101 protein-coding genes, 1 tRNA gene, 3 rRNA genes, 1 pseudogene and 1 other annotated feature (2 of these 107 cut by a window edge) are annotated in these 115,343 nt (G+C 39.3%); of the genes and pseudogenes, 83 read left to right on the plus strand and 23 right to left on the minus strand.

All coding sequences use genetic code 11. The features are described from left to right. The 3 genes from dhaK to IGL24_RS02175 form a co-directional block, all read left to right on the plus strand. Positions 1 to 698, plus strand: the 3' portion of a protein-coding gene (dhaK, locus tag IGL24_RS02165; RefSeq protein ID WP_206855756.1) for a dihydroxyacetone kinase subunit DhaK. It extends 286 nt beyond the left edge of the window; the window shows 698 of its 984 coding nt (coding positions 287-984); its start codon lies off the left edge, out of view; its stop codon occupies positions 696 to 698. Between the two features lie 13 nt (positions 699 to 711). Beyond that, positions 712 to 1,311 carry a dihydroxyacetone kinase subunit DhaL gene (gene dhaL, locus IGL24_RS02170; protein WP_206855758.1) on the plus strand — a complete coding sequence of 200 codons (600 nt, stop codon included), beginning with the start codon at positions 712 to 714 and terminating at the stop codon, positions 1,309 to 1,311. A gap of 648 nt (positions 1,312 to 1,959) precedes the next feature. After that, a complete protein-coding gene (locus IGL24_RS02175; protein ID WP_206855760.1) occupies positions 1,960 to 2,715 on the plus strand; it encodes a Fic family protein in 756 nt (251 codons plus the stop codon). A 265-nt stretch (positions 2,716 to 2,980) separates the two neighbouring features. Here IGL24_RS02175 and IGL24_RS02180 read toward each other — a convergent pair whose 3' ends face one another. Then, positions 2,981 to 4,135: a hypothetical protein gene (locus IGL24_RS02180; protein WP_242699746.1), complete on the minus strand. Its 1,155-nt coding sequence runs from the start codon at positions 4,133 to 4,135 to the stop codon at positions 2,981 to 2,983. A 293-nt stretch (positions 4,136 to 4,428) separates the two neighbouring features. After that, positions 4,429 to 4,632, plus strand: a binding site (T-box leader). A gap of 83 nt (positions 4,633 to 4,715) precedes the next feature. On the opposite strand from IGL24_RS02180, the gene tyrS reads away from it, so the two are divergent. The 3 genes from tyrS to tyrP all read left to right on the plus strand — a co-directional run bounded on the left by tyrS (position 4,716) and on the right by tyrP (position 9,801). After that, positions 4,716 to 5,972 carry a tyrosine--tRNA ligase gene (gene tyrS, locus IGL24_RS02185; protein WP_010736393.1) on the plus strand — a complete coding sequence of 419 codons (1,257 nt, stop codon included), beginning with the start codon at positions 4,716 to 4,718 and terminating at the stop codon, positions 5,970 to 5,972. Positions 5,973 to 6,263: 291 nt separating this feature from the next. Continuing rightward, positions 6,264 to 8,138: a tyrosine decarboxylase gene (gene tdc / locus IGL24_RS02190; protein ID WP_207699829.1), complete on the plus strand. Its 1,875-nt coding sequence runs from the start codon at positions 6,264 to 6,266 to the stop codon at positions 8,136 to 8,138. Between the two features lie 244 nt (positions 8,139 to 8,382). Beyond that, positions 8,383 to 9,801 (plus strand): tyrosine-tyramine antiporter, encoded by a 1,419-nt coding sequence (tyrP, locus tag IGL24_RS02195; RefSeq protein WP_207699828.1) that lies wholly within the window; start codon positions 8,383 to 8,385, stop codon positions 9,799 to 9,801. Positions 9,802 to 9,975: 174 nt separating this feature from the next. On the opposite strand, the gene IGL24_RS02200 is transcribed toward tyrP, so the two are convergent. The 4 genes from IGL24_RS02200 to IGL24_RS02215 form a co-directional block, all read right to left on the minus strand. After that, on the minus strand, positions 9,976 to 10,992 hold the full coding sequence (locus tag IGL24_RS02200) for a LacI family DNA-binding transcriptional regulator (RefSeq protein WP_207699827.1): 1,017 nt from the start codon (positions 10,990 to 10,992) through the stop codon (positions 9,976 to 9,978). Between the two features lie 74 nt (positions 10,993 to 11,066). Next, positions 11,067 to 12,077 (minus strand): aldose epimerase family protein, encoded by a 1,011-nt coding sequence (locus tag IGL24_RS02205; protein WP_207699826.1) that lies wholly within the window; start codon positions 12,075 to 12,077, stop codon positions 11,067 to 11,069. Next, complete coding sequence (pgmB, locus tag IGL24_RS02210; protein ID WP_207699825.1) at positions 12,070 to 12,735, minus strand: beta-phosphoglucomutase; 666 nt, start codon at positions 12,733 to 12,735, stop codon at positions 12,070 to 12,072. Before pgmB ends, IGL24_RS02205 begins: the two co-directional genes overlap by 8 nt. After that, entirely contained in the window at positions 12,728 to 15,022 is a 2,295-nt protein-coding gene (locus IGL24_RS02215; protein WP_207699824.1) for a glycoside hydrolase family 65 protein, read from the minus strand. The genes pgmB and IGL24_RS02215 overlap by 8 nt, the downstream gene beginning before the upstream one ends. Positions 15,023 to 15,305: 283 nt before the next feature. On the opposite strand from IGL24_RS02215, the gene IGL24_RS02220 reads away from it, so the two are divergent. The 5 genes and pseudogenes from IGL24_RS02220 to IGL24_RS02240 all read left to right on the plus strand — a co-directional run bounded on the left by IGL24_RS02220 (position 15,306) and on the right by IGL24_RS02240 (position 20,027). Beyond that, entirely contained in the window at positions 15,306 to 17,468 is a 2,163-nt protein-coding gene (locus IGL24_RS02220; protein WP_207115860.1) for a PTS transporter subunit IIBC, read from the plus strand. Positions 17,469 to 17,594: 126 nt separating this feature from the next. Beyond that, entirely contained in the window at positions 17,595 to 18,422 is an 828-nt protein-coding gene (locus IGL24_RS02225; RefSeq protein WP_207699628.1) for an endonuclease/exonuclease/phosphatase family protein, read from the plus strand. Between the two features lie 261 nt (positions 18,423 to 18,683). Continuing rightward, complete coding sequence (locus IGL24_RS02230) at positions 18,684 to 19,112, plus strand: GNAT family N-acetyltransferase (protein ID WP_207699627.1); 429 nt, start codon at positions 18,684 to 18,686, stop codon at positions 19,110 to 19,112. Positions 19,113 to 19,196: 84 nt separating this feature from the next. Continuing rightward, positions 19,197 to 19,616 (plus strand): DUF3788 family protein, encoded by a 420-nt coding sequence (locus tag IGL24_RS02235; RefSeq protein ID WP_207699626.1) that lies wholly within the window; start codon positions 19,197 to 19,199, stop codon positions 19,614 to 19,616. A gap of 161 nt (positions 19,617 to 19,777) precedes the next feature. Next, positions 19,778 to 20,027, plus strand: a pseudogene (locus IGL24_RS02240) (Txe/YoeB family addiction module toxin). 119 nt (positions 20,028 to 20,146) lie between these two features. On the opposite strand, the gene IGL24_RS02245 reads toward IGL24_RS02240, so the two are convergent. Beyond that, the gene (locus tag IGL24_RS02245) at positions 20,147 to 21,832 is read right to left on the minus strand and encodes a hypothetical protein (RefSeq protein WP_207699625.1); all 1,686 of its coding nucleotides are present in this window, start codon (positions 21,830 to 21,832) and stop codon (positions 20,147 to 20,149) included. Between the two features lie 268 nt (positions 21,833 to 22,100). Then, positions 22,101 to 22,634 (minus strand): phenolic acid decarboxylase, encoded by a 534-nt coding sequence (locus IGL24_RS02250; RefSeq protein ID WP_207699624.1) that lies wholly within the window; start codon positions 22,632 to 22,634, stop codon positions 22,101 to 22,103. Positions 22,635 to 22,737: 103 nt separating this feature from the next. Between IGL24_RS02250 and IGL24_RS02255 the strand changes: the two genes are divergently transcribed. After that, positions 22,738 to 23,289, plus strand: a complete 552-nt coding sequence (locus tag IGL24_RS02255) for a PadR family transcriptional regulator (RefSeq protein ID WP_207699623.1) — start codon at positions 22,738 to 22,740, stop codon at positions 23,287 to 23,289. Between the two features lie 141 nt (positions 23,290 to 23,430). Here IGL24_RS02255 and IGL24_RS02260 read toward each other — a convergent pair whose 3' ends face one another. Continuing rightward, positions 23,431 to 23,898 (minus strand): MerR family transcriptional regulator, encoded by a 468-nt coding sequence (locus tag IGL24_RS02260; protein WP_207699622.1) that lies wholly within the window; start codon positions 23,896 to 23,898, stop codon positions 23,431 to 23,433. A gap of 134 nt (positions 23,899 to 24,032) precedes the next feature. Between IGL24_RS02260 and IGL24_RS02265 the strand changes: the two genes are divergently transcribed. The 5 genes from IGL24_RS02265 to IGL24_RS02285 all read left to right on the plus strand — a co-directional run bounded on the left by IGL24_RS02265 (position 24,033) and on the right by IGL24_RS02285 (position 27,376). Beyond that, on the plus strand, positions 24,033 to 25,505 hold the full coding sequence (locus tag IGL24_RS02265; protein ID WP_429968380.1) for an MDR family MFS transporter: 1,473 nt from the start codon (positions 24,033 to 24,035) through the stop codon (positions 25,503 to 25,505). Next, positions 25,502 to 26,209 (plus strand): DUF4811 domain-containing protein, encoded by a 708-nt coding sequence (locus tag IGL24_RS02270; RefSeq protein ID WP_207699620.1) that lies wholly within the window; start codon positions 25,502 to 25,504, stop codon positions 26,207 to 26,209. The genes IGL24_RS02265 and IGL24_RS02270 overlap by 4 nt, the downstream gene beginning before the upstream one ends. 213 nt (positions 26,210 to 26,422) lie before the next feature. Beyond that, positions 26,423 to 26,695, plus strand: a complete 273-nt coding sequence (locus IGL24_RS02275) for an AbrB/MazE/SpoVT family DNA-binding domain-containing protein (RefSeq protein WP_207699619.1) — start codon at positions 26,423 to 26,425, stop codon at positions 26,693 to 26,695. A 95-nt stretch (positions 26,696 to 26,790) separates the two neighbouring features. Beyond that, on the plus strand, positions 26,791 to 27,021 hold the full coding sequence (gene mazE / locus IGL24_RS02280; RefSeq protein ID WP_206855804.1) for a type II toxin-antitoxin system PemI/MazE family antitoxin: 231 nt from the start codon (positions 26,791 to 26,793) through the stop codon (positions 27,019 to 27,021). Beyond that, the gene (locus IGL24_RS02285; protein WP_207699618.1) at positions 27,011 to 27,376 is read left to right on the plus strand and encodes a type II toxin-antitoxin system PemK/MazF family toxin; all 366 of its coding nucleotides are present in this window, start codon (positions 27,011 to 27,013) and stop codon (positions 27,374 to 27,376) included. Before mazE ends, IGL24_RS02285 begins: the two co-directional genes overlap by 11 nt. Positions 27,377 to 27,558: 182 nt before the next feature. Here the strand turns inward: IGL24_RS02285 and IGL24_RS02290 are convergent, their stop codons facing one another. Beyond that, a complete protein-coding gene (locus tag IGL24_RS02290) occupies positions 27,559 to 29,895 on the minus strand; it encodes an ABC transporter ATP-binding protein/permease (protein ID WP_207699617.1) in 2,337 nt (778 codons plus the stop codon). Between the two features lie 145 nt (positions 29,896 to 30,040). On the opposite strand from IGL24_RS02290, the gene IGL24_RS02295 reads away from it, so the two are divergent. From IGL24_RS02295 to IGL24_RS02350, 12 genes are all read left to right on the plus strand, one after another. After that, positions 30,041 to 30,709: a response regulator transcription factor gene (locus tag IGL24_RS02295; protein ID WP_207699616.1), complete on the plus strand. Its 669-nt coding sequence runs from the start codon at positions 30,041 to 30,043 to the stop codon at positions 30,707 to 30,709. Further along, a complete protein-coding gene (locus tag IGL24_RS02300; protein WP_207699615.1) occupies positions 30,709 to 31,773 on the plus strand; it encodes a HAMP domain-containing sensor histidine kinase in 1,065 nt (354 codons plus the stop codon). The genes IGL24_RS02295 and IGL24_RS02300 overlap by 1 nt, the downstream gene beginning before the upstream one ends. Before the next feature lie 200 nt (positions 31,774 to 31,973). Beyond that, on the plus strand, positions 31,974 to 32,291 hold the full coding sequence (locus tag IGL24_RS02305) for a hypothetical protein (protein WP_207699614.1): 318 nt from the start codon (positions 31,974 to 31,976) through the stop codon (positions 32,289 to 32,291). Between the two features lie 320 nt (positions 32,292 to 32,611). Next, positions 32,612 to 32,929 (plus strand): PadR family transcriptional regulator, encoded by a 318-nt coding sequence (locus IGL24_RS02310; protein WP_010736371.1) that lies wholly within the window; start codon positions 32,612 to 32,614, stop codon positions 32,927 to 32,929. Next, the gene (locus IGL24_RS02315; protein WP_207699613.1) at positions 32,922 to 33,536 is read left to right on the plus strand and encodes a DUF1700 domain-containing protein; all 615 of its coding nucleotides are present in this window, start codon (positions 32,922 to 32,924) and stop codon (positions 33,534 to 33,536) included. The genes IGL24_RS02310 and IGL24_RS02315 overlap by 8 nt, the downstream gene beginning before the upstream one ends. Positions 33,537 to 33,539: 3 nt before the next feature. After that, complete coding sequence (locus tag IGL24_RS02320) at positions 33,540 to 34,400, plus strand: DUF4097 family beta strand repeat-containing protein (protein WP_207699612.1); 861 nt, start codon at positions 33,540 to 33,542, stop codon at positions 34,398 to 34,400. A gap of 196 nt (positions 34,401 to 34,596) precedes the next feature. Continuing rightward, the gene (locus IGL24_RS02325; protein ID WP_207699611.1) at positions 34,597 to 35,088 is read left to right on the plus strand and encodes a DUF5348 domain-containing protein; all 492 of its coding nucleotides are present in this window, start codon (positions 34,597 to 34,599) and stop codon (positions 35,086 to 35,088) included. Between the two features lie 42 nt (positions 35,089 to 35,130). Then, the gene (locus IGL24_RS02330) at positions 35,131 to 35,994 is read left to right on the plus strand and encodes an SPFH domain-containing protein (protein WP_207699610.1); all 864 of its coding nucleotides are present in this window, start codon (positions 35,131 to 35,133) and stop codon (positions 35,992 to 35,994) included. A 214-nt stretch (positions 35,995 to 36,208) separates the two neighbouring features. Continuing rightward, positions 36,209 to 36,586 carry a YxeA family protein gene (locus tag IGL24_RS02335; protein WP_207699609.1) on the plus strand — a complete coding sequence of 126 codons (378 nt, stop codon included), beginning with the start codon at positions 36,209 to 36,211 and terminating at the stop codon, positions 36,584 to 36,586. Further along, positions 36,579 to 37,337 carry an ABC transporter ATP-binding protein gene (locus IGL24_RS02340; RefSeq protein WP_207699608.1) on the plus strand — a complete coding sequence of 253 codons (759 nt, stop codon included), beginning with the start codon at positions 36,579 to 36,581 and terminating at the stop codon, positions 37,335 to 37,337. Before IGL24_RS02335 ends, IGL24_RS02340 begins: the two co-directional genes overlap by 8 nt. 2 nt (positions 37,338 to 37,339) lie before the next feature. Then, positions 37,340 to 39,154: an FtsX-like permease family protein gene (locus IGL24_RS02345; protein WP_207699607.1), complete on the plus strand. Its 1,815-nt coding sequence runs from the start codon at positions 37,340 to 37,342 to the stop codon at positions 39,152 to 39,154. Between the two features lie 137 nt (positions 39,155 to 39,291). Then, positions 39,292 to 39,549 (plus strand): DUF2087 domain-containing protein, encoded by a 258-nt coding sequence (locus tag IGL24_RS02350; protein ID WP_207699606.1) that lies wholly within the window; start codon positions 39,292 to 39,294, stop codon positions 39,547 to 39,549. Between the two features lie 65 nt (positions 39,550 to 39,614). On the opposite strand, the gene IGL24_RS02355 is transcribed toward IGL24_RS02350, so the two are convergent. Beyond that, positions 39,615 to 40,382 (minus strand): MurR/RpiR family transcriptional regulator, encoded by a 768-nt coding sequence (locus IGL24_RS02355; RefSeq protein WP_206857737.1) that lies wholly within the window; start codon positions 40,380 to 40,382, stop codon positions 39,615 to 39,617. A 646-nt stretch (positions 40,383 to 41,028) separates the two neighbouring features. On the opposite strand from IGL24_RS02355, the gene IGL24_RS02360 reads away from it, so the two are divergent. From IGL24_RS02360 to IGL24_RS02385, 6 genes are all read left to right on the plus strand, one after another. Then, complete coding sequence (locus IGL24_RS02360; RefSeq protein ID WP_206857735.1) at positions 41,029 to 42,618, plus strand: alpha-glucoside-specific PTS transporter subunit IIBC; 1,590 nt, start codon at positions 41,029 to 41,031, stop codon at positions 42,616 to 42,618. Positions 42,619 to 42,631: 13 nt separating this feature from the next. Then, entirely contained in the window at positions 42,632 to 43,963 is a 1,332-nt protein-coding gene (locus tag IGL24_RS02365; protein ID WP_207115875.1) for a 6-phospho-alpha-glucosidase, read from the plus strand. A gap of 55 nt (positions 43,964 to 44,018) precedes the next feature. Continuing rightward, positions 44,019 to 44,294 carry a hypothetical protein gene (locus tag IGL24_RS02370; protein WP_429968381.1) on the plus strand — a complete coding sequence of 92 codons (276 nt, stop codon included), beginning with the start codon at positions 44,019 to 44,021 and terminating at the stop codon, positions 44,292 to 44,294. After that, complete coding sequence (locus tag IGL24_RS02375; RefSeq protein ID WP_347564923.1) at positions 44,243 to 45,205, plus strand: MFS transporter; 963 nt, start codon at positions 44,243 to 44,245, stop codon at positions 45,203 to 45,205. Before IGL24_RS02370 ends, IGL24_RS02375 begins: the two co-directional genes overlap by 52 nt. A 91-nt stretch (positions 45,206 to 45,296) precedes the next feature. Next, positions 45,297 to 45,572, plus strand: a complete 276-nt coding sequence (locus tag IGL24_RS02380; protein WP_206857732.1) for an AbrB/MazE/SpoVT family DNA-binding domain-containing protein — start codon at positions 45,297 to 45,299, stop codon at positions 45,570 to 45,572. Beyond that, entirely contained in the window at positions 45,566 to 45,916 is a 351-nt protein-coding gene (locus IGL24_RS02385) for a type II toxin-antitoxin system PemK/MazF family toxin (RefSeq protein WP_206857730.1), read from the plus strand. Before IGL24_RS02380 ends, IGL24_RS02385 begins: the two co-directional genes overlap by 7 nt. Positions 45,917 to 46,030: 114 nt before the next feature. Here IGL24_RS02385 and IGL24_RS02390 read toward each other — a convergent pair whose 3' ends face one another. Beyond that, positions 46,031 to 48,175 (minus strand): glucosaminidase domain-containing protein, encoded by a 2,145-nt coding sequence (locus tag IGL24_RS02390; RefSeq protein WP_207699605.1) that lies wholly within the window; start codon positions 48,173 to 48,175, stop codon positions 46,031 to 46,033. Positions 48,176 to 48,580: 405 nt separating this feature from the next. Further along, positions 48,581 to 49,609 carry a ribose utilization transcriptional repressor RbsR gene (gene rbsR, locus IGL24_RS02395; RefSeq protein ID WP_206857727.1) on the minus strand — a complete coding sequence of 343 codons (1,029 nt, stop codon included), beginning with the start codon at positions 49,607 to 49,609 and terminating at the stop codon, positions 48,581 to 48,583. A 233-nt stretch (positions 49,610 to 49,842) separates the two neighbouring features. Between rbsR and IGL24_RS02400 the strand changes: the two genes are divergently transcribed. Genes IGL24_RS02400 through IGL24_RS02410 form a run of 3 tightly spaced genes read left to right on the plus strand, consistent with a single transcriptional unit; the run spans position 49,843 to position 53,584 of the window. Next, a complete protein-coding gene (locus IGL24_RS02400; protein WP_206857725.1) occupies positions 49,843 to 50,544 on the plus strand; it encodes an ABC transporter ATP-binding protein in 702 nt (233 codons plus the stop codon). Positions 50,545 to 50,555: 11 nt separating this feature from the next. Next, positions 50,556 to 53,267, plus strand: a complete 2,712-nt coding sequence (locus IGL24_RS02405; RefSeq protein WP_207699604.1) for an ABC transporter permease — start codon at positions 50,556 to 50,558, stop codon at positions 53,265 to 53,267. A 17-nt stretch (positions 53,268 to 53,284) separates the two neighbouring features. After that, the gene (locus IGL24_RS02410; protein ID WP_206857722.1) at positions 53,285 to 53,584 is read left to right on the plus strand and encodes an antibiotic biosynthesis monooxygenase family protein; all 300 of its coding nucleotides are present in this window, start codon (positions 53,285 to 53,287) and stop codon (positions 53,582 to 53,584) included. A gap of 158 nt (positions 53,585 to 53,742) precedes the next feature. Here IGL24_RS02410 and IGL24_RS02415 read toward each other — a convergent pair whose 3' ends face one another. Next, positions 53,743 to 54,831: an AI-2E family transporter gene (locus tag IGL24_RS02415; RefSeq protein ID WP_207115877.1), complete on the minus strand. Its 1,089-nt coding sequence runs from the start codon at positions 54,829 to 54,831 to the stop codon at positions 53,743 to 53,745. A 343-nt stretch (positions 54,832 to 55,174) separates the two neighbouring features. On the opposite strand from IGL24_RS02415, the gene treC reads away from it, so the two are divergent. Next, complete coding sequence (gene treC, locus IGL24_RS02420) at positions 55,175 to 56,800, plus strand: alpha,alpha-phosphotrehalase (RefSeq protein WP_207699603.1); 1,626 nt, start codon at positions 55,175 to 55,177, stop codon at positions 56,798 to 56,800. A gap of 79 nt (positions 56,801 to 56,879) precedes the next feature. Here the strand turns inward: treC and IGL24_RS02425 are convergent, their stop codons facing one another. Next, a complete protein-coding gene (locus tag IGL24_RS02425) occupies positions 56,880 to 58,061 on the minus strand; it encodes an AI-2E family transporter (protein ID WP_207699602.1) in 1,182 nt (393 codons plus the stop codon). Positions 58,062 to 58,459: 398 nt separating this feature from the next. Between IGL24_RS02425 and IGL24_RS02430 the strand changes: the two genes are divergently transcribed. After that, complete coding sequence (locus tag IGL24_RS02430) at positions 58,460 to 60,091, plus strand: zinc ABC transporter substrate-binding protein AdcA (protein ID WP_207699601.1); 1,632 nt, start codon at positions 58,460 to 58,462, stop codon at positions 60,089 to 60,091. A gap of 104 nt (positions 60,092 to 60,195) precedes the next feature. Here IGL24_RS02430 and IGL24_RS02435 read toward each other — a convergent pair whose 3' ends face one another. From IGL24_RS02435 to IGL24_RS02445, 3 genes are all read right to left on the minus strand, one after another. Beyond that, entirely contained in the window at positions 60,196 to 60,924 is a 729-nt protein-coding gene (locus IGL24_RS02435; protein WP_207115881.1) for a LytR/AlgR family response regulator transcription factor, read from the minus strand. Positions 60,925 to 60,928: 4 nt separating this feature from the next. Next, a complete protein-coding gene (locus IGL24_RS02440; RefSeq protein WP_206857706.1) occupies positions 60,929 to 62,212 on the minus strand; it encodes a sensor histidine kinase in 1,284 nt (427 codons plus the stop codon). A 140-nt stretch (positions 62,213 to 62,352) separates the two neighbouring features. After that, positions 62,353 to 62,955, minus strand: a complete 603-nt coding sequence (locus IGL24_RS02445; protein WP_206857705.1) for an accessory gene regulator B family protein — start codon at positions 62,953 to 62,955, stop codon at positions 62,353 to 62,355. Between the two features lie 587 nt (positions 62,956 to 63,542). Here IGL24_RS02445 and IGL24_RS02450 point away from each other — a divergent pair. The 8 genes from IGL24_RS02450 to rrf all read left to right on the plus strand — a co-directional run bounded on the left by IGL24_RS02450 (position 63,543) and on the right by rrf (position 73,064). Beyond that, a complete protein-coding gene (locus tag IGL24_RS02450; RefSeq protein WP_206857701.1) occupies positions 63,543 to 63,758 on the plus strand; it encodes a hypothetical protein in 216 nt (71 codons plus the stop codon). Positions 63,759 to 64,036: 278 nt separating this feature from the next. Next, entirely contained in the window at positions 64,037 to 66,241 is a 2,205-nt protein-coding gene (locus IGL24_RS02455) for an ATP-dependent helicase (protein ID WP_207699599.1), read from the plus strand. Positions 66,242 to 66,489: 248 nt separating this feature from the next. Next, positions 66,490 to 66,897 carry a transcriptional regulator Spx gene (spx, locus tag IGL24_RS02460; protein WP_019724106.1) on the plus strand — a complete coding sequence of 136 codons (408 nt, stop codon included), beginning with the start codon at positions 66,490 to 66,492 and terminating at the stop codon, positions 66,895 to 66,897. A 17-nt stretch (positions 66,898 to 66,914) separates the two neighbouring features. After that, complete coding sequence (locus IGL24_RS02465; RefSeq protein ID WP_206857697.1) at positions 66,915 to 67,271, plus strand: ArsC/Spx/MgsR family protein; 357 nt, start codon at positions 66,915 to 66,917, stop codon at positions 67,269 to 67,271. Positions 67,272 to 68,052: 781 nt separating this feature from the next. Next, positions 68,053 to 69,612 (plus strand): 16S ribosomal RNA (locus IGL24_RS02470). A gap of 77 nt (positions 69,613 to 69,689) precedes the next feature. Then, positions 69,690 to 69,762, plus strand: a tRNA-Ala gene (locus IGL24_RS02475). A gap of 181 nt (positions 69,763 to 69,943) precedes the next feature. Beyond that, positions 69,944 to 72,858: ribosomal RNA gene (locus tag IGL24_RS02480) — 23S ribosomal RNA — on the plus strand. Between the two features lie 90 nt (positions 72,859 to 72,948). After that, a 5S ribosomal RNA gene (gene rrf, locus IGL24_RS02485) occupies positions 72,949 to 73,064 on the plus strand. The 16S, 23S and 5S rRNA genes sit together here with 1 tRNA gene alongside, the layout of an rRNA operon. A 215-nt stretch (positions 73,065 to 73,279) precedes the next feature. Here the strand turns inward: rrf and IGL24_RS02490 are convergent. From IGL24_RS02490 to IGL24_RS02505, 4 genes are all read right to left on the minus strand, one after another. Further along, the gene (locus IGL24_RS02490; protein WP_207699225.1) at positions 73,280 to 73,750 is read right to left on the minus strand and encodes a glutathione peroxidase; all 471 of its coding nucleotides are present in this window, start codon (positions 73,748 to 73,750) and stop codon (positions 73,280 to 73,282) included. A gap of 214 nt (positions 73,751 to 73,964) precedes the next feature. Then, entirely contained in the window at positions 73,965 to 74,423 is a 459-nt protein-coding gene (locus IGL24_RS02495) for an S-ribosylhomocysteine lyase (RefSeq protein WP_206856743.1), read from the minus strand. 151 nt (positions 74,424 to 74,574) lie between these two features. Beyond that, entirely contained in the window at positions 74,575 to 75,723 is a 1,149-nt protein-coding gene (locus IGL24_RS02500) for a cystathionine gamma-synthase (protein WP_207699226.1), read from the minus strand. A gap of 48 nt (positions 75,724 to 75,771) precedes the next feature. After that, positions 75,772 to 76,689 (minus strand): pyridoxal-phosphate dependent enzyme, encoded by a 918-nt coding sequence (locus IGL24_RS02505; protein WP_207699227.1) that lies wholly within the window; start codon positions 76,687 to 76,689, stop codon positions 75,772 to 75,774. A 374-nt stretch (positions 76,690 to 77,063) separates the two neighbouring features. Here IGL24_RS02505 and efp point away from each other — a divergent pair, with 374 nt between their 5' ends. Continuing rightward, positions 77,064 to 77,624, plus strand: coding sequence for an elongation factor P (gene efp / locus IGL24_RS02510; RefSeq protein WP_206856737.1), 561 nt, complete (start codon positions 77,064 to 77,066; stop codon positions 77,622 to 77,624). 61 nt (positions 77,625 to 77,685) lie between these two features. On the opposite strand, the gene IGL24_RS02515 is transcribed toward efp, so the two are convergent. Further along, entirely contained in the window at positions 77,686 to 79,182 is a 1,497-nt protein-coding gene (locus tag IGL24_RS02515; RefSeq protein ID WP_207699228.1) for a helix-turn-helix domain-containing protein, read from the minus strand. 353 nt (positions 79,183 to 79,535) lie between these two features. On the opposite strand from IGL24_RS02515, the gene IGL24_RS02520 reads away from it, so the two are divergent. The 19 genes from IGL24_RS02520 (at position 79,536) to IGL24_RS02610 (ending at position 100,775) form a co-directional block, all read left to right on the plus strand. Continuing rightward, positions 79,536 to 82,985 (plus strand): vWA domain-containing protein, encoded by a 3,450-nt coding sequence (locus IGL24_RS02520; protein WP_207699229.1) that lies wholly within the window; start codon positions 79,536 to 79,538, stop codon positions 82,983 to 82,985. Continuing rightward, on the plus strand, positions 82,978 to 83,493 hold the full coding sequence (locus IGL24_RS02525) for a pilin N-terminal domain-containing protein (RefSeq protein WP_206856729.1): 516 nt from the start codon (positions 82,978 to 82,980) through the stop codon (positions 83,491 to 83,493). The genes IGL24_RS02520 and IGL24_RS02525 overlap by 8 nt, the downstream gene beginning before the upstream one ends. Before the next feature lie 47 nt (positions 83,494 to 83,540). Beyond that, positions 83,541 to 84,332, plus strand: a complete 792-nt coding sequence (locus tag IGL24_RS02530) for a SpaA isopeptide-forming pilin-related protein (RefSeq protein WP_206856728.1) — start codon at positions 83,541 to 83,543, stop codon at positions 84,330 to 84,332. Next, entirely contained in the window at positions 84,322 to 86,187 is a 1,866-nt protein-coding gene (locus tag IGL24_RS02535; RefSeq protein WP_429968382.1) for a SpaA isopeptide-forming pilin-related protein, read from the plus strand. The genes IGL24_RS02530 and IGL24_RS02535 overlap by 11 nt, the downstream gene beginning before the upstream one ends. A 39-nt stretch (positions 86,188 to 86,226) precedes the next feature. Continuing rightward, positions 86,227 to 87,072, plus strand: coding sequence for a class C sortase (locus IGL24_RS02540; RefSeq protein ID WP_206856718.1), 846 nt, complete (start codon positions 86,227 to 86,229; stop codon positions 87,070 to 87,072). Positions 87,073 to 87,163: 91 nt separating this feature from the next. Next, the gene (gene trhA / locus IGL24_RS02545; RefSeq protein WP_206856717.1) at positions 87,164 to 87,805 is read left to right on the plus strand and encodes a PAQR family membrane homeostasis protein TrhA; all 642 of its coding nucleotides are present in this window, start codon (positions 87,164 to 87,166) and stop codon (positions 87,803 to 87,805) included. A 272-nt stretch (positions 87,806 to 88,077) separates the two neighbouring features. Then, positions 88,078 to 89,334 carry a diaminopimelate decarboxylase gene (gene lysA, locus IGL24_RS02550; RefSeq protein ID WP_207699231.1) on the plus strand — a complete coding sequence of 419 codons (1,257 nt, stop codon included), beginning with the start codon at positions 88,078 to 88,080 and terminating at the stop codon, positions 89,332 to 89,334. Further along, a complete protein-coding gene (gene dapF / locus IGL24_RS02555; protein WP_206855333.1) occupies positions 89,321 to 90,127 on the plus strand; it encodes a diaminopimelate epimerase in 807 nt (268 codons plus the stop codon). Before lysA ends, dapF begins: the two co-directional genes overlap by 14 nt. Further along, a complete protein-coding gene (dapA, locus tag IGL24_RS02560) occupies positions 90,124 to 91,005 on the plus strand; it encodes a 4-hydroxy-tetrahydrodipicolinate synthase (RefSeq protein ID WP_206855336.1) in 882 nt (293 codons plus the stop codon). The genes dapF and dapA overlap by 4 nt, the downstream gene beginning before the upstream one ends. Next, positions 91,002 to 91,721 (plus strand): 4-hydroxy-tetrahydrodipicolinate reductase, encoded by a 720-nt coding sequence (dapB, locus tag IGL24_RS02565; RefSeq protein WP_206855339.1) that lies wholly within the window; start codon positions 91,002 to 91,004, stop codon positions 91,719 to 91,721. Before dapA ends, dapB begins: the two co-directional genes overlap by 4 nt. A gap of 1 nt (position 91,722) precedes the next feature. Next, on the plus strand, positions 91,723 to 92,418 hold the full coding sequence (dapD, locus tag IGL24_RS02570) for a 2,3,4,5-tetrahydropyridine-2,6-dicarboxylate N-acetyltransferase (protein WP_206855344.1): 696 nt from the start codon (positions 91,723 to 91,725) through the stop codon (positions 92,416 to 92,418). 20 nt (positions 92,419 to 92,438) lie between these two features. Continuing rightward, a complete protein-coding gene (locus tag IGL24_RS02575; RefSeq protein WP_206855360.1) occupies positions 92,439 to 93,434 on the plus strand; it encodes an aspartate-semialdehyde dehydrogenase in 996 nt (331 codons plus the stop codon). Then, positions 93,431 to 94,780: an aspartate kinase gene (locus IGL24_RS02580; protein WP_207699232.1), complete on the plus strand. Its 1,350-nt coding sequence runs from the start codon at positions 93,431 to 93,433 to the stop codon at positions 94,778 to 94,780. The genes IGL24_RS02575 and IGL24_RS02580 overlap by 4 nt, the downstream gene beginning before the upstream one ends. Beyond that, on the plus strand, positions 94,740 to 95,834 hold the full coding sequence (locus IGL24_RS02585; protein ID WP_207699233.1) for a M20 metallopeptidase family protein: 1,095 nt from the start codon (positions 94,740 to 94,742) through the stop codon (positions 95,832 to 95,834). The genes IGL24_RS02580 and IGL24_RS02585 overlap by 41 nt, the downstream gene beginning before the upstream one ends. A gap of 35 nt (positions 95,835 to 95,869) precedes the next feature. Beyond that, a complete protein-coding gene (locus IGL24_RS02590) occupies positions 95,870 to 97,042 on the plus strand; it encodes a pyridoxal phosphate-dependent aminotransferase (RefSeq protein ID WP_207699234.1) in 1,173 nt (390 codons plus the stop codon). A 121-nt stretch (positions 97,043 to 97,163) separates the two neighbouring features. Then, the gene (locus tag IGL24_RS02595) at positions 97,164 to 98,543 is read left to right on the plus strand and encodes an FAD-dependent oxidoreductase (protein WP_206855369.1); all 1,380 of its coding nucleotides are present in this window, start codon (positions 97,164 to 97,166) and stop codon (positions 98,541 to 98,543) included. A 290-nt stretch (positions 98,544 to 98,833) separates the two neighbouring features. Further along, a complete protein-coding gene (locus tag IGL24_RS02600; RefSeq protein WP_206855371.1) occupies positions 98,834 to 99,115 on the plus strand; it encodes a hypothetical protein in 282 nt (93 codons plus the stop codon). A gap of 240 nt (positions 99,116 to 99,355) precedes the next feature. Further along, positions 99,356 to 99,625 carry a hypothetical protein gene (locus IGL24_RS02605; protein ID WP_206855373.1) on the plus strand — a complete coding sequence of 90 codons (270 nt, stop codon included), beginning with the start codon at positions 99,356 to 99,358 and terminating at the stop codon, positions 99,623 to 99,625. A gap of 322 nt (positions 99,626 to 99,947) precedes the next feature. Further along, positions 99,948 to 100,775 carry a dihydrodipicolinate synthase family protein gene (locus IGL24_RS02610; RefSeq protein WP_206855375.1) on the plus strand — a complete coding sequence of 276 codons (828 nt, stop codon included), beginning with the start codon at positions 99,948 to 99,950 and terminating at the stop codon, positions 100,773 to 100,775. Between the two features lie 89 nt (positions 100,776 to 100,864). On the opposite strand, the gene IGL24_RS02615 is transcribed toward IGL24_RS02610, so the two are convergent. Next, on the minus strand, positions 100,865 to 101,617 hold the full coding sequence (locus IGL24_RS02615; RefSeq protein ID WP_206855377.1) for a MurR/RpiR family transcriptional regulator: 753 nt from the start codon (positions 101,615 to 101,617) through the stop codon (positions 100,865 to 100,867). Between the two features lie 163 nt (positions 101,618 to 101,780). Here IGL24_RS02615 and pfkB point away from each other — a divergent pair, with 163 nt between their 5' ends. The 15 genes from pfkB to IGL24_RS02690 all read left to right on the plus strand — a co-directional run. Continuing rightward, entirely contained in the window at positions 101,781 to 102,713 is a 933-nt protein-coding gene (pfkB, locus tag IGL24_RS02620; protein WP_206855379.1) for a 1-phosphofructokinase, read from the plus strand. After that, the gene (locus IGL24_RS02625; RefSeq protein ID WP_207699235.1) at positions 102,713 to 104,098 is read left to right on the plus strand and encodes a PTS fructose transporter subunit IIC; all 1,386 of its coding nucleotides are present in this window, start codon (positions 102,713 to 102,715) and stop codon (positions 104,096 to 104,098) included. The genes pfkB and IGL24_RS02625 overlap by 1 nt, the downstream gene beginning before the upstream one ends. Positions 104,099 to 104,117: 19 nt before the next feature. After that, on the plus strand, positions 104,118 to 104,573 hold the full coding sequence (locus tag IGL24_RS02630; protein WP_206855386.1) for a fructose PTS transporter subunit IIA: 456 nt from the start codon (positions 104,118 to 104,120) through the stop codon (positions 104,571 to 104,573). Then, entirely contained in the window at positions 104,570 to 105,553 is a 984-nt protein-coding gene (gene lacD / locus IGL24_RS02635; RefSeq protein WP_206855389.1) for a tagatose-bisphosphate aldolase, read from the plus strand. Before IGL24_RS02630 ends, lacD (IGL24_RS02635) begins: the two co-directional genes overlap by 4 nt. A gap of 375 nt (positions 105,554 to 105,928) precedes the next feature. Continuing rightward, entirely contained in the window at positions 105,929 to 106,672 is a 744-nt protein-coding gene (locus IGL24_RS02640; protein WP_206855392.1) for a GntR family transcriptional regulator, read from the plus strand. Between the two features lie 3 nt (positions 106,673 to 106,675). After that, on the plus strand, positions 106,676 to 107,857 hold the full coding sequence (locus IGL24_RS02645) for an SIS domain-containing protein (RefSeq protein WP_206855395.1): 1,182 nt from the start codon (positions 106,676 to 106,678) through the stop codon (positions 107,855 to 107,857). Between the two features lie 18 nt (positions 107,858 to 107,875). Further along, entirely contained in the window at positions 107,876 to 108,856 is a 981-nt protein-coding gene (gene lacD / locus IGL24_RS02650) for a tagatose-bisphosphate aldolase (RefSeq protein WP_206855399.1), read from the plus strand. Positions 108,857 to 108,911: 55 nt separating this feature from the next. Further along, complete coding sequence (locus IGL24_RS02655; protein ID WP_206855402.1) at positions 108,912 to 109,391, plus strand: PTS system mannose/fructose/N-acetylgalactosamine-transporter subunit IIB; 480 nt, start codon at positions 108,912 to 108,914, stop codon at positions 109,389 to 109,391. A gap of 14 nt (positions 109,392 to 109,405) precedes the next feature. Continuing rightward, on the plus strand, positions 109,406 to 110,296 hold the full coding sequence (locus IGL24_RS02660; protein ID WP_207699236.1) for a PTS mannose/fructose/sorbose/N-acetylgalactosamine transporter subunit IIC: 891 nt from the start codon (positions 109,406 to 109,408) through the stop codon (positions 110,294 to 110,296). Further along, complete coding sequence (locus IGL24_RS02665) at positions 110,283 to 111,092, plus strand: PTS system mannose/fructose/sorbose family transporter subunit IID (RefSeq protein WP_206855409.1); 810 nt, start codon at positions 110,283 to 110,285, stop codon at positions 111,090 to 111,092. Before IGL24_RS02660 ends, IGL24_RS02665 begins: the two co-directional genes overlap by 14 nt. 13 nt (positions 111,093 to 111,105) lie before the next feature. Then, entirely contained in the window at positions 111,106 to 111,507 is a 402-nt protein-coding gene (locus IGL24_RS02670; RefSeq protein WP_206855412.1) for a PTS sugar transporter subunit IIA, read from the plus strand. 177 nt (positions 111,508 to 111,684) lie between these two features. Further along, positions 111,685 to 113,115, plus strand: coding sequence for a glycoside hydrolase family 1 protein (locus tag IGL24_RS02675; RefSeq protein WP_206855415.1), 1,431 nt, complete (start codon positions 111,685 to 111,687; stop codon positions 113,113 to 113,115). Between the two features lie 290 nt (positions 113,116 to 113,405). Beyond that, a complete protein-coding gene (locus IGL24_RS02680) occupies positions 113,406 to 113,690 on the plus strand; it encodes a hypothetical protein (RefSeq protein WP_206855418.1) in 285 nt (94 codons plus the stop codon). 33 nt (positions 113,691 to 113,723) lie between these two features. Next, entirely contained in the window at positions 113,724 to 114,692 is a 969-nt protein-coding gene (locus tag IGL24_RS02685) for a dimethylarginine dimethylaminohydrolase family protein (RefSeq protein ID WP_206855421.1), read from the plus strand. Positions 114,693 to 114,732: 40 nt separating this feature from the next. Then, positions 114,733 to 115,343: the 5' portion of a tyrosine-protein phosphatase gene (locus IGL24_RS02690; RefSeq protein ID WP_242543259.1), read on the plus strand. It continues 151 nt past the right edge of the window; only the first 611 of its 762 coding nucleotides appear in the window; its start codon is at positions 114,733 to 114,735; its stop codon lies beyond the right edge, outside the window.

Consider the following 115,343-nt stretch of genomic DNA (forward strand, 5'->3'; position numbering starts at 1 on the left):
AAGGCGTCTTGATGGTCGTTAAAAACTATACTGGCGATATTTTGAATTTTGATATGGCGAAAGATCTGGCAGAAATGGACGATATCGCAGTGGAACAAGTAGTTGTTGACGATGATATCGCAGTAGAAAATAGCACGTACACCGCTGGAAAACGAGGTGTAGCCGGTACGATCCTTGTGCATAAGATTCTAGGCGATGCAGCTAGAAATGGCGCTTCATTGTCTGAATTGAAAGAATTAGGCGATCAAGTCGTTGCGACAATCAAAACGATTGGCGTGGCGCTAAAAGCGGCAACAGTTCCAGAAGTTGGTAAACCTGGATTTGAATTGGCAGAAGATGAGATCGAATATGGTGTTGGGATCCATGGTGAACCAGGCTATCGTCGAGAAAAGCTGCAACCTTCAAAAGAACTAGCGAAAGAATTAGTAACGAAGATCCTAAGTGATTATACAGAAAAGCCGAAAGAAGTCGGCGTATTAGTCAATGGAATGGGCGGAACACCGTTGATGGAACAGTTTGTGTTCATCAATGATGTGTTGGGCTTATTAGAAGAAGCGGAAGTATCTGTGACTTTCAAAAAAGTCGGTGATTTGATGACTTCCTTAGATATGCAAGGATTGTCACTGACACTGATCGATTTAACGGCCACAAATTGGCAAACTGCGTTAACTAGTGATGTACAAACAATCTCTTGGTAAAGGGTGGATAAACATGAAACTGACGGTAAAAGAAATTCAAGCATGGCTTGATCGTTTTTCAGAAGAAATCAAAGAAAATAAAGCTTATTTGAGTGATTTGGACACGCCGATCGGTGATGGCGATCACGGAAATAATATGGCAAGAGGCGTAACTGCTTATGAAGAAGCTTTCCAAAAAGAGCAACCTGAAACGATCAGCGACACGTTCAAGACGTTTTCGATGACGATGATCTCAAAAGTTGGCGGTGCTTCTGGTCCGTTGTATGGAACAGCATTCATGAACTTGATGAAAGCAACAAAAGGATTAGAAAGTATCGACTCGCAAGAACAATTAGGGGAACTCATTCTTGAAGGAGCTAACGGAATCAAAACAAGAGGGAAAGCGGAGCAAGAAGATAAAACGATGTTAGATGTTTGGTTTCCTGTAGCAGAGGCACTAAAATCAGGGAATCTAACGAAAGAGATAATCGAACAAGCAAAAGCACACACCGAGGGATTGATCGCGAAAAAGGGACGTGCCTCATACTTGGGTGAACGTTCAGTCGGTCATATTGATCCGGGTGCGGCTTCTAGTGCAATCTTGTTTACTGCACTATTAGAGGTAATGGATTAACGAGATATAATTACTAGAAACAAGAGAATGGGACAGAAAACATAACACGTCTCTGTTAATAAAAATCGCCTTCAAAGCTTGAAAAATAGTTTTGAAGGTGATTTTTTTCAGTATTGTGATGATTCCTTTTCTCCTGTGGTGTCAAAGAAAGAAAGCAACATTAACGGAATCAAATACAAGTCAGTCAATAATGATTTCAGAAAATGTAACGACTGGAACAAATGGAGAACCCGAAAATCTGTGTGTCATGGTATTAGCATTTGGAAATAAATGTTTTAAAAATTAACACAATTAGGCAGAAGTCACCTATCCTCTCTAGTTGGAAGATGGATGCCGTTCGGTCTGAGGGTGATCATTGGTCACTCGAAAGCCGTCAAAATAAATGTTATAATTACAGTGATGTTGAGTATGGTGCTGCAATTCCGCTGTGAAGGTGTTTGATTTAAAGAGAGTGAGTTAGCACCACAAGCAAAACTGTAAGGCTTGAAGCCATCTGTTACGATGCACATGTAACAATGATCATGATTAGAGTAAAAAAATGACATAGGCTAAAGCGAACGTCATACTCAGGAGTAAAAGAAAATTCGCCTAAATAAAAAAATATATGCTAGTAACATGTACCTTAGAAAGAGAGTAAGAGGTGAGAAAATGACGTACAATTTTTATGATGAGTATTCTATCGCACGTAATCAATTCCATAACCAACAATTCCCTTCAGAATACTTAGATGATATTTTAGTACGACTCGCTTATCATTCAAGTGCTATTGAAGGAAACACCATATCGTTACCACAGACTGTTTCTATCATTTTGTATAATACGGTTCCAGAAAGAACTTCACTACGAGAGTTGTATGAGATTGAGAACCATAGAGGTGCTTTTGCGTTAATGCTTGAAAAAGTACAAGAAAAAGAAAAGTTATCAGTATCTTTGATCAAGGATATCCATGAACGGTTGATGGATAAACTGATTGTTGATCGTGGTCGATTCAAATCGAATGAAAATGCAATATTAGGTGCAGATTTTAACACAGCTTCACCGCAGGAAACGCCGTTGTTAATGCAACAACTTGTTGATAATCTGAATTATCGTTTAGATACTGCAACGACCGAAGGTGAACAACTTGAAGCAATTTTAGATTCTCACATCCAGTTTGAACGTATACACCCATTTAGTGATGGGAATGGTCGCGCCGGCCGATTAATCATGAATTATTCTTTACTAAAAGAGGGATTTCCGCCTTTAGTGATTCAAACGGAAGATAAGGGCCAATATTTGGAGTTATTAGCTGAACAAAACGTTAAAGGGTTAACGAAGTATGCCTTTGAACAAATGGCTAAGGAAGAAAAACGACAAGAACAATTCATTGCAAAAGAAAAAGTACAAGATCACGACTTAGAGTAATAAAATTTGAATAGGAAAGAGTGTGCTCTTTCTAAGAGGTTACTTCTGCTCCCACCGTTTATTCGGTTTTGAAGTATACGTCAAAAGTGAATTTTACTTTTGTCTCAGCTGCTCTTTTTATCTTTATGGGAGGAAAAATTCACTAGAATGTTCGATACAAAAAGATCGCCTTCAAAACTAATTTTTACGTTTTGAAGGCGATTTTTAGCAGAGACCATTTATGGATTATGTCCGATCCTCTGATTGTTAAACTAGTTGCTGATACCTAAATATTCCCAGTGCCGCCACCTATTCCTGGACGGTTGATTTCATTCACGACGGACACCGTTACCGTTTTTTCAACTCTTGGATCTTCTGTTACACCAAAAGTCACAGCGAAATTGCCGGTTTTGTTTGCTTCGATCGTGGAATGTTTCACGTAGACATTCGCTTTTTGACCAAGGATAGTAGTCGCAGTTGCGCCAGTTGCTTGGATCAACGATGAGTCATCCGTTTCACCCAACTGAACAGTAGCATCGAATGCTTGTAGGAAAAACATGGAAGGAACATAATTGTCAGAAGTGACTGTAATATTAACAGTTTTAGTAACTAATGTTGAGTCACCTTTTAGACCGAAAGTAACCGTATAATTTCCTGGTTCAAATTTGATCGTGGAATATTTGATTTCTACAGGCAAGGGATTCCCTAAAATATCAGTTGCCTTGGCGTTTGTCATGCTGATCAGGGATTGTTGGTCTAGTTGGTCGATCGAGACAGTAGCGTCAGAGGCGTAAACAAAGTAAAGATTTTCTTCCTCCTCGCCTTTATTGTCTGTCACGGTGACTTGGATCGTTTTACGGATTTTTGGTTCTTCTTTGATTCCTAAAACGATTTGATACGTACCGGGGGTATTGCTCACTACATTTGATTTCTTGATAACAACGTCTACTGGATATCCGGAAGATGTCGTTGCTTGAGCTTTTGCTGCTTGAAGAATCGACGCTTCGTCTGTGTTCTCGACAGGAACAGTTGCGTCTTCAGCAGTTAATTGATAAATACCGTAACTCGGGCAATCTTCAAGAGTGTCGCCTACTGTGACAGTGATTACTTTTTCTACTGAAGAGATGTTCGTCGTGCCGATCGTCACTCGGTAGATACCAGGACGATCTTGTACATTACTTGTTTTGATGATTGGCGTGATCTCTACGCCAATCGAATTGGTGATCCGTGCATGAGAGGCGATTAAAATCTGTTCGTTAGATGTTTCACCTACTGCTAATTCAACATTAGATGCACTGATTGCATAAGCTCCGATAAAATCTGTGTCGCTAACTGTTGGCTGCATTTGTACAGCACCGACAGGTTGAGAGACACCCAAGCAAGAGATTGCACACAAAAAAACACCAGCGGATAATGCGGTTTTCAAAACAATGGATTTCATTTTTTTACCTTCTTTCTAAAAAATAATTGTATAACAAGTACAATATAACAGCTGTTCGAGTTATCGACGAAACGATAATTATAGAATTAAAGAAAAAGTGGCACCTACAGAAAAATCGCTGCTTAGCAATGCAGACAGAAATAATGGAACATTCATCCCTGGTGCGAGGATCAAGTATTTTATCCATTCAACAAGTATGCTCATATCTCATTTTTTTTAGTTTGAAAAATCAAAAAATTTTTTGGTTGACAAAAAAAACAGTGCGTTCTAAGATAATAGGTAGATGAATAAAGAATTAGACGATGAATAAAACGAAGTAGTGATTAAAGCCAATGTTTCAGAAAACTAGTGGTTGCTGCGAACTAGTACATGCTTTAACGCGAATTACATTTTAGGAGTCTATGGCTTGATGCCACGCGACAGCGTTAAATGTTTGAGAGATATGTTTTGGAAGCAAACATATAATTTGGGTGGTACCGCGAATTTTCGTCCCTTGACTGATTAGTCAAGGGACTTTTTTTATTCAATCAAACAACGAGCAGATCTTCTGCTTTGATAAAAAATTATGGAGGGTGATTCGATGAATATTATTGATGAATTAACGTGGCGTGATGCCATTAACCAACAAACGAACGAAGAAAGACTTCGTGAACTTGTTGAAGAAAAGAGTATTTCCCTTTATTGCGGGGTTGATCCAACAGGCGATTCGATGCACATTGGTCATTTGATCCCATTTATGATGATGAAAAGATTCCAATTAGCAGGACATCATCCATATATCTTGATCGGTGGGGGAACTGGAACCATCGGTGACCCAAGTGGCCGTACGAGCGAACGTGTGTTACAAACGATGGAACAAGTACAGCATAATGTAGATGCTTTATCGAACCAAATGCGTAAATTGTTTGGGAAAGATGCAAATATCACATTCGTAAATAACTATGACTGGTTATCAAATATCTCTTTACTGGAATTTTTAAGAGACTACGGAAAAAACTTCAACATCAATACGATGTTAGCAAAAGATATCGTAGCAAGTCGTTTGGAAGTCGGTATTTCGTTCACAGAATTTACTTACCAAATCTTGCAATCGATCGACTTCTTACACTTGCACAGAACGTACGACGTGCAGTTACAGATCGGTGGAGCTGACCAATGGGGGAACATCACTGCTGGTTTAGATTTGATCCGTAAATTGGAAGGACCAGAAGCAGAAGCCTTTGGATTGACGATCCCATTGATGCTAAAAGCGGATGGCACGAAGTTTGGGAAAACTGCCGGCGGTGCGATCTGGCTAGATCCTGAAAAAACATCACCTTACGAATTCTATCAATTCTGGTTGAACCAAGATGATCGTGATGTTGTAAAATACTTGAAATTCTTCACTTTCTTATCACAAGAAGAAATCAATGAATTAGCGAAAAAAGTGGAGACAGAACCTGAGAAACGTGAGGCACAACGCCGTTTAGCCGAAGAAGTGACACGTTTTGTCCACAGCGAAGAAGATTTGCAAGAAGCGCAAAAAATCACAGCTGCATTATTCTCTGGAAATATCAAAGAACTAAACGCTTCAGAAATCGAACAAGGCTTTGGAAACATGCCGAATGTCGAGATTTCAAGTACCCCTGAAAATATCGTGGAACTGCTTGTTTCCACAAAAATCGAGCCATCAAAACGTCAAGCACGTGAAGATGTATCGAACGGAGCTATAAGTATTAACGGTGATCGCGTAACCGATTTAAATTTTGTCATTGATCCAGCTACAGAATTTGATGGTAAATTCGTAGTGATCAGAAAAGGGAAAAAACGCTACTTTTTGGCCAAAGTAGTTGATTAGAATTTAGTAATTTTTTGCCTTGTAAAAGGTCTATTCCATTACAAAATTCCAATTTTTGAAACTTATCCTAATAGTTACGCCGATTGTCGTTAATACAATCAAAAGGAGAGAATTTACATTTGTAAATTCCCTCCTTTTTTTAATTTTTATCAATTGTACCAACAATTCAAACAATTAAAAACATTAAAATGAAATGAGGAAAATAGGAAAAATGATATTTACAGAAATAAAAAACAGGTGTAACCTAAGCCTCGACAAAATTTAAATAATTATTTTTAGGAGGGTTTCTTCATGAAATCAAATGTAAATGATTTAAATTTAAATGCACTATTCATTGGAGACAAAGCAGAGAATGGCCAAATCTATAAAGCTTTGTTAAATGAATTAGTGGACGAACACTTAGGATGGCGTCAAAATTATATGCCGCAAGATATGCCAATCATTACGCCGGAAGAAAAAAGCAGTGAAAGCTTCGCTCACACGATCAACAAAACAAAAGACGTGTTAGCAGAAATCTCTACGCGGATGCGTACGCACTCTGTCCCATGGCATAATGCAGGACGTTATTGGGGACATATGAACTCTGAAACATTGATGCCATCATTATTGGCTTATAATTTTGCGATGTTATGGAACGGAAATAATGTCGCTTATGAATCTTCTCCAGCAACGAGTCAAATGGAAGAAGAAGTAGGAATGGAATTTGCTACATTGATGGGGTACAAAAATGGCTGGGGACACATCGTCGCAGATGGTTCATTAGCTAACTTGGAAGGTCTATGGTATGCACGTAACATCAAATCATTGCCACTTGCGATGAAAGAAGTGACACCTGAATTGGTTTCCGGAAAAACAGACTGGGAATTGATGAATCTTTCAACGCGTGAAATCATCGATCTATTAGACCAAGTGCCAGAAAAAATCGATGAGATCAAAGCACATTCTGCACGCAGTGGGAAACATCTGCAACAATTAGGTAAATGGTTAGTACCACAAACAAAACACTACTCTTGGTTGAAAGCAGCAGACATCATTGGTGTCGGTCTAGATCAAGTGATCCCAGTGCCTGTCGATCACAACTACCGCATGGATATCAATGAACTCGAAGCGATCATTCGTGAATTGGCTGCTGAACAAACACCAGTTTTAGGTGTCGTTGGTGTCGTTGGTTCTACCGAAGAAGGTGCAATCGATGAAATCGACAAAATCGTTGAATTACGTCGCGCACTAGAAAAAGAAGGTATTTATTTCTACCTACACGTAGATGCAGCTTACGGTGGTTACGGACGTGCGATCTTCCTTGATGAAAACAATGAATTCATTCCATTTGATCAATTGAAAGAAGTACACGCAAAACATCATGTCTTCACAGAAAATAAAGACTATCTTTTAAAAGAAGTGCATCATGCGTATCAAGCAATTGAAGAAGCAGAATCAGTAACGATTGATCCACATAAAATGGGCTATGTTCCTTACTCTGCTGGAGGAATCGTAATCAAAGACATTCGTATGCGCGATGTGATCTCTTACTTTGCAACGTATGTATTTGAAAAAGGAGCAGATATCCCAGCATTACTTGGTGCTTATATCTTAGAAGGATCAAAAGCTGGAGCAACTGCCGCAAGTGTTTGGGCAGCACATCATGTACTACCATTGAATGTGACTGGTTACGGTAAATTGATGGGGGCATCGATCGAAGGTGCACATCGTTTCTTCAATTTCTTGAATAATTTAACATTCAAAGTGGGTGATAAAGAAATTGAGGTTCATCCATTGACTTATCCAGATTTCAATATGGTCGATTATGTATTCAAAGAAAAAGGCAATGATGATCTGGTAGCAATGAATCAATTGAACCATGATGTGTATGATTATTCTTCTTATGTCAAAGGAAGCATCTATGGCAATGAATTCTTGACCTCTCATACAGACTTTGCGATTCCAGATTATGGCAATAGCCCATTACAATTTGTAAAACAATTAGGATTTACAGAAGAAGAATGGGAACGCGCTGGAAAAGTCACAGTCTTACGTGCTAGTGTCATGACGCCATATATGAATAAAGCAGAACATTTTGAAGAATATGCAGAAAAAATCAAAGCAGCGCTTCAAAGTAAACTAGAAAAAATCTATGCAGATCAGTTAGTGGCAAACGAAACAAAATAAACGTAAATCTTTGGATGAGTGAGGAGAAAGGGAATCGAACGAGCGCTCATCTCTCGTTCAAAAAGAACGAAGGATGAGTCTCCTCTCTCAACTCATTTATTTCATGCTGGAGTGCCTTTGAAGCTTGATGATCCAAGCAAAAATACTCAAAGCACAAGTTGTCCGTACGTTTGCTTTTATTTGCTATTAATGAAAAAGTTTCAAAGACACGCCTATTTAATCATTAATAAGGAGAGTGTCAAAATTGAGTAAAGCTCAAGTAAGTAAAATGGGGCTAGGAACATTCATTGGTTTGACTATGGCGCTATGTGCCACTGTTCGTAGTATCCCAACGTTGTCAGCTGTTGGTTGGACATTGATTTTTTACACTATTTTTGCCGTCTTGTTTTTTGCTGGACCTATTTCAATGATTTCTGGTGAATTATCAACGATGCTTCCACAAGAAGGAGGCCCACAACTTTGGGTCAAAACAGCACTAGGTAGTAAATGGGGATTTGTCGTTGCTTGGTTACTATGGGTGCAAATGTTCCCGGGAATGGTAATGGTCGCTTCTACCTTAGGGCCATTATTAGGAAATACATTCGGAAATGCATCTCTTGGAAACAATCACTACTTTGTTTTAGGCTGTATCTTGGTCATCTACTGGATCATCACATTGCTCAATTTGAAGTTTGACATGGCGAAAGTCGGCGGGAACATTGGTGTTTGGCTAGGGGTATATATTCCTGTTGTGATCATGTTTGTTTTGGGGATCTTAGCGTTTTTCAAAGTGGGACTTGTTTCAAATGGCTATCTAGGAGATTTCTCATGGTCAAAAGCATTGCCTGATCTACAACACAGTGACTCGTTGAAATATTTGGCAGGGATCACATTTATCTTTGTAGGGATCGAAATGAGTTCAGTGTATATGCCTCGTTTGAAAGATGCAACGAAGAACTATACTAAAGGGGTCTTCATTGCATTGATCGGACTTGTCTTATTGAATGTCATCAACGCTTTGTTTGTCGCAAATGTCGTACCAGAAGGAACGATGGAATTGGCAAATATCACACAACCAGTATTGATCTATTGTGATATTTTAGGATTGCCAACGATCATTGGTAATATCTTCAGCTTTATGGTCTTTATTGGTGTTCTTTTACAATTATCTGCTTGGGTAACTGGACCTTCGAAAACAATCATCCAAGTGGCTCGTGAAGGGTTCTTACCACCAAAATTTGGTTTCCATAAAGAAAACGAATATGGTGTTTCGAGAAATGTTGTATTGACACAATCAGTAGTTATCTCACTCTTTGCATTGCTATATGGCATAATGGATGATGTAAGTGCGGTCTTTCTTACATTAACAAATGCAACAACCGTGATTTATTGCATTGTTTATTTCTTGATTGCCGTATCATTATTAAAAATGAGAAGTAGCCATCCAGAATTGGCACGTCCTTATCGAATCGGTAAAAAAGGAAATGGCTTTGCTTGGCTTGTTAGCTGTATGTTGATGCTGGCAATCATCGCTGTTGTTGTTTCAACATTAGGAACTTCAACATTAGCGGATGCATTGCTTGTTGGGGCCATTGCGATCGTGATGTTCGTTATTCCGTTGATCATCAATCGCGTGAAGAAAGCAACCTGGTTGACTGAAGTTGAAACAGACTTAAAAGAATAACAGGAAAAACGATCTCTTAGAGAATATAAAACAACACCTATGAAGAACTTTTTTCTTCGTAGGTGTTGTTTTTCTTAAAAAATCAAGAGCAAAAAATAGAGACGTCTCAACTTTTGGCTAAGTAGACGTGTTCTAATGCTCTATTTTTGTTTGATCTTCCTAGGAATGAATGACCTATTTTTCTTTCAATGGAACAACGGTTTCTCGTTTGATCAAACGATGGGGGATCACTAAGCGTACGCCATTGCTCACTTCTTCGTGGATCAGTTCTTGTAATTTTTGCATTGCGACTCGCCCTAACTCAGAGATATCGATGTCGATACTCGTTAAATAAGGGTGCATCAAAGTAGAGAAAATCGAGTTGTTGAAGCTGATCATCGAAAGGGTTTCCGGGATGACATAGCCATACATTTGAGCGAGTTGCATCGTGCGCAGCGCGAAAATATCATCGATGACAACTAATGCTGTCGCTTCCGTATTTTTCAAAATCGAATCAAACGCCAAGTAATCTTCGGCTTGTTCCAAAGTGACACTTGGCTGGGCATTCAATCCCGCTAACATCATGGCTTTTTGATACCCGAAATAGCGTTCAAAGTATAAACTTTCGTGGGTGGTATTAGTCACGAAAAGAATGTTTTTATGACCATTATCAATCAAGAATTCAGTTGCTTGTTTCCCTAACAATTGATTGTCATTGTCAATGTAGATGATTTCGTTCTCATGGTGATACGGTTGTCCGATCAGCGTGAACGGAATCTGTTGTTCATAAAGATAATCGATGACTGGGTCTTCGCTATCCGAATAAACAAGGATAAAGCCATCGACTTGTTTTTGCAAATGCATTCGCTGAACGTTCTCTAACAAGAGGTCGAAACTTTTGGCTGTAGCGATAGCTGTTGTCACGCCGTGATGACGAGCTTCTTCGTTGATTGCTTCCATGATCTCAAGATAAAACGGGTTGCCAAGACGCTCTTTTGAATCGAGTGGTGGAAGAATGACACCTACAGCGCTTGATATACGTTTACCAAGATTTCTCGCCGTGATATTTGGCACATATCCTAGCTCATCCATGATTTTTCGTACTTTCTTTTTCGTTGTTTCAGAAATGCTTGGATGATCGTTGATCACGCGAGAAACAGTCGATGTCGCTACACCTGCTTTTTTTGCAACATCTTTCACTGTAATTGACATAAATTAAATCACCTTTCTTTTTTCATCGTTCATCGTCTTGGTTGGCTTCTTAAAATCAAATAAAGCAAAAATGGTCAAGTGAATGTACTGAATTCATAAGTTGTTTGGCTGATACGTTCTTGTCCAGGACGTAGTGTGATCGAGCCAAACGCCGGAAAGTGAACGATATCTGGTATTTCTTGTGGTTCGATGGCTAAACCAAAATTAGAGTGCATCTTTTTGCCATTGATTTGTAGCTCTTCATCGAATCCAGTTGTAGAAAATAATACCATACTTTTGTTCGTAGTTGCTATATTCATTTGGCGACCGGAAGTTTCTTCTGATAATGTTAAACTATTTTTTGTTAGTTTCGGTGAATTCAATAAAAAGACATCATCAAGCCCCGTAGGATACTTAGACAAAATTTCCGTTAAGGGATTCGATTTATGGAAATCGATGGGTAAGTCCTCTTTAGCGATTGTTTCTCCTGTAGGTAAGTTATCATGATCAAGAAGTAACAGGCTATCTAATTGGATTTGAAGTTGATGCGTATCAATATCTCGCTTTCCGTTACCTGATAGATTGAAATAGGCGTGATTTGTAGGATTACAAATCGTTTCAACGACGCTATTCGCCTTAGTGATCATCACTAATTTGTTACCCTCTAACTGATAAGTGACAGTAGCGGTGATTGGTCCTGGATAACCCGAGGAAGTGTCTTTTAAATAAAAGACGACACCAACTGCTTGAGGTGATTTGAATACTTCTACCTCCCAATATTGAAAGGACCAACCGTTTGTTCCGCCATGGATATGATGATGCCCATTATTTTTTTCTAGTTGATGCGTTTCCCATTCGCCATTTCTGATCCTACCTGCCACTGGACCAACAGTTGCACCAAAAAAACTTTGATCGGATAAAACATCTTGGAGATTGTCGTAAGAGAGTAAGACATTTTCCTTGAGACCATTCCTGTCGGGTGTGAACACTTGGTGTAAACGAGCACCATAATTGAGAAGAACGACTTCTAGCTCGTCGTTCTTCAATGTGATTTTTTTTAGGTTTGTTTGTTTGATGGGGAGAACAGAGATGCTTGGTTCAGACATCTTTACGCCAAACTTGTTGCAGATAGTCGAGTGTTAACGCAGACGTATCAGCGACGATCGGAATTTCCTCCCCAAGATCTTCCTTGCGCCCAACGCCTACAGGATAGGCACCGCTTGCGATGATTGCTTGGATGCCTGCTTTTGCATCTTCGATACCTACACACTCAGTAGCAGCTAAGCCGATTTCTTTTGCTGCTAATAAAAAGATATCAGGGGCGGGTTTGCCACTTGCTACTTTGCCAGGGTCGGCAATTGCATCAAAGTAGTCAGTCAACTGCATTTTATTCAGCAACAATGGGCCGTTTTTGCTTGCGGAAGCTAAGGCGATCTTGATGCCCGCTTCTTTTAATTCCGTTAATAAGGAAACGATACCCGGAAATACGTCTGATGGTGTGATTTCTTGGATCATTTCTAGATAGTACTCATTTTTGCGTTTAGCTAAATCAGCGAATTCTTCGTTTGAGAAATCATTTTCTTTCTTACCATAGGCAAGAAGTAACGTCAATGAATCTTCCCGGCTAACGCCTTTCAATTGTTCGTTGAAGTTGCGGTCGATTGAAACCCCGATTTCTTCACCAAGTTTTTTCCAAGCGCGATAATGGAACTCTGCTGTGTCGGTGATGACACCATCTAAATCGAATAGAACACCCTTAAACATGTGCATCTTCCTTTCTTAATGGGATCGTCAATTGATCAGTCAACGCTTGTTTTTGTCCGTAAACACTTAATTCTAGTGCTTCACCATTTAGTAATGTGAAGGTTACTTGTTCGTCAGAAACAGCAACAAAAATCAAACGACCACGATAGTTGATATGGAAAGAATAGGCGTTCCATGTGTTTGGTAAAAAAGGAGCAAAAGATAATTCGCCATGGGCAGTTTTCATTTGAGCAAAGCCTTGGACGATTGCTAACCAGCTACCTGTCATCGAAGTGATGTGCAAGCCATCTTCCGTGTCGTTATTATAGTTATCCAAATCTAAACGAGCAGTACGTTGATACATTTCAACTGCTTTTTCTTCCAAACCAAGTTCAGCAGCTAAAATCGCATGGATACTTGGGGAAAGGGAAGACTCATGGACAGTCATTGGCTCATAGAAATCAAAGTTTCGTCGTTTTTCCTCTGTTGTAAATTCTTCATTGAAGAAGTAGATGCCTTGTAAAACATCCGCTTGTTTAATAAAGCAAGAACGCAAGATTTTATCCCAAGACCATTTTTGATTCAATGGCAATTCGCTGAGCGGTAAATCCGAAACCGGCATCAAATCTTTATCTAGGAATGTATCATGTTGAACAAAAATACCTTGCTCTTCGTCAACAGGGTAGTACATATTCTCAACGATATCTGCCCATTGATCTAATTCTTCTTCAGTGATCTCGATCGTTGCTTCTTCTCTATAAGCTAAATAGTTTTCTCGTGTATAACGGAGGACCCAAGCAGCAATCGTATTCGTATACCAGTTATTATTGATGTTGTTTTCGTATTCATTTGGACCAGTCACGCCGTGGATCATATATTTGTTTTGGCGTTTTGAGTAATGGACACGATCTGCCCAGAAACGAGCGATTTCAGCCAATACTTCAAGCCCTTCTTTTTTCAGATAAGACGTGTCGCCAGTATAATTTGTATAGTTGTAAATCGCATAAGCAATTGCACCGTTCCGGTGGATTTCTTCAAAGGTGATTTCCCACTCATTGTGGCATTCGACACCAGTAAAGGTCACCATTGGATAAAGGGCACCTTTTAATCCTTGTTGTTGGGCATTATGAATAGCTTGTGGCAATTGATTATGACGGTATTTCAATAAATTTTTCGTCACTTCTGGGTCAGCTAATGCAAGATAAAGTGGCACGGCATAAGCTTCTGTATCCCAATAAGTGGCACCGCCGTATTTTTCACCAGTAAAGCCTTTTGGTCCAATATTCAAGCGCTCATCTTCACCATAATAAGTAGAGAATAATTGGAAAAGGTTGAAACGAATCCCTTGTTGCGCTTCGTCATCACCCTCAATGACTACATCCGCTAATTCCCAACGTTTTGCCCAAGCGGCAGTTTGTTCTTCTTTGGCTGCGTCGTAATGGGTAGCCAACTGTTTGAATTCTTCTAGAAGTGTTGAGGCTTGTTGTGCTTCAGGGATATCACGACTTGTCAAAATCACGACTTCTTTGTCCATGACGATCGGTTCATTTAGCGTTAGGTCAAATGAGAAGACGCCTTGTAACGCTAATGTCTTTTCTTCAAATACAGGTGTCGTTTCTTCACCGTTAATCAAATGACGCATGCCAGCAGTGACAGTGAATTGTTCAATATCAAAAGCGTTAGGAATCGTTTTGGTTGTCAAATAACCGATTGAATCTTTTGTGCTGCGGTCGATTTGATTCCAGAAATGTTCATCGTAGTTACTATCTTCATTTTGAACATTCCCATCAAGTTTAGAAACAAATTTTACATTGCCAGTGCCGGCAAGTAGTTCTACAGTTACACGGATATAAGCTACTTCGTTTTTGACGATACTCAAGAAACGCTCAAATGAGAACCGAACTTTATTCGTTGCTGTGGTGATCGTAAAATGACGAGATAAGACCCCGTTTTTCATATCTAATTCCCAATGAAAATCCTCTGGATCAAGAGAAGCTAAATCAATCAGTTGGTCGTTGATGTAAATGTCCATCGCAATAAAGTTGACAGCGTTGATCACTTTTCCGAAGTATTCAGGATAGCCGTTTTTCCACCAACCAACACGAGTTTTGTCGGGATACCAGATGCCCGCTAAATAGGTACCTTGATGATGATCGCCAGAGTACGTTTCTTCAAAATTCCCACGCATCCCCATGTAGCCGTTTCCAATACTTGTCAAGGACTCTTGCAAACGTAAATTTTCTTTATCTAATGTTGTCGTACTGATTTTCCAAGGATCGATTTGGAATAAGCGTTTGATTTGTTTCATGATTCTCCTCCTAAATATTTCATTTCTTAGGTTTATAATAAACGCAACCGGTTGCGTTAGTCAATAGCAAAGTGAGAAATCGAGAATCTTTTTGTTGAGAAATGACTAGCAAGAAAAAAATATCGTGAATATATTATTATTGATAAAGGGTATATACTATATTGTAGAGTTTTTATTTTTCAAAAGAAAAAACAAATAAAATAAAAATAAAGCATTTACAAAAAAAGAAATTACCTCTATAATACGGATTAACGAAACCGATTGCGTAAAGGAGAGATAGAAATTGAAAAAATTATTTAGTTTTGAGTTTTGGCAGAAATTTGGAAAGGCTTTAATGGTCGTTGTCGCAGTGATGCCAGCTGCTGGTTTGATGATCAGTATCGGGAAATCGATCCCATTGATCAACCCGGATATGGCAGCGCTTGTTACTACGGGTGGCGTTCTTGAAAGTATTGGTTGGGCAATTATTGGAAACTTACATTTATTATTTGCGTTAGCAATAGGTGGTAGCTGGGCGAAAGAACGTGCAGGCGGAGCATTTGCTGCCGGTATTTCATTTGTTTTGATCAATCGGATCACAGGTGCGATTTTTGGTGTGACAACAGAGATGTTAGCAAACGAAGATGCGTTCACACATACGTTATTCGGCACACGGATCATGGTCAAAGGATTCTTTACGAGTGTACTAGAAGCGCCTGCATTGAATATGGGGGTATTCGTAGGGATCATCGCCGGTTTTGTCGGTGCGATGGCGTATAACAAATACTATAACTACCGTAAATTGCCAGATGCACTTTCTTTCTTTAACGGCAAACGCTTTGTTCCTTTTGTAGTGATTCTATGGTCAACGATCGTTGCACTAATTTTGGCAGCAGTTTGGCCAGCAATCCAAGCAGGAATCAACAATTTCGGTTTATGGATCGCACAGTCACAAGATAGTGCGCCAATTTTAGCACCATTTTTATATGGAACATTGGAACGTTTATTGTTACCATTCGGGTTACACCATATGTTGACGATTCCAATCAACTATACGCAATTAGGTGGAACGTACGAGATTTTATCTGGTGCACAAGCAGGGACACAAGTATTTGGACAAGATCCATTATGGTTAGCTTGGGCAACTGACTTAGTGAACCTAAGAGGAGCAGGCGACATGTCACAATACGAATTCGTGTTGCAAAACTGGACACCAGCTCGTTTTAAAGTCGGTCAAATGATCGGTTCTTCTGGTATTTTGATGGGGATGGCACTTGCCATGTATCGCAATGTCGACCCAGATAAAAAAGCGAAATACAAATCAATGTACTTCTCAGCTGCTTTAGCTGTCTTTTTAACAGGGGTAACAGAACCACTAGAATTTATGTTTATGTTTGCGGCAGTGCCACTTTATGCCATCTATGCAGTGATCCAAGGGGCAGCTTTTGCAATGGCTGATATTTTACCATTACGTGTCCATTCATTCGGGAACATCGAATTATTGACGCGGACACCATTAGCAATCAAAGCAGGACTTGGCGGTGATTTGATCAACTTCGTCATCTGTGTCATTCTCTTTGGTGTAGTGACTTACTTCTTAGCGAATTTCTTGATCAAGAAATTCAACTTTGCAACACCAGGACGTAACGGAAACTACGACAGCGATAGCGAAGAAACAACAAATGGCACGACAGCCGGACCTGCTGATCAACAAATCATCCAAATCATCCATCTATTAGGTGGAAAAGAAAACATTAAAGACGTGGATGCTTGTATGACACGGTTACGTGTAACAGTTGCCGATCGAGGTAGAGTCGGTTCAGAAGACGCATGGAAGCGTGCAGGCGCAATGGGCTTGATCGTAAAAGACAACGGCGTCCAAGCGGTTTATGGACCAAAAGCGGATGTTTTAAAATCAGATATCGAAGATCTATTGCAATCAGGGGCAGATATCCCTGAACCACAAGTCAAAGAAGTCGTGATGGAAAAAGAAACAGCGACAGCAGCATTAGGGATCGAAAAAGAATTATACGCAGTGGCAAAAGGTGAAGTGATTGCTTTAGCAGAGGTCAATGATCCAGTCTTTTCACAAAAAATGATGGGAGATGGGTTTGCGGTCATTCCTGAAACAGATGCGATCACAGCTCCAGTAGCCGGTAAAATCGTCAGCGTATTCCCAACGAAACACGCAATCGGTATGGAAACAGCGGAAGGTGCAGAAGTACTGATCCACATGGGAATCGATACTGTCCAAATGGCAGAACCTGCATTTGAAGTTTCTGTCAAAGAAGGACAAGAAGTCACACCAGGCACCCCAATTGCACGAATGGATCTTGCCAAAGTCAAAGAACAAGGGAAAGATACAACGATCATGGTCATTTTTACTGATGATAAAGTGAAAGAAGTTGCGATCACCACTCTTGGTTCTGTTGAAATAGGTACAGAAATCGGTAAAATCAAGCTATAATAAATAAAAGAAGTATTCAGAGATTGTGACGAAAAAGCAAGACGATGGGGATTTTTTCTTCAACGATCAGCGCTGACGTAGCAGTCTCTGATTTTTATGTAAAAAGGAAAAGAGGTTCCCAAAAAAATGAAAGTAATGACGTTGAATACGCATAGTTGGTTGGAAGAAGATCCATTCACTAAACTTCAAGAACTCACTGACAAGATTGTAGCCGAGGGATATGATGTGATTGCTTTGCAAGAGGTCAATCAACTGATCAAAACGAATATTGTCAACGAACAACAGTTAGTCGATTTTTGTCCAGTAATGAATCAAACCCCGATTCACGAAGATAATTTCGCTTATTGCCTCGTCCAAAGATTAGCTGAAGCAGGAGAAGCTTATTTTTGGAGTTGGGAAATGAGTCATATCGGGTATGACAAATATGAAGAAGGAAATGCTATTTTATCAAAGACCCCTTTAGACAGTCGGGCATACCTAGTATCCGAAACAAAAGAAAAAGAAAACTACCGTACCCGCATGATCCTCGTTGCTAAGACCGTGATCGAGAATCAACCGATCGTTGTCGCAAGTTGTCACTTTTCGTGGTGGTCAGATGTAGAAACTGGCTTTGCCTACGAGTGGCAATTCTTACAGAAACAACTCTTAACGTATCAAATGCCTTGTTTGCTAATGGGTGATTTTAATAATCCGGTAGGCGAGGAAGGGTATCGCTTAGTGGCAGCTAACCAACTGAAAGTCAAAGACTCCTATCTTTTAGCAGAGCAAAAATCTGAAGAAGCCACGATCGAGAAAAAAATCGATGGGTGGGAAAACAACACAGAGGCTTTACGAATCGACTATATTTTCGTTCCAATGGATAGCAAAGTCAGTGCCTACACGCGCATCTTTGACGGCACGAACGGACCAATCGTTAGTGACCATTTTGGGGTGGCTGTGGAAATGGAACGATAAAGTGAGCGTGAAAAGGTAAAAAGGCGAATAAAAAATAAGGACACCTTCTAAAACAATCAGCTGTTTTGAAGGTGTGTTTTTTAGCGTTGCTGACTATTCTTGGTGGTCTAGAAAAACATTTGCAAACCAATTTTAGAATGGCTAGATAAAATGTGGGATAAGTAGACTTGGTTTACAGTTAGATCAAGTGGATTCGAAGGAATATTGATATAATCGAGGTAACGAAAAGGAGCAAGCTAAAATAAATAGGGGGGGGAATCCATGATCGATTATAAGACCAATGCTCGGATAAATAAAAATGGACTAGAAAATCTCTATTCTAGTGTGGGATGGACTGAATATACGAATGACTTGGAGCGGTTAGAAAAAGCAATCAATCATTCATTATCAGTGATAACTTCTTGGCATCAAGGCAAACTAGTAGGGTTGATCAGAGTTGTTGGTGATGGGCAGACAATTTTATATATTCAAGATCTCTTAGTTCATCCTGATTTTCAAAATAAAAAGATAGGCACTCAATTGATGGATAAGGTTTTACAGGAATATAAAGATGTGAGGCAGAAAATCCTGTTGACTGAAGATGCTTCAAATGTCAGGCGTTTTTATGAAAAGTTTGGCTTTGATTCTTGTGACAAAGGGAATCTAGTATCATTTTACAAAGAGTTTCAATTGATCAAGATAAGAGAATAAAAATGTTTCGATTTTTTGATAACGATTTCAAAGAGATGTTTTAAGTGCTTACCAATGGCTACAGTTATGAAGGAGGATGATGAGATGAAACGAAATGAAGCGGAAGTTTTATCAGATAAACAGAATGAACCCACAGAAGACTTGATAAAAATGTTTATCGGTAAGGATGCTTGCGAACGTTTATCTAAGATAGAAGAGATTTTAAATAATCGTTATGATTTGAAACGTGAGTTGAGATTTTGGGACAGTTGGCAATTTGGGTATTGGCATAAAAAAAAGTGGCTCTTTGATATTATTTTTAAAAAGAATGGCTTGATCGTAACCATGACAATAACTGATAAAAAAGTAAATGAAATGGAAAAGCTACAGGTCGAATTGCAACCGAAAATCCAAGAAGTCTGGAAAAAACGAAAAAAATTCGGTCCATCTAGTTGGCCATTGCTCTTTGAAGTGAAAACAGAAACTGACATCATTGATTTGATGAAGATTGTGGCGATCAGATAGCCACAAAAAAAGAAGAAATAAACGTATTTATAAGTAAGCGGCAGAGTAACCACACAGAAAATCTAAAAATATGGGGAATATATCTTACGGTGTTGCTAGAGAATGAAATTAAGGTTATTAAAAGAATCCTTTATAATTTATCAATATAAAAATTTAATCGGGTGATTAAGGCTTGGTCTGATGATGCTTGGGAGGACTATCTTTATTAGTATGAGCAAGGAAACAAAACTAATATAAAAAAATTAATAAGTTAATAAAGGATATTGACCGTTCTTCCTTTGCTAGATTAGGAAAACCTTAACCGCTAAAATATGATTTATCTGGGAAATGGTCCAGAAGAATTACAGATGGACACAGGCTAGAGTTGAGAATGAGACAATCTTTATTTATTCTGCAAAAGATCATTACTAACCAATCGATTGTCTGCAGAGAAAGTATAATTTTCCAACTTTCAAATTTTTAAAACATAAGCGGGGCCGTGGCAGTCAATCTGTCACAGCCCCGCTTATGTTTTGAGCGTTCTAAAAAAATTATAGTTTAACTGATTTTACATTTTTTTCTTTCCTAAAATTAAATTTTTGTGAAAGATAGATTCCTAAAAATGTCAGCCAGCCTGCAATAGTCATGCCAACAACGAAGTAGAAATAGATTGGAAGATCGTAATAGAGAATGATCTCGTTGATCCCATTATGCTGTTTGACGATCGGGGTGCCGATATCGGTCAATTCAAAATCTGTCAATTTCTTGCCGTTTTGCATCAAGACAGTTCGATCATATACGATAACTGGAACATGCACAGTTGGCTCACCAGTGTTTTTCCATTTGATGCTCAAGCGTCCATCCGGATGTGATTTGATAAAGGTAGTTTCGTTTTCTAAAATTTCTTCATTGTAACGATCGTATTTATTTGCTTTCGTTTGTTCATAGATCGGCAAATAATCCGGCGTCGTTTTTTGGAAAACAAACAAACTTTTGGACATATCATGACTATAGAAGGTTTTTCTCGCTTCATCAGGTGTATCGAAGAGGTACGTGTGACGACTGACAAAGGTTTCATCTTCCCATTTATCGAGGTGACGGTTTAAGTTTTGGATGGTTTGGATACTACTGAACAAAATCAGTAACGTCGCACCTACACGTAACCAAGTCTTTTTCTCCCAGCGATTGGCGACGATCGCAAAGTAAAGTAAGAAAAGCAAGGTAAATGGAACAAAGAAACGAAACGGGAACTGGATCAAGCTAATAAATGGCACTTCGTTTTCAACTAATGTATTCCAAGGAATCAAACTAGTTGAAAGTAGGAAGAACACAACGCTTGTCCGTAACAATAGTTTTGGGAACAGTTTTTCTCGTTTTCGGAACAACAAGAAAAATAAAAATCCAGCAAACAAAACGATAGGGAAAATCTTTGGATAATTCAACCAGTAACTTCCCTCAAGATTGATTGCTTTTTCTGTCATTCTTCGGTTGACGAAAGGTGGAAGAATCTCGTTACCGCTGTAAACCATCGCCATACCTACCCAAATATTTGCTGTTAGGATAAAGTAAAGCAAAATGGATTTCCCTAATTGGAGAAGCGCTTTTCCTTTGTTCGTTTGCGTAAAGAAATAATAGCCGTAAAACGGAATGTACATCAACACTAACATGACGGATGACAGTAAATGGATCTGTGTCATCAAGGCAATCGCGGCAGTCACTTTAAGTACAGGGAATTTCTTATGCACGATGAAATCAACGAGAGGGATCATACATAAAGGATAAAAAACGGTTCCCCAACTCGTAAATCCTTGATTGACAGCCCAATACTGAATCGAATAGGTCGTCATGAATAATACTGAAACCGGCACGCTCACCCAATCACGTACTTTGACGTAGCGCAACAAAGTCAACATGGACCAACCTGCGATAAGGAAGAGGATAAAATTTGATAAGATCTGATAATGATACCAACTTCTTGCAACGAGTACGATCAACCCTTGGAAGTATGAGAATAACGGACCGTAAATCGCATTGACGATCCGACCGCTTTGTTGAAAGCCATACATCGAAGGAAAGTAGTGTAAATCACCGTGGATTATTTGTTGTGCTGCATCATAGAAGCGATTATAGTGAAATGGTGCGTCGGCCCCGATAATCAATTTTTGTGATAAGATATTCGGCAATACGAAAATAATTGCGAAAATAAAAATCAAAAAATATGGTCTATATTTTTTCAACTGTTCTGCTCCTTTTCATATAATAACTAAACTTATCATAAAGGTTAATGAAAAGAGAGGCAAGGAATTAGAAAAAAACTGAAAATAATATGAAATTATTTATGTAATTCATAAAGAAATCATTGGAAAAGTATTTAACGAGATTGTTGCTGATCAATAAGCAAGTGCTAGCATAAACTTTATTTTATATCCCCAAAAAACTATGGGAAAAGTCACTGAACTTCATGACATGAAGGAGTGGCTTTGTTCCCTAAGCTAAGCAAATGGATTATTTATTGACACGATGGTAGTTTTCGTCAAAGTAACGACCTTCACGAATGTCTTTAGGCATCCCTTCATAAGGTTCTTCACTGATAACATCCTCATTATCAACACCCGCATCACCCATATAAGTAATTGTCGCAAATTCAGGAACGACTAATTTAGGATAAGTTTCATATTTTTCACGAGCAGCTTCCATTTCAGCAATATGTTCGTTTTGGAAAGTAACAGTGATCTCTGGATGTTCTTCGACCCATTTAGGGAAGAAAATCGTACCATGTAGTTTTTTCTCATTTGGCATAAAGTCTAATGCGACATCTGTACCAGTTGGTTCAGTCCAAGTGATTTTAAATACACCATCGGTTAATTTTACGATATCTGCTTCTTGGTCTTTGACCCAACGTCCTTTGACCATTCCACCGTGAATGCGATAATCAACGGTATGGTCATTTTTGGCATACCATTCATATTCCCAACCGTTATCATACGTATAGATAAAGTGAGTTCCGATAAAATCTTCTAAGTTTTTGAATTCTTTCATGTAAAACATCTCCTTTTAAATTAAAACATGTAATAATTTACATGATTTTGATTACGTGATTATGATAGAATGATTTTGAGAGAATGTCAAGGAGGGAATTTTGATGGCTAGAAAAAACACATTACGCTATATTTTATTGGGACTACTGAGCAAAAAAAATCAAACGGGGTATGAGTTGAACCAAGCATTTAAAAATGAGATCGGTGAATTTTGGCAGGCAAAACACAGTCAAATCTATCCTGAATTGGCTAAAATGGAAGAACTAGGCATCATCAAACATGAAGTAGGGATCACTGGCGTCAAACTAGAAAAGAAAATTTATCAGCTGACGGAAGAAGGGCGTATTTTGTTAAACGAATGGATCCATACATCACCCAATGAACTGCCAGTCAACCGCGATGAATTTGTCTTGAAACTTTATTTTGTGAAAGACATCAATGATCCAGCGTGGATCGACATCCTTGAACAGCAAAAGGAGCTTCATGAAGAAAAAAGACAGCATTTATTGGCTAGACAACAAGTGATTTTCCCGACAGAAAAAGAGCAGCATGAAAATTATGGCCACTACTTGATTTTGTCTCACGCAATCAATCGAGAAACCGAATATACCAACTGGTTGACACAAGTATTGGCACAGGAAACAAAAAGAAAATAAAATGATTCGTTACGATAACTAAATAAGCCGTCAAAGCCGGAAATAGTTGACTATTTCGACTTTGACGACTTTTTTAGTATCTGATCGTAATCTCTTGAAGGTATGTGCTAGTGGATTTAAAAAAGTAACACGTGCGCTTTTTTATTTTTCCAGTATTTTTTTGGCATCGATGGTTTCATCTGCTGGGATGATTTTATAAGACAATTCGTCTGTTTCTTCATCATGAATAATACATAACTGTTCCGCATCGTTGAAGTCGCCGATCAAAAGGAGTGTGTAACGTTCATCGATCAATTCGATGTCTTTGATGGATTTTGAGAAGACTTTTCGGACATGGTGCATTTTATTTAATCGTTCTTGCGCTTTTTCAGCAGCTTTGGACAATGTATAACCTTCATCTAAAAATTTCTTGATGATCTCAACTTTGACCACTGTCGGCAAGCGATATTTTCTCGAACAATTCGCGTCAGCAGTGACGGATCGGATAAAGCCTTTTTGCTCCCAATACCTCAATTGTCGTGGCGAAACTCCGACAATTTCACTTAGCTCACTGATTCCTACTAATAAATGATCATTCTCTAATAACTGTTTTAGTGAAGCCCCCACCATTCATCACACTCCTTTGTTGGTTGTTCCCTTAATTATACTTTTGTTGACTATCGTGTCAAGTAGGTTGACAAAAGTCAAAAATAGGAATAAAGTATCTTAGTGATTTCAGAAAACATTCAGAAAGAAGGAGAAACATGAGTAAGAATCAACCCGTAGATATTTACGGAAAACCATACAATCGTACACTACTAGTTGTTGTTTTATTGATTGGGACTTTTTGTACCGTCTTGAATCAAACCTTATTAACAACTGCTTTTCCAGCATTGATGAAAGCTTTTGATATTTCAGCTTCTGATGTGCAATGGTTGACTACAGGCTTTTTATTAGTGAATGGGATCATGATTCCGATCACTGCTTGGTTGATCAATAAATTTAGTTCTAGAAAATTATATCTGTCTGCGATGACGATTTTTTTGATTGGAACGATCACCTGTTTTACTGCTCCTAACTTTAGTACACTACTTATTGGACGCTTGATCCAAGCTTGTGGTGTTGGGGTATCTATGCCATTATTGCAAAATATCATGTTATCGATCTTCCCACCAGAAAAACGAGGTTCTGCTATGGGGATGTCTGGGATCGTGATTGGTTTAGCACCAGCATTAGGACCAACACTCTCTGGCTATATCATTGACAATTATCATTGGCGTGATTTGTTTGGAATGGTCATTCCAATCGTCGTTCTTGTGTTAGTGTTAGCATTCTTTTTGATGCGAAGTGTGATTCCTTTGTCAAATCCAAGTATCGATATTTTCTCTGCGATTCTTTCAACGATTGGATTTGGTAGCTTGCTTTATGGTTTCTCAAGTGTTGGGGATGCCGGTTGGGGAAGCGCGAAAGTGATTGGCTTCTTGGTCGTTGGCGTGATTTTCATCGCCGCATTTGCTTGGCGTCAACTACATTTAGAACATCCATTCTTAGAGTTACGTGTCTTCAAATCACCAACCTTTACGATTGCAGCAATCCTAGCTGGGGTAACGAATATGGCGATGGTCGGAGCTGAAATGGTCGTTCCATTATATATTCAAAACATTCGTGGAGAGTCTGCATTCCATTCTGGTTTGATGCTACTGCCAGGAGCATTGATCATGGGGGCGATGATGCCGATCACTGGTGCAATTTTTGATAAACACGGAGCAAAACGTCTTGCGATCGTTGGGATGTTCATCTTGACAGCAGCAACCGCACCTTTTGCATTTTTGACTGAAACTACACCAGTTTTATATATCGTAATTCTTTACGCAATTCGTATGTTTGGGATTTCGATGGTCATGATGCCAGTGACAACCTCAGGGATGAATGCTTTACCTAACAATCTGATCAGTCATGGTACAGCAGTCAACAATACATTCCGTCAAATCGCAAGTTCGATCGGAACCGCAATTTTGATCAGTGTGTTGACGAACGTCACGAAAGACAATCTACCAACTGATGCTGTGTTGAAAAGTACGCCTTTAGCCTACAAAGATCAAGCGATAAATGCGACTTTATCCGGATACCATGCTGCGTTCTTCGTAGCGATCATTTTCGGATTGATCGGTTTTGCGATTGCTTTCTTCTTAAAAAGAAAAGAACCAGTAGTGATGGAAGTGGGAGATAACGCATGATTATTTTCGTATTGATTGCCAGTGTCATTGCCTTTGCTTTGACGAATGTTTTTGCCAAAAAAATGTGGCAGACACTTCTTTCATTCGTCTTTGGTTTACTTTTCGTTCTCTCATTAGGACTAATCGTAGGAAATATCACCAACCATTTTGGTATGAAAGAAGTCACAGAAACTAAAACGACACCGATCGTTTCAAGTGCAGACCAATCAGAGGTCAATATGTTGCTCTACAAGTCACTTGGAGATGGAACAGAAAAAGTCTACTTGTACCGAACAGATGACAAGCAAAAAGAACCAAAGGCAACTGGAACGAAAAATGAAACAAATAAAGTCGAACAAACAGAAGGTACAGCCGAAAAAGTCAGTGAAACAACTTACTGGGTCTATAAAAATGACCAATACAAATTCTGGTTCAACTTAGCGGATAATAACCATGAATTTGAGCGTCGTGTCAATACGTTCAAAATTCCGGCTGAATGGATCGAATTAAGTACCGATCAAGCTTCTGAATTGGCAAAACGTGTCGAAGAACAAAAAAGCACGATGGAAGCCGATGCCCAAAATTTTGTCAAAGAAGGCTTGATGCAAGCTATCGCCCAAAACCCAGCGATGACTCAAGAAGAACAACAACAAGTATCAAAAGACTTAGCGACAACCTATCAAAAACAAGCATTGGCAAAATTAGTTGAAGAAGTAAAGAAGTAAATCGTTTAAAAAATGACAAGAATAGTGGATGAAGTATTCGGCAACATACTTTATCCACTATTTTTTTATGGAAGTAGGAATGGAATAAAATAGCATTTTGACGTATTTAGAGTAGAGGACAAAAAGTTCCTAAAAGAAAGGAGTCGTCGAAATACGAATAAGAAATTCTCTATAAAGGATAATTATATATATACATAACGGAGGTCGTTTATAATGGAGATGTTACCAATAAAAAAATGGGGAAACAGTAATGGACTTAGGTTACCAAAATACATCATGGAATACCTTGAAATCAATACAGAAGATAAGGTGAAAATCATACAAGAAGAGAAAAATGGAAAAAAACGTTTGATTATTGAAGCGGCTACTCCAGAAAATGAATGGACAATCGAGCAATTGTTTGCAAACTACAATGAAGAAAGGACTCATGTAGATCTTCAGAATCTGGGTGAGGCAGTAGGAAATGAAAATGGTAAGAATGACTAGATAAAGGGATATTTTATTAATTTATATAAAATAGGTACTTACGCTGTTTCACCTTGTAATTACATGGTATACTTTTTAAAAAGGAGGAATGAATGATGATTTCAACAAAAACAAGAAAACAAGGGAATTCCCTTGTGATTACGCTTCCTGCAAAGTTAGGAATAAAAGAAGGTGAAGAATTTCATATTATAAAAAAAGAAAATGGCACGGTTGCTTTAATTCCAAAAGTTGAAGATTTTTTTGAATCCGCTAAAGAAGGCGAATTTTATTTCCCAGAATTAGGGGTTGATTACACGCCACATGGAGGCGAACTAGATGAGCTATAAGCCACGCCAACGAGATATCGTTCTTCTTGACTTTGAACCGTCAAAAGGTTATGAAGTTAAGAAGAGACAACCGGCTTTAATTATGAGTAAGGATGCGTACAATTTAGCAACTAATTTAATTATAGTATGCCCAATTACTACAAGTGATAAAAATAGACCATTTCTTGTGCCTATTCAAAGCGATAAGTTCAAGCTAGATGAAGTGAAGAGAAGCAAAGTAAATACGCTTCAAGTATTCTCTCTTGACTATACCGAAAAAGCTAAAAGAAATGTTAAATACATTGATACATTAGAGGAAGAAGCTTTTTTCGATATAGCACAAAGATTTCTTAAAAATTTTTCTTTCCCTATTTAGAGATCAGGTGGTTGAGAATCAATTTATTTTAGGAAGAATCAACTTATTTCATTTGATAAGTAGATATAGGCCATTTTTAGAAACCGCAAGCTACATAGTACGAACAAACGAATAAAGCAAAAACACAGTTGGTTTTGACAAGTAATATCAAAACCAACTGTGTTTTTTTCTATTATATTTTACTATTCTGCTCTTAAAGCAATCGCTGCATCTTTCTTCGCTGCCATACGAGCTGGGATGTGCCCGCCTAACATCGTTAAGATCGTTGATACAACAATCAAAATCAAGGCGTGTACAGGATTTAGTTGAGCAACATTTTCTAAATCAGTCATGCTGTACAATAGGCTATTGATTGGGAAAGTCGCTAACCATGCGATCAGGACACCTAATAATCCAGAAGAAATCCCCAAAATACAAGTTTCAGCATCGAATACGCGAGTGATATCTTTCTTGCGTGCACCTAATGCTTTCAAGACACCGATCTCTTTTGTCCGTTCGATGACAGAAGTATAAGTGATGATACTGATCATGATCATACTTGTAACAAGTGAGATACCTGCAAATGCAATCAAGACATATGTGATAGCATCCATCAATCCACCAGTCAATTCAGTCATTGTACCAGCTAGATCGGAATAGATGATTTTATCTTCATCTGATTTTCCTTTATTGAAGTCATTTAAATAGTTTAGAATTTCTTCTTTATCGCCGAAATTATTTGGATAGATCATGATACTTGAAGGTAAGCTATCTCCACCTAAATAACTTATCAGTGTTTGTTTCGCTGATTCATCTACTTTTTCAGTCGTCAACACATTCATATCATTGTCTTTTTGTGCTTGAACGATTTCAGAATCTTTATTTTCATTGACGATTTCTGTCGTTAATTGATCGCTATAAGCAATACCAGGAGATAACAGATTCATCGTAGAAGAAGATTTGACCCGTAAAATACCAGAAATCTTAACTTCTCTAGTTGCATCTTCATACATTGCTTGATAATCCGTATTAGGAATAAAGTTTCCTGTCGGTAATTTTGTATAGTACGTATCGTTGTTCACTAATTTGAACGTTGTGCCGACGATTTTGTCAAAATCAAGTGTTTCACCGTCTTTTACGTCAAATCCTAGATTTTTCAACGCATTGATGTTTGTGTTGTTATTGCCGTCTACGATCAATACGACATCATTTGCAGAAGTCGGGTAGCTACCAGAAAGCAGTGAGTAATTAGACTCTAAGAAATTGTCTTTTTGGTCGTCTAATTGCGTTGGGAAACTAGAAACTCCTACACCAGTCATTGAAGACATCGCACTTGAGAATGACAATGATTCAGAATCAGGGTTTTGATTAGAGAAGCTGACAGGTTGTACTTCACCGTCAATATCTCTTAACAAGTTGATGCCAGTCGTGCGGGTAAAACCAATGTTATTACTTAGGTTAGGATCGATATTCGTTACATAATCAACATATTCTTGGTCGATATTGTTTGTATGTTGCGCCCGATCTTCATCGCTGACCTTGGCTGTGACAGTTTTTGTATCTGGATAATCGGCTGTATTAGAGCTCAAACCATCCGATCCAGAAGGTGGGCTAGTGGTAACTCTGGAAATCGTGATTGGAAAACGAGCCATCGTTTCTGATTGTGTTTCATCGATTTGTTTTTGGAAACCTGTAGATAAGGATAGTACAATCGCAATCCCGATAATCCCAATACTTGAAGCAAAGGAAGTCAAGAATGTCCGTCCTTTTTTCGTGCGAATATTATTGAAAGATAATTTTAGTGCGGTCCAAAAGCTCATCTTTGTCCGACGTAGATTGAATTGATCATCTTTCGGACGTTCGATATGCGGATTGGAGTCAGAGACGATTTGTCCGTCTGAGAACTCAATGATCCGATCGGCATATTCATGTGCCAATTCAGGGTTATGGGTCACCATGATCACTAGTTTTTCATTCGATAATTCTTCGATTAACTTCATGATTTGTACGCTGGTTTCGGTATCTAACGCACCGGTTGGCTCATCACACAATAGAATATCCGGATCATTTGCTAAAGCACGTGCAATTGCGACACGTTGCATTTGTCCCCCAGATAATTGATTTGGTTTTTTGTGCATATGGTCGGTCAAGCCAACGCGACGTAATGATTCCTCGGCTTTCTTACGTTTCTCATCTTTCGAAACGCCACTTAACGTCATCCCAAGCTCGACATTTTCAATGATTCCTAGATGGCCGATCAAGTTGTAGCTTTGGAATACAAAACCGATGGAATTGTTACGGTAAGCATCCCAATCGCTGTCTTTAAAATCTTTTGTGGACTTTCCGTTGATGACCATATCGCCAGAATCGTAATTATCCAAGCCGCCGATCACGTTCAGCATGGTTGTTTTACCAGAACCACTTGGGCCTAAAATGGCTACAAATTCTTTTTTTCTAAAAGCGACGGATACGCCATCTAATGCTTTTGTTGTTGTTTCACCAACTTTATAATATTTCTTTATCTCTTTTAATTGTAACATTGTCACCCTTCTTTCCGTTTGAAATATTGGTTATACTTAAAGTATAACAGAACAATGAACGTAGTATAATGAATGAATATTAACTGAATATGAACAATCAGAAAAAAAACTGAAATTTTTCAAAATAAACAAATGAGGAGAAACAATGAATCGAATATTATTAGTAGAAGATGATGAACGGTTGAAACAGCTTTATCAATCCGTTTTGGAACGAGCAGGATTTCTGATCTTTGCGGTCACGAATGGCGTAGAAGCATTGAAACAATTAGAAAGTACACAAGTGGATATGATCATTACCGACATCATGATGCCTGCAATGGATGGCTATGAATTATTAGCAACGTTACGAAACAGTCGAATAGAGACACCTGTTTTGATCATCACAGCAAAAGCAGATTTTGAAGACAAAAAGAAAGGCTTTCAATTAGGTACGGATGATTATATGACCAAACCGGTGGATGTCAATGAAATGGTGTTGCGTGTGGAAGCCTTGTTACGACGAGCGAAAATCAATCATAGTCATCAGTTGAACATCGGTCAAACTAGTTTGAACCATGAAACCTATGAAGTGATCAAGCAGGAACAAGCCATCTTGCTTCCACAAAAAGAATTTCAATTATTGTACAAATTACTTTCTTACCCGAATAAAATCTTTACCCGCCAACAGTTGATGGATGATATTTGGGGCTTGGACACAAACACGGAAGAGCGGACGATCGATGTGCATATCAAACGATTACGTACACGTTTTATTGAAAATGATGATTTTCAAATCGTGACCGTTCGTGGCTTAGGCTATAAGGCGGTGATTTGATGCGCAAAAAAATATTTTCACAATTATGGATCTATTTTGCTTGTATTGTTTTTGTTTCCATTTTAGTCACTCTGTTGTGCTTCTTAGGATTTATCTTTTTGTTGTCACACAAAACAGTTCCTGCGTCTGAGCAACAAGCGACGTGGTTTCCTTTAGTCGTTTTCGCAGGATTTAGTATGATGGTGGGCACAGGGATCTCGATTTTTGTCGGTCGGCGGATCTTACTGCCGATCAGTGACTTACGAATGAATATGAGTAAAGTAGCAACTGGCGATTTTTCGATTCGGATGGACGAACAACAAAAAGTGGAAGAAGTGCAGCAGTTATACAAAGATTTCAACGTGATGGTCCAGGAATTGAGTAGTATCGAAACATTACGAAATGACTTTGTTTCCAATGTCTCCCATGAATTTAAGACGCCCCTTGCTACGATCCAAGGGTATGTCCAATTGTTGCAAGCACCGAATATTTCAGAAGAGGAGAAGCAGGTTTTCTTGCAACGGATCATTGAAAGCATCACCCAACTTTCACAATTGACAGAAAACACCTTGAAGCTGAATAAATTAGAAAATCAACGAATCCAATTAGACAAGCGACCGTTTCGTTTAGATGAACAGATCCGTGAAGTCATTGTATTTTTACAACCCAAATGGGAGCAAGAACAACTTCAACTAGAGATCGATCTGGAAAGTGTCAGCTATGTGGGCAATGAAGAATTTTTATATCAAGTATGGTTGAATATCATGGACAATGCCATCAAGTACAATCAACCACAAGGAAAAATCACGATTCGCTTAAAACAAAGTGCAACCCAAGTGATCGTTGAAGTGACCGATTCCGGTGTGGGGATGGATCAAGAAACACAGGCAAGAGTTTTTGAGAAATTTTATCAAGGGGAATCCAGTCGCCAATTTTCTGGGAACGGGCTAGGTCTATCTTTAGTCAAAAAAATCATTGAATTGCATCATGGAAAAATCAGCTACAACAGTATTCCGAAGGTTGGCACGACCGTCATCATTCAATTAGAGAAAGAAAACATGCTACCAACTTCTCCGGTGGAATAAGAGAGGGGGAAATGAACAGCTAATGATCTATAGGGGCAATAAACCAACACAAACGAAGAAAAAAACGCCACTTCTGATTTAATCGCTCTAAGGTGTATTTTTCAAGTAATATATAGTCGGAAAAGTGTACGAAGACATATCGTACATAAGTGAGCATTCGTATATTTTTCTAATAACCGTTATTGGAGGAATGATAGGAATTGAAAAAACAAGTAGGTTTATTGCTCGGACTGTTGACGTTAAGTGTTGGACTAAGCGGAGCCAATCCCATAGTCATTGCAGATGATCATGATACTCCCGTGGCAAATTCAAGTACAGAGGATGAAAAACAAGCAGATCGTGGTATCGGTTATTATTGGAAATGCCATACATGTGGCTATCATAGTGAGTGGCATCTATTTTCTGGGACAGCTGTTTCTGCTGCCAATAAACATGCGCAGCAATACAATCATGTCACTTCTGTTTATCCGAATGAGCAAGCGATAACTTTAGAATGGAGTGGAACAAAAGATGAATGAAACGTGGTTGAGTAGAAATAAAAAAGAATTGATCCACCTCTCTCTTGCCGTTTTTCTAGGTATCACGCTAAGTTTTATCGTGTGCGCATTGCTTTAAGTTAGAGGAGATTGAAAACACACATCTAATAGGAACAAAGACCAAGAATCATTGTGGTCTTTGTTCTTTTTTTGCAAATGCAATTTTTAGGACATACGAGTTTACTTTCAAGAATGATCCAGTGATCAAGAGAACTATTCATAATTTTTTCTTGCAAACAATACTATACATGATATAATATTGGTAAATATAAAATATTGCAAACTATAAAGAAGGTGAAGTAATGCATATCCAAGTTCCAACAGTTTTACTCGATGGTACGGTTTTAGCAGCTTTGAGCAGAGAAGACATGTACGGTTACGCATTAACGAAAATAGTCCAAGAAAGTTTATCTGTGAGTGAATCAACGATGTATCCCGTTTTGCGTAGATTAAAAAAAGAAGAATACTTAGAAACATACGACGAACCATTCGAAGGTAGAAATCGCCGATATTACCGCTTAACTCCGAAAGGGCGTCAACATTTAGAAGAAATCATTGATAAATGGATCGTGTTTAGAGATTCCTTAAACCGATTACTGGAGGAGAATACGAATGAATGAATATTTAAATGATGTGTTGGATGAACTTCAAGAAATCCCTGAAGATGACCGCTTTGATATTATTCAATATTATGAAGAATACTTTTTAGATTCTGGAAAAACAGTGGAAGAAGTCATCGATGAATATGGCTCACCAAAGCAATTTGCCTTGAAGGTGAAAATCAATTATTACTCGGAACAAGACGACGATGAATCAGAATACAGCCAAAGTCCTAAACGAAAAATCCGATTGATTTGGATGATCGTTATCGGCTTATGTGCCTCTCCATTACTGGTTCCTTTGGCATTAGCTTTTATTCTAGCGATTTTTGGTATTCTGATTGGCTTGATCGGCGTGATCATTGGTATTTATGTCGTATGTATCACGATTCTAGGAGCGGGGCTATTCTCAATCATCTCAGGTGTTGCTGTCTTGCAACAGTCGATGACTAGTGGACTATTTTTTATCGGTCTAGGCTTACTTGCTACTGGAAGTGCAGTATTCTTTTCTCCATTGCTGCTAAAAGGTACTAAATGGCTATTCCAAATGATGATGAACTTTGTCAAATGGGTAGGGCGTCGTTTTATTACGAAACGTGCGATCCATACGACGAATAGTGGGGTGTAAAAAATGAAATTAAAGTATATCTTAGGCGCAGGATTAGGGCTGATGGTCGTGGGTGGCTTAATGGCAGGATTAAGTTATGCTTCTGGCGCCCAAACGAGTCTGACTTGGGAAGGTGGTCCAAGAATCATAGAAATGGCTCATGAAACAAAAGATTTCTCGTCCGATAAAATCGACAAAGCCGTTGTCCGAGCAGATCACCAAAATATCGTGATCCAACGAGGCGTAAGTTTTAGTGTCGAAACTTCTCATGATAAAACACAAAAACCCAAGATCAATGTGGAAGATGGTACATTGGAGATCTCAGCTGACGGACAAACACCGACAGCAATGCTCAGCATAACAGATACACGCTCAATCTTGAAAATCACGATACCTAGAAGTGTAACCTTAGACGAATTAGTGATTGAAGGTAGAAACAATGAATTAAGGTTAGATGAATTCAGTAGTAAGAAAATCAACTTGAACACAGCACACACTTGGACATCGATCAATGAAGTAACCGGGGAAGCTCTTACTGTAGAGAGTCAAATGGGTTCGCTCAATCTGACTGAACTGTCCATGAAACAAGTGAAACTGGAAGTAAGTGATGGCAGCATCTATTTTAATGATAATGAAGAAGCAATAAAAGGTGAAGTTACCCTCCAAAATAGTAGTATTGAGTTCTATGACAACGAAGATCAAGGTTTGTCTGTGACACTAGATGGTGATTCTTACGTTACCAAAAATTATGAACCATTATCAACGAAGACTTACAACCGAGGCAATAAAGACCTCAAAGTGACTGGTCACAATAGTCAAGTGAATTTGATGAATGATGATGAAGAGTTTCCGATGGATGATGAGGATTATGAAGTGTATGATTGATTGTTGATCTGTCAAGACTGTTTATTTCTAAATAACGAATAAATGGTTGTAGAAGAGTCCAATTCCTTATGTAATAAGGCGTTGTACTCTTTTTTATTTATTTTGCATGAAATATAATCGCCTATCATTCAATAATATAGTAGAATAAAGAAAGGGAAAGAACGTACATATACGGGGAAAATAGGGTGAATAACGAATGAAAATAGAGGACATCAAACGAGAAGAATTAAAAAGTGAATTAGGGAAACTGCATGATTTTCTGACAGAGTTGAGTGGCAAGTACTATGATATAGACAAAGAAAGAGTAACGATCCAATATCCAAACAATTCTGAAGGTCGACAATTGGAGCAAGTATATAATGAAATGTTCAAACATCTATTGAAAGTGAAAAAAGAATTAGATTATTATTCATTGCCGATCATCGATACGGGGATTTTAAAATACGATCAAGCAAGCGAACGATTTGTTTTCAAGTCAGTGCGTGAAAATCTTGAGTTATCCGCTGGAATGGATTTAGAAATCTTAGTAGAAGATTATTTTACTGAAACAAAGCAATGGGTACGTACACGTCTGGAGTATTTACCAGAAGCATCAGGTGGTATACACGAAAACGGTTGGTATATCACGGAAGACAAAGAATTAGAATTAGAAGGAGCTATGGCAAGGATTCGCAAAAAACATAGATAATCAACGAATAAAATAAAACGAAATAAGCAAGGAGAGTACATAGTGAAAGAGAAAAAAGCTTTTTACGTCAATGGGTATTTCGGTGTTTTGGTACTAGGAGTATTAGCAGCAGTTGCGCTATTTTTCACAAGTATGAGTGTTTATCTTCCATCAGTTTTAATTGTTAGTATATTGCTGTGGTTGATCGGTGCTATCCTTATCAGTGGCGTCACCATTGTCAATCCCAACCAGGCGAAAGTCATTTTGTTTTTTGGGAAATATATAGGAACGATACGTGAGAGCGGCTTTTTCTTATCGATTCCTTTTGCTCGAAAAATCGGCTTATCTTTGAAAGTTCGAAATTTCAACAGTTCGCTGTTGAAGGTCAATGACTTAGATGGGAATCCAATCGAGATTTCAGCAGTCGTCGTCTTCAAAGTAGTGGATTCAGCCAAAGCACTTTTTGATGTAGCAAATTATCATCAATTTGTTGAGATTCAAAGTGAAACAGCGCTTCGTCATATCGCCAGCCAATATCCTTATGATACTTTCAAAGAGGATGATCTTACGTTACGTGGGAATACTACAGCGATTTCTGATGAGTTGGCGCAGGAATTACAGGAACGTTTATCCGTGGCAGGCGTTAAAGTCTTGGAAACGCGATTGAATCACTTAGCCTATGCGACAGAGATCGCTAGTGCGATGCTGCAACGGCAACAAGCCAAAGCCATCTTATCTGCTCGTCAAACAATTGTTGAAGGGGCAGTGTCAATGACCCAAATGGCGCTAGAGCAAATTGAAGAAGGACAGGATATCACCTTTACGGATGATCGAAAAGTCCAATTGATCAATAATTTGCTTGTCTCTATTATTACCGATAAAGGAACACAGCCGGTAATCAATACTGGAAGCAATAAAGAAAAATAGCCAAAATAGAAAAACTATTTGTCCGCGGAAAATCTGCCGATACAACGGTTGTTTTCGTTCAATACAAAGAATCTGGAGTGACTGACACTTTCCAGATTCTTTTTTTCGTTCACCATATGACAATAGTGAAAGATTTTTGATAGCAGAAAGAAAGGACATTTCACTGGGAGTTCACTATACTTAATTTATCAGAAACACGAAAGAAGGAGTAACAATGAAAAAATTATTGATTGGGTTAGGTACGTTTATCATCATCGTCTTTGGTGGCTACCGTCTAGCAGATCATTTGATCATGGGGGGAGAAAGTTATTACGTTCAAATCACCACGGATGGTGAAAAACAGGTGGATCAATCCAGCGATGGACAAAAGATTACCAGCTACCGCTATGAGCTACCGGGATATACAGAAGAAGGTAACGAAAAAATAATGGACTTCAATGGGTTTCAAGAACGACCGTTAAGGAAAGATGCGTTTTTGAAAGTCACTTGGAATAAAAACAAAGGGGTTACTTCTTACGAGGAAGTACAAGCAAAAGACATTCCAACAGCAGCAAAAGAAAAATTAAGTAAAGGGACGGTCGATAATGGATAAAATCGTAGAAATCAATAACGTGACGAAAGTCTATGGAAAAAGCAATGAGAAGCAAACACAAGCATTGAACGGTATCAGTTTCAGTGTAGAAAAAGGCGAGTTTATTGGCATCATGGGTGCTTCAGGGTCAGGTAAATCGACATTACTAAATATCTTATCTACACTGGACAAACCAACAAATGGCACGATCCATATCAATCAAGCAGATGTAACCAAGCTGAAAGGAAATCAATTAGCAGATTTTCGAGCAAAAGAAATCGGCTTTATTTTCCAAGACTTCAACCTTTTAGAAAACTTGACTGCACAAGAAAATATTGCAGTTCCGCTTTCTTTACAAGGCGTGAAACCAAAAGATATCAAGAAAAAAGTCCATACAGTTGCTGAACGTTTGTCGATCACTCATATCTTAGACAGCTATCCAGCGAAAATCTCCGGTGGACAAAAACAACGGGTAGCAGCAGCTCGGGCATTAGTGACACAACCAACGATCCTATTAGGAGATGAACCAACTGGTGCATTGGATTCAAAAAGTGCGAAAGACCTATTAGACACGATGGAAGAATTGAATACAAAAGATAAAGTTTCCATTCTGTTAGTGACACATGACGCTTTTTCAGCGAGTTATTGTCAACGAATCTTGTTTATTAAAGATGGGGTCATTCACCAAGAAGTAAAACGCGGAGAGCAAAGCCGTTCAGACTTTTATCGTCAAATATTAACGATTTTAGGTAATCTGGAACAGGGGGACTGAACATGCTTTGGAAATTATCACTTACAGGAATTAAAAGCCGCTTGAGAGATTATATCGTTTTATTCTCAGGTTTGGTTATGGCCTCAGCAATCTTTTATATGTTTGAATCAATGGCAAGTAACACAGAATTTTTGAACAATAATTCGACTATAGCGATGACTGTGATCATTTTCCGTTTTGGTTCAGTATTACTAGGAATCATCACGTTCGTCTATATCCTTTATGCCAACTCCTTTTTGATGACGATGCGTCAAAAAGATTATGCGATGTTTATGATGTTAGGTGCAAAAGGTCGAAAAATTGCACAAATGATCTTTTCTGAGACCTTGGTTGTTGGAACCGTTGCTACATTAGTTGGTTCAGCTGTAGGGATTGGCTTGACAAGTGTCGTCCATCGACTATTAGTTGCACAGTTGAATATCCAAATCACCCATTTTACACCTTTCAACTTGCACGGATTATTGATCACTTTACTATTTTTCATTGTTTTATTCTTACTAGCGGCATTTGTCAATGCGTTTTCTATTGTCAAAAAACCAATTTTGACGTTGATCCGTGCCGATCAAACACCGGCACAAATGAAACAACACAAATTCTTGTTTTTCCTTGAAGTAGTGTTAGGAATCATCTTTATCGGTGTCGGTTATTATATGATGGCTAATATCGGCAAATATCAGTTGATGGCCATTGCAGTTGCGTTAGTTACAATCGTTTTAGGAACGTACTTTATTTTCCACTCGGTCATTATTTTCTTCTTGACCTTGCTGAAGAAAACAGAAAATCTTTCAATGAAAAAATTGAATAACTTTACGTTGTCTCAGTTAAGCTTCCGTATCCGCGAATATACGCAAATGCTTTCAATGGTCGCAATGTTATTCGCATTAGCCTTAGGGGCATTGACGGTTGGACTAGGCTTTAAAAATGAGATCACTAAGTTGACCAATGCGGTATCAAACTATGACCTAGTATTGAATCGCTCAGAGTTGATCGATCAATCGAAGGTAGAAAAACTTTCACCAACGATCAATGTAGTCTATCAACAAAAAGAAGATGAAAAAACAGTATACTATAATTATAGTGAGTTTGAACAAAATCCATTTTTGATCATGGAAAATCAAACGCCAAATACTGGAGAAAGAAACATCAAAACGAAAAAAGTAACAGCCGAAGAATTAGCGACGAATGTCAATTATCAGGATGAGTTACGCTATTATGAACTACCAGAACAACGGGAAAAAGAAGTGAAATTGCTGCCAGCAGAAGAATTTGCTCAGTTGAATCTTCCGCAAACAAACATGCAATTGATTCAAGTAAAAGATTTCCATGAGAGTATTGAACCGATTGGCGCGCTCGTAGCAGAAAACAATAAAAATAATGAATCATTAAAAGACGGAATGTTTAGCTTTACGCAAAAATATGATGCGTATCAAATGATCAATGGCATGTTCTCAGGGTTTGAATTCATGGGATTCTTCTTAGGGATCGCCTTCTTGACGATGTTAGCAAGCTGCTTGATGTTCAAGATTCTTTCAGGTAGTAAAAGCGATGTCGTTCGTTATGAGATGCTCGGTAAGATCGGTGCTCGTCAAGCATTGTTAAAACAATCGATTCGTCGAGAAATCGGTATTCTCTTCTTAGCACCGGGAATTCTAGGAGCAATCCATGTATTATTTGGACTTCAAATGTTTACTGTTTTGATGGATGATCCATATCACAACTTATGGATACCATTTGCAATATTCTTTGTTCTCTACTTTATCTACTATACTGTAACCACTTGGTTGTACACAGGAATCGTTTTGAACAAAAAAGACTAGGAATAGAGATTGATAAACCGAGAAGATGGTTCGTAGAAGAATCACCTTCTCGGCTTTTTCTGCTCCCTTCGAAATAATTTAGGGAAACATGATAAAATAGTGGAAAGAACATTGAATTTGATTGGAGGCTATTGATCATGAGTGAACTAGCTAGATTTTTTAAAGACGGGCAACTGCAACAAATCCCCAGAAAAGAAAAAAACAAACGTTTGATTTTTGATCATCTTTATTCAAAGTTTGAATTTGATAAAGATTACTTAGAGCGTGAGGTAAACGCAATTCTAAAAAGTATTTATCCTGATCATGCGATATTACGTCGCTACCTCGTTGATTATCATTATCTTGATCGAGAAAAGGACGGTTCGATCTATCAAAAGGCAGTGAGAGAGTCATGAGTGAAAAATTCAAAAACGTATCTCTTTGAAAGCCAAGCAAAGTTGGTGAAAAGAGATGCGTTTTTTTAGAGATTTTGATTTGTTTGTTTTTGCCAAGCATCATATTTCAATAAGAAATATTCAATAACGAAGAAGAGTGTCGAAGTGGATTCAAAAAGTGCAATAGGATTTTCTGGATTTTGTAGTTCTGAGTTCAAGAAGAAAATAGTTTCGGTACAGAGTTTTGAAACAGCAGAATTTCTAAGTTTTGTAATACCAATGGTTTGAATCCCTCGTTGTTTTAATTGCTTAGCCAATTTAACAACTTCAGGAGATTCACCATTCAGTGTGAGCAATAATACTAAATCATCAGGTTGAATGATTTGGTAAAACTGTTTGTTGATCGAAACGGCACCAAAATCGTATAAGATCAACCCATTATGTACGAAGAGTAATTTCATATAACTCGAGACTAAAGTTTGGATATCACCAGATCCGTAAATAAAGATCCGCTTAGCGTTAGCCATCATTTTACATAGATCCGTAAAATCTTTTTTCTTGAGATTTTCAATTGTTTGGATATGATTTTCAAGAATTTCTCCTTCCAGCTCAGATAGACACATATTCTCCTGTGTGAGTTCGTTTTTTAGGTGATATTTAAATTCTGAGAAACCATCAAATTCTAATTTTTGGCAAAAACGCATAATCGTTGTTCGAGAAACATTGCATTTTTTTGCTAATTCATTGATTGACATCGTTAAAGAATGCTTTTTGTGATTTGTGATATAGGACCAGATAAGAAAATCGTTTTCAGTCAATTTTGATTGAAACGTCGTAATAAGGTCTTGTAACATTTTCCCACTCCTTATTCATCTCTCATTTTTGAGGAACTTTGCTTTGTAACAGACATCAATATGCGCAACATTTTTATGTCTGTTTAGTTGCTATTTTTTTGATTCTGCCATTCGATACAACTGCTAAAGCTTTGATACCAAAATTTATTTCCAACGAAAGAAATTCGTCGATCGGTCTATTTCATCTTTATTAGGAATTATTCAACTAAATCGATCGACCTTTTTCTCCTCTCAAAACTACAATACGCCATATCTGGCAATATAACCGCAAATTTTATAGGTATTTATAGATTTTAAATTTAACTGTTGCAACTCTCTTGTATCAACATTTTTTTATCTTTTCTCACCACCTATACGTTTATTCGAGGGATGTTTTCGACTGGATATGTCCTCATTATTGCTCCTTTAATAGTAAGATACGCATAGTTTCTCGGTTAAATGAAAGATTTATCTATTTTGATCAACTGTTATCATATGTCTAGTTTTATACTCTAGGATACGATGTGACGATTCACATTTTTTGTGAAAAAAACCTTTTTGTTGTGAGAAACTTTTAAATCATCTGAAAGTATTTTATAAATCCGTTTTAATAGTAAACTGGATACAGGTAAAGCGCTTACCCAAAAATATAAAGGAAAAAAAGACTATGATGAAAAAAATTCAAAGATTTGGTGGAGCAATGTTAGCACCTGTCATGCTATTCTCTTTTTTCGGTATCGTTATTGGTTTTTCTTTGCTTCTTTCGAATCAAACGATTATGGGAGATATTGCTGCACCAGGCACACTCTGGTATAAGTTCTGGAATGTTGTAGCAGCCGGTGGATGGACCCCATTTTTTCAATTACCGCTTTTATTTGTTGTCGGATTACCGATCAGTTTAGCTAAAAAATATGCGGCTCGAGCAACAATGGAAGCATTAGTGATCTATATTGCTTTTAACTATTTCGTTCATGCGATCTTAACGTTATGGCCAAATTCTTTCGCTGTGGATCTATCTCAAGGAACAACGGTTGGTTCCGGGTTAACATCGATTGCAGGGATCATCACTTTAGATACTGGTATGATCGGAGCATTGTTGATTTCAGGTATCGTGGTTTATTTGCATAATCGCTTTTATGAAAAAGAATTACCAGAGATGTTAACGATTTTTAGTGGTTCTGTTTTCGTGACGATGATTGCTTTTCTTGTCATGATTCCTTTAGCACTTTTGATGTGTGTCGTATGGCCAATCATTCAAGAAGGAATGAGAAGCATGCAAGGATTTTTTGTGAATTCGGGAAATTTTGGTGTATTCATCTATCAATTTTTGCAGAAAATCCTTATCCCAACAGGCTTACATCATTTTGTGTACGCACCATTTGCTTATGATAGTGCGGTAGTTGAAGGTGGGATGGCCGCTTATTGGGCATCAAATATTGGTGAATTCCAAACAAGTGCACTTTCGCTTAAAGAACTTTATCCTTTTGGTGGTTTTTCTTTATCAGGTATGTCAAAAGTATTTGGTACAGCTGGATTGAGCTTAGCTATTATTCAAGCTGCTAATCCAGATAAAAAGAAAAAGGTCATCGCATTGATCGCACCAGCTGCATTAACTGCGATTTTGACCGGAATCACCGAACCCATCGAGTTTACTTTCTTATTTGTTGCCCCTGCTTTATGGGGAGTCCATGCACTGTTAGATGCATCGATTGCTACAGTTTCTTATGCATTTGGCGTTGTTGGAGACTTTGGAGGTGGCTTGATCAATTGGCTCGGGCTAAACTGGCTACCCTTATGGAATTTCCATGGTTCCACGTACCTCACCCAAATTATGATCGGACTTATATTTACTGCGATTTGGTTTGTTGTATTTACGTTCATGATCAAAAAATTCAATCTAAAAACTCCTGGACGTGAAGAGGATCTATCAGAGATACAGCTTTATTCAAAAGCGGATTATGAGAACAAAAAGAATGTACAACAACATGAGCAAGATAAAAACCTACCTAAACATGCAAGGCAAGCACAAGCCTATTTAGTGTTAGTGGGTGGAAAAGAGAATGTACTTGATGTGACGAATTGTGCAACACGGTTACGACTTACCGTGAAAGATACAAGTAAAGTAGCCAGTTCTATTGATTTTCAGGAAGCTGGCGCCTCAGGACTAGTCAATCCAGGCAATGGTGCTATCCAAATCATCGTTGGGTTAACTGTTCCAAGAGTGAGAGAATCGTTTGAAGACTTGATTGTAAAATAAGAGGAGGAGAACCATGAGTAAGAAAAAAAGTTCAATCTTGATTGCCGGCGGAGGAAGCACATATACACCATCACTAGTAATGATGTTAATAGAAGACCGAGAACGATTTCCAGTCAGTAAAATAAAATTTTATGATAATGATGAACAAAGGCAAGCAGTCATCGCAAAAGCCTGTGCAATCATTCTCGCTGAACGAGCGCCAGAAATAGAATTTAGCTATTCAACGGATCCCAAAGAGGCTTTCACAGATGTTGATATTGTCATGGCGCAACTAAGAGTCGGAAAATATGCGATGAGGGAACAAGACGAAAAAATTCCATTTAAATATAATGTTGTAGGACAAGAAACATGCGGTCCAGGGGGGCTTGCCTATGGATTACGCTCGATCGGGCCAGTCTTAGAACTAGTTGATTATATGGAAAAGTATTCGCCAGATGCTTGGTTATTGAATTATTCCAATCCAGCAGCAGTTGTCGCAGAAGCAACAAGAAGGTTTCGCCCCAATTCAAAAATCATCAATATTTGTGATATGCCTGTTTGTTTAGAAGATATCATGGCTCGAGTGATGGGCTTACAGGATCGTAAAGACTTCGAAACATCTTATTTTGGCTTGAATCACTTTGGGTGGTGGACGAGTATCAAAGATCATAAGGGAAACGACTTATTGCCAAAAATAAGCGCGCATGTAAAAAAATATGGGTATACGGAACAAACGCAACAAGGCCAACATAAAGAAACGAGTTGGTTGGAAACCATGTTAGCAGCTAAAGAGTTACATGAGATTGAACCGACTTTTTTATCAAATACGTATTTGAAATATTATTTAATGGCTGATGAAACAGTTGCTCATGCCGATAAACAGTATACAAGAGCAAATGAAATTATCGATGGACGTGAGAAATATGTATTTGAAGAATGTCAAAGAATCATCGATAATCAAACGGCCAAAGACACAACTTTTGCCTCCAATGAACATGCCTCATTTATTACAGATCTAGCTTGTGCGTTGACATTTAATACAAAAGAACGCATGATCCTGATTGTTGAAAACAATGGTGCGATTTCTAATTTTGATCATGATGCGATGGTTGAATTGCCTTGTATCGTGGGGAAAGATGGTTATGAAGTAGTGTCAATTGGTGCGATTCCTACTTTCCAAAAAGGTTTGATGGAACAACAAATTGCATCTGAAAAGTTAGCAGTTGATGCATGGGAACAAAAATCATATCAAAAGTTATGGCAAGCCTTCATTATGAACAAAACGGTACCTAGTGCAAAAGTAGCTAAGAAGATACTTGATGAAATGATTGAAGTCAATGCCCCTTATTGGCCAGAACTGAAATAAGTATCACTAAAAGAAAGAAAGGAATCGGCTGTAGGATATCCTTCAGCCGATTATTTTGAAAGTCGACATGGCAGTAAAAAATAAATTTCAAGCAGTCTATTTTTTCCAGTATGCATTGATGGCTCTTTTGATGACACAGATCGTTCCGTTTTTGACCGGACAAGGATATGACACGGTACAGAGAGGTTGGTTTTTAGCTTCTTACAGTGTAACCACGATTGTTTTCCAAATCTTTATTGGGTATTATTCAGATCGAAGCAAACAGATAAAAAAATTGCCATGGTCGTTTCTACACTATTTGTATGCTTTGCGAGCAGTTTTTATTTGCTAGGAAAAGATACTTGGTTGATACATTTTATCGTATTGGCAATTGCTGGTGGGTTATCCAATACAGGTGCAGTAGTTCTAGATAATTGGGTATTATCACAAGTAGCAGTGAAAAATGAGATTGCTTCAATCAAAGCAATTGGTTCTTTAGGGTGGAGTGTGATGAGTATCTGTGTTCCGCTATTTATTTTCAATAATGACTATCAGTGGTTAGTAGCTCCTTTTTTGTTTTTCTTAGTCATTTATTTTTGTTTTGCTAAATCTTTACCGGAAGCACAGCGCGAGAAAAATAAACAAAAAAAGCAAGAAATCAAAGAATTCAGCCTTTCGGATATGTATCTGCTTATAAAAAATAAGGAGTTCTTATTTTATACCTTGCTATTTTTTCTTTTATATTTAACCATCGTCGCAAATAATACGATTGTGATCGATAAGTTGCTCTTAATGGATAGTGGACATGCATTTGTAGGATCAAAGTGGTCGATTCAAGCTTTCTGTGAAATCCCAGCATATTTTCTATTGAATCGTTCAGTGACAAAATGGAAAAATGAGCGATTGATTTTTATTTCTGGTTTCTTTTTGGTGCTGCAATTTTTGATTTATACAATTTCACGCACACCATTCCTATTACTTGTTGCTAGCTTCATGCAGTTTTTTACTGTCCCAGCTTTTACCATCGGTAGTCGAATGATCATCAGTGAGATTACACCTAAAAATGTTTTTTCCTCAGGGCAACTCCTATCTATAAGTATTTATATGGGGATTTCTTCATTTATTTCTCCATTACTAGGCGGAGTACTGGTTCAACAGTTCTCATTAAATCGAGCACTTCTCTTTTTTAGTATGCTACCGGTTGGTGCTTTTATTTTTTATTGTTGCTACAGAAAGTATCAGAGAAATAGTTGGACAGCTTAAAATGCTACGTTCAGGAGCTGATTTAAAAGTTAGATAATTCCTTACTTTTCCTTACTTTTTTGGTATAATAAAAGAAACGGGAGGAATAACTATGGATAAAAAAGTGCAAGTATCAGCTAAAATGACATCCAAAAATCAGATTACTGTCCCTAAGAGTGTTCGTCAAAAATTAGGCTTGAAAGAGAATCAGAGAGTTATTTTTGAATTCACGCCTGAGGGTGAAATTAAAGTGACTAGTGAAAAAGCTAATCTGGATTTTGAAGAATTTTGGAAGCATGAATTGGTTGTGATGGAAGAATATGGGAGTTATGATACAGAAACTGTCGATTTTGGTGAGGACGTTGGCGAGGAGAAAATCCAATGGTAAAACAAGGGGATATTGTTTTTATAGATTTGGATCCAACAAAAGGGAATGAACTAGCAAAAACACGTCCGTGTGTCATCATCAGTAATGATTATTACAATAAGATTTTCAATACTGTTTTAGTCATGCCAATTAGTAGCTCCACAAAGTATTTACAGGAAAAATATCAACGTTCAGGGGCATTTCAAACAATTTCTGATACAGAGATGAATACAATCAAAGGAACGATATTATGTCAACATATCCGAAGCATCGATTTATCTCAACGCAGTAATCTTCAGGTGGTTGATCAAATCGATTCTCAAACGAAAAAAACATTATCGGAAATTGCCAAATATTTTTTCTAACTCAATAATAAACCTTTCCAGCATCTATTCCGTTGAACTAAGCTACGTAAAAAGAACCAGAAAGCAAAAGTCAGCCATCAACTTTTGCTTTCTGGTTCTAGTCTATCCAAGTTGTTATCTTAAAAACTGTTTCATCCGAAAGACACGATCAAGATTCAAGCGGCTAGCCAGTGGCTGGTCGGTTTCCCTAACGGTTACAGAAAGCTTCTGTGGGATCTCTCTCACTGAGAAATGGTGCCATAGATCCCAAAATGAAGCAAATCTTAATTCTGATAAATAAAGCAGTGAAGGGTTTCTTTGATTGAACAGTGAAATATTCATTCGTGAGAATGTAGGAGAAGGACGTTGCCAACGGATTGGAACCACAAAGGAATCACTTTGTTCATTTGTTTCTTCCTCATTCTTCTCTTGTTCTTTTGGTTCATCGAATTGCGTTAAATCGTAGGCTTCGATGATCGCATTCAATTTTCTAGAATATTGACGATCTGTTGCATAGCGTCCTTCTAAATACTTCGTTGCTTCACGGAAATCTTTGGTCTCAGATTTCCATGTCGGTTTATAAAAATCAGAATTATGGGACAGACCATTTTTGATCAAATCGGCGTAATCTTCTAAGCTTTCTTTGTAAGAAGGATATTTCCGAAAAGCTGCACGAATCTGATAATTTTGACCGGCGGATGTTTGTTCTAAAGTATTGAAGGAAACGCTACTTCCTTTATAAGCACCCTTGATCCCAAATAGATTATAGTTAGGTGAGCGAGAAAGCAAGCTATTCCCAGAACCACTCTCTAAAATAGCTTGTGCCATCATGACAGAAGCATAAATATCTTCTTCTTGACCGATTTCTCGCGCATCCTCTGCGATTTTTTCTAAAAATTGGTCAGTCGTCTGGTTTTGTGTGAAGTGGAACGTCTCATTCAATCCGTCTAAAATCGGCGAGCTAGCTAAAGATCCCGTTGCTCGTGGTAAGCCTGCTAAATTGACACGTAAGGCAAAATTAGGTGTGTATGCTTTGAGCGAAGTGATCCGTACATGGTCACCCGGTTGGGGCGCATGGATATAATTCCCGTTACCGATATAAATACCGACATGGTGCGTGATACCGGTAGAAGGACCCCAGAAGACTAAATCGCCTGGTTGCGCTTGATCAACTGGGATTTTAGTTCCAGCGTATTGTTGTTCGCCCGTCCAACCACCAATGGAATAGCCCGTGACTTGTTTGTAAATAAAATAAGTCAAACCAGAGCAATCAAAAGTAGCAGGTCCTTTGGCACCCCAAACATAAGGTTTCCCTAAATGCTTATAGGCTTCTTTGACAAGTGCTTGTTGTATACTAGTCGTATTTGTCGGTAGAACAGCTTCAATCGGTGTTTTGACAACAAAATCAGATGATTCTGAAGAAGGATTTTCGATTCGATCAGGCGTCGACGGACGATTCGTGTTTGCTGTCTGATTTGAAGATGAGCCTGTATTGTTCGTTGACCCGGTAGAACCGTTTGTATTTGAGTTCCCATTATTATTCGAAGAACTTGGCGGTCTTGAAGGGTTCGTGGTATTTCCCGTATTTGAATTGCCGTTATTGTTTCCATTGTTGTTCCCGCTATTTCCAGAATTGCCACTATTCCCATTATCTGGGACCTCTGGCGTGACTGGGGTTGGCTGAGAAGAATCTGTCGTTTCTTCTTCAGGCGTTGATGGTTGAGAAGGGAAAGTCGTCGATTCAAATTTGCCAGTGATCGTTAAATCAGTCACACCGACTGTAAACATTTGCTTAGTATAGTCTATTTCTTGCGCGCCTTCGATTTTGACCGAAACCAATCGTTCGTTTGCCGCAGGTGTGATCATATATGTAACTTTGGTACCTTCTTCTAAATCTTTGACTTTTCCGGATTTAGAAATCTCTAGAAAATCCTCTTCAGTATATTCTCTTGTCTTGATATCGGCTTCTTCTTCCTCTTCATCAACGATCCTCAGTTTGATTTTTCCACGTAGGTTTCGAGCAATCGTTAGCGTCCGAGTTGCTGCTTCGGAAGATTCTTCTGTGGATTCCTGCGTACTATCCGAAGAATCAGTGGAAGAACTTGAGACGGTCGAATCACTCGTACTTGATTCGGTCGTAAACGTCGGGCGCTCAGCAATGAGAGAGCTGCTGGATGTTTGGGTCCGACTAGTTGTTGCAAACGCAGATTGTGTAGATAACAACGTTGGAGCAATCAGCCAAGATGCTGCAAGTAGGCGTATTGCTGTTTTTTTCTTCATAATGAAATACTCCTTTTCTTTTTCCACAGTTGCGCTAAAAAAGCGCTACCTGTTCGGTCAGTTGTTTGATTTCGTCAATAAAATCAAGCTTTATTGACTGACAAAAAAACAATTCAACATCTGGACAAAAGCGATGAGTAGTCATTCATTCGTTCGAACATTCATTATTGGATGTACCCTATTTCATTTGTGGGGGCACAAATTTTGGGGGAAATGAGTACACTTACTATCAGTTTACCAAAGATTTAACATTTCTTCAAAACATTTCGTTAAATAACTAATGTGAAAAATAAGGCGCAAGTAAAAGGTTTTTCGAGGGTAAATAAAACGATAAAATAACATGACGTAAAAATAAAACCAATGACAACAGAATTAGTCGTCATTGGTTCGTAAGAAATGCTCGTTTCATTGATTTGATGATCTGTTGAGCGATTGAGTGGAGGATCGTTGGACCAACTCTACCGGCAATAAAAGTTCTTCCCATGATTTATCGGGACTTTGGATACGATCTAAAAGTAAACGAGCAGTCGCTTTCCCTAATTCCAAAATGGGTTGAGCAATGGTCGTTAATTTAGGTTTCATGTATTCACACATATCGATATTATCGTAACCGATAATGCTATAATCTTCGGGAATCACTTTATCATGCTCCGCTAAACCACGATAGACCCCAAAAGCTAACTCATCATTCAATGCAAAGATCGCTGTAGTAGGAGAAGAAAGCAGATCAGGAACGATCTCATAGCCGCCTTTTTTAGAAAACTCAGCGGGGAACCAATGGAGCTGTTTCTCAGAATGTTCGCCCTTTTTACATGCCGCCAGAAAACCATCGATCCGATTTTGGACATTTTGGGGCGTTTGCTGTGGATAAACCAAAGCAATCTCCTGATGTCCTAAGCCTAATAGATGCTCACCGGCTAAATATCCACCGTGATAGTCATCGGTTAAAACTGCGTCACTGTAGCCTTCTGCTTTTTTCTGATCTAATACGATAAATGGTTTGCCTTGTTTTTTCAAAGAATTTTGAAGTGTTTTTGTTGAGACAGCTGATGAGGCAATGATAAAACCATCGACACCGCGTTGCGTCAACTCCAGTAAATAATCGGTTTCTTTTTGGTGGTCAAAATCTGCATTACATAAAATCGTGACAAAATTTTGTTGGTAAAGACAATCTTCAATTCCTTGCATCAATGTATTGAAAAAAGGATTGGTAATATCGGGTACCAGAACACCGATCGTTTTTGTTTTCTTGGTGATCATTTGTCGAGCAATGTAATCGGGCTGGTAGCCTAATTCATCTCTTGCTTTCACCACTTTTTTGACTGTATCTGGATGGAACTTTGCTTCATTGCCATTCAAGATCAATGAGACAGTTGCGATGGATACGCCTGAATGTTTCGCAACGTCTTTGATCGTCACTTTTTTCTTTCCCATTGCTATACTCCTATCTCTTTCTTAGTGCCATTTTCCCATGAATACGTAAAGAAGTAAATGAGAGAAATGACTTTGTCTCTTTTTAGGTTTTGAGCGTATCGGCGGTAGACTTGTCAAATCGTTTTTATTCCTTTTTTCAAAAAGGTTTTTTTCACAACCTTTGATTTCAATGTTAGAATAGAAGGGATCGATTAAATAGAAAAAGCAAACTGGAGAATGAAGGTGGAAGTGATATGAAATACGTAGAAGTAAAAAATGAATTTAAGCGTTACCAGATGGGCGAAACAACGATTACAGCGAATGACGATATTTCATTCTCCATTGAAAAAGGAGAATTAGTGATCATCCTAGGTCCTAGTGGGGCTGGGAAGTCAACAGTATTGAATATTTTAGGTGGGATGGATACACCAGATGAAGGACAGATCATCATTGATGAGACAGATATTGCGCAATTCAATGACAAACAATTGACGGCTTATCGTCGCACAGATGTGGGCTTTGTTTTTCAATTTTATAATCTCGTTCCTAACTTGACCGCAAAAGAAAATGTCGAGTTAGCGACAGAAGTATCGCCAAATGCGTTAGACCCGGTAGAAGTCTTGACGCAAGTTGGACTGGCGCATCGGTTGAATAATTTTCCGTCCCAATTATCCGGTGGCGAGCAGCAACGGGTATCCATTGCACGAGCGCTTGCGAAAAATCCAAAATTATTACTTTGTGATGAACCGACTGGCGCGTTGGACTTTGAAACAGGAAAACAAGTATTGAAATTGTTGCAAAATGCTAGCCGCGAACATGGAAATACTGTATTGATCATTACACATAACTCGGCTTTAGCGCCAATCGCTGATCGAGTGATCCATATCAACGATGCAAAAGTCCGAGCAGTCGAATTGAATGAACACCCTTCATCAATTGATGAACTTGTTTGGTAAGGAGGTCTGTAATGAAAAATAAAACTTACCTGAAAGCAGGGTTTCGTGAGATTCGCCAATCAAAAGGGCGGTTCATCGCAATCATTTTGATCATTTTACTCGGCACGCTACTGTATGTCGGTGTTAAGACAGCTGGTCCTGTGATGCAAAAAACGATGGATGAATATGTCCGAGCAGGCAAACTCTCTGATTTACAGATCGTTTCAACGGCAGGCTTGACCGAAGAGGACGTTGCTCAGGCAGAAAAGCTCTCCGGTGTCACAGTTGAGACGGGGAAACAGCTTTTTTACGCAAATGCGAATAAAAATGAAGTTGTCCAAGTTTTCTCTTATGATACTGACATGAAACAGAATCAATTGACGGCAGTCGATGGTCGATTGCCTCAAGCAGAAGACGAACTTGTGTTAGATGAGAAAGCTGAAAATCAAGGGTATCGCATTGGTGACACCTATACGATCGAAACAGACGACTTGAAAGAGACAGATTATAAAATCGTCGGTTTTGTCCGTTCGCCTTTATTCATCAATAACTTGGAACGAGGTTTTGCAAATGTCGGCAATGGGAGCATCGATTACTTTGCCTATGTCCCACAAGCGAATTTTACAACGGATATCCAATCGGTTTTAACTCTTGACTTTGCGAATGTCGATGACCTGAATACGTACAGTGCAGAATACCAAGAAGAGATGGAAAAGAACATCGAAAAGCTGGAAGAGTTTTTTAAAGAACGACCACAGCAACGATTAGAACAACTACAGCAAGAAGGCAAGGATGCTTTAGCCCCTGTAAAACAAGAAGTTGCAGATGGAAAATCACAATTAGCGGATGCGAAAAGTCAGCTAGCAACAGCGAGAATGCAGATCGATCAACAACGCCAAGCCTTGGCGCAGTTACCGGAACCACAACGAACACCAGCGTTGAGTGCGTTGGCTGAGCAAGAAAGTCAATTATCAGAACAAGAAGCACAATTGACGACAAAAGAAGCTGAGCTGACAGAGGCTGAAGCAACGATTGCTGAGAATGAAGAAACAATCAATGAGTTAGAAAAGCCAACGTATCTTTTCAAAGAACGCTCAGAAAACGTCGGCTTTCAGGAATTCGGCGATCTAGCAGAACGAATTGCAGCTATCGCGAATGTCTTTCCTGTCTTTTTCTTCTTTATTGCGGCATTGATCACTTTTACGACGATGACGCGGATGGTAGAAGAAAACCGTCGAGAAATCGGTACACTGAAAGCTTTAGGCTATAGTAAATTAGAGATTGCCAAAAAATATGCCATTTATGCTTGTCTCGCCTCTGGCATTGGGATTATTTTAGGAACGGTACTAGGAACAAATCTTTTACCGCGAATCATTTATGAACTTTCCAATGAGCGTTATGATATCGGCAGTGCGGTGATTTTTTATGATTGGCCACCGATCATCCAAGCAGCAATTGCATTTTTCATCGCAGCTTTTGGTGCGGCGATGTTAGTATTATTCAAAGATTTGCGCGAACGACCAGCTGCTTTATTGCAACCTAAGGCGCCAAAACCAGGGAAAAGAATTCTTTTAGAATACATTACGCCTCTTTGGTCACGTCTAAGCTTTAATCAAAAAATCAGTTATCGTAACCTTTTCCGCTATAAGTCACGGATGTTTATGGCAATCGTCGGAATTGCCGGCTGTGCAGGATTGATGGTCGCTGGAGTAGGGTTAAAAGATTCACTTAGTTCTGTTTCCGACAAACAATTCGGCCCGATCATTGATTACCAAGCCATCGTAACAACCAATCAGACCGATGAAGCGAGTCAAAAGGAAGTCAACGAGGCAATGGATGATCAAGCGAAGATCACTGACCGTTTAGCAATCGATACGCAAACTGTTGAGCTACGCAAAAAAGGACAAGCGTCACAGAGTTTGACTTTGATGGTACCAGAAAAGGAACAAGCTTTAGAAACATTTATTCATTTGAAAACAACGGATGATCAAGCGGTCGACTTGCCAGCTTCTGGACTTGCAATCACCCGAAAAGCGGCAGAACTATTTGATTTATCTGTCGGTGATACGATCGAGCTGTATGATGATGATCAACAAAAGCTACACGGTACAGTGGAGGTCATTTTGCAAAATTATTTAGGGAATTTCGTCTACATGAGCCCAGCCTATTATGAAGAAATTTCTGGACAGCCGATGACGACAAATGCGTACTTGATCAAAACAGAAAAGATGTCGAAGGATGAAGAAGACACGTTATCAGAAGAATTATTGAAAACTGGGGCAGTCACGAATACTTCGTTTATCTCAACACAGATCAAGAACCAAGAAGAATCTCTTTCTAATTTAGATGCGGTAGTTATCATCTTCGTTGTTCTATCAGGCTTGTTGGCATTTATCGTGTTATACAACTTAACGAATATCAATATCTCCGAACGTGTTCGCGAGTTATCTACGATCAAAGTTTTAGGCTTTTTTGATAAAGAAGTGACGATGTATATCGTTCGAGAAAATATCATCTTTACTTTGTTAGGGATCCTTGGAGGATTTGGGATTGGCTATGTTTTAACTGATTTTATCTTACGTCAAGCATCAATGGAATCAGTGATCTTCCCATTAGTGATTACTTGGGTCGCTTATACACTATCTGCTGTTTTAACGATCTTATTCACGGTGATCGTGATGATCGTGACTCATTTCAAATTGAAACATATCGACATGATCGATGCCTTGAAATCAAATGAATAATGAGTAGGAGGATGATTATGAGTATTACTGTGAATATCTTGTATACAGGAAAAGAAGGCAGTGCAAAGGCATTTGCGAAAGAAATGACCGAACGTGGAATCGTTGAACGCATTCGAGCACAAGAAGGAAATGAACGTTATGAGTATTTCATTCCTTTAGAAGAAGATGAAACGATTTTATTAGTGGATCGTTGGGCGGATCAAGCAGCAATCGATCGCCATCACCAATCAGAAATGATGGTGGAAATCGCTGAATTACGAAAAAAATACCACTTAAAAATGAAGGTCCAGCGTTTTATCGATGAACCCAGCGATTAGAAAGAACAATATTTATCCGTTTATTGCGAATTCTTGAAAAAGAAGAGAGCAATAAGCGGTTTTTTGTCGGCTAAATATAGGAAAATAAAAAAGAGACAAACACAAAAAATGGATAAACAGCGTATTGCATTCTGCTTATCCATTCTTATTGTTCGAGTTTATTCAGTAAATTTTGGCATGGTACCTTCATTTTTTTTAAAACGAATAAAGCTGCGAATCATTTCTCGGATGATCGTATATGTTGGCAGCACGAGGATCATCCCTAATAAACCAAACAAGTTCCCAGCGACAAGTAAAAGAAAAACAGTCGCAATCGGATGGATGTGGATCATTTTATTCATCACGAGAGGGGAAACTAAGTATGACTCACCAAATTGGATCAAGGTGATGAAGGCTACTAAGAGTAAAGCTGTTTTGACGTCTTGACTCAAAGCATAGAGTAACGCAGGTGCCGCACCAATAAATGGACCAAAATATGGGATGATATCCATCAATCCGCAAATCAAGGCAAGCAATAACGCATTTGGCAAGCCCAATACTTTGAAAACAAGATAACTTCCTACACCGACATACATACAAACCAATAGCTTGCCACTGATATAGGTCGAAGCAGCTAAGTGGAAATCATGACACCAATCTCTGACTAGCTGATGGAATTTCTTAGGCATGTAACGTGTCAAAGTAGCAGGAATCTTATCCCCATCTTTGAACATATAAATCAACAAAAGTGGGATCGTGAAGAGAATGATCGCAGAACGTGAAACGATTTCGAATACATTGACTAAACTTGAAGTTGCTCCTGAGACAAATTGTAAAACAAAGCGCGTCAATTGATTCAATTCTAATGTATCAATAAAAGGAAGCAAATGTTCTTCCAGTAAAGATCCATCCAGATTTTCCGCTAAGACATACAGTATTTGAGGGATTTGCCCGATAAATCGACTGATTTCTAAAATGATGATCGGTAGAACAACTTGTATGATCAAATAAATAGTCAATAAAATCAGCGACATCATCAACGTAACAGCGAGTGTTCTTGATTTTATATATTTGAGGAGTTGATTGTAAATAGGTAGGAAAATATAAAAAAGAAAAACTGAGATCAAAATTGGCAAGAAAATGCTTGCCATGATCGCTTCTAAGGGTCTGAAGATAAAAGTGATCTTAGAAAAAATAAAAATAGTGATTCCTGTCAAACTGAGTAAAACAAGTGTAGCAAATAGTTTGGAGCGTTTTAAAAAAGTCATAGTAGAGATCCTCCGCTGGGTGGCTTTTTATGGTTGAGAATGTGAAAGAAACGTACATCCAGTTTTAGATGACATGAGATGATTTCTGGCACAACTCATATTCAAATATAACATAACTATAAGAATTTATTTATTTTTCGAAGAATTTATTAAAAAAAATAAATGTTTTTAACTGAATCAAACGTAGCCAAAACGGTTCATCTCACTGGAAAAACTGGAGATATTCCTAAAAAAAGACTTTTTTCATTTACCTGTGACATTGATTTACAAACGCTTACGTTTCGGATATAATTGGATTATCAACTTATATATACAAGTTAAAAATCAGCTGGAGGGTTGGCTTATGGCATTTACAGAAAAAGTGATTTATCAGATTTATCCCAAGTCATATCGTGACACGAATGGTGATGGGATTGGAGATTTACCAGGAGTTAAAGAAAAATTGCCTTATTTGAATGAATTAGGCGTTGATATGATTTGGTTGAATCCTTTTTATCCAAGTCCGCAAAAAGATAATGGCTATGATATCTCTGATTATCAAGCAATCGATCCATTATTCGGCACAATGACCGATTTTGAAGAGTTAGTCGCTGAAGCGAAAAAATATCAGATCGACATCATGTTGGATATGGTGTTGAATCATGTCTCTATTGAACATGAATGGTTCCAAAAAGCATTGGCCGGGGATAAGTATTATCAAGATTTCTTTATTTTAAGAGATGAACCAACGGATTGGGTGTCAAAATTTGGCGGGAACGCATGGGCACCATTTGGTGAAACAGGTAAATATTACTTGCATCTATATGATAAAACTCAAGCCGATTTGAATTGGCGTAATGAAGCGGTCCAACAGGAATTGTTCAAAGTTGTCCGTTTTTGGATGGAAAAAGGGGTCAAAGGGTTTCGTTTTGATGTGATCAACGTGATCGGAAAAGACGAAGAACTGAAAGATAATGCAGAAAATGAAGGAAAAGCCGAATACACAGATAAGCCGATTACTCATACGTATTTGCAACGCCTAAACAAAGAAACATTCGGACAAGATCCTGAAATCATTACGGTTGGAGAAATGAGTTCAACAACGATCGAAAACTGTATTTTGTATACACTGCCTGAACGAAATGAATTGTCGATGGTATTTAATTTCCATCATTTGAAAGTCGATTATGAGAATGGCAATAAATGGACCACACCAGCATTTGATTTTGAAGAATTAAAACGGTTGTTCCATACTTGGGGAGAAGAAATGAGTGCAGGAAATGGGTGGAATGCTCTATTTTTAAATAACCACGACCAGCCCCGCGCCTTGAATCGCTTTATCGACGTCGAACATTACCGCAAACAAGGGGCAGAAATGTTGGCTACGATGATTCATCTAAATCGAGGAACGCCATATATCTATATGGGAGAAGAAATCGGGATGATCGATCCAGACTTTGCATCTATTTCTGACTATCGGGACGTTGAAAGTTTGAACGCTTACCAGCTTTTACAAGAACAAGGACTCACTCAAGAAGAAGCTTTCCGCCGAATCAAAGCAAAATCACGAGACAACTCACGAACACCCATGCAATGGACAGATGAACCACAAGCCGGATTCACATCTGGGACACCTTGGCTGCCTTTAGCAGCAAAGCATGAAACAATCAATGTAGCGAATGAACAAAAGCAAGAACATTCGATTTTTGCTTATTACCAACAGCTGATTCAATTAAGAAAAACATATCCAGTGATTGCTATCGGTGATTACCAAGCATATGTACCTGAACATCCACAAGTCTATGGCTATCTTAGACAAACTGACGATCAAAAATTACTCGTCTTGACCAACTTTTACGCAGACGAAACGACAGTCGAATTACCAGAAGAATTTGTTGCTGCGAAAGTATTGATCAGTAATTATCCAACGACAGTTGAAAAAGAAATGAAGTTAAAGCCTTATCAAGCAGTCGCTTTATTATTGCAGTAGAAGTAGGGGTTTTGAACACTATTTATTCAGTTTAAAGGGATAAGAGTTGACTAATGTCACACTCTTATCCCTTTTTTAGTTATTTAAAATAATCTTTCTCTGAAAAGTCAGCTTTTTGATAGACACCTTGGTCACCGTAAAACTTGTTGTACCGTTGTTTGAATTTTCTAAAGAGGAATACAACGAGTAGTTTGACCAGTGTATAGATTGGAATACCAAAAATAACGCCCATGATTCCTAGAAGATCACCCATGACTAGTAAAACAATCAAAATCGTGATGGGATGGATCTGTAAACGATCGCCCATGACACGAGGAACGACAAGATCTCCGTGCAGCAATTGGACAACGAACCAGACGATCACGAATTTTACAGCCATGAAGGTTGAATCTTGAAAGGCAATGAAAAGCCCGGGAAAGAAAGCCACAAATGGTCCGATGTAAGGAATAATACATAACAAACCAGCAGCGATAGCAAGAATACTTGCAAACTCTAAACCAATCAATAAGAACGTTACCCAATAGACAGCCCCTAGAATGAAAGAAGCGATAATCTGTCCTTTTAAGAAGGCCCCTAATTGCTGGTTCGCAATTTTAGTCAATGTTCGAAAATCCGTCCGAAATTTTGGTGGCACGATACCTAAAACTGCTTGATAAAAATTGTGTGGATCTTTTAACAGGAAGAACGCAATAATCGGGCCAGTGAACAATGTGATAAAGGTCGTTGTCACAGCTGAAAAGAGATTGCCTAAACTTTCAGCCCCACTCTTCCAGTAATTACCGATGAATGAAGTAAAGTTATCGGTGAAGTCATCAACCGATGCGAAAAATTGATTGAACGTATCAGAAAATGGTGTCTGTGCTAAAAAGTCTCTCAACGTTTGTTGGAAATCTTGGAATAGATCAGGTAGCTGTTGGACCAGTGAAGTCGCTTGTTGTTGTAAAAACGGGAACAGCCAGACAGCCCCTAAACCGATAAACAATAAGATAACCAGAAAGACTAAAATGACCGACAGATTACGTGATAATTTCTTGCTGAGACGTTTGATCAAAGGATCTAATAAGTAATATAAGACCAAAGCAAAAAGGACCGGTGGCAAAGTCGTGATAAAAATGACAACCAGTGGCCTGAATATAAAAGCAATCTTTTGGAAAAAGTAAATGACCAACGCAATCATCACGAGTAAAACAAGTACATAATACGAAGTTTTACCTCCTAAAAAACGAATCAGTCGGGAAGATTCTTTTGATTTTTTTTCCACGATAGTTCTCCTTTCTCTTGAAATAAGTAGTTAGTTTTGAGGTTGAGCCATTCGCACGAGGCAACTATTGAAATTGAATGAGCGCTTTGCACTCGTCAGCCAAAACGTATAAACATGAAAAGCTATTTTCTGATTTTCCATCTTACTGTTCAGGTCAAACCGCTTTTCTCACAACCTTGTTCTACTCCAAGTTATTATAATCTGAAACGGGTATAAAAAGAAAATAATACAGTTGAAAAATCAAGCGAATTCCTTTAATAAAATAAATTTAACAATAATGCTTGACGAGTCGTTTGATTCTATGCTAAATTAATTCCTGTTGCTAAAACGTAACTATTACGATTTGTATTTGCTAATCGTAATCAAACATAGAAAGAAGATGAGAAGGAGCGAATAAGATGAAGCGTTGGATCAAGGTGGTAGGAGGCTTGCTGTTTGCAGGGATACTTGCAAGCTGTGGCACAGGAGAAACTGCAACACAAACAAATGCACAAAATGATGAAAGCTTAAATGTAATGACAACATTTTATCCAATGTATGAATTCACTAAGCAAGTCGTCGGAGATGAAGGAAATGTTGAATTATTGATTCCGGCTGGAACAGATTCACATGACTACGAACCTTCTGCAAGAGATATGGCAAAAATCCAAGAGGCAGATGTATTTGTCTATAATGATGAAAATATGGAAACGTGGGTTCCAGCGATTGAACATACATTAGAAGAAGGAGATGTCCTTCCAATCAAAGCAACCGAAGGGATGTTGTTATTACCTGGTGATGACCATGGACATCACCACGACCATGGCGACCACGATGATCACGATCACGCTGATGATGATCATGACCACGACCACGATCATGACCACGACGATGATGCTGACGATCATGACCGTGATCACGACCACGGAGACCACTGTCATTCACACGAGTTAGATCCACATGTCTGGTTAGCGCCAAATCTAGCGATGAAGCAAGTAGAAACGATTCGTGATCAATTGATCGAAGCTTACCCAGAAAAAGAAGAAGCATTCACTGAAAATGCTGCCTCTTATTTAGAAGAATTAGAAGCACTACACAACACGTTTAAAGAAACATTGGGTCAAGCAAAGCAGAAATCATTTGTTACCCAACATGCTGCATTTAATTATTTAGCTCTAGAATATGGTCTTAATCAAGTACCGATTGCCGGTCTTTCTTCAAGCGAAGAACCATCTGCTGCAAGAATTGCCGAATTAAAAGAATTTGTAGAAGAACATGGTATTGAATATATCTATTTTGAAGAAAATGCCAAAGACAGTATCGCTCGTACGTTAGCTACTGAAGCTGGCGTATCATTAGCAGTGTTGAATCCTTTAGAAGGATTGACAAAAGAACAAATGGACAATGGCGAAACATATATCTCAATTATGGAAGCAAACTTAAAAGCGCTCCAAAAAACAACAGATACTGAAAACCCATTAGAAGATACATTGAAGCCAGAGAAAGAAAAAACAGTTTATAACGGTTACTTTGAAGATGAAGAGGTCAAAGATCGTCCATTATCAGACTGGAACGGTGTTTGGCAAACAGTCGATACGTATATGGCAGACGGAACGTTTGATCAAGTGTTTGAATATAAAGCAAAAATTAACACAGACATGACAGCTGAGGAATACCGTGAGTACTATGAAGTAGGGTACAAAACGGATGTCGAAAAAATCGAAATCAAAGATGATACAATGATCTTTACCTTTAAAAACGGCGAGGTCAAAGAATCTAAGTATCGCTATGCGGGTAAAGAAATCTTGAACTATTCAGCAGGTAATCGTGGGGTTCGCTTCTTATTCGAAGCTGAAGATCCTGATTCTGGTGCGTTCAAGTATGTACAATTCAGTGACCATTCAATTGCGCCGACTAAATCAGATCATTTCCATATCTACTTAGGAAATGATAGCCAAGAAGCGTTATTAGAAGAAATGGAAAATTGGCCAACTTTCTATCCTGAAGAAATGACTGGCAAAGAAATCGCGCAAGAAATGATCGCACATTAAAAGAGACTAAAAAACGAAGGATGAATGGAAAAGAGGGCTTTACGACTTTTCATTCGTTCTTCGTTTCTTTATTGAAAGATTCAGTTGCTTTCCTTTTCTGGCATTCAAGAAATCAACTTCTTTAATCCGCGAATCGAAACAGGGATGACATCCCCATTGGATAGAGTCACTTCTCGTGTTTTCTTATTAATTGTTCGGACATTTTGAGTATTGATGACATAAGATTTGTGACAGCGAATAAAGTGTTGATTTTTCTTTTCGATATCTTTTATCTTCTCATAAAACTGCATTTGTGCATGTGTCAGGTGAACCTCAAGTTTATGAGGCGTGCCTTGTGCAGTAGAAAAGTATTGGATATCTCTGATTGGTAAAAACTTGATTTCGTCATTGAATTCAATTCTGAAAATATCCTTTTGCAGCGGCGCAGTTTGGAAATCTTCAAATATTTTGCTTAAGATCCGTTCAACATTTTCTTTTAAATCAAAAATATCTTCTTTGATAATATAATCAGTCGGCTCAATGTTGCTTTTCAAAATCGTCATGGAAAGATCTGTATGTGAAGTGACATAAATGATTTTTCCAAGCGAATCCAAGTCACGTACTCGTTTGCCAATGGCAATGCCGTCTAACTCACTGTCTTTTAGTTCGATATCTAAAAAGTAGATACCAAAAGAAGACGTACGTACCCTTGCTGCATTGAGGAGTTCAACAGGATCAGAGGTAGCAATATGGACATAACTATCCAAATTTTCGATCATGATCCGATTCTTGATTACTGTAGAGATGACTTCCAGTTGTTTCGGATCGTCTTCACAAATGTAAATGGGAATCATAAAATTACTCCTTTAATTGTATATGGATTGTTTGCGAAAATCGCTGATTCTCAATCGTTGTTTCAAGAAAAAGATAAGGATTCGTTTTTGTTAGTTCATCAAGGATAAACAAACCTAATCCTTCATTCTTTGGATTTGTTTTTGTCGAGAAGCCTTTTTGTTTTAATTTACTCAATGGAAAAGTATTAGTCGTCGTATTGATGACGCGTATCATCAACGACTGCTTTTTCTTGATGATAAGGACTTCGATTTTTTTCTTTTTGGTTACCGTCGCACCTTCGATTGCATTATCAAGGATGATCCCAAGCATTCTTACCAAATTGATCGTATATTTCTTCCCGAGAACGATCTCTTCTGGGACAGTCAATTGGACAGAGATACCTTTTTCTTGGGCCATCATTAGTTTTAGAGAGAAAAGACTTCTAATTTCAGGTACTTTCATTTTATCTAGTAAGCTAAGATTTGCTGGGAAGAGATTCATCATTTCACGTGTAGGTAAAATCGTTTGATTGTAATATTTTTGTAAGCCTTCTAGATCGCCTTCAGAAATGTAACTATTTAGAGAAAACAACAGATTTTGGTAATCGTGTTTAAACTCTCTAAGCTCTTGATAATTCTTTTCTAGATCTCGAATGTAATCTTGCTGTAACTGGATACGTTGTTCTAATAATTGATCCGCCATTTTTTTATTAGATATTTTCCAATAGTAAGTAAAGATGATAAGACCTATGCATAGATACAACATAAAAAAACTAGTATTTAGTGCTAAAACTTTTGGTGTTTCGCCAGAAAAACGGGTATAGAAAATAATGATGTAGTAAGTGAGTAGAATCAGCGCACCAATCGTACCGATCATGCGACGATCGATCATGTATGACCAATTATCTAGAATTTTTTTAAATCCATAAGCAAGTAGTAAAGCTAATATCGCGGATACAGCGATATGGAAATACTGTAGCGCATCGCCAGGTTCGATGACAGCTGACTGCAATACTAAAAAATCTGCGACACTCGTCAAATGATCCCCTAAAATTGAAGTCAATAACCCCCAAGGTACGGCATAGATCATATGATGGCGCGAAGATGAAAAGAAAAAGAAAAGCAGAATCAGCATGGCGATTGCAACAAGTGCAGAAAAAATACCTAAAATCGGGTAAAGCATTCCCAGCAGGGTCGCTGCTAAGAGACTAAACGTAGAAAATAGGTATTTATTTTTAATTTGGGGATTGATGAGTAAGATAGAACTTGTGTAAATCAGGTATTGCAAGGCTATGGACCATAGAAACATAAAGCACAGCTCCCGTTGCGTTTTCCCAAATTATAGCATACTTATGATTTTATTTTTTTAATTTTTCAGGTATTTTAAATTCTGAGCTCATACCGAAGCAGCAGCCAGATACAAAGAAATCAGAAAGGTTAGTTAATTGTTTAACGATTGTTTTTTTCATAAAAAATTCCTCCAATATTCATCATGTAATTTGTAACTGGAAGCAACGTAGCTATTTCTAAAATAATCCCAAGTAATAAATAGGTAGAAAAATAAGAAGCAGAGAAAAATAATGTGAATGCCGCAAATAAAAGATACATGAAAATCGCTTTTTTTAGTAGGGGTGGGCGTTTCTCTGGTGCAATCGGGTTCAGCGCTGTGCCTCTTGATCCATAGCGAAGCAAAAGGAAAAAACAAACGATTAACAAAAGGACCATCATAGGAAAAGAGATCGTCAATTGATAATGTTTCATTAGTAAGGGAACCCCCCACAAGTAAAGCAATGTCCAAAGTAAGCAAACAAATTCAGAATCGGAATGAAGACCATAAGCGTATCTGCGGATACAGATATAGGAGAGAAAAGTCACTCCTGTTTCCGCCCATGTGCCTGTCAATAAAGAAAATACGAAAACGACAGCAAGTTTTCCAAGGTTGTTCAGCAAAACTTCTAGAGCGAACTTCACTTGGATGTATGTCATATCTTCTTCATCCTGTTTACCGTTGAATAATATTGCCAATATTCTATTTACCACTTTATTTTTCATCTCTATACGTACCTCCGAGTAATATATTAATCGAAAATGCGTAAAAAATGTGTTTTAACTCATAAAAGAGCGTTTTAAGATCAAAACCGTTAAAAAAGTGAAATTTGTAACATGTTTGTTATATAGGAACGTGCTTTTTGTTTTGTTTCAGTGCAAAAAAACAAATAAAAGCAAGATTTATCTTTAAATCATGAAAAATCAGCTAAAAATCGAGTGAACGATCTCTGATTTTTAACAAAAAGTGAGCAAAAACCAAAAAATAGTGAGATTATTTAACAGTTTTGATGTTAAAAGTACTTTTTATGATATTTTTGTGTTATGTTTGGAATTTTATGTTAAAAAGTAATAGAGGTTGTGAAAGAGAATATGAGTGACACGTTCTTATATTTTTGTTTTGCTAACTTCTAGTATAGAAGACAACAGCTACTCTTCCCCTTTCGTTGTTGTCTTCTGATATAACGTGAGTAGAGGTTCCTATGTGAAAATACAAGCCTTGATGAAGGTGAGTTTTTATATAAATATTTAGTGGTTTGAGAAACTTATCAGAAGAAGCTGTGCGAGATGCACAACATAACGGAGGAAATAGTATGGAAAATGAAAATCTATTTGAAATCGGTAAAACTTATGCCTTTGTATCAGATTTATTCTGTTCACCAATTGAAGCGGAAATTGAAAAAATCTATGAGAACAGTTTGATGGTTCGCGTTCTCAATTGTGCAGATGAAGACAACGAAACCGCACAAAATCTTCATTGGCAATTAGTTGTTCGTAAATCAAATGCTGTAAAAGAATATAGCTACTAAAAGCAGATATTCATAAATAAGAATCGAAACTTTTACAAATAGCCAATCAAATTGGGAATGATGAATCGTCATTTTCGGATTTGATTGGCTATTTTTTCCACTTTTTATGAAGGAAATCCAGTTTATCTTGGAAGTTTATCAATAGATATTTTACTAGTAGCGAGTCTTTTCTTCATGTTCAAGAATATCTCCTCAAAAGAAGGAAGCCCCATTTTATTTTTTGTAAAGGTCTGTTAGTATAAAGAAAATAAATGGAGTAGAAAATAAACAAGAGAAAGATGGGGAAGATGATCAATCAAGAAAGTGAGAAAGAAATTCTTCGATTGCAAAGAGAAATCAGCCATTGGGAAACAAAGTATAAAAAGCTCCAACAAATTTTTCGAATGCAAGAAGAGATAATTGCCAGTTATGAAGCTGCATATGGGGAAGCACCGGGGTTGGTAGAAGAACATCAAACAGAAGAACAGCCAAATGAATCATTTTTTGAGAATATTGAAAAGCGCTCTTATAATCGCTTCAACAATGAGCAAAAAGCAGCGATCACTTATGATATGAGTAAACACTTACGTATCATTGCAGGCGCTGGGAGCGGGAAGACGCAAACGATTTGTGCGAAAGCCGTTTACTTGATGAATGAAGAGCAAGTAGAAGAACAAAGAATTTTAATGATTACGTTTACTAGAAATGCTGCCAATGAACTGAAAAAACGAGTGGATAATTTCAGTCAAAGAAAAACAAGTGTGACGATTGGGACGTTTCATAGTATTTTTTACCGTCTGTACAGTGAGATCAAGCGCCAATTTCCACATCTGTCTAGTGAAGGGATTCAAGGTGAATTTTCTAAAGACACGCCTTACAAAGTAAATATATTACTGCAGAAGCTGATAAAAAAATATCAACTATATTCTTTTGATCAATATGGTGAAAAAACGATCGCTAACCGTTTGGACTATTGGCAAAATATGAACCTGTCTCAGCAAGAGATCATCCAATTGATCAAAAAAAGGTTTGATTCGATCGAGAAAGAGCCACGGCAAACTATCTCTGCACGCATGGATCAATTAATGACTGAGCTATTTGAAGAAAAACGAAGACAGCAACTTTTTGAGTTTAACGATGTACTACAGAATTTGAAAGCTGCCCTCTCGAATGAAGAAGTCAGAAAATATGTAGGAGAAAAATACGATTATTTATTTATCGATGAATTTCAAGACACGAATCCTTTGCAATGGGCAATCGTGCAATTGATTACGAAAGATTCCTCAATCAAGTTGATCATTGTTGGAGATGATGATCAAAGTATCTATGGCTTTAGAGGTTCTGAACCGGACTACATCAAACAATTTGAAAAAGAGTATCCAACAAAAACACTTTTTCTATTAACCAATTATCGCTCGCGTGCATCGATCGTCCAAGGGGCTAATCGATTGATTACATTCAATAAAGAAGACCGTATACCAAAAGCAATGGTGCCGGCACAAAAAGAAGCAGGTATCTTGCAGGCTCTATCATTTAAAACGGTACAAGAGGAAAGTGATTGGCTGATCCAGCAAGTGAAAACTTTCATAGCAGACAAAGGAAAATACAAAGAATCCATCGTGTTGTATCGTTCGCTCTCACAAACACAAGCCTTAGTACAGCATTTGATACAAACAGATATCCCTTTTGTCTTAGAAGCAGATTCGCAATATGCAGGAATATATGGAATCAAGCTTTTCCAACAATTCTATCAAAAATTCATCGTTTGGTATGATGCGGCAGCACCATTGAAACCACAAGCTTATCAACAATTATTAAGACAGTTGATGATCAATTGTTATCTGAAAACAAATGAATGCGACCAATTTTTCTCTACTAAAAACCATGATCAAGATATTGTTGCCTATATATTAAAACGTCGTCCTAACTTAGAATCCAGAGAGAAAGAACTAAAAGCTTTTGTAAATACCCTAGAAACATTCAGTCAACCAACAAAACGTTCATACGTTCCACTGATCGAGGCATATTGCCGATTACCAAGACCGTATAAGGAAATCGAGCAAGGCGATAAAGAATGGCTGCTGGAGACGATCAAGAAACATCCAACGATCCAACAATTGAAAAAACTATATCTTGAGATCCAAGGGATTGCAGCAGAACTAAAAACAAGGCTGATTGCACATCGCAAAGGAAAACTAGACGCACTGTGTATCCAGAGTATCCACAAAAGTAAAGGATTAAGTTACCGTAACGTCTTTTTGATCGGTTGCAATGAAGGAATGATTCCTTACAATGGGGCGGTGGCGAAAGATACAAGACAAAAGAGTGAGTTGAAAACAGAACCGTTAACGACGATTGAAGAAGAGAGACGGCTTTTTTATGTCGCGATGACGAGAGCAAGGAATCGCCTTTATTTATGTGTACCTGAATTTAAAGGGAAAAGAAAATTAAAACCTTCTCGTTTTATTAAAGAAACGGGTTGTAAAGTTAAAAAAATCCAATAAATCGTAAAAAGCAAAGCGAGTAAAAATACACTCACTTTGCTTTTTTATTCAAAAAAATAAATAACTGTATTTATTTAAGTTGATTATAAATAACCTTTGTTTCATCAAAGAATATAACGTTTTATAAATGGTTTAAATAACTATTTTTTATAATAAAACGATTTTTATTTATTTTGAAGATAGCGTATGACTGGCATTATTTTGATATTACGTTTAGAATGGGATTACAATTAAAAAGGAGTGAGAAAATGATAAAACTATACACTTCGCCTAGCTGTACATCTTGCAGAAAGGCCAAAGCATGGTTACAAACGAATCACCTTGATTTTGAAGAAAAGAATATCTTTGCAGAACCTCTATCAGAAAATGAGATCCGACAAATATTGGCCGCGACTGAAGGTGGAGTCGAAGATATTATTTCCACTCGGTCAAAAGTTTATGAGAAATTAGGCATCGATTTTAATGATTTATCGTTGAAAGAAATGATCCGTTTGTTCAAAGAATATCCTTCTTTACTTAGACGTCCGATTTTACTTGATGAAAAACGAGTATTGATTGGCTTTAATGAAGATGAAATTCGTGCATTCATCCCTAGAGAAATTCGTGGGGTGGCAAGAAACTTGATCTATATGAAACATAGCGTCTTGTATTCGTAAGAATAGGAGGAGGCGTTGTGAAAATCAAAATTTATAGTTCAACGAATTGCATGATAACCGTCAAAGCGATCCAATGGTTAGAAAAGCAAAGTTTGTCTTACCAATTCGTTGATATAGAAAGCAGAGCATTAAGTAATAAAGAAGTCAAAGAGCTATGTAGTTTTGAAAATGCAGATATTGAACAATTATTTACTACATGGTCGTTTGAATTCAAAAAAATAAAAGCTGGACTTCCTAAGAATAAAGAAGAACAACTTCTATTATTGTGCAAAACGCAACGTCATCTGTTAAGACGGCCTCTGATCATCATCGATGATACGTTGTTTGTTGGATACGATCAACGATTGATGGAACAATTGATTTTACATGAATAAACTTTATCCAATTGAGTTACATACTGAAAAAGACAATTGGAATAACCGGCTTTTCCTTAGTAACAAGCCAAAGAATCAAAATATCACCCACCTGTTCTCTGATTTTTTGGCTTATTACCAAAGGCATGCTACACATTTTCTCAAAGAAAAAATAGTTATTTTTTTCGGGTTCCTACTATATAGAGGGGCAGAATAAGAAATGCTTCAGGTACGACCAGAGAAAATAGTTATTGACAATCAAATAGAATCAATGGTATATTTTTTTTTGTTGTTTTTTAGTTTTTGCATGATCAATAAAACTTGAAATAATGCTTGACGAACAGAAAAACACATGTTAATATAACTGATGTCGTTTAAGACAGTGGGCAACGAATGTTGACTCTATAAAAGATAAAACAAAAAAAGTTGTTGACAAATAACAAACGACAAGTTATTATAAGTGAGTTGCTAAAACGACCTCGTGAAAAACGAGTTCAAAAAACTTTTAAAAAATAGTTGACAATCAATTGATGGTTTGCTAAGATATAAAAGTTGCTACGGCAATCACAAACGATAAACGAAGCAGTTGTGTTTCATTTATCACGTAGACCTTTGAAAACTGAACAAAGTAAGACAAACCAAATGTGTAGGGCGTCTTGATTCAATTCAAGACAACAAACATTTTTAACAAGCAAGCAATATGCTAGCAAACAAATTGAGCTTAACAAATGAACTATTATGATGTTCGAAAGTAAATTTCGAACTACAGTTCCACATCAGCTATCGCTGTGAGGAACTAGCATATTATGAGAGTTTGATCCTGGCTCAGGACGAACGCTGGCGGCGTGCCTAATACATGCAAGTCGAACGCTTCTTTTTCCACCGGAGCTTGCTCCACCGGAAAAAGAGGAGTGGCGAACGGGTGAGTAACACGTGGGTAACCTGCCCATCAGAAGGGGATAACACTTGGAAACAGGTGCTAATACCGTATAACAATCGAAACCGCATGGTTTCGGTTTGAAAGGCGCTTTACGGTGCCGCTGATGGATGGACCCGCGGTGCATTAGCTAGTTGGTGAGGTAACGGCTCACCAAGGCCACGATGCATAGCCGACCTGAGAGGGTGATCGGCCACATTGGGACTGAGACACGGCCCAAACTCCTACGGGAGGCAGCAGTAGGGAATCTTCGGCAATGGACGAAAGTCTGACCGAGCAACGCCGCGTGAGTGAAGAAGGTTTTCGGATCGTAAAACTCTGTTGTTAGAGAAGAACAAGGGTGAGAGTAACTGTTCACCCCTTGACGGTATCTAACCAGAAAGCCACGGCTAACTACGTGCCAGCAGCCGCGGTAATACGTAGGTGGCAAGCGTTGTCCGGATTTATTGGGCGTAAAGCGAGCGCAGGCGGTTTCTTAAGTCTGATGTGAAAGCCCCCGGCTCAACCGGGGAGGGTCATTGGAAACTGGGAGACTTGAGTGCAGAAGAGGAGAGTGGAATTCCATGTGTAGCGGTGAAATGCGTAGATATATGGAGGAACACCAGTGGCGAAGGCGGCTCTCTGGTCTGTAACTGACGCTGAGGCTCGAAAGCGTGGGGAGCAAACAGGATTAGATACCCTGGTAGTCCACGCCGTAAACGATGAGTGCTAAGTGTTGGAGGGTTTCCGCCCTTCAGTGCTGCAGCTAACGCATTAAGCACTCCGCCTGGGGAGTACGACCGCAAGGTTGAAACTCAAAGGAATTGACGGGGGCCCGCACAAGCGGTGGAGCATGTGGTTTAATTCGAAGCAACGCGAAGAACCTTACCAGGTCTTGACATCCTTTGACCACTCTAGAGATAGAGCTTCCCCTTCGGGGGCAAAGTGACAGGTGGTGCATGGTTGTCGTCAGCTCGTGTCGTGAGATGTTGGGTTAAGTCCCGCAACGAGCGCAACCCTTATTGTTAGTTGCCATCATTTAGTTGGGCACTCTAGCAAGACTGCCGGTGACAAACCGGAGGAAGGTGGGGATGACGTCAAATCATCATGCCCCTTATGACCTGGGCTACACACGTGCTACAATGGGAAGTACAACGAGTCGCGAAGTCGCGAGGCTAAGCTAATCTCTTAAAGCTTCTCTCAGTTCGGATTGTAGGCTGCAACTCGCCTACATGAAGCCGGAATCGCTAGTAATCGCGGATCAGCACGCCGCGGTGAATACGTTCCCGGGCCTTGTACACACCGCCCGTCACACCACGAGAGTTTGTAACACCCGAAGTCGGTGAGGTAACCTTTTGGAGCCAGCCGCCTAAGGTGGGATAGATGATTGGGGTGAAGTCGTAACAAGGTAGCCGTATCGGAAGGTGCGGCTGGATCACCTCCTTTCTAAGGAATATTACGGAGACTACACACGTTTGTTTATACTTTGTTCAGTTTTGAGAGGTCTACTCAAAATTTAACCCGGGGCCTTAGCTCAGCTGGGAGAGCGCCTGCTTTGCACGCAGGAGGTCAGCGGTTCGATCCCGCTAGGCTCCATTAACAACATTTGTTGTTATATACTTGTTCATTGAAAACTGGATATTGAAGTAAAAATGTAAGTAATACAAACCGAGAACACCGCGTTGAATGAGTTTTTTAATAAGTTCAATTGCTTATTTTTCTTGATTGGACTTCTATCGCTAGAAGAAAGATCAAAACCCAACCGTAAGGTTGATAAGGTTAAGTGAATAAGGGCGCACGGTGGATGCCTTGGCACTAGGAGCCGATGAAGGACGGGACTAACACCGATATGCTTTGGGGAGCTGTACGTAAGCTATGATCCAGAGATTTCCGAATGGGGGAACCCAGCATCTTTTATAGGATGTTACGTATACGTGAATACATAGCGTATACGAGGTAGACGCAGAGAACTGAAACATCTAAGTACCTGCAGGAAGAGAAAGAAAATTCGATTCCCTGAGTAGCGGCGAGCGAAACGGGAAAAGCCCAAACCAATGAGCTTGCTCATTGGGGTTGTAGGACTCCGATCTGGTAGTTCTTTCAGATAGTCGAATGACTTGGAAAAGTCAGTCAAAGAGGGTGAAAGCCCCGTAGACGAAATTTGGAAGGCACCTAGGAGGATCCTGAGTACGGCGGAACACGAGGAATTCCGTCGGAATCCGGGAGGACCATCTCCCAAGGCTAAATACTCCCTAGTGACCGATAGTGAACCAGTACCGTGAGGGAAAGGTGAAAAGCACCCCGGAAGGGGAGTGAAATAGAACCTGAAACCGTGTGCCTACAACAAGTCAAAGCCCGTTAATGGGTGATGGCGTGCCTTTTGTAGAATGAACCGGCGAGTTACGATTGCATGCGAGGTTAAGTTGAAGAGACGGAGCCGCAGCGAAAGCGAGTCTGAATAGGGCGTTTGAGTATGTAGTCGTAGACCCGAAACCATGTGATCTACCCATGTCCAGGTTGAAGGTGCGGTAAAACGCACTGGAGGACCGAACCCACGTACGTTGAAAAGTGCGGGGATGAGGTGTGGGTAGCGGAGAAATTCCAAACGAACTTGGAGATAGCTGGTTCTCTCCGAAATAGCTTTAGGGCTAGCCTCGGATTTGAGAATGATGGAGGTAGAGCACTGTTTGGACTAGGGGCCCATCTCGGGTTACCGAATTCAGATAAACTCCGAATGCCATTCATTCATATCCGGGAGTCAGACTGTGAGTGATAAGATCCATAGTCGAAAGGGAAACAGCCCAGACCACCAGCTAAGGTCCCAAAATATATGTTAAGTGGAAAAGGATGTGGGGTTGCACAGACAACTAGGATGTTGGCTTAGAAGCAGCCACCATTTAAAGAGTGCGTAATAGCTCACTAGTCGAGTGACCCTGCGCCGAAAATGTACCGGGGCTAAACATATTACCGAAGCTGTGGAGTGCACCATTAGGTGCATTGGTAGGAGAGCGTTCTAAGGGCGTTGAAGGTAGATCGTGAGGACTGCTGGAGCGCTTAGAAGTGAGAATGCCGGTATGAGTAGCGAAAGACAGGTGAGAATCCTGTCCACCGAATGACTAAGGTTTCCTGGGGAAGGCTCGTCCGCCCAGGGTTAGTCGGGACCTAAGCCGAGGCCGACAGGCGTAGGCGATGGACAACAGGTTGATATTCCTGTACTCGTTGTTTTTGTTTGAGCAATGGAGGGACGCAGGAGGCTAAGGAATGCAGACGATCGGAAATGTCTGTCCAAGCAGTAAGTCTTGATAGGAGTCAAATGCTTCTAACTTTAAGGACAAGCTGTGATGGGGAGGGAAATAATAGTACCGAAGTTCCTGACGTCACACTGCCGAGAAAAGCTTCTAGTGAGAAAACAACGACCCGTACCGCAAACCGACACAGGTAGTCGAGGAGAGAATCCTAAGGTGAGCGAGAGAACTCTCGTTAAGGAACTCGGCAAAATGACCCCGTAACTTCGGGAGAAGGGGTGCTGATCGTCAGATCAGCCGCAGTGAATAGGCCCAAGCGACTGTTTATCAAAAACACAGGTCTCTGCAAAATCGTAAGATGAAGTATAGGGGCTGACGCCTGCCCGGTGCTGGAAGGTTAAGAGGAGTGCTTAGCGTAAGCGAAGGTACGAATTGAAGCCCCAGTAAACGGCGGCCGTAACTATAACGGTCCTAAGGTAGCGAAATTCCTTGTCGGGTAAGTTCCGACCCGCACGAAAGGCGTAACGATTTGGGCACTGTCTCAACGAGAGACTCGGTGAAATTTTAGTACCTGTGAAGATGCAGGTTACCCGCGACAGGACGGAAAGACCCCATGGAGCTTTACTGTAGTTTGATATTGAGTGTCTGTACCGCATGTACAGGATAGGTAGGAGCCGTAGAAATCGGAACGCTAGTTTCGATGGAGGCGCTGGTGGGATACTACCCCTGCGTTATGGCCACTCTAACCCGCACCACTGATCGTGGTGGGAGACAGTGTCAGATGGGCAGTTTGACTGGGGCGGTCGCCTCCTAAAGAGTAACGGAGGCGCCCAAAGGTTCCCTCAGAATGGTTGGAAATCATTCGAAGAGTGTAAAGGCAGAAGGGAGCTTGACTGCGAGACCTACAAGTCGAGCAGGGACGAAAGTCGGGCTTAGTGATCCGGTGGTTCCGCATGGAAGGGCCATCGCTCAACGGATAAAAGCTACCCTGGGGATAACAGGCTTATCTCCCCCAAGAGTCCACATCGACGGGGAGGTTTGGCACCTCGATGTCGGCTCGTCGCATCCTGGGGCTGTAGTCGGTCCCAAGGGTTGGGCTGTTCGCCCATTAAAGCGGCACGCGAGCTGGGTTCAGAACGTCGTGAGACAGTTCGGTCCCTATCCGTCGCGGGCGTTGGAAATTTGAGAGGAGCTGTCCTTAGTACGAGAGGACCGGGATGGACTTACCGCTGGTGTACCAGTTGTTCTGCCAAGGGCATTGCTGGGTAGCTATGTAGGGAAGGGATAAACGCTGAAAGCATCTAAGTGTGAAGCCCACCTCAAGATGAGATTTCCCATTTCTTTAAGAAAGTAAGATCCCTGAGAGATGATCAGGTAGATAGGTCAGAAGTGGAAGTACAGTGATGTATGGAGCGGACTGATACTAATCGATCGAGGACTTAACCAAAATAAAATGAAAAACTCGGAGAGTTTCTTACTAATACTTCAAATCCAGTTTTGAGTGAACAAGATTTACTCAAAAATAGATAACACCAAGTGTGGTGGCGATGGCGAGAAGGATACACCTGTAACCATGCCGAACACAGAAGTTAAGCTTCTTAGCGCCGATTGTAGTGAGGGGTTGCCCCTTGTGAGAGTAGGACGCCGCCGCGCAAATGAAAAACAGTTGAACGAAAGTTCAGCTGTTTTTTTTTTGTCTATTTTAAAAATAAAAGGAGCTTCTCACAATCGCTTAGTCAAAAAAATACATGGTCTTGAAATGAAAAAATGGATTTCAAGGTCATGTATTTTAGTTAATGGTAGTTGTTTCTCAAAATGAAAATGAAGCTATTTTTTAAATCCGAAAAAGTTGATCACTCTATTATTGATTAAATAATCGCTTCGATTGATTCTTTCATTTTTAAGGGAGAAGTTTTTGGCGCAAAACGTTCAATGACTTGCCCATCTTTATCAATAAGGAATTTTGTGAAATTCCATTTGATTGCTGGAGTCAAGGTCCCCGGTGCTTGTTCTTTTAAGTAATCAAATAAAGGATCAGCATCCGCCCCATTGATCACTGTTAGTTGATGCATAGGGAATGTGACGCCATAAGTTGTGCGACAGGCCTCGGCAGCATCATTTGCAGAAGAGACTTCCTGTTTGAATTGATTCGAAGGAAAGCCCAACACGACTAAGCCTTTTTCCTGATAGGTCTGATAAAGTTCCTCCAACTGTTCGAACTGTGGAGCTAAACCACATTTTGTTGCAGTATTGACGATGATCATTGGTTGTCCCTTGTATTTATCCAATGAGTAAGTTATACCATCTTCTAATGTGACATCAAAATCGTAAATATTCATCGATTATTTCCTCCTTTAAACGTTATTCCTTCGTAAACTAGTGATAGCAGTAGCTTGCTTCTTGCTAAACTCAAATTAGTATAAAAATGATTAAATTTAAACCGCAAAAGCTAAAAATAGGCCACGCTATTTGTTGCTTTTACGGTTTATATCTAGAAAATATAGCCTTCTTTTGGCTTCATTTCCGTTATTCTAAAATAAGCTAAGCGTCTATTTATACGCCAACGTCTGACCATTCATCTCGTTTTGCTAAAAATTCGCGAGCTAAAGCTTGTGCACCTTCTAATGTGTGGTTTGCAGCCCAGCCACATTGGATCTCATTGCTTGCTGGAACTTCTGTTGCTTGTAGCACATCTTCCATCGTTTTTTCTAACACGTCTAAGATCTCGTCATAATTTTCATGATTGATGACAGTTAGATAAAAACCTGTTTGGCAGCCCATTGGTGACCAGTCAACGATATAATCTGCATGATTACGGATGTTTTCGGCAGTTAAATGTTCTAAAGAATGTAAACCAGCCATATCCATATGTTCTTTGTTTGGTTGTTTGAAACGCACATCGTATTTGATGATCAAATCGCCATGTTCACCTGTTTTGCGGTCGGCTACACGGACATAAGGTGCTTTCACTTTACGGTGATCTAAATTAAAACTTTCGACATTCATTTTCATATTGAATTACTCCTAACTCACTTATTGTCTCTTTTTTGGAAAATAGAAATCCTCAAAAAAGATTAGTTGATTTATTTAAATTCTAACACTAATTGAAGGGAAGGTGTATAAAACTGACTGATTTTTTTCGATTCTTTCTGGATAAGATGAATCAGTGATTTTTCATTTGTACAAATGCTTGCGTCAAATCATCTAAAAGATCTTGGGCATACTCGATTCCAACAGATAAACGAATCAGTCCATCCTTGATCCCAGCTTTTTCACGTTTTTCTTTAGGAACAGAAGAATGCGTCATGACAGAAGGGATTTCAACTAAACTTTCTACCCCACCTAGACTCTCAGCTAAAATGAATAATCTCAATGATTCCACAAAAGGAATAGCATCTGCATCGTTTTTCAAGGTAAATGAAACCATTCCACTATAGCCGGACATCTGTTCTTTGGCGATCTCGTGATTATGATGAGTAGTTAGTCCAGGATAATAGACTGCTTCGACTTCGGGATGGTTCGCTAATAATTCAGCTACTGCAAAGGCATTTTTTTGGTGTTCTTCCATTCGGACACTTAGCGTTTTGATGCCACGTTGCATCAACCAACTATCTTGTGGGCCTAACACACTACCGATTGCATTTTGATAGTAGCCGATTTGGTCCGCCAATGCTTGATCATTTGTCGTTACTAAGCCAGCAACGACATCACTATGCCCACCTAGATACTTCGTTCCACTGTGTAAAACGATATCTGCGCCCAATTCTAAAGGTTTCTGGAAGTAAGGTGTAGCAAATGTGTTATCTACGATCGTTAATAGATTATGTTTTTTTGCAATTTCTGCTCCTGCTTTCAAATCAGTGATTTTTAGTAGGGGATTACTTGGGGTTTCTAGGTACAATGCTTTTGTGTTTTCCTGGATCGCTTGTTCAATCTGTGCAAGATTACTTGTATCGACAATAGTATACTGTAAGCCATTTTTTGTGAGTACATTGTCAAATAAGCGGAAAGTTCCTCCGTAGACATCATCACCTAAAAGGATATGATCGCCTGATTGAAATAAAGAAAATACGGCATGGATTCCTGCCAAGCCAGAGGCAAATGCAAAGCCACGAACGCCACCTTCTAAATCTGCGATCAATTCTTCTAAAGCAAAACGTGTTGGATTACCTGAACGTGAATATTCGTATTCTTTAGGTTGTCCTACCGCATTTTGACGATAAGTCGATGTTTGGTAGATCGGCACACTGACTGCTCCTGTTGTTGGATCTTCACTAATACCACCATGGATAAGTTTTGTTTGAATATGCATAATTGTTTCCTCCAATTTCTTCATTAAGTTTATTGTTTGGATGATTGCTCACAGATAAATATTTTTCGATAAGTAACGGTCTGATGTATCTGGAAAAATGGTGAGGATTGCCTGACCATTTGGTAGACGTTGCGCTTCTTTCAAGGCTGCTGCAAAAGCGGCACCACTTGAGCTGCCTACTAACAAGCCATGCTCTTTTGCAAGTTGACGGGTGTAAGCAAATCCTTCGGCGTCAGAAATGGTTTCAAACTGATCAATTGGCAAATCATCGAGGAACGGTGGGACAAATTCAACACCGATTCCTTCAATCTCATGTCCATGTGAAGGCCCGCCATTCAAGATCGATCCTTCTGGCTCCACACCGATCAAACGAAGCTCAGGGATACGTTCTTTTAGAAATTTTGCTGTTCCCGCAAATGTACCACCACTGCCGATTCCAGCAACAAAGCTGTCAATATTTCCAGCTAATTCTTCGATGAGTTCGGGTCCCAATGTTTGATAATAGGTTGCTGGATTGTCTGGATTTTCAAATTGCAAGGGTACGTAGCTATTTGGGATCTCAGAAGCTAATTGTTTACTTTTTTCAATAGCACCAACGATTCCTTCTTCTGTAGGTGTGTGTACGATCGTTGCACCTAGCGCTTGCATGATTTTTTGCTTTTCGATACTAAATTTTTCTGGTACGACAAAAATTGTTTTTAGCTTGAATTTTAAAGCTGCCAGGCCTAAACCGATTCCTGTATTTCCGGCAGTCGGTTCGATAATCGTTGTATCTTGATCGATTTTTCCGCTTTCAAGCCCAGAGGATAGTAAATACAAACCTAAACGATCTTTGATACTGCCGCCAGGATTCAAGTATTCTAGTTTTGCATAGATCACAGAATCTTTGGGCATAGGAAAATCTTTTGCAGTAAATTGATAGATGGGCGTATGCCCGATTGCTTCAGTAATTGATGAGATGATCACGAATCCAAACCTCCAAAAAGTAAAATAAAAAAGGAGCTGACTAATTAATCAGCTCCTTGTAAGATCATAAATTGAAAGACTAAGAAAGAAAACACTTTCACGACAGAAAGAGATCTTTCGTTCAACTATGAAGGGCAATTAATAGACATGGCAAACAGTATGCTGTTTTTACACACCATACAACAACAATACTTCAATTGTTTTGAGTAATTGATCGCCATGTTTATCCCTCCAATAGTGATTTAACTAAAAATAGCATGAATAAACAAGAAAGTCAAAGAGTAAAATTTCAAAAACAATAATTTTCTAGTCTTATCAGCGTTTGTCTGATACAATAAGGGTGATTATGATTAAGATAAAAAGGAGCAAAAATAATGATCTCAGCAAGCGATTTAAAAGCCGGAATGACATTTGTCCAAGACGGAAAATTGATCAAAGTAATAGATGCAAGCCATCACAAACCTGGTAAAGGAAATACTGTGATGCGTATGAAACTGAAAGATGTTCGTACTGGCGCAACTTATGACACAACTTTAAGACCAGATGAAAAATTCGAAAAAGCGCACATCGACACAAAACCAGTCCAATACTTATATACAATGGATGACACAGCATTCTTTATGGATCTAGAAACATATGAACAATATGAGATCCCTGTAGAAACTGTTGCTGAAGAAATGAAATTCATCTTAGAAAACATGGAAGTAAAAATCCAATTCTTCGGTAGCGAAGTAATCGGTGTTCAATTACCAACAACTGTTGTGTTGCGTGTCGTTGATACACAACCATCGATCAAAGGTGCGACAGTTACTGGTTCTGGTAAACCTGCAACAATGGAAACAGGCTTAGTAGTCAACGTTCCAGACTTCATCGAAACGGATGAATTATTAGAAATCAATACAGCAGAAGGTTCATACGTAAAACGTGCGAAATAATCGAGTATAGACAAAAAGCTTTTAAGCATCGTGCTTAAAAGCTTTTTTTTACATAGATAAATCAATCGGAGAACAACGTTTGCAACTTGAGATGATGAACTTCTAGTAGACGTTGATACAGCTCTGTCTCAAAGTCACTATAATGACAAAAGTCAAGGACCGTATATTTAGAAGGATCAAGCCCCTTAGGAATCAGTAGTGGGGAGCCGAAGATAAAAAAGTCATATTCTTCAGTAATCGGCAGTGTTAGCTGCTTAATATCGACAAAGGGAATCTTTTTGCCTAGATTCAAGATCTCAGCGGAAATCAAATGCTCTGAAACATTGATGAAACCAACGTTCAACTTATAATTCTCATCGATTTCTGAATAATACGGATAAAGTAAACACGCTTGGATAAAAGCTAATTCACCGATACATGCTTTCAGCCATGTGTAATTCTTTCGTTGAGCAATTTTTTTCCAAAAGCCTTCGATTTTGATGGTCAAGATACGTAAAAGTGGATACTTATCTTGAATATAAGAAGAGATAAATAACGTGGTCAAAGGGATTTTTTGCCTAAACAAACTAAAATTACCGATAGAAAGGTAAAGGTTCAAATACAAAGCGGGTTCTTTTTCAAAATGAAATGTACCGATAAATGTTTGACAATGGTTCTGGAACTCTTCTAAAAGATCCTTGACTTCATTATTTGGTTGGTGATAGGAATGTTGGATGATCGACATTCGAATATCTTGGTTGGAAGTAAGGAACGGCCAATAATAAAACAAATAGAACAACGAGTTTACTTCTAAGATATCTAAACGAACATTTGCGAACTTGAAGAAATCGTAAAAGAAGTCAATGTTCGTTCCGCTTGGAATAAAAGAATCTCTTGTTAATTTATAAATGTCAGTCGAATGGTTATTTTTGATCCTAGTCAAACAAATCAAACAGTGAAGACTCGCTTGCTTCTTTCCAAGATCAAACTTGTTCTTATGGTAATCTTCTTCATGCTTATAGATCAGCGCAGTGACTTCTTGACTAAAGGGAAGGATTTCCAAACTTTCCCCTAATGAAACAAACCAAAAGAAATTAAAAAAGATGATACGAATCAACATCTCAGATCCGGACAAGGTAAGATTCGATAAATTCAAATTGATTTGATATTCTTTCAAATATTCAGCCAATTTTTTAGTTTGCCGAAAACAGGTCGAACGACTGATAAAGTGGCGATTACAAAAATCAGCAAGGTCTTTGTCTTGTTCTGTCAGAAGACTGATCAATAGTTTATAAGGAACGCTTTCTGTAGAAAGGTAGTGTTGATACTGGGTGTATTGAACAAGTTGTTCATTGATGGATAACTTGTTTTTACTATGTAACAGTTTGATCTCAGTGAATTGTTCTAAATCTTCTTGTATGGCAAATAAGATTTTTTTGAAACGAACGGCACTAAAATGAAAATCTAAGTTTTCCCGCACATCATCCATGCTATATTCACCTGGTGATAATGTCATCAACTTACCGTATACACTTAATTTTGTTCTGGCATGATCATCTAATAAAATTTTTTCAATCAATTGGTCACCTTCTTTTTTGTTTTTAATATTAATACCTTATTTAAATTCGGTTGTAAATACTTGTCTCAATTTTCTAAAAAAACAATAGAGGATTTAGAAATTTTTTTAGTGGAGCTGTCTCAAATTTATCATTCAACAGGTGTGATTTTTGAGAGAAAAGAGAGAGTGGAAGGATTTAAATAACGTATGGACATTATTCGTTCAATCATTTTAAAAAAGGGATATCGATTTAAAATAACTATAAATGAACATTTAGAAACCGAAGAGAAGAGATCTGGAAAAATTAGTGAATCTTTTCTTTTTTTTATATTATCTAATTGGATTTTAAAGTTTTTCTAAGGAGGTATCCATAAATGAAAAAGCGACGATATCTTGTCATTTGCACTCTTTTATCGTTATTCTTCGTTGCCTATTTATATTCTCAAAAAGTAAAGATTGCAGCAGCAAATGAAGAAGGAGTGGTAGAGGTACTGAAGAATGAATATGGAGAAGTAAATCTCAAGCAATCTGGGCAACAGCTGACGATTTCTTATCGACTGAATGAGCAAAATCAAGAAAGGCGTTTTCTGTTCCAATTACATCCGAGTGATGTACCTGAAAATAATTTGCTTACTTCTTCTATTTCTCAGGAATACCAAGAATATAAGGATGAAGAACAACAAATATGGGTAGGTAGTGCTTTTTCACAAGGCGTGGTTGAAAAAGAATGGACGATCGATTTACCGGATACAAGTAAAGATTTTCAACTCAATATCCAGATAGAAGAAAAAACAGGTCAATTTCTTTTAGCCGAAGCAGTTTCTTATTCTTTTTCTATAGATAGCGAGAAGCAGAAAACTACACAAACAAGTGAAGATACATCTGAAACCGTGAGCTCTTCTACAATTCAAGATACAACAGATGATTCATCCGCACCCAAAGAAGAATATCGGCCGTTTGATCAACCACAATTATTTGATGGAGAAAGTAATCGCAAAAGTTTGCCGACGATCGAACCGGAATATACCACAGATGAGCAAGGAACCTATCCGAAAGCGATGTGGCAACCTAAGAATAGTGAGAATGTCCGAAATCATCAAGGGAATCGTCAAGGACAGGCGCAATGGGATGGGCTGACTAAATGGGACGGCAATCCAACGAATCTGACCAATTCTTATATCGAATACGGTGGGGAAAAAGAAGAAGCCGATTACGCTATCCGAAAATTTGCTAACGAGACAGCCACACCCGGGTTATTTGATCTGTACCTGAATGTTCGAGGAAATACCCAAAAAAATATCACTCCAATGGATGTTGTATTGGTCGTTGACTGGTCGGGTAGTATGAATGAGGAGAACCGTATTGTTGAGGTAAAAAATGGAATTGACCGGTTTGTTGATACGTTAACAGAAAGTGGAGTGACGGAAAAGATCAATTTAGGATACGTTGGTTTTTCCAGTGAAGGGTACGCGAACCGCTCGATCCCTATCGCAGGATTTGATTCTGTTAAAGAAGAGATCAAAGCAGCAACGCCAGCGACAACAAGTGGTGGTACGTTTACTCAAAATGGATTACGTCAAGCAGGTGAGATGTTATCGGAGCAAAATGGCCATAAAAAAGTAATCGTTTTACTAACAGACGGTGTTCCAACAAGTTCATATCAAGTAGCCAGTGTGGTGACTGAAGAAGACGGGAGTTATTATGGCGCAAGTTTTACCGATCATGTCGATCACCCCGACTATACTTCAAAAATTTCCCTACCTTATCTCGTACCAGTCAAAGATCAAAATTTCCAATGGCGTTGGATCAATTCGACATTTACAGCCACGATCGGTGAAGCCATGGCACTGAAACAACGAGGGATCGAAATCCATGGTCTAGGTATCCAACTACACGGAGATGAAACAGAAGGTATCACGAAAGAGGAAGTAGAAAACCGGATGCGGAAGATGGTTTCCAGTGGTGAAGACGGTACGCTATATTATGAATCCGCAAATGAGTCTACGGATATTGCTGATTATTTAGCTAAAAAGGCTGTCCAACTTTCCGGAACAGTTGTTAACGGGAAAATCACTGATCCAATCGTTGAACCATTCGTCTATGAAATAGAAAGTGCTTCTGTTAAAAGTGTAGGAACAAGTCCACTGTCCGTTGAACCTATTCTCACGATCGAGGATCAAACGATCCAAGTCGAACAGATCTATTTGGAAAAAGGGCAAGAACTCCAACTACACTATCAAGTCAGACTCCAAACGGAAAGCAAAACATTCGAACCGGACAAGTGGTATCAGATGAACGGCCTAACAACTTTTCAGCCGAAGTCTGACTCAGATGACATTGCAAAATTTGGTGTTCCGTCAGCGAAAGCGCCAAGTGTTACCCTTGGTTTCTTCAAAGAGTGGGAAGAGTTTGATCAAGATACGACGACTCGACCAGAAAAAGTGATCTATGAAATCAAACGGACAGGGGTCACTACCCCGTCTAGCTGGGAAAGTGGCTATGTGCAACTGCGTCAGCCTGAAAAGGATGACACGAATGTTTGGGAACGAAAGAACATCACCAAACTGTTAGAAACCGATAAAGCAAGTCGTGAAACGCTCAGCTTACCAAAATACAACAATCAAGGACAAGAATTTCATTATGAGGCTGTGAACGAATTAAACGTACCAGGCTACGACTCAGAAAAAGTCAATGCAACAACTTGGAAAAATACGAAACAATTTGTTCCGTTAGATTTAAAAATCATTAAGACATCTTCCTCAGATGATCACCCCTTAAAAGGAGCAGTATTCCGAATAACGATTGAAGGAAAAGATATCCAGTTGCTTGACCATGAGGATGGCACCTATTCATTGCCAGAAGAGATACGATTGGAAAAAGAAAAATCCTATACATTGACAGAAGTTAGCGCACCCGCTGGACATGAAAAAGCAGAAAAGCAAACATGGGCGATCACTATTTCTAAAACCGGAGAAGTAACAGTAGATGATCAAAAAGCAACAGTTGTTGATCAAGTGATTCAATTGACGATCGAAAATCCATTTTCAGAGCTTCCGGTAGCGATCAGAAAGTACACCGAAAAAGACCAGCAAAAAGTAAACTTGGCAGGAGCGACTTTTGCATTACAACTAAAAGAAGATACTGGAAGCTATCGAACCTTAAAAGAGGAAGTGACCTCGTCCTCAGGATTGGCAGAATTCATGATACAAAAAGCAGGAGACTATCGCTTAGTAGAGACGGCAGGACCGAGTGGCTACGATACCGTTCCAGGAAAATACACATTTAAAGTTGATCCTTATGGAACGATTATATATGACGAAGAAAATGTGGAAGAGTCAGCAGTTTGGACATTGACGCATCACAATCAAATCAAACCGTTTGATTTAACGATTCTAAAGAAAACAGATACAGGTCAAGCTTTAAAAGGGGCAGTTTTCAGATTATCTGGTCCAACTGGACAAAGCGAATTACCAAGTGATGAAACAGCAATCGATACGTTTGTTTTTAAGAACCTTGAACCTGGGGAGTACACATTAGAGGAAATCAAAACGCCAGAAGGTTATTTAGGCTTGGAGAAACCTTTGCAAATTGTTATCCAAACAGATGGAAAAGTGACGGTAGCTGGCGAACCAACAGACGTTCAACTACAAAGTGGCAGTAAAAATAACCAAATTCATTTGGCAATCACCAATCAGGCGTTGATTCCTTTGCCAGAAACAGGAGGAGCTGGCCGACTTGGTTTCCTTTTACTAAGCCTAAGTGCCATCGGTTCATTCATCATTTACTTTTTGATGAACAAACGAGGGGGCATATCAAGTGAGTAAAAAATATTGGCTTTTGTTGATGCTTCCGTTTCTATTGATTATTGGGTCTGCAAAGAGTACTGCTCAAACAGAAGAGAGGGTTCAATTGATTGTTCATACTGCCGACCTTGTATCGGACAAACAAACGAACGAAAAAGCAAGTTTTGCCGTTTATGATGTGACAAAGGCATTTTATCAATTACGAAATAAAGGTTTCACGGTTGAAGAAACGCAACAAATCATTGCCCGACAAGGAACCTCGGCTGGCTCATTTCTAATGGAAAAGCAGACAAAAACAAGCGACAAAGGTGAAGACATAGTAATCTTCGACCTGTGTGAGTCTACCAATCAAACAGGGAATGTTTATTTAGTGAATGAAACTACTTGTTTTTCAGACGCTTTAATGGAAACGCAAAACTTAGTGATTGTTTTACCGCTTTATGATTCAGATGATCACCCACAAAAAGAAGTTCATCTTTACCCTAAGCTGAGTCAGGAAGCATCTACGATCGACTTTGAAAAAAACTAATTGAAGAAAAAAATGATTATTCAATTGGCGAGCGTATTTGCTATCGATTGGAAATCCAGTTTCCTGAGGAGATAGCAATTGAAGAAACGTGTGTCGTTACTGACAATGCCGCGAAAGAATTGGAGTTATTGTCTGAAACTCTAGAGGTCTACAGTGAAAATAAACGATTGAAAAAACTTACGCTCCATAGTCATAGCCAAGGATTCAGCCTTGCCTTTAGTGGTCAAGACTTGCAAGAGCTAGCTGGTAAAACTGTAAAGGTCGACTATCAAATGCGATTACTAGATGGAGCAATCGCCGATCAACCAATCATCAACCAAGCCACATTAGATATCGGAACTGAATCATTAGTACAAAGCACTTACATTCGAACCGGAGGAAAGTGGTTTCAAAAAATCACAGCAGATCAGGAATATCAGGCGCTGGAAGATGCGCTATTCTTGGTCAAAAATCAACAAGAAGAATACCTTCATGTGAAAGATGGAAAATATGATTGGAAAAGACGAGCCAGAGGTGCACTAACATTGACGTCTGATCGCAATGGCTTGTTTTCCATCTCTGGCTTAGAAGACGGAGAATATTTGCTCGAAGAAATCAAAGCACCAAAAGGGTATGAAAAAAATCCGTCTGCTGTCTCATTTACCGTCAAAAACATGTCTTATGCAATCAACGGACAGCCGAGCGAACCCTTGAAAATCACCAATAAGAAAAAAGAAACTCCCTTTTTATTTCCTAGAACAAATGAAGAAAAAATCAGTGTTGGTATTTTTGGTGGTGTATTGATCATAGGGAGTTTCATTATTTATCAAAAGAACAGGAGTAAGAAGAATGAAGAATAGCAAAAATCTTAAATCATTATTACTATGTTTTATTTCAGTACTTTCGTTGGTTGCGTTGTTTCCGATCCAGCATGTATTTGCTGAAGGAACTGAAGCAGAAGTAGTGCTACACAAAAAGAAAATGTTAGATTTTCCCGTACAAAACATCCAAAATACAGGGAAAGAAATGGCTGAGTTCAATGAATACCAAGGACTAGCTGATATCACATTCCATGTGTATGATGTGACCGAAGCATTTGCTGAAGCAAGAAAAAACGGAGCATCGATTGAAGAAGCAAAAACTTTGGTGCAATCACAGACTTCTGGTACAGCGCTTGTTTCAGGTACTACAAACGCGAATGGCGATCTTTCTTTCTCCTTGCCTAAACAGCAAGCTGGAAAAGATGCGGTCTATGTGATTGAAGAAGAAGCCAAATCAGGAGTGACTGCTAGTGCGAACATGGTAGTGGCTTTTCCAGTCTATGAATTGATCAAACAAGCAGACGGCTCTTACCGATACGGAACAGAAGAGCTCGAGGCGATCCATTTATATCCTAAAAATATCGTTGAAAATAATGGGACACTGAACGTTAAAAAAATCGGTTCTGCTGAAGGAGAAGCATTGAACGGGGCAGAATTTATTCTCGTCAAAGAAGAGTCAGGAGCAAAAAAATATATCCAAAGCGTAGCACAAGGGATGTATACATGGACGACAGACAAATCAAAGGCGAAACATTTTGTCAGTGGAAAAAGCTATGAAATAGGTGAAGAAGATTTTGTTGAAAAAGAGGCAGAGCAAGGGCAATTGCTCGTCACCAGCTTAGAGGTCGGAAATTATGTGCTAGAGGAAGTAAAAGCACCTGAAAATGCGGCGATGGTCACGGAGCAGACGACGACACCATTTACAATCGTTGCCGGCAATCAAACACCAGTTGAACTCACAGTGAAAAACGATACGACGAACGTAGAAAAAACGACACCACAATTGGATGGGCAAGATGTAGCAATCGGTGAGCCGATCAATTATGAAATAAAGGTCAATATACCTGTTGGGATTGCGGATAAAGAAGGTTCAGATAATAAGTATACCACCTTCCAATTGATTGATACCCATGATTCAGCATTAACATTTATGAACCAGTCGACAGGTGAGACAAGCTATGCTCTATATGATGGTGACCAGTTGATTGCACCTAAAAATTATCAGATCAGCGAACAAACCAATGGCTTTACAGTGGCAATTAATCCAACGTATATCCCTTCATTGACTCCAGGCGGTACGTTGCGCTTTGTCTATTATATGTATTTGAATCAATTAGCGGAACCAGCGCAAGGGTATAACAATAAAGCAAATGTTGATACGGGGCATACGACAGATCAAACACCACCAACGGTTGAAGTACTGACAGGTGGCAAACGATTCATTAAAGTAGATGGAGCAGTAGCTGATGTAAAACCACTAGCAGAGGCTTCGTTTGTGGTACGTGATCAAGATGCAACGACAGCGAAGTATTTAGTCATTGATCCAGTAACAAAAGCAGTGACCTGGACGACTTCACAGGAAGAAGCTACGATTTTTACGTCAACAAGTGATGGATTAGTTGATATCACAGGATTGTCTTATGGAACTTATTATCTAGAAGAAACAAAAGCACCAAACAATTATGTGAAATTAACTGAACGAATTGCTTTTAAGGTAGATCAGCAATCCTATGCGGTTGCAGGTGAATTGATTACGCCAGAAAAAGTACCAAACAAACACAAAGGAACCTTACCAGAAACTGGTGGCAAAGGGATTTCATTGTATATTGGTTTAGGTGTCATGTTACTGACGATAGTAGGTATCTATTGGATGAAAAGACAAAAAGCGGAATAATCTCAAACAAAGAATAAACGGATAGCTGAGGGGAATAAAATGAAGCAAAAGAAAAGACGTATGTTAGATCTGATCATGCTCTCGGTATTTTTTATCGGCGTCCTCAGCTTAGCTTATCCTTTCGTCAGTGATACGCTGAATGATTATCTCGATCAACAAGTCATCAAAAACTATCAGAAAAAGGCAAAAGCTGAACATGCATCAGTGATTGCCGATTTGCAAAAGGAGATGCTTGAAAAAAATAAAAAGCTAGCGTCAAAGGAAGTCTTACCAGAAGCAGAGCCATTCTCTACAAAAAAAGAAGAAGATCAAAAATCTCTGAAATCTTATATTGCGTCACATACCGTTGGTGTTTTGACGATCCCCAAAATCAATGTCAACTTGCCGATTTTTGATCAAACGACATCGAAATTATTGGAAAAAGGCGCATGTTTACTTGAAAACACCTCTTATCCCATCGGAGGCTTATCGACACATGCGGTACTTTCTAGCCACCGAGGCTTGCCACAGGCAAAATTATTCACCGATTTGCCTCGATTACGAATCGGAGATCGCTTTTTTATTGAAATCAATGGACAGTATCTTGCGTATCAAGTCGATCAAATCAAAACTGTAGCACCTACTGAGACAGAAGCACTTCAAATCCAAGAGAATCAAGATTTAGTGACCCTCGTTACTTGTACGCCTTACATGATCAATAGTCACCGTTTATTGGTGCGCGGACACAGAATCGCTGTTGAACAAGAAGAGATAGTGGCTTCATTAGCAAAAGTAAAACAAGCAAAAAGGTCGAACTTTTTACGGGTGAATGCCTTGATCAGTGTGCTTTTGTTGCTATTTTTGGTGATGCTGATAAAATATTTTACAAAAGTGTTTAAAAAATGATATAGTTTTAGAAACTAGATGTAAAAGTTTTTGTAAACAGCAAATCCATCGTGTATAATGAAATAGAACAAATGAAACGGAGTGGATCAAGATGGAGATAGAATTTAGTCGAAAGTACCAAATCGTCAATGAAGTATTAAATGCAGTGACACATGGGATCGCAGCCTTATTAAGTCTGCTTTGCTTTAATCTGCTGATGGATCGAGCCCATACGACCTTAGATTATGTCGCTTTTGCGATTTATGGTAGTTCACTTTTTCTGCTTTTCTTTTCCTCGACCTTATTTCATAGCCTGATTTTTACGAAGGCAAAGAAAGTGTTCCAAGTATTTGATCATTGTTCGATCTATCTCTTGATCGCAGGGACCTATACGCCATTTTGTCTCCTAGTCGTACAAGGAACGACGGGTCTGATCTTACTTAGTATCATCTGGGCAACCGCAGTGATCGGGATTATTTATAAATGTTTGACGTTAACGAAAACAAATAAAGTATCGAAAGTTTCAACGATCATCTACAATGTGATGGGCTGGGCGATCATCGTTGTATTACCTAAGCTTTATCAGAATATCGATTTGACTGGCTTGCTACTATTAGTTGCTGGAGGAATCGCTTATTCTGTAGGCTCACTCTTTTACAGTATGAAAAGCAGAAGATTCACTCATGTGATTTGGCATTTATTTGTCATGTTAGGTGCGGCGTTGATGTTTTTAGCCATTTATGTAAGCAATTGATGTTGAATAAAGGACGACAAAAAAACTGACTAAACCAATAGTCAGTTTTTTTGTGCATTCTAAGAAAATCATGTGAAAATAATACTTGTTTTTTTATTTAGGTTGCGAGTTATACAATAAAATTGAAAAAATAAACATTTTTACAGAAAATAGCGATTTAAACTAGACAATTCAAACAAATTTGTTTAATATTATTCAAATAAAATTCAAATTATAATCTAACGATATGTCAATTTGATGAGAAAATATTTTTTGAAAAGAGGGAAATGAGAATGACAGAATTAATGATCGGCGAAATTCCAGTGAGTCAACTAGCAAAAGAATATCAAACACCCCTATATGTGTATGATGAAAAAAAGATGGAAGAAACGATAAAGTCGTTTAAGCTGAACTTTGATTCTGATTCTTTTCAAACAAAGGTCTTATATGCCTCTAAAGCCTTTCAAACAGTCGAATTGCTGCGGATGATCGCTGAGCAAGGGCTAGGTTTAGATGTGGTAAGTGGTGGAGAGATCTACACTGCCTTACAAGCGAAGTTTCCTGTCGAGGAGATTTACTTTCATGGCAACAATAAGACGATCGACGAGTTAAGGTATGCCATTGAAAATGACATTCTGCATTTTGTGGCGGATAACGGGATGGAAGTCGAAGTCTTGGAAGAATTAAGTCGCGAATACCAGAAAAATCTACAGATCATGTTGCGATTGAACGTGGGGATCGAAGCGCATACACATGAATATATCGTTACAGCGCATATCGATTCTAAATTCGGTATGTTGTATGATAGCGAAGTTTGCCAACAAGCGATCACACATATCCAGCAAAGTGACTTTCTTACTTTGGAAGGATTCCATGCACATATCGGTTCACAAATCTTTGATATGACTGCGTGGTTAGCTGAAATCGATCAATTAGTGACTTATCTGGCAGATTTCCAACAACCACTTTCTTTAAATCTAGGCGGTGGCTTTGGTATCCGCTATACCGAAGCGGACACGCCGTTGCCTATTGCAGAATCAGTCAAGCATCTTGTGAGGCATACAGAAAAGGCATTAGCTGAAAAAAATTTGACGATCGATCGCTTATTGATCGAGCCGGGGCGAAGTATCGTGGGCGAAGCCGGAACGACACTTTATACAGTTGGCTATATCAAAGAAACGCCGCACAAAAAATATTATTTCGTCGATGGCGGGATGACCGATAATATTCGTCCGGCGCTTTATCAAGCAGAATACACCTGTGATCTGGCAAATAAACTTGACGTTGAAAAAACGGAAAAAGTAACGGTTGCAGGGAAAATGTGTGAATCAGGCGATGTCGTGATCCAAGAAACGCAGTTACCTCCCGCAGAACCAGGGGATCTTTTGGCAGTATATGCGACAGGAGCATACGGGTATTCAATGAGCAGCAACTACAATCGTGCGCTTCGCCCAGCTGTCGTTTTTGTCAAAGATGGCGTGTCACGAGAAGTCGTTCGTCGACAAACTTATGCAGATCTATTGAGAGGAGAAGTCTATGCAGATTTATAAATACAACGGGTGTGGCAATGACTTTATTCTCTTAGATTATGATGAAACGATCGACTATAGTCGTTTGGCGGAGCAATTATGCGCACCGACTGCTTACGATACCGACGGTTTAATCGCGGTCAAAATAACGCCTTTAGAAATGATCTATTACAATAAAGACGGTAGTCGTGCGCCAATGTGTGGCAACGGTATTCGCTGTTTTGCAAACTATGTCAGTGACCAACGATTGGTTGAAGATACCCAATTTGCGGTCAAAACTCTTGCTGGGATGATCCATGTGACGATCCATTCACGAGATCCTTTTTATTGCACGGTTGATATGGGAGAGCCAGATTATCGCCCAGAGAAGGTAGCGGTGGAGCAAGCAGATCCTATCATCAAACAAACACTGACGGTCGACAATCGAGAAGTGGTACTGACTAGTGTATTCATGGGAACGATCCATACGGTTGTTTTTGTTGACGATGCAATCGCTGAATTATCGAAAGATATGGGAGAGAAGCTTTGTCATCACCCCATGTTCAAGGAGAAAACAAACGTCAATTTTGTCCAATTTGTCAATGAAGAAGAATTGATCGTTCGTACGTATGAGCGAGGAGTCGGTTGGACGCTTGCTTGCGGGACAGGCTGTTGTGCAGCTTACGTCGTCGCAAGAGATCAAGGCTATCTCTCAGGATCACAAGCCACGATCCATTTGGAACAAGGCGATTTACAGATTTCTGGCGATGAAACGATCACGATGGCGGGACCGGCCACATATGAATGGCACAAAAATTTGGAGGTAGAGGCATGATTAAAGGATCGATTGTTGCATTAGTGACACCGATGACGGAAACAGGAGCAGTAGATTATCGAGGATTGGAGCAGTTGATTGCTTTTCATCTTAACGAACAAACAGACGGGTTACTTGTCCTTGGAACAACAGGTGAATCACCGACACTTTCTGACGAAGAAGAGGAAGAGATTTTACGATTCACTGTTGAAAAAGTCAATGGACGTATTCCGGTGATTGCTGGTGCAGGATCAAATGCAACGGCGAAAACGGTCAAGAAAGTCCAACGCTTTGCTGAACTAGGGGCAGACCAATTATTAGTGATTACTCCTTATTACAATAAAACGAGCGATGTAGGATTACTCGCTCATTTTCAAACGATTGCTGATGCTTCCTCGTTACCCATCATCTTATACAATGTACCGTCACGAACAGGAATGACGATTGCGTTCCCTGTACTAGCGGAATTAGCGAAGCATCCACAAATCATTGGGATCAAAGAAGCTTCTGGAGACATGTCCTATACGATGGAAGTCGCACAACTGATTGATGAAACATTTGCGCTTTACAGCGGCAACGATGATCTGATCTTGCCTGTATTGAGTATTGGTGGCATCGGCGTGATCAGTGTTTGGGCAAATATCCAGCCAAAAGTAGTCCATGAATTAGTCCATGATTACTTGAATGGAAACAGTCATTCAGCGAAAGAAAAACAATTGACCCATTTAGCGTTGATCAACGCCTTATTCAGTGAAACGAATCCGATCCCAGTGAAAGCCGCGATGAACTATTTAGGTTTACCAGCTGGGCCGTTACGTTTGCCGTTGACCGCATTAGGCGAGGAAAAGAAGCAACAGTTGATCGCCTTATTAGCAGAAAATGGAGGGGCAAATAGATGAATATAGGGATCATTGGAAATGGAAAAATGGGCAAACGAATTGCAGAAGTCACCGAAGAATATCAGCACCAGCCATTGACGTTGTCTCAATCCTTACAAGCAACGGATACGTTGACGTTCGAGCAGACACCGGCGGTCATCATTGATTTTTCTCATCCTGATGGTTTGGAGAAAATCTTACAATATAGTCAAACACATGGTGTACCATTGGTGATTGGCACAACCGGTTATACCGAAGAGCAATTCGCTCAAATCGCTGAAGCTGCGCAAACGATCCCTGTCCTTTACAGTGCCAATTTTTCACTAGGGATCATGGTGATGAACCGCTTGATCAAACAAGCTGCTCAAGACTTAGTAACTTGGCAAATCGAATTGATCGAAAAACACCACAGTCAAAAAAAAGATGCACCTTCAGGCACAGCGAAGCGATTAGTGGAAACACTCCAATCTGTCAGAGACTTGACACCGGTCTATCAGTGGACAGATCAACCACGCGAAGACCAACAAATCGGCGTCCATAGCCTGCGTGCAGGCTCTTTTCCTGGAGAACATGAAGTCATCTTTGCAACGAAAGATGAAGTCCTTTCAGTGAAACACGAGGCCTTTTCCAATCGCATTTTTGCGGAAGGGGCAGTCCAGGCAAGCATCTGGTTGACCGAACAGTCAGCCGGTTTATATCAATTAGAAGATTTATTTGAACCTAGAGGAGGAGCCTAAGTTGAACGCACAAGAAATCATTCGTTTTATTCAGACAGCAGAAAAAAAGACCCCAGTCAAAGTTTATTTAAATGTATCAGAACCTATCGAGTTTCCGAACGCGAAAGTATTTGGTGAAGCGCATAGTCCGATCGTTTTTGGTGATTACAAAGACATTGCACCAGTCTTAGAAAAAGAAGCGGAGAAAATCTTAGCGATCGAACTTGAACAAACAGCAAGAAATAGTGCAGTTCCTTTATTGGATATCAAAGACATCAACGCTCGGATCGAGCCAGGTGCCGTCATTCGTGACCAAGTGACCATCGGAGATCAAGCAGTGATCATGATGGGCGCTGTGATCAATATTGGTGCTGAGATCGGAGAGCATAGCATGATCGATATGGGGGCGATCTTAGGCGGACGTGCGACTGTCGGCAAGAATTGTCATATCGGTGCAGGTGCTGTGTTAGCTGGGGTCATCGAGCCAGCTTCTGCGCAGCCAGTAATCATCGAGGACGGTGTATTAGTTGGTGCGAACGCGGTCATCGTCGAAGGTGTCCGTGTCGGTAAAAATGCAGTCGTCGCAGCAGGCGCTGTCGTTTTAGAAGATGTAGCACCTGAGACGGTCGTTGGTGGGACACCTGCACGTGTGTTGAAAATAAAGGATGACCAAACCAAAGAAAATACCGCCTTGATTGAAGCATTACGAGAATTGTAGACAAAGAAAGGATGAAAAACATGCGCGAAATAGATACCTGTATTGTCGGAGCGACGGGATTAGTCGGTCAAACTATGTTAAGAGTATTAGAGGAGTACGATTTTCCAGTAGGAAAACTCAAGCTTTTAGCATCCAAACGCTCTGCGGGGAGTCTGTCTGTGTTTAAGGGGAAAGAATATGTGGTCGAAGAATTGACGGAGACTTCTTTTTCTGGGTATGATTTAGCGCTTTTTTCAGCTGGAGCATCCGTATCTCAAACATTTGGTCCCATTGCACGTCAAGCTGGCTTGGTAGTCATCGATAATTCTTCAGCATGGCGAGAAGATCCTGCGATTCCATTGATCGTGCCTGAAGTAAATCTAGAGGACCATGCGTTAGACCCGTTGATCGCGAATCCAAATTGCTCGACGATCCAGTCCGTCTTACCGCTTAAAGCGTTACAAAATACGTTCGGTGTGGCACGTGTCAACTACACGACCTATCAAGCTGTATCGGGTTCCGGTCAACAAGGGATCGCTGATCTACAGGCGACCAAAAATGGTGAACCAGCCACTTTTTATCCTCATGACATCAGTCAAACGGTCATCCCTGAAATCGATCGTCCCATGGAAAATGGGTATACTAAAGAAGAACAAAAAATGATCAATGAAACGAAAAAAATCCTGCATCAGCCAGATTTACCAGTATCTGCGACTTGTGTGCGTGTACCGATTGAAAATGGTCACGGTGTTTCGATTGCCGTAGTATTAGAAAAGGAATTTTCACTGGAACAGATCCGTGCTTGCTTCCAGCAGTTTCCAGGGATCTTGGTCGTCGACAACTTAGAAGAACACCAATATCCTACGAGTACGTTGGCGAAAGATACCGATCAAGTGTATGTTGGGCGTATTCGCCGCGACTTGTCAGTTGAAAATGGGCTGCTTTTTTATACAGTGGCAGACAATATCCGCAAAGGAGCGGCAGCTAACGCTGTTCAAATCGCCCGGGCACTTCTTCAAGAGGGGGTCCTTGCATGAAAGTAGCAAAATTTGGGGGCAGCTCGATGTCTCATGAAGAACAATTCCGTAAAGTCCGTGAGATCGTTCTAGCTGATCCTAGCCGAGAAGTCGTTGTGGTTTCTGCTCTAGGTAAAAGAACGGATGAAGATGATAAAGTGACGGATTTACTCTATTTGATCCATGCATACCTCCAGCACAATGTCGATTGGACTCCATTATGGGAACGGATCACGGAACGTTTTATTCAAGTCAGAGATCTGTTAGCCCTTGATTTTCCCATTGAAAAAGAGCTAGCGACGATCGAAAGACAATTGAAAGAAGAAAAAGTGACGATCGATTATCTCGTCAGTCGCGGGGAATATTTGACTGCCCGCTTGATGGCGGAATATTTAGAGTATGGCTTTGCCGATGCGAGTGAACTGATTTACTTCGATTATGAAGGCGGCATCGATTTTACACGTACAGAAGAAGCCGTACGTGAAATGTATCAAAAACAGCAAAAGTTGATCGTGCCAGGATTTTATGGTGCCAATCCAGCAGGAAAAGAAAAATTACTTGGCCGAGGCGGCAGCGATATTACGGGTTCTGTTTTAGCAAGTGTCTTACACGCCGACCTTTATGAAAACTGGACGGATGTTTCTGGCATCATGATGGCAGACCCCAGAATCATCGACTCGCCAAAAGTCATTGAAGAGATCTCTTTTCGGGAATTACGAGAAATGGCGTATATGGGCGCCAATGTCTTGCACGAATCAGCGGTCTTTCCTGTCCAAGAAGCTGATATCCCGATCCAAATCAAAAACACGAATCGCCCGAATGACCATGGCACAAAAATCTCCAATCATGAAGTCGAAAAAGAAAATGGCTTGACTGGGATCGCCGGGCGGAAAGATTTTCTTTCGATCACCTTGTTCAAACGACACATGTCAGATGAAATCGGGTTTATTTGGAAAGCAATGAGTATTTTTGCAAAACACGGGATTTCAATCGAACATATCCCGTCTGGTATCGACAATATCGGTGTCGTCGTTTCAGCTGAATTGATCATGGATAAATTATTTTTGATCACGAAAGAATTGCGTGAAGAATTAGGCGTAGAAGAGATCGAGGTGATTGAAGATCTCGCATTGATTTCGGTTGTAGGCGGTCCTCATAAAGAACCGATCGGACTTTCTGGAAAAGTGTTGTCGATTTTGAACGAGTTAGAAATCAGAACCTCGATTCTTTCGCAAGGGGCGCAAGAGTTGAATTTGATCATCGGCGTACCCAATGCGCAATATGAAACCGTGGTAAAAGGAATCTATGAAGGGATGGTGAAGCGACATGTTGGCAGCACATCGAATGGCGTTACATCAAATTCCTGAACTTGGGTTTCAAGAATTTAAAACGAAGGAATACCTTTACGAACAAATCAAAAACTGTGGTGGCGTGATCCATGAAATCGATGCAACAGGCTTGTTGGTCTATTTTGATCAGCAACAAGCGACTACGATTGCTTTTCGGACAGACATCGATGCGTTACCGATCACGGAAGCCACAGGGTTACCTTTTGCTTCTACACATCCAGGATTCATGCACGCATGCGGACACGATGGCCATATGGCGATGCTTTTAGAGCTGACTGACTATATTGCTACGCATCGACAAGAGATGCAACACAATATCGTCTTGATCTTTCAACCGTCTGAAGAAATTGCTGGTGGAGCAGAGAGTGTGATCCGTTCTGGGTTGCTGGAACATTACAATGTACAGGCAATCTTCGGCTTTCATTTATGGCCAGGTTTACCAGAAGGCAAAGTATTTTCACGCCCTGGTGCATTGCTGGCGCAAAGTAGCGAAACGGATATCATTGTCCAAGGCAGATCGGCACACGTCGCATCCAGCAGTCAAGGCATCGATAGTTTAGAAGCAGCCGTGCGTTTTATGAAAGAAGTCTATGATTTTGACGAATCTTTGCCAGCAAATCTTGAACATCTTTTAAAATTCGGCCAGATCACAGGCGGTACGATCCGCAATGTCTTAGCCAATGAAGTGGTGATTTCAGGAAGCATTCGTTCTTACAGTCGCAAGACACAAGCAGACTTAAAAGCGCAATTAGCACGACTAGCAGAAGAATTCCAACAAACTTCTCAAGCAAAGATCTCCTTTCGCTATAATGACGGGTACCCTGCTGTGCGCAATGATGAAAAGTTGTACGCGGCACTTGCTCATTCAGAATTATTACATGAATTAGCTGAGCCTGTCTTGCAAGCAGAAGATTTCGGCGTATATACGGAACACTATCCTTGTGTCTTTTTCTTTCTAGGTGTAGGCGATACGCCTGCACTTCATGATGCGACATTTGATTTTGATATGTCCGTTTTAGAAAAAGGCTTGGAATGGTACAAAACAATCCTTTACACCAAGGAACTTTTCTGAAAAAATAAGGATAGTAACCAAAAGGGGAGAAGTCTATGAATTTACACCATCGTTTTAATCCAAGGCTGGCTAAAGTCGAAGTTTCACAGATCCGGATGTTCGATCAACAGATCTCAAGTATCCCAGATATCATCAAATTGACATTAGGTGAGCCTGACTTTTCAACACCGGAAGCAGTAAAAGAAGCTGGTATCACAGCAATCAAAGAAAACTATTCCCATTATACAGGGATGAGAGGTTTACCAGAATTATGCGAGGCAGCTTGTTTCTTCCAAAAAGAACGTTACGGTCTTTCCTATGATCCACAAACGGAAGTACTGACAACAATCGGCGCCACAGAAGCGATTGCGACAGCTTTATTGGCCGTTTTAGAAGAAGGCGATAAAGTGTTGATACCGGCACCTGCCTATCCTGGTTATCAACCAATCGTTGATCTAGCAGGCGCAGAATTGATCACGATCGATACCTCAGAAACTGGTTTTATTTGCCAACCTGAGCAACTAGAAGAAGCGTTTGCCAAATACGGAGACGAGATCAAAGCAGTGATCTTGAACTATCCAAGTAATCCAACTGGAACATTATTATCCGCTGAACAAATGAAGAAGCTTGCGGAAGTCTTGCGTCAACATCCAGTTTTTGTCATCAGTGATGAAGTGTATGCCGAGCTGAATTATGTTGGGGAGCATGTATCGATTGCGACGTATCTGCCAGAACAAACAATTGTCGTGAATGGGCTATCTAAATCCCATGCCATGACAGGCTGGCGTATTGGCTTTCTTTTTGCCCAAAAACCGGTGATCGATGAATTGATCAAAGTCCATCAATATTTAGTGACTTCTGCCACAACGATTTCTCAAAAAGCAGCGATCGAAGCACTGACAAAAAGTATGGATGAAGGCGAAAAAATGAAAACCCGCTACGTTGAACGTCGGGATTATCTATTGCCTCAGCTTACAGCATTAGGATTTCAAATCTCTCAACCAGACGGCGCGTTTTATTTGTTCTGCCGCTTACCAGAAACCATCCAGATGAATTCGTGGGACTTTTGTTTAGCACTCGCAGAACAAGGCAAAGTTGCCTGTATCCCTGGTTCTGCTTTTGGACCAGAAGGCGAAGGCTTTATTCGGATCTCCTATGCAAGTGGTATGGACGATCTACAAGAAGCGTGTAGACGCATTGGTACATTTTTAACAGAACTCGAAAAATAATGATAAAATAACGGAAATTACTTTTTAGGCAAGCCTTTTCATTTGCTTTATTAGAAGATGAATGATATCGTAAAAATGTTTAGGATGTTTCTAAACAATTGTTATGAGGAGGGTCTTGTCAATGGAAAAAACGAAAGTAATTATTGTCGGTGCATCACATGGAGGTCATCAATCCATTTTAGAATTACTGTCTAGATACGGAGAAAATGTTGATATCACTTTGTTTGAAGCAGGCGACTATGTTTCATTTATGTCATGCGGTATGGAGTTATATTTAGAGGATCAAGTGACTAGTGTGAATGACGTCCGCAACTTCAGACCAGAAAACTTTCCACAACCAAATGTGGGTATATTAAATAACCACGAAGTAAAAACAATCAATGCAGATAAAAAAACAGTAACAGTTACACGTAAAGAAGATGGACATACTGAAGAGTATGCTTATGATAAATTGATTTTGAGTTCAGGTGTTAAACCAAACTCACTACCTGTTCCAGGAACAGACTTGGAAAATGTGTATTTGATGCGTGGCTACAATTGGGCAACGAAAATCAAAGAACGCATGACAGACCCAGCAGTGAAAAAAGTAGCTGTTATCGGTTCAGGTTACATCGGTATCGAAGCCGCAGAAGTTTTCTTGAATGCAGGGAAAGAAGTAACACTAATAGATATGATCGATCGTCCTTTAGGTACTTACTTAGATAAGGAAATGACAGATATCTTAGAAGCACACTTGAAAGAAAAAGGGATGAACATCAAAACTGGTGTGAACATCAAAGCATTTACTGGTGACGGTAAAGTAGCTGCAATCGAAACAGAGAGTGGTACGATCGAAACTGATTTGATCATCCAAGCTGCCGGTGTCAAACCGAACACTGAATGGTTGCAAGGAATCGTGGACTTAGATGAACGTGGCTGGATCATCACAGACGAATATCTACAAACAAACTTACCTGATGTTTATGCGGTAGGGGATGCGACACTTGCTTACTCGATCCCAGCAGGCAAAAAAGTGCCGATCGCATTGGCAACAGTTGCACGTAGAGAAGCACGCTATGTGGTCCAACATTTATTTGAACAAACACCAAGCAAACCATTTGGCGGCTTAGTCGGCTCATCTGCGTTACGTGTGTTTGACTATCACTTTGCGGCAAGCGGTTTGAACAGCTTCACAGCTGATCGCGCTGGTGTAGCAATCAAAACAGCCTTCTATGAAGATACGATCCGTCCAAAATTCGTACCAGAAGAATTTGGCAATGCAAAAGCAGCCGTACAATTAGCGTATGATCCATTTACGCATCAATTGCTAGGTGGAGCAGTATTATCAACGAAAGACATTACTCCTCAAGGAAATGTTTTGGCTTTAGCCATCCAACAAAAATTAACGATCGAAGACTTGGCGGAAGCAGACTTCTTCTTCCAACCAGGACACGACCGTCAGTGGAGCTTACTAAACTTAGCGGCACAACAAGCGCTAGGTGAAGAGCCATTTGTAGAGTAGAAACTGATTTTAAATAGTATTAGATACGGAATAACAGGTGGATGGATTCATCCATTCTGTTGTTCCGTTTTTTTATTCGTTTATAGTTTTTTGATTTAGACGAATGAATGTAGTGACGATTATGCTGTTAAAACAGCTTTTTAGGAACAAGATGAAAAGTTTTTATATTTTTTGATATGATTAAATTAGTAGTTATTTTAATTTGTTAAAGTAACATTTTAGTATTTGGCGTACATATAGTTGTAGGGAAGTAGTGATTACTATTTATACATAGAATGGAGAGATGAAAGATGACCTACGTTCGAATAATCAAAATCATCCAACTGGTTTTATTGGCGCTAAGCATCTATTTTGCTGCAATGAAAGATACGATCTATACCATACTGATTATGCTATCACTATTTATTGAATATACCCAATCCGACCAACCTAAAACTCCTTACAAATCGGGAAAAAAGGCAATCTATCTACCGAATCAAACATCTAAAACGGAAGTGATGTTTGCGCTGATTCCCACGATTTTAGTTCTTATGATTTGCTCCATTTTGGAATTAGAATTGTATCATTTTTAGCAACAATAATAATTTGAACTACGTCTGTATATTAGTAATAAAAATGAATACATAAAAGTATCGAGTCTATGAAAGTTTTAGAGAAGGTGAAATGAGTGAGCCAAATAATTGTTCTCACCTCCTATCTAGTGATGATGATTGTGTTGATCATCATGTGGAGGTATAAAAATAATAGAAAATAGCAAGATAATCAGGACAGAAAACCTACAAATAAAAGATGAATAGAACGGAGAGATAAAAATGACCTACGCTAGAATACTCAAAGGGACTAGTTTTATTTTATTAGTTTCAAGTATCTATTTTGCGGCACAGCAAAATCCTATTTACTTCACACTGATTTTATTATCGATACTTATTGAGTCTGCTCAACCCAACCGCCCTAAGATCCCTTATCAATCGAAACGAAAAGCAATCTATCTACCGAATCAAACGTATGGAACGGAGATGAAGTTCGAATTTGTTTTGATGGTTTTAGTTGCAATTCTGTGTTTTGTTTTGGCGACAGGATAAGGGTTGGAACTCAGAAAAGCATAAAAGGTTAGTCCTATTTATAGGCGCTAAAAAACAGAACAATCAACGAATGAATCGATTTTCCAAAACTATCTTTGGAGTATCGGTTCTTTTTTGTAGAGGAGGATATGTCTGAGACAAGCATAACATTCATTTTTGTTGTATTCCTTAATACTGAATAAACGGCGGGAGCAGAAGTTACCTTTTCTGTCCTGACCTCCGTTATATGGTTATCACTGTTTATAGTTTTTTCACCTAACTGCAAAATATTTCTGTCAAGTATGTTAGACTATTCCTAAATCAAAGAAACTGAGGTGTTCGCATGTCTCTTACTCAAAACTATCATATAGCTGTTCCTACAGCCTTTTATCCAGATGAAACATTGAATATCGATGCAACGTTTGCTCATATCGAATACTTAGCAAATAAAGGTGTAAAATCGGTTTTGGTGTGCGGCTCTACTGGCGAACAACATTCGCTAACAGTTCAAGAAAAAATAGCCATGATCGAACAGCTTCCTAAATTGAAGGTCGCTAACGACTTTGAGCTGATTTTTGGGTTAGCGAGTATTCGTCAAAAAGAAGCGGAGTTGCTTGCAGAAAAAATCAGTCAATCAACTATCATCAAGGGGATATTATTAGGTTTCCCGCCATATCTGCTACCTAGTCAGGCGGAAGCTTTCGCTTATGCTTCGAAGCTGATCTTGTTGAGTAACAAACCAACGATTATTTACAATAACCCGCTTCGCACAGGTTTTAGCTGTGCTCTTGAAACTTACATTGAACTATTGAAAGAGGAACGAGTCATCGGTATCAAAGAGGCGGGTGATCCAACGACTGTCCAAGAGCTACTTGCTCGAACATCAAAGGAACTGCACATCTATGCAGGAGGAGAAAAAGAATTAGCACGAAAGATCGACTTAGGTTTCAATTGCTTGTCTTCGATTGCAGGCAACTTGTATCCACAAGAGATCCAGCAATGGTTTAACGCACTGCTAGAAAAGAAAACATTGGCGAGTGATCATTTGCTTGTTGAAAAAATCGATGAACTTTATGCGCAGAGTGTTTTGCCATTTATTAAAAAAGAAATCGCTGAAAAGGAAAAAATTACCTTTGGCGGCTGTCGCAGTCCATTAGGTACGATGTCATAAGTCAAAATCAAGCCGTCCTCATAAAGAAGCACCAATAACCGAAAGCAGCTTCATGTTTTCGATTATCAGTGCTTTTTTTTATATGCTCCTCAATCCCCCTTCTTCACCCGGATCGCATACGAATCCAACAAGATTCGGGCAATCACAGAAAGTGGTAACCGAGAGCGGACTTCATATTCAGGGAAAAAGGAGATTTCGGATTTAAAGCCGATCAAGGATAATTCTGCTAAGTGGTTCAAACGACTTTCCCGGGAGGCGGTGATCAGGATTGAACTGATTTCCTCACGGTAGCAATTTTCCGCAGCGGCTACTAATTCTTCTGTTTCACCGTTCAGGGAAATAAAAAGAACGACATCTTTTTTGTGCAATTTGCGACTGATTGTTTTGATGATATTTGGATCGGTATGAAGAACACAGTATTTATCGAGTAGCTGAAATTTTGTTCGCATTTCTTCCCCGATCATTTCGGAAAATCCTCTGGCAAAGATAATGATTCTTTGTGAACTCCAGATTTTTTGGATGGCGTCTTCGATCACCCCTGTATCTAACATGTTGATCGTACGCACGACTTCTTGCTCATTTTTTAGAATGGAGCTTTTTATTTCTCCATCCACTTTATCTACAGTAGAAAAATTGATTTTTGTATTCTTTTGTTCTTTTAGATAATGCTTGAACGAGGTATAGCCTTCATAGCCTTTTTTCTTCATCGTGCGAACGATCGTTGTGGTGGATACATTTGCCCGTTCGCTTAACTTGATGATCGATAGATTCGGGATTTCCTGAATATGGTTCATCATATAATCCCATAAAAAATTTTCTGCTTCACTCAACTTATGCTCCATCCATTTCACCCCTTTATTTTTTATCTTTTTATTCTACCACGAATGTAACCCCTTACTTTTGTGAAATTCTGTTTTGTAAAGTTTTCCCTAAATTTGTCTTGATTTAGAAAACATGTACAACAAAAAACAGGTCATACTGTAGATAAAGTTAGGAGGCGAAAAGATGGCTAACGTATATACATGTACGATGAATCTGGCGATTGATCTGTTTATCGAAGTAGAACAACTTAAACCGAATATCGTGAATCGATCAATCGATGATGACATCCAAGCAAACGGGAAAGGTGTCAATGTTTCACTGATTTTAAAGAAACTAGGCATACCAAATACTGCACTCGGTTTTAGTGGAGGGTTTACCGGGGCTTATATCGAAGACTGTTTGACCAAGGAAGGGATTGAAGCTCGTTTTGTTTCAGTGCCGGGAATGACTAGAATCAATGTATTTACTCAGGTGAATGAGGAAGCCGATGAATACAAGCTAGTCAATCGTGGTCCAGAGATTGATCAACAGGGGATCGAAGAATTACTTGCGAAAATCAAGCAATTGTCAGCAGGGGATTATCTTTGTGTTTCAGGGAGCTTGCCAAGAGGCGTGCCAGAAGAGATCTTGGTGGCAATCAGTAAAATTTGTCATGAGAATGGCGTGCGTTTGATTTTAGATACAAGTGCTAAGATCGTTACCCAATGTTTAAAGTATCAGCCGTTTTTACTGAAACCGAATGAACAGGAATTGGCAGAATGGTTTGAGGAAGAAATCGCAGAAACGCAATACGTCAACTATTGTCAGAAGTTATTAGCCGCAGGAGCTCAACATGTGTTGTTGTCATTAGGTGAAGCTGGTGGAATTTACGTGAACAAAGATTATTGTTTATCAGGAAATGCACCGCAAGGAAAAGTCGTCAATACTGCCTGTGCCGGTGATACATTATTAGGGACTTTTTTGGCAGGGATGATCAAAGGAGAAGATCCTACAGATTTTTTCACGGACAGTTTAGCTGCTGGTAGCTCGACTGCGTTTCAAAAAGGATTAACTGATTTTACAGATGTAGCAGAGTTGAAAAAAGAAATCACCATTCATAAGGAGGAATTCAGATAATGGCTAAGTATCGATTAATTGCAGCAACTGGTTGTCCGACAGGTATTGCCCACACGTATATGGCACAAGAAGCACTGGAACAGGCAGCGAAGAAAAAAGGGATTTCGATCAAGGTGGAAACGCATGGCCAAGTGGGGGTAGAAAATCGACTGACAGAACAAGAAATCATTGAAGCAGAGGCAGTGATTATTGCAGCGGATAAAGATGTTCAATCTGAACGGTTTGCTGGAAAAAGAATCATTGATGTTTCCGTTTCTAAAGGAATCAAAGAAGCCGAACAGCTGATTACGGCGGCTTTAAGCGGAGCAGGAGTGGTTTCTGAAAAAGTAAAAACAACAGATAATGAAAAACAGCATGCGCAACAAAGCATTGGTCACGGCATCTATAAGAATTTGATGAATGGGGTTTCCCATATGTTGCCTTTTGTGGTCAGTGGTGGGGTCTTGATTGCAATTTCTTTTCTATGGGGAATCTATTCTGCTGATCCGGCGAATGCGCAATACAATGAATTTGCGGCGAGTCTGAATCGCATCGGTGGTTTTGCGATGAGTATGATGGTACCGATTCTTTCCGCGTTTATTGCTGAAGGAATTGCTAAGCGACCTGGGTTGGTTGTAGGCTTTGTCGGCGGACTGATTGCTTCAGATGGTGGGACGGGCTTCTTAGGAGGGATTATTTCCGGTTTCTTGGCAGGCTATATCGTGTTGGGATTAATGAAAGCGTTAAAACCATTGCCTAAATCCTTGGATGGATTAAAAGCGATTTTCTTGTATCCCGTACTAGGTGTATTGATTACCGGATTGCTCATGACAGTCATTTCAGGACCGATGGCGAGTATCAATGAAGGCATGATGGATTTTCTGGCAGGGTTTGAAAATTCAAGTCCATTAGTTTTAGGCGTGATCGTCGGTTGTATGTGTGCGTTCGATATGGGTGGCCCGATCAATAAAGCCGCCTACGTGACTGGAACGGCTCTTTTGGCGCAAGGGAATACCAGCTTCATGGCAGGTGTTTCCGCAGCATGTATAGCGCCACCATTGATTACTGGGTTTGCTGTCTTGCTTTTTGGCAAATACTTCGAGAAAAACGAAAAAAATGCTGGTTTAGTCAATTTTATTCTAGGATCAACACATATTACGGAAGGGGCGATTCCTTTTGCGGCAAAAGATCCGCTTCGTGTGTTGCCGATCATGATGCTTGGTTCATCAATTGCTGCTGTCTTGACTTATTTCTTTAGGGTACAAGTTCCGGCACCACATGGCGGGTTTCTCGTTTTACCAGTAGTGACACATGGTTTACTGTGGGTTCTGGCGATTCTTGCTGGATCTGTTGTGGGCGGCGTATTACTGGGCTTAGTTCAAAAAAGAAAGTCACTACGTGTGTGAAAGGAGAAGGATTCTTTTGATGAATAACTTATTTGTTTATACCAACGTTGTGTCAAATACTCGTGAAGCGGTGTTTGACTTTCTTTCAACAAAAATCGTTGAAGTAGGAAAGGCGACTGACGAGCAAGCGGTCAAAAATGGATTAAAGCTACGAGAAGCAGAAGGAACGACTGGTATGATGGATGGCTTTGCGATCCCTCATGCCAAAAGTGAAAGTATCCAAGAGCCAACGATCATTATCTTGAAATTAACGAATGCGGTTGCATGGGATAGTTTAGACGGTCAACCGATCAAGTATGTGATTGCTTTGTTTATTCCAGCCGCAGAAGCGGGGACTAGCCACTTGGTACTTCTTTCGCAAATGGCACGGATGTTGATGGATGATGGCTTTAAACAGGCGTTTATTGCGGCTTCCACACAAGAAGAAATTGTTGGTTTGATCGATTCTAGGTTAGAAGGGACGTTGAAAAGATGAGAAAAGTATCTGCGGAAAAATATCAGGCATTGGTAAAGATGAGTAATCCAGAAGGCATCATTGGGGCTTTAGCGATTGATCAAAGAGGTGCGTTGAAAAAAATGATAGCAACACACAAAGAGAAGGTGGAAGTCGAGGATTTGATACTTTTCAAAGAAAGTGTATCTGAAGAGTTGACCCCTTTCGCTTCATCCATTCTTTTAGATCCAGAATATGGGTTGCCTGCTGCCGAAAAACGTGCCGAGACAGCTGGTTTGTTATTGGCTTATGAGAAAACCGGATATGATACAACGATACCTGGACGTTTGCCGGATACCTTAGCATTTTGGTCAGTCAAAAGATTAAAAGAAGCGGGAGCAGACGGATGCAAATTCCTGCTTTACTATGACGTTGACGAAAGTAAGGAGATCAATGAACGTAAACAAGCATACGTGGAAAGAATTGGTTCGGAATGTCTAGCGGAAGATCTGCCCTTCTTTTTAGAATTATTGTCCTACGATGCAACGATCGCTGATACTACCTCAAAGGAATATGCGAAAATAAAACCGAAAAAGGTCATTGAAATGATGAAGGTTTTCTCTGATCCTAGGTTCAATGTAGATGTCTTAAAAGTAGAAGTACCGGTCAATATGAATGTTGTCGAAGGGTTTGGGGAAGAAATCATGTATTCCAAGCAAGAAGCAACCGCTTTGTTCCAAGAGCAAAGTCAAGCAACTGACTTACCGTTTATTTTTCTGAGTGCAGGTGTCAGTGCGGAACAATTTCAAGAGACGTTGCGTTTTGCTAAAAATGCAGGTTCTTCTTTCAATGGTGTTTTATGCGGACGGGCGACGTGGGCAGGTGGCGTGATACCTTTTGCAGAACAAGGGACACAAGCGGCAAAAAAATGGTTAGCTGAACAAGGAAGAAGTAACATCGAAGAGTTAAATGAAGTCTTGATGCAGACAGCTTCTTCTTGGCAAGAAAAGCTTGTTCGCTAGTCTATTAGCATCTTTAAAATAACGAAAAAGAAACGCTTCAAGTGCTTATCGGTGCGAAATGGAGTGTTTCTTTTTTTATGTTATTTTTTATTGGAATTTTGCTAATTATAAGAAAAAGAGGAGTTGGTTATACTCGTTATTTTATAAAAAATGAGGTGAATAAACTTTTTTATTATAAGGATTTTATTTATTTTTTCTATTATTATGATGTTTTTTTATTTTAACTGGTATTTTCGAGGTATTTAAACGTGATTTATATATTTTCATTGGAAACGTTGTTATATAGATGTTTTACGATGTTTTTCGTGTTGACGTACGGTTATTTTTGCCTTACGATTGTCTTGTGGTTATAACCAGTTTGGAAGGGGTATAAAAATGGAAAACTCTAGTAAGGGGAAGCCGTTATATTATCAACTAGTTGATGCACTAAAAAAACATATCGAGGCAGAAATGATCCCTCATGATAAATTGTTGTCTGAGCGGGAATTATGTCTGTACTATGGGGTGAGTCGGACGACGGTTCGGCTAGCGTTGCAGGAGTTAGAAACACTTGGTTACATTTATAAGAAACATGGAAAAGGAACATTTGTCAGTGACTTATCGAATCAAGCCGGCAGTTTGGCGGGGGCTTACAGTTTCACAGAAGAGATGCAAGCATTGGGACGTACACCGAAAACGAGTATTTTAGCATTTGAAAAACTAGCAGCGACCAAGCAGTTGGCTGAATGTTTGAATGTCAATTTAGGCGAAGCGATCTTCAAGATCAAGCGGCTACGTTTAGCAGACGATGTGCCTTTAATGGTGGAGCGATCCTATTTACCAGCAAAACTGTTTCTTGGTCTTGATTTATCATTATTGGAAAGTAAGCCTTTGTATGATGTCTTTCTGGAAGATTTTGATCAACATGTCCAAGTGGCAGAAGAAGAATTTTACGCAAGTATTGTGTATGCAAAAGATGCGGAATTGCTGCACATCTGTGATGGTGCGCCAATCTTACATTTGAAACGGACGACGTTCAATATCAAAAACGAAATCATTGAATACACAGATAGTATCGCAAGAGCAGACCAATTCCATTATAAGATCCGTCATGTTCGGAGTAATCTAGGGGGTAAATGAAAAATGTTTGAACTGTCAAAGGATGAATTAGAAAAAATAGGTGCAAGGATCACTACAGAAGAAATCAAGCAGCAGCCCGATCTTTGGGAAGAGGTTGTAGAAATCTTGGGAGAAAAGCAAAATGAACTCTCCCAGTTCTTTGATGCACTTGACAAAAGAGCTAACGGTAAGCAAATCCAAGTCATTTTTACCGGTGCGGGTTCTTCTCAATATGTCGGCGATACGATCGTTCCTTACTTAAATGAACATGGGGATACGGAACGTTTTGCCTTTCACAGTTTTGGTACGACAGATATCGTGGCTTCTCCAAAAGAGTATTTGTTTCCTGATCAACCTACATTACTCGTTTCTTTTGCGAGAAGTGGCAACAGTCCTGAAAGTTTAGCGGCGGTCAATATTGCGGATCAAGTGGTAAACACACTTTTTCATTTGACCATTACCTGTGCAAAAGACGGCGAGCTAGCAAAAATCGGACATGGGCAATCGCAACACTTCTTGTTGTTGATGCCAGAAAAGTCAAATGATGCCGGCTTTGCCATGACAGGTAGCTTTACTTGTATGTTATTGAGCGCACTTTGGCTTTTTGATACGACGAATACAGGTAAGAAACAAGAATATCTCCACACATTGAGCCGTATTGGTAGAGCTGTGATTGAAAGAGAGCAAGAATTAGCAGGGTTCTTAACGATTCCTTTTGATCGAGTGGCGTATCTAGGTTCTGGAAGTTTAGCGCAAGCAACAAGAGAAGCACAGCTGAAAATCTTGGAGTTGACTGCCGGAAAAATCGCGACGATCTTTGATTCTTCGATGGGCTTTCGTCACGGACCAAAATCCTTTGTCAATGATCAAACATTAGTGATCGGGTTTGTGACGAACCAAGAGTATACACGCAACTATGATATAGATATTTTAGAAGAAATCCATGAGAACGGTATTGCTGCCAATGTTTTAGCAATCGCTCAATCAACAAACAGAGATTTTTCTGGGACAAACTTTTTCTTAGAACCTGAAGCGTTAGAATTACCTGATGCGTATTTATCTGTAGTCATGATTTTAACCGCACAAATCATTGCTTTGCAAATGTCGATCAAAGTTGGTAATACACCTGACACGCCTTCACCGACAGGAACCGTGAACCGAGTAGTCAAAGGCGTGACGATCCATGAATATCCCGATGCGGAATAAAGGAGGAAACAAAAAAAGATGACACCAAACAAGAAAAAAGCGATGGAGCAATTGGCAACGAGAGACGGCATCATCAGTGCATTAGCAATCGATCAGCGAGGCGCATTGAAAAAAATGCTGTCGGCCTTAGGGCAAACGCCGACAGAGGAACAATTGATCGAATTCAAAGCGTTGGTTTCTAGTGAGTTGACGCCTTATGCTTCAGCTATTTTGTTAGATCCAGAATATGGATTACCCGCTGCCAAAGTTCGAGATCAAGAAGCTGGTTTGCTTTTAGCCTACGAAAAAACAGGTTATGATGTCTCCACGCCTGGACGTTTACCAGACCTGTTAAGTGATTGGTCTTCCTTGAGATTGAAAGAAGAACAGGCGGATGCAGTCAAATTTTTACTTTATTATGATGTGGATGAAGATCCTAAAATCAATCATTTGAAACATATCTTTATTGAGCGACTGGGAAGCGAGTGTGCAGGAGAAGATCGCCCATTTTATTTAGAACTACTTTCTTATGATGCTGGAATAAATGATAACGCTTCACCAGAGTATGCAAAGATCAAACCGCATAAAGTGATCGAAATGATGAAAGAATTTTCAAAACCTAGATACCAAGTAGATGTTTTGAAAGTTGAAGTACCAGTTAATATGAACTTTGTGGAAGGCTTTGGCGAAAAGGAAATCGTTTATAGTAAAAAAGAAGCAGCTGACTTTTTTAAGGCACAAAGTGAGACGACCCATTTACCATTTATTTTCCTAAGTGCCGGTGTGTCGGCTGAATTATTCCAACAAACACTGATCTTTGCGCATGAGTCAGGTTCCAGCTTCAATGGTGTCTTGTGTGGGCGAGCGACTTGGAAAGACGGCGTCAAAGCGTATGTAGAGTCTGGAAAAGAAGGGGCTATCCAATGGCTGCGGACACAAGGTAGACAGAATATTGAAGCCTTGAATCAAGTGATCAATCAGACAGCAACCCCTTGGTATCAAAAATCAGGCAAAGAATGAAAGCGTTACCTTTGTTTTTGGGGATAGGAAATTTATTTGTAAAGGAGAAGGAACAATGGCAATTATTGGTGTAAGAATCGATGGGCGTTTGATCCATGGACAAGTCGCGAATCTTTGGGTAACGAAGTTGTCGATTACTCGAATATTAGTGGCGGATGATGAGGTCGCAATGAATGCAGTAGAAAAAAGCGGATTGAAATTAGCAACGCCAGCAGGAGTTAAGTTGAGTGTTTTGCCAATTGAAAAAGCAGCAGAAAATATCTTGGCAGGGAAGTACGATTCCCAACGTTTACTGATCGTTGCGAAAAAACCTGATCGATTATTGAAACTTGTTGAATTAGGTGTACCGATCAAGGAAATCAATGTGGGGAATATGTCTCAAACCAATGAAACAAGATCAATCACAAAATCGATCAATGTGGTCGAAAAAGATATTGAAGATTTTAAACAGTTACATGCACGTGGGGTCCATTTGACCGCACAAATGGTGCCAAGTGATAAGGCAGAAGACTTCATGAGTCTTTTGAATAAATAAGGAGGGATTAGTAAATGTCCATTCAATGGTGGCAGATCTTATTATTGTCTTTATACGCAGGTTATCAAATTTTAGATGAACTACAAATCTATTCCTCGATGAGTGCCCCTGTTTTTGCCGGATTGTTCGCCGGTTTAGTCATGGGTGATCTGCAAGCTGGCTTGATCATCGGAGGAAGTATGCAACTGACCGTCTTAGGTGTTGGTACATTTGGTGGGGCTTCAAGAATCGATGCGAATTCAGGAACGATACTGGCAAATGCTTTTTCTATATCATTAGGAATGAATCCAGAACAGGCAATTGCAGCAATTGCCGTTCCTGTCGCTAGTTTAATGATCCAGCTAGATATTTTAGCCCGCTTTGCGAATACGTACTTCGCTCATCGTATCGATCAACATGTAGAAACAATGAATTATAAAGCAATTGAACGCAATTATTTATTAGGTGCTCTTCCATGGTCATTATCACGTATGATCCCTGTCTTTCTAGCTTTAGCATTTGGTGGCGGACTCGTTGAAAACGTCGTTGCTGTGCTAAACGGCGATTTGAAATGGTTAGGGGATGGCTTATCTGTCGCAGGAGCCGTTTTACCAGCAGTCGGTTTTGCTATTTTACTACGTTATTTACCAGTCAAGAAACATTTTCCTTATCTGATTTTAGGTTTTACGATCACTGCCTTGTTAGCTACATTGTTCTCAAATGTCCAGTTACTTGGAACGAGTGTCGCAAGTGTTGTCAAAGATTTGCCAGCAGCCTTCAACTCACTACCGATGTTGGCAGTGGCAATGATTGGCTTCTCGTTGGCAGCGATCAGTTATAAAAATAATCAACGAACAGAGAATCAGCAAGTAGCAACTCCACATTCAACCTCTGAGGAAGGAGAAATCGAAGATGACGAAATCTAATTACAAGTTAACGAAAGAAGATTTTACACAAATCAATCGGCGAAGTCTATTGACCTTCCAATTAGGCTGGAATTATGAACGGATGCAAGGTTCAGGGTATCTTTACACGATTTTGCCGCAACTGCGAAAAATCTATGGAGATGATACACCCGAATTAAAAGAAATCATGAAGACACATACACAGTTTTTCAATACTTCAAACTTTTTCAATACGATCATTACAGGAATCGATTTAGCGATCGAAGAAAAAGAAGGCATCGCCTCAAAAGAAACTGTTTCTGGGATGAAAGCTGGATTGATGGGGCCTTTCGCCGCCATTGGTGATTCCATTTTCGCCGCATTGATCCCAACTATTTTTGGGGCATTAGCAGCTAACATGGCGATCAATGGTAACCCCGCAGGTATTTTTATTTGGATCGCCGCACAAATCGCGGTCATGATCTTTCGTTGGAAACAATTGCAGTTTGCTTATAAGGAAGGTATTTCTTTAGTCACGACGATGCAATCACGGTTGACCGCTTTAACAGATGCCGCAACCTTACTGGGGGTATTTATGGTTGGCGCATTGGTTGCTACGATGGTGAATGTGAAATTTTCCTGGGCGCCAAGTATCGGTGATGTAACGATGAATATGCAAAATAATATCGATATGATCCTCCCTAAATTATTACCAGCAGCCATCGTTGGCGGGGTGTATTGGTTATTAGGTAAAAAGAATATGACATCCACAAGAGCGATTTTTATCGTCTTGATCATCTGCGTGGTCTTATCTGCGCTAGGTGTGATCTCAAAATAGGAGAGTGTTGTAAATGAGCAAAGAGTTAGTTCTTGTCAGTCATGGACAACTTTGCGAAGGACTAAAGGCAAGTACTGAAATGATCATGGGACCGCAAGCTCATATCCACACGGTTCCTTTATTACCAGAAGAAGGAACAGAGGACTTCAAAGAAAAATTTCTTTCGGCTGTTTCTTCGTTGGAAGACTATGTGGTCTTTTGTGACTTGATGGGCGGGACGCCAGCAAACAGCATTGCCCAATTGATCATGGAAGGAGAATCGATCGAACTGTATGCAGGAATGAATATGCCGATGGTCATCGAGTTTATCAATAGTCAAATGGTTGGCACACAGCCTGAATATGTTCGTTCTGGTGCAGAGAATATTTTGAATGTGAACCAAGTGATTGCTGTATTAGCAGAAGAGGATGAATAAAATCTGTGTTTGACAACGGTTACAAAAAATAGTATCGTTTAGATAGGATAGTGATTATTCAGTTAAGCTAGACCTGATCAACGGCCTTTTTAGGTGGTTGATTAGGTCTTTTTTTATACCCAACAGTAGAATAACTGCGGTAAGGCTATCGATCAAATTGAAAAGGAGCAATGACTGATGAGTTTTCCAAAGAATTTTTTATGGGGTGGCGCGACAGCGGCGAATCAATGTGAAGGGGCATGGGATGTAGATGGGAAAGGAGATTCGATCAGCGATCATAATCGTGCTGGCAATCGTACGATGGGAAAACGACGCACATTTGATTTAGTGATCGATGAGACCAACCATTACTACCCGAGTCATACCGCCATCGATTTTTATCATCGCTACAAAGAAGATATCGCATTGTTTGCTGAAATGGGGTTTAAAGCCTATCGCTTATCGATCGCGTGGACACGGATTTTTCCAAACGGGGACGAAGAACAACCAAATGAAGAAGGCTTGAAATTCTATGATGAGATCTTCGATGAGCTACATAAATATGGAATTGAACCGATCGTAACGATCTCGCATTTTGAATTGCCGTTTCATTTGGGGAAAACGTATGATGGCTTTTTAGATAAACGGACAATCGAATTTTATGAACGCTATGCAACAACCCTTTTTGAACGATACAAAAATAAAGTGAAATATTGGTTGACCTTCAATGAAATCAATTTCGGTGTCTTAGAGCATGGAAAACAAATCAACGGGCTGTTCAATCGCACATATACCGAAACAGAAAAGTATCAAGCTTTGCATAACGTCTTTCTTGCTTCTGCTCGCGCGGTGATTGCTGGTCATAAAATCAATCCTGATTTTCAGATTGGCTGTATGTTGGCGTATATCACGATGTATCCCAAAACATGTCATCCATTAGATGTTTTAAAGACGCAACAAATGAATGATCGTTTAAATTATTTTTGTGGAGATGTCCAAGTCAAAGGTGCGTATCCTTATTACATGAAACGCTACTTTGAAAAAGAAAACATCGACGTGGTGATTACGGAAGAGGACTTAGCCCTTTTGAAGGAAGGCGTAGTCGATTACTATACATTTAGTTATTACATGAGTACTTGTATTGCAGATGATCTAAATGATCGATCGGATAAAAGTGGCGGCAATTTATTTGGGGGTGTCGCTAACGAGTATCTTGAAACGAGCGAGTGGGGCTGGCAAGTAGATGCTGTAGGGCTACGGTATACATTGAATCAAATTTATTCTCGCTATGAGATCCCAGTGATGGTAGTAGAAAATGGACTTGGGGCTGTCGACAACATCGAACCAGACGGCTCGATCCATGACGATTACCGAATCGACTATCTCGCCCAACATATCCATGAAATGGGGAAAGCAATCGATGATGGCGTGGATTTGATCGGCTATACTTCTTGGGGCTGTATTGACTTGATCAGTGCAGGAACTGGAGAAATGAGTAAACGGTATGGCTTTATCTATGTTGATCGAGATGACGAAGGCAACGGCACATTAGCCCGCTCCCCTAAAAAGTCATTTTACTGGTATCAAAAAGTGATCGCAACAAATGGTGAAAGTGTAGAAATGAAATAATACGATCGAAAATAGTCCACATACGATTAGACAATCAACCGTATGTGGGCTATTTAGTGACTGATCTTTCAGATTATGAGTCCAAACCCGACGATTATGATTGGTTTTAGCTACCAGAAGTAAACTCATGTTATAGTAAAAAAAGTTGTTTCTGATGTACATTCGGTTTTGGAGAGAAGAAGCAATGGATTAGCACGCTCCTTTAACCAAAATAAGTAAAAAATATCCTAAGAATAAGAGAAAAGGTGTTATTGTTAGGTGATAACCGCTAGGATAGAAGGAGAGAAATAGTGAGAAAAATCAAAAATATCCAAATCATTCGATTCATCAAAATCATCCAATTCGGTCTTTATTTTATGTCATTGTTCTTATTTGCAAAATCCAGACATAAAGTGGCACTATTGCCTCTATCAGGGGGGATATTATTAGAAGTACAACTCCCTAGAAAGTACGGTTGGGGATTTGTGAAAAATAAGAAAAGTGTCTTTCTTTCTTCGAAAAAAACATGGCTCGAACCCATGATTGCTTTGGTTGTTTTAGTATTTTTGGTCGGTTTCGCATGCTATTTCTTGTAAAAATTCGAACAAAATCAAGGAGAAGCAGAAACGATGGATCATATTTTTGTGAAAAGCGAATTTGCCCCCCTAAAACGAGTGGTTTTGGCGCAGTCAGAATTTGGCTTTCCAACGAAAGAATTAACTGGAGTCGATTTTTTGACAGAAGAAAACCAAGCGTTATTTAGTGGGCCTGAAGTAATGGGGAAGGACTTTAATGAAGTTTTCCCAGAACAACAAAAAGCTTGGGAAGCTGAACGAAAAAATCTACAAAAAGTATTAGAAAAGTATGAGGTAGAAGTTCTGATTCCAAGAAAGTTGACCACTATTGAAAAAGAACTAGGAAATGAATATGGTTACAGTAACTTTTTCACTCGAGATCCCTTTTTTACGATCGGTGATCTATTGATTGAAGGCTCTTTGAAATTAGCGCATCGCAGAAACGAGATCCTACCAATACGTGAGATTCTCGTGAATGAATCGAATGTAAACGAGTGCTTGTATTTTTCGATCCCTAAGCCAGATATTTCGCAAGGTATCGATTCTGAGCAAGGCCCTTTCTTAGAAGGTGGGGATGTCTTGGTGCTAGGAAAAACGATTTTTGCGGGCAACTCAGGTCTAGCTTCTAATACGCGTGGTATTCAATGGTTAAGAAATTTGGTCAAACGGTTTGACTATGAAGTGATCGAGGTACCGCTTCATCCGACGATCTTACACCTAGACTGCGCCTTGAGCCTTGTCAGAGATGGTTTGATGATCGTATGTGAAGAAGCGTTCCTCAATGGAATCCCAGAACAATTAAGCAAATGGGATCGTGTCAATGTATCTTTAGCACAAGCCTCACGACTGGCAACCAATGGATTACCAATCAACGAGACGACATATGTCACAGATCCAGAATTTACATTTATTGGGGAAGAATTAGAGAAGCGAGGCATCACCGTCGAGTATGTGGATTATAAACTGACTAGGATCTTTGGTGGTTCTTTCAGATGCAGTACACAACCTCTTTTAAGAAATTAAGATAAACCTAAAATATGAGAAAAGGCAGGCAATTGCAGAGATGGTAAAAATCACAAATTTTCGAGATATCGGTGGCATCAAAAATAGAAACGGAAAAGAAGTATTAACAAATGTTTTCTTGCGTTCAGGTGAATTGTCTAGTCTGACAGAAGAAGACGCAAGACGTTTAGAAACAACGTATCGATTAGGTAAAATCGTTGATCTGCGTGGCGAAGATGAAATCCAAGCTCGACCAGATAAAGCTGTTCCTCAGACGAAATATATCCATATCGACATTATGAAAGATGTAGTAGACGAAGGAGCTGGGCTGGAAGATTTTGTAAAAATCGGCTCACCAGAAAAAGCGGCGAACTACATGACAAAAATATATGAAGAGATTGCCTTGAATCCGACTTCTCAAAAAGGCTATGCCAGTTTTTTCCATGAGGCTCTTACTTTAGATCAAGAAGAAAGTCTTTTATTCCATTGTTTTGCCGGAAAAGATCGGACAGGGATTGCGGCTTTGCTATTGTTAGAGTCATTAGACGTGCCACGAAAAGCAATCTATGTGGATTATCTACGCACGAACGAATTACGTAAAGCAGAAAATGCCATGATCTTAGCACAGGCTAAAAAAGTCCACTTGAACGAAGAAAATCTAGCTGCTCTAGA

Source organism: Enterococcus sp. DIV2371 (assembly GCF_050498525.1).
Classification (GTDB): domain Bacteria; phylum Bacillota; class Bacilli; order Lactobacillales; family Enterococcaceae; genus Enterococcus_B; species Enterococcus_B mangumiae.

What these genes read in the sequence shown, in the direction of transcription:
- IGL24_RS02445 (WP_206857705.1), bottom strand. Translation starts at nt 62,955, where the DNA reads ATGAAAAATAAAGTGGTAAATAGAATATTGGCAATATTATTCAACGGT.
- IGL24_RS02390 (WP_207699605.1), bottom strand. Translation starts at nt 48,175, where the DNA reads ATGAAGAAAAAAACAGCAATACGCCTACTTGCAGCATCTTGGCTGATT.
- IGL24_RS02225 (WP_207699628.1), top strand. Translation starts at nt 17,595, where the DNA reads ATGAAAGTAATGACGTTGAATACGCATAGTTGGTTGGAAGAAGATCCA.
- IGL24_RS02430 (WP_207699601.1), top strand. Translation starts at nt 58,460, where the DNA reads ATGAAGCGTTGGATCAAGGTGGTAGGAGGCTTGCTGTTTGCAGGGATA.
- IGL24_RS02625 (WP_207699235.1), top strand. Translation starts at nt 102,713, where the DNA reads ATGGCTAAGTATCGATTAATTGCAGCAACTGGTTGTCCGACAGGTATT.
- IGL24_RS02415 (WP_207115877.1), bottom strand. Translation starts at nt 54,831, where the DNA reads ATGACTTTTTTAAAACGCTCCAAACTATTTGCTACACTTGTTTTACTC.
- IGL24_RS02285 (WP_207699618.1), top strand. Translation starts at nt 27,011, where the DNA reads ATGAGCTATAAGCCACGCCAACGAGATATCGTTCTTCTTGACTTTGAA.
- dapB (WP_206855339.1), top strand. Translation starts at nt 91,002, where the DNA reads ATGAATATAGGGATCATTGGAAATGGAAAAATGGGCAAACGAATTGCA.
- spx (WP_019724106.1), top strand. Translation starts at nt 66,490, where the DNA reads ATGATAAAACTATACACTTCGCCTAGCTGTACATCTTGCAGAAAGGCC.
- IGL24_RS02490 (WP_207699225.1), bottom strand. Translation starts at nt 73,750, where the DNA reads ATGAATATTTACGATTTTGATGTCACATTAGAAGATGGTATAACTTAC.
- IGL24_RS02540 (WP_206856718.1), top strand. Translation starts at nt 86,227, where the DNA reads ATGAAGCAAAAGAAAAGACGTATGTTAGATCTGATCATGCTCTCGGTA.
- IGL24_RS02250 (WP_207699624.1), bottom strand. Translation starts at nt 22,634, where the DNA reads ATGAAAGAATTCAAAAACTTAGAAGATTTTATCGGAACTCACTTTATC.
- IGL24_RS02455 (WP_207699599.1), top strand. Translation starts at nt 64,037, where the DNA reads ATGGGGAAGATGATCAATCAAGAAAGTGAGAAAGAAATTCTTCGATTG.
- IGL24_RS02630 (WP_206855386.1), top strand. Translation starts at nt 104,118, where the DNA reads ATGAATAACTTATTTGTTTATACCAACGTTGTGTCAAATACTCGTGAA.
- pfkB (WP_206855379.1), top strand. Translation starts at nt 101,781, where the DNA reads ATGGCTAACGTATATACATGTACGATGAATCTGGCGATTGATCTGTTT.
- IGL24_RS02255 (WP_207699623.1), top strand. Translation starts at nt 22,738, where the DNA reads ATGGCTAGAAAAAACACATTACGCTATATTTTATTGGGACTACTGAGC.
- IGL24_RS02410 (WP_206857722.1), top strand. Translation starts at nt 53,285, where the DNA reads ATGAGTATTACTGTGAATATCTTGTATACAGGAAAAGAAGGCAGTGCA.
- IGL24_RS02615 (WP_206855377.1), bottom strand. Translation starts at nt 101,617, where the DNA reads ATGGAGCATAAGTTGAGTGAAGCAGAAAATTTTTTATGGGATTATATG.
- IGL24_RS02175 (WP_206855760.1), top strand. Translation starts at nt 1,960, where the DNA reads ATGACGTACAATTTTTATGATGAGTATTCTATCGCACGTAATCAATTC.
- IGL24_RS02260 (WP_207699622.1), bottom strand. Translation starts at nt 23,898, where the DNA reads ATGGTGGGGGCTTCACTAAAACAGTTATTAGAGAATGATCATTTATTA.
- IGL24_RS02660 (WP_207699236.1), top strand. Translation starts at nt 109,406, where the DNA reads ATGTCCATTCAATGGTGGCAGATCTTATTATTGTCTTTATACGCAGGT.
- IGL24_RS02645 (WP_206855395.1), top strand. Translation starts at nt 106,676, where the DNA reads ATGTTTGAACTGTCAAAGGATGAATTAGAAAAAATAGGTGCAAGGATC.
- IGL24_RS02605 (WP_206855373.1), top strand. Translation starts at nt 99,356, where the DNA reads ATGACCTACGCTAGAATACTCAAAGGGACTAGTTTTATTTTATTAGTT.
- IGL24_RS02400 (WP_206857725.1), top strand. Translation starts at nt 49,843, where the DNA reads ATGAAATACGTAGAAGTAAAAAATGAATTTAAGCGTTACCAGATGGGC.
- IGL24_RS02365 (WP_207115875.1), top strand. Translation starts at nt 42,632, where the DNA reads ATGAGTAAGAAAAAAAGTTCAATCTTGATTGCCGGCGGAGGAAGCACA.
- IGL24_RS02580 (WP_207699232.1), top strand. Translation starts at nt 93,431, where the DNA reads ATGAAAGTAGCAAAATTTGGGGGCAGCTCGATGTCTCATGAAGAACAA.
- IGL24_RS02310 (WP_010736371.1), top strand. Translation starts at nt 32,612, where the DNA reads ATGCATATCCAAGTTCCAACAGTTTTACTCGATGGTACGGTTTTAGCA.
- IGL24_RS02275 (WP_207699619.1), top strand. Translation starts at nt 26,423, where the DNA reads ATGGAGATGTTACCAATAAAAAAATGGGGAAACAGTAATGGACTTAGG.
- IGL24_RS02270 (WP_207699620.1), top strand. Translation starts at nt 25,502, where the DNA reads ATGATTATTTTCGTATTGATTGCCAGTGTCATTGCCTTTGCTTTGACG.
- IGL24_RS02360 (WP_206857735.1), top strand. Translation starts at nt 41,029, where the DNA reads ATGATGAAAAAAATTCAAAGATTTGGTGGAGCAATGTTAGCACCTGTC.
- trhA (WP_206856717.1), top strand. Translation starts at nt 87,164, where the DNA reads ATGGAGATAGAATTTAGTCGAAAGTACCAAATCGTCAATGAAGTATTA.
- IGL24_RS02600 (WP_206855371.1), top strand. Translation starts at nt 98,834, where the DNA reads ATGACCTACGTTCGAATAATCAAAATCATCCAACTGGTTTTATTGGCG.
- IGL24_RS02205 (WP_207699826.1), bottom strand. Translation starts at nt 12,077, where the DNA reads ATGTCTGAACCAAGCATCTCTGTTCTCCCCATCAAACAAACAAACCTA.
- IGL24_RS02665 (WP_206855409.1), top strand. Translation starts at nt 110,283, where the DNA reads ATGACGAAATCTAATTACAAGTTAACGAAAGAAGATTTTACACAAATC.
- IGL24_RS02590 (WP_207699234.1), top strand. Translation starts at nt 95,870, where the DNA reads ATGAATTTACACCATCGTTTTAATCCAAGGCTGGCTAAAGTCGAAGTT.
- IGL24_RS02595 (WP_206855369.1), top strand. Translation starts at nt 97,164, where the DNA reads ATGGAAAAAACGAAAGTAATTATTGTCGGTGCATCACATGGAGGTCAT.
- IGL24_RS02675 (WP_206855415.1), top strand. Translation starts at nt 111,685, where the DNA reads ATGAGTTTTCCAAAGAATTTTTTATGGGGTGGCGCGACAGCGGCGAAT.
- lacD (WP_206855389.1), top strand. Translation starts at nt 104,570, where the DNA reads ATGAGAAAAGTATCTGCGGAAAAATATCAGGCATTGGTAAAGATGAGT.
- IGL24_RS02435 (WP_207115881.1), bottom strand. Translation starts at nt 60,924, where the DNA reads ATGATTCCCATTTACATTTGTGAAGACGATCCGAAACAACTGGAAGTC.
- IGL24_RS02215 (WP_207699824.1), bottom strand. Translation starts at nt 15,022, where the DNA reads ATGAAACAAATCAAACGCTTATTCCAAATCGATCCTTGGAAAATCAGT.
- IGL24_RS02180 (WP_242699746.1), bottom strand. Translation starts at nt 4,135, where the DNA reads ATGAAATCCATTGTTTTGAAAACCGCATTATCCGCTGGTGTTTTTTTG.
- lysA (WP_207699231.1), top strand. Translation starts at nt 88,078, where the DNA reads ATGACAGAATTAATGATCGGCGAAATTCCAGTGAGTCAACTAGCAAAA.
- IGL24_RS02340 (WP_207699608.1), top strand. Translation starts at nt 36,579, where the DNA reads ATGGATAAAATCGTAGAAATCAATAACGTGACGAAAGTCTATGGAAAA.
- IGL24_RS02380 (WP_206857732.1), top strand. Translation starts at nt 45,297, where the DNA reads ATGGATAAAAAAGTGCAAGTATCAGCTAAAATGACATCCAAAAATCAG.
- IGL24_RS02640 (WP_206855392.1), top strand. Translation starts at nt 105,929, where the DNA reads ATGGAAAACTCTAGTAAGGGGAAGCCGTTATATTATCAACTAGTTGAT.
- dapF (WP_206855333.1), top strand. Translation starts at nt 89,321, where the DNA reads ATGCAGATTTATAAATACAACGGGTGTGGCAATGACTTTATTCTCTTA.
- IGL24_RS02265 (WP_429968380.1), top strand. Translation starts at nt 24,033, where the DNA reads ATGAGTAAGAATCAACCCGTAGATATTTACGGAAAACCATACAATCGT.
- IGL24_RS02300 (WP_207699615.1), top strand. Translation starts at nt 30,709, where the DNA reads ATGCGCAAAAAAATATTTTCACAATTATGGATCTATTTTGCTTGTATT.
- IGL24_RS02235 (WP_207699626.1), top strand. Translation starts at nt 19,197, where the DNA reads ATGAAACGAAATGAAGCGGAAGTTTTATCAGATAAACAGAATGAACCC.
- IGL24_RS02335 (WP_207699609.1), top strand. Translation starts at nt 36,209, where the DNA reads ATGAAAAAATTATTGATTGGGTTAGGTACGTTTATCATCATCGTCTTT.
- rbsR (WP_206857727.1), bottom strand. Translation starts at nt 49,609, where the DNA reads ATGGGAAAGAAAAAAGTGACGATCAAAGACGTTGCGAAACATTCAGGC.
- IGL24_RS02535 (WP_429968382.1), top strand. Translation starts at nt 84,322, where the DNA reads ATGAAGAATAGCAAAAATCTTAAATCATTATTACTATGTTTTATTTCA.
- IGL24_RS02450 (WP_206857701.1), top strand. Translation starts at nt 63,543, where the DNA reads ATGGAAAATGAAAATCTATTTGAAATCGGTAAAACTTATGCCTTTGTA.
- IGL24_RS02315 (WP_207699613.1), top strand. Translation starts at nt 32,922, where the DNA reads ATGAATGAATATTTAAATGATGTGTTGGATGAACTTCAAGAAATCCCT.
- IGL24_RS02440 (WP_206857706.1), bottom strand. Translation starts at nt 62,212, where the DNA reads ATGTTTCTATGGTCCATAGCCTTGCAATACCTGATTTACACAAGTTCT.
- mazE (WP_206855804.1), top strand. Translation starts at nt 26,791, where the DNA reads ATGATTTCAACAAAAACAAGAAAACAAGGGAATTCCCTTGTGATTACG.
- IGL24_RS02495 (WP_206856743.1), bottom strand. Translation starts at nt 74,423, where the DNA reads ATGAAAATGAATGTCGAAAGTTTTAATTTAGATCACCGTAAAGTGAAA.
- IGL24_RS02375 (WP_347564923.1), top strand. Translation starts at nt 44,243, where the DNA reads ATGGTCGTTTCTACACTATTTGTATGCTTTGCGAGCAGTTTTTATTTG.
- dhaL (WP_206855758.1), top strand. Translation starts at nt 712, where the DNA reads ATGAAACTGACGGTAAAAGAAATTCAAGCATGGCTTGATCGTTTTTCA.
- dapA (WP_206855336.1), top strand. Translation starts at nt 90,124, where the DNA reads ATGATTAAAGGATCGATTGTTGCATTAGTGACACCGATGACGGAAACA.
- IGL24_RS02500 (WP_207699226.1), bottom strand. Translation starts at nt 75,723, where the DNA reads ATGCATATTCAAACAAAACTTATCCATGGTGGTATTAGTGAAGATCCA.
- IGL24_RS02320 (WP_207699612.1), top strand. Translation starts at nt 33,540, where the DNA reads ATGAAATTAAAGTATATCTTAGGCGCAGGATTAGGGCTGATGGTCGTG.
- IGL24_RS02295 (WP_207699616.1), top strand. Translation starts at nt 30,041, where the DNA reads ATGAATCGAATATTATTAGTAGAAGATGATGAACGGTTGAAACAGCTT.
- IGL24_RS02405 (WP_207699604.1), top strand. Translation starts at nt 50,556, where the DNA reads ATGAAAAATAAAACTTACCTGAAAGCAGGGTTTCGTGAGATTCGCCAA.
- IGL24_RS02200 (WP_207699827.1), bottom strand. Translation starts at nt 10,992, where the DNA reads ATGTCAATTACAGTGAAAGATGTTGCAAAAAAAGCAGGTGTAGCGACA.
- IGL24_RS02230 (WP_207699627.1), top strand. Translation starts at nt 18,684, where the DNA reads ATGATCGATTATAAGACCAATGCTCGGATAAATAAAAATGGACTAGAA.
- IGL24_RS02575 (WP_206855360.1), top strand. Translation starts at nt 92,439, where the DNA reads ATGCGCGAAATAGATACCTGTATTGTCGGAGCGACGGGATTAGTCGGT.
- tdc (WP_207699829.1), top strand. Translation starts at nt 6,264, where the DNA reads ATGAAATCAAATGTAAATGATTTAAATTTAAATGCACTATTCATTGGA.
- IGL24_RS02290 (WP_207699617.1), bottom strand. Translation starts at nt 29,895, where the DNA reads ATGTTACAATTAAAAGAGATAAAGAAATATTATAAAGTTGGTGAAACA.
- lacD (WP_206855399.1), top strand. Translation starts at nt 107,876, where the DNA reads ATGACACCAAACAAGAAAAAAGCGATGGAGCAATTGGCAACGAGAGAC.
- IGL24_RS02355 (WP_206857737.1), bottom strand. Translation starts at nt 40,382, where the DNA reads ATGTTACAAGACCTTATTACGACGTTTCAATCAAAATTGACTGAAAAC.
- pgmB (WP_207699825.1), bottom strand. Translation starts at nt 12,735, where the DNA reads ATGTTTAAGGGTGTTCTATTCGATTTAGATGGTGTCATCACCGACACA.
- IGL24_RS02655 (WP_206855402.1), top strand. Translation starts at nt 108,912, where the DNA reads ATGGCAATTATTGGTGTAAGAATCGATGGGCGTTTGATCCATGGACAA.
- IGL24_RS02685 (WP_206855421.1), top strand. Translation starts at nt 113,724, where the DNA reads ATGGATCATATTTTTGTGAAAAGCGAATTTGCCCCCCTAAAACGAGTG.
- IGL24_RS02585 (WP_207699233.1), top strand. Translation starts at nt 94,740, where the DNA reads ATGTTGGCAGCACATCGAATGGCGTTACATCAAATTCCTGAACTTGGG.
- IGL24_RS02520 (WP_207699229.1), top strand. Translation starts at nt 79,536, where the DNA reads ATGAAAAAGCGACGATATCTTGTCATTTGCACTCTTTTATCGTTATTC.
- treC (WP_207699603.1), top strand. Translation starts at nt 55,175, where the DNA reads ATGGCATTTACAGAAAAAGTGATTTATCAGATTTATCCCAAGTCATAT.
- tyrS (WP_010736393.1), top strand. Translation starts at nt 4,716, where the DNA reads ATGAATATTATTGATGAATTAACGTGGCGTGATGCCATTAACCAACAA.
- IGL24_RS02610 (WP_206855375.1), top strand. Translation starts at nt 99,948, where the DNA reads ATGTCTCTTACTCAAAACTATCATATAGCTGTTCCTACAGCCTTTTAT.
- IGL24_RS02345 (WP_207699607.1), top strand. Translation starts at nt 37,340, where the DNA reads ATGCTTTGGAAATTATCACTTACAGGAATTAAAAGCCGCTTGAGAGAT.
- IGL24_RS02350 (WP_207699606.1), top strand. Translation starts at nt 39,292, where the DNA reads ATGAGTGAACTAGCTAGATTTTTTAAAGACGGGCAACTGCAACAAATC.
- IGL24_RS02325 (WP_207699611.1), top strand. Translation starts at nt 34,597, where the DNA reads ATGAAAATAGAGGACATCAAACGAGAAGAATTAAAAAGTGAATTAGGG.
- IGL24_RS02670 (WP_206855412.1), top strand. Translation starts at nt 111,106, where the DNA reads ATGAGCAAAGAGTTAGTTCTTGTCAGTCATGGACAACTTTGCGAAGGA.
- IGL24_RS02385 (WP_206857730.1), top strand. Translation starts at nt 45,566, where the DNA reads ATGGTAAAACAAGGGGATATTGTTTTTATAGATTTGGATCCAACAAAA.
- efp (WP_206856737.1), top strand. Translation starts at nt 77,064, where the DNA reads ATGATCTCAGCAAGCGATTTAAAAGCCGGAATGACATTTGTCCAAGAC.